We start from the raw sequence: 84,503 nt of genomic DNA, 5'->3' as shown, positions 1-84,503 counted from the left end.
GGTTCAGAGTGGCGTGATCAACGTCGACGCCGCGCTCGGCCATGATTTCTTCGAGATCCCGATACGATACCGCAAACCGAACATAGAAATAGACTGCGTACAGGATCACAGATTTCGGATAATGCGCGCCTTTAAAATCAATCATTGTTCTGCTCCCTGCGCCGGTGGCCTTCAAAGACAAACTGCTGCCACATCGTTAGACAGAGAAAAAGCTCGAAAAGTTTGCGACACAACCGTCGTGCCTGGCCTTGATCATTGGTCCCACAAGGGGCTCAATAACCGTGCAGAAAACAGCCATCTCCCTTTTCGAAAACGAGAGCGGGTGATGCAGGGTTTCCGATCGCCGGGTAGTTTACAACGTTTCGTTTCGATGCAATCTGCAACCCGCAATTCCTTCGCCGTACCAGCCCGCCGTCGTTCCGCTCTCACCATCCGCTACCATCGACTCGAAGCATTCGAGGCGTGGAAATCCGCGGCAAACGTCGCTTGATCAACGATCGGCATGCCAATTTGCAAGCTCGCCGAATTAACGTGACAACACCCATAGAACGGCTGCCCGCTTTCGATCCAGAGCGCGATGGCACAGAGCAGAATCACTGGCAAGGTGAAGGGCAGGGACGCAATGACGAGGGCGCAGTCCAGCAGCTGTTTGCCAAAATTGCGATAGACACCGTTCGGGGTCGCAGGGGCGGCACATACCACTTCCCATTCCTTGGCAGATATCACAACAGGTGGCACTGTCGCGCTCTTCGTCAGTTTCCCTCGGGACTTGTTAAAGTCAAACAGGCCAAGCTCTGGCCCATCCGCATTGAACTTCTTCATGACAACCCCCCAGAGTTTATCGACTTGACCGTGCAACGCGGCAATGTATGCGCCGCGCCTGGATCTGGGTAATGCAGCCCGCCGCCCGCTATTCGGACTGTCCCCTGACCGTGGGGCGCAACTTAGAATGCACAAGGCACCGTGTCAGTTTGACCCTGCGTCATTTCGTGTCACAACCACGAGACAAAAAGTGTAAGGTTTCAGCATTCTCCAAATTTCAGCCATATCTATAACAGTTTTTCGCCGCATTTGATTGTCTTTCTGCGAAACACACTGTTTCTGCGGCACTTGGATAGTGTGACCTAGCGGTTAAAGCTGATAATCTGATCTTAATGCTATCTGAAGTTTGGCGGTTCACTTAAATCTGAGAATTGGCACTTAAGCTGATAATGACCGTAACCACTCCGTTGGGACCGCCTGCCTGATTTCCGAATGATTTGCTAAAATACGTGCTTAACGACGTCCTTTGCGACGTGTCTTAGGTGGGGATCGGCGATGCGTGGTGAGATACTTGGGTTTGAACGTCGGCGGCGCTGGAGCGACGAGGAGAAGCTCGGAATTGTTATGTCGGTGGGGCCCAATAAGACGACGGTCACGCAGGTGGCGCAGCGCCACGACGTTACACTGCAGCAGATCTACGCCTGGCGCCATGAGATGAAGAAGAAAGGGTTGTGGTCACCGGATGGTGGTGCGCTCTTCCTTCCTTTAGATATTTCTGCACATGGCGTTCCCGCCATCGCGGACACGCCCATCATTGCGGCGCCGATAGAGGTCGAACTGCGCCTGCGCAACGGTCGCAGTCTGCACTTTGACAGCAGCATGACCGCGGTGGCGCTGACGCAGTTGGTCCGTGCCGTGGAAGCAGTATGAATGGTCCGGCACTGGCGTTCGCGTCTACGTGGCTTGCGGTGTCACGGACATGCGTAAGGGCATTGCCGGTCTGGCGGCGCTGACCCAGGATGTGCTGCGCCAAAAGCCGACGGGCGGTGCGGTCTTCGCCTTTCGCGGCCGCAGGGGCGACCGGTTAAAGCTTCTGTATTGGGACGGTCAGGGCTTTTGCCTCTATTATAAAGTCCTGGAACGCGGCCGCTTTCCTTGGCCTGCGATGACCGAGGGGGCCGCCCGTCTGACGTCCGCGCAGCTCGCCATGCTCTGGGAAGGCATTGACTGGCGCAGGCCCGATTGGGGCGCACCGCCGGCCCGTGTGGGCTAAATATATAAGTCGAAACGCCTTATTTTTATGGCGCCATCACGTGCCCCGTGGTAGGCTGGTGCATGTCAAATCATGCTGTAGATCTTCCCGACGACCCCGCTGTTCTGAAGGCGATGATTGCGGCATTGCAGGCCGAGAATGCCGAAATCTCGGCGACATTGCGGGTCCACGACCAGCTGGTTCAGGCCCTCCGCCTGCGGATCGCCAAATTGCAGAAGCTGGCCTTCGGCAAGTCATCGGAAAAGATTGAGCGCGAGATCGAGCAGCTTGAACTGGCGCTCGAAGACTTGCTGCTCGCCGTGGCCGAGGACGATGAAGCGCCCATCGACGAAGGTCAGGACGAGCCGGCCGCTGATAATCCTTCTGCCCCCGCGCTGCGCCGGCGACCACGTGTCTCTGATGCGACCTCACGCGAGCGTCGTGAGCTTGATCCCGGCACATGCTGCGCTGACTGTGGAGGCGATCTGCGGGTTGTGGGCGAGGATGTCAGCGAACTGCTGGACATGATTGCAGCCCAGATGAAGGTAATCCAGATCGCCCGGATCAAGAAGTCCTGTCGCCGTTGCGAGCGGATGGTGCAGGAGCCGGCGCCCAGCCGGCCAATCCCAGGCAGCATGGCAGGCCCAAACCTGCTGGCGCATGTTCTGGTCTCGAAGTTCGACGATCATCTTCCCTTATATCGCCAGCGCGAGATCTTCGCCCGCATGGGCGCAGACATCCCCGAGACCACGCTTGTGGGCTGGTGCGGGCGGGCCATGAAGACCCTGTCGCCGCTGATCGAAAGGATCGAGGCTAACATCATGGGCAGCGACCTGCTGCACGCAGATGACACGCCGATCCGGGTGCTGGACCGGTCATTGAGAGACAAGGGACTTGGCAAAGGCGTCAGACAAGGCCGGATCTGGGCCTATGTGCGTGACCAGCGCCCGTGGGCTGGATCAGCCCCACCTGGGGCGATTTATTACTTTGCCCCAGACTGGAAGGAAGAGCATGTCTTGACCCATCTGGCAAATGCCTGCGGCATCCTTCAGGCGGATGGCTACAAGGGCTATGCCAAGCTTTACGCGCATGAACCCGATGGTGCGCCTCGTTTGCGCGAGGCGGCTTGCTGGGCGCACCTGCGCCGTGACTTCCACGACTTCTGGGCATCCACCAAGTCTGAGATTGCCCGAGAGGCGCTCGACCGGATCGGCAAACTCTATGACATCGAGCGCGATATCAGTGGCCAGCCTGCTGACGTCCGTCACACGGCACGTCAAAAGCATAGCCTACCGAAGGTTGAGGCGTTCTTTACCTGGTCCGAGCAGCAGCTCCTGCGCATTCCGGGTAAGAGCAATTTGGCCAAGGCCTTCCGCTGTGGCCTCAACCGCCGGGAGGCCTTCCGCTGTGGCCTCAACCGCCGGGAGGCCTTCCGCTGTGGCCTCAACCGCCGGGAGGCCTTCAGCTTGTTCCTGGCAGACGGTCGTGTGGGCATCGACAACAATCCAGCGGAACGCGCCCTGCGACCGATCGGAATCGGCAGAAAGAACTGGCTCTTCGCCGGGGCCGACACCGGTGCGGAAACGCTCGCCCGCGCCATGACGATCATTGAAACCGCCAAGCTGAACGGCCTCGACCCACAGGCCTATCTCGCTGACATCCTCAACCGCATCCATGATCATAAGATCAACCGGCTGGGTGAGCTACTGCCGTGGAATTGGACGCCGATGGCTTTGCCAAACAGCCAGGCTGCATAACCGCGGTCTCAATGGAGCGGTTACTAATGACCACTGGAATTTGGCACTTAAAATGAGAATCGTGGCTCCGAAGTTGATCCCGAATTCTCACCAGGACCAAGCCGCTCCCCGACGAGATTGATGACGCCCTGTGGGAAGAAGCCTGTCGTCGGACGGCTGCCATCCGTCAGTTCCGGAAGCGAAAGTCTGGCCAGTCTACGCTGGCAGCTATTACCGATCTGGCTTCCGAACTGGGCTTCAGCCAAGCGTCAACCTACCGGTTGCTCAAGAGGTTTCGCGACGACGGGACCGTCATGCTGCTCGTGGAAACGAAACGCGGGAACCGCGTTGGCCAACGTGCTCTCGAAGCGCGAAGCGAAGAATTCAGCCAGAACGCGATCCGCAAGTACTACCTGCAGCCGACCCTTCCGCCCGTCTCGCAGTTGGTGCGGGACATTCGGACGGATTGCACAGTAGAGGGATTGAAGCCGCCGCATCGTCGGACGATCGAAAAGCGTCTCGGCGACCTCGACTTGCGCCAGCGTGCACAGCGCAGGGGCGAGAGGAAGATAGAGAAAGCAACGACGGCAGTTCCGGGGACATTGGTGGCCTCCCGGCCCCTTGGAATCGTTCAGATCGACCACACAAAGGCCGATATTCTTGTCGTCGATGAGGAAACCCGCGAACCGATCGGGCGGCCCTGGTCGACGCTGGCCATGGACGTCTTCAGCCGCATGGTCACAGGTTTCTACCTGACCATGGAGGCGCCGTCCCGGCTGTCGATCAGCCTTTGCCTTTGGCATTCGGTCTATGCCAAGACCACTTGGCTGAAAGAGCGCGAAATCAGCGAAACGTGGCCCGTGGCCGGCCTTCCGGACCGGGTTCATGTGGATAATGGTGCGGACTTCCGCAACCGCGCGTTTAAGCGTGGCTGCGAGAATGCGGGCATTGCGATCGACTGGCCGCCGCCGGGAGCGCCGCGCTTCGGTGGCCATATCGAGCGACTAATTGGCACATAAATGGGGCGTCTGCACCTTCTACCCGGCACGGCGTTCATCAACGCACAAGATCTTGCAGAGTATAGTTCAAAGCGACATGAACCGCCCCTTGTCTGCCGAAGGCTCCAACTCATGAGTAGGATGGAGCATCATGAACAAACCAACGAACAAGTATTCACCTGAAGTGCGCAAACGTGCCGTACGGATGGTTTTGGACAATCAAGGGCAGCATGACAGTCGCTGGTCTGCGATGCGGTCGATCTCTGCAAAGATCGGCTGGAACAGGCAGCCCTGCGGATCATGAGGGCCATAGGCGTTCAGGTGCTGGTCATCGACGAGGTCCACAATATCCTCGTCGGCACCTGCCGCGAGCAACGGGTCGTGCTCGACATGCTACGCTTTCTCAGCAATCGGCTCCAGATCTCACTGGTCTGCTTTGGTGTCAACGGGGCCCGAGAGGCCATTGGTGGAGACGTTCAGCTCGCACGCCGATTCGAGCAGTTCACTTTGAACCGTTGGGCAGCCAATGAAGACTTCGAGACGCTCATCGCGTCGATCCTCAGAAATACCCCATTACACAAGCCCTCTGAGCTGAGGCCAAAATCCCTTCGGCGCATTCTGCAGATCACAGACGGCATCACGGCCAACACCTTCCAGATGCTGGGCAGCCTTGCGATCGAGGCGATCGAAAGCGGGGACGTACTGACAGCGCCGTCGAAACGTGGGTGCCGGCGTTTGATACCGAGGCGGCCTTCGCATGACGGAGCCCCTGCCCGTCACCTTGCCACCCCTACCTTTCGAAGTACTATCATCCTGGATCAGTCGCCACGCGGACTTTTACGGGGTAACGCCTTCGACCATGCAGCGCCATGGACTGCCGGAGGCCACATCGCTTGGGGCAATCGACCTATTCCTGACCAAAGCCCAGGCGAGCCGGATTGCCGAGATGTTCGGCGCAACCCCAAGCTTGTACGCAGCCTGAGCTTCGCAGACGCCCCGAAAGCCGCTCACCAGTTCATAGCCAAGAGTCCTATGCAACGTTGCGCGCGTTGCAATCGTTCCGGTGCTGGCCCACTGCCAGTCCTTCGAAGCGAATTGCAAGGATGGCGGATCACCTGCCCGCTTTGCGGCGAACTCCACTCAGACAAGACCCCCCGCGATGGTGCCCCGGTGCTTGCACCTTATCGCGTAGCAGCACGTCACGTTGAGACCTTGCTGGACAACCACGCTGAGCGCGGCGCGGAAACATGGCTCCCTCCTCTGGAGATCGCGCGACACCTGCTCATGCGCCGCATCCCCTGGCCACGTCCGCGCGACGGCGATCTCTGGCGCTACCGTCTTCTCAACGCCATCGTTCCCGATTTCGATGCCATACTGGCCAAAGAGACCTCGTTTCCATTCACGCCAAAGTACCCCATCCTACCACTGCACATCCGTCCCGCGCTTCTGGCAAGCGTGGCGATCATCGACCGCGCAGGACCCGCAATGCTGAAGATGCTGCAAGGGGACATGACAGGAGACAACAAGAACCGATTTGCAATGGCGACCGACCACCTGATCTCTCCAGAGCTCGAGTGGGGACCGCCCCGACAAATGCAGCTGATATGAAATCAGGGATCCACAATCTCAACTTAAAGCGCCAAAAACTTCAAAAACCCCTGCATTGTTACATTCAAGTGCTAAGCGACATCATGCGCTTGCTCTCCGTCATTCCAGCGGCTTGCTGATGGGCCGAACTTTGTGATAAGTGTGCCTGTCCCTTCATCAACCTGCGTCGCAGGTATCGAACGGAGGGTATCTGGAACACGATGCAATCGCAGAGCCTGAGGAGAGAGAAACTGGGGGATCACGCGCGCAGCCAGCCAATATGCGGGACTGTCGCCTTGGGATACAGACACTATTGCGGTCTGTTCCGGCAAGAGCGCTTTCTGAGAGACCTGTTGGTCGTGTTCCTGACAATCGATGTGTTTTTCGTTGGCATCTACGCCGTCGCAGGGGTGCTGAAGGCATTCGACCTCGCGCCTGAGATCGCCTCCTTGCAGCTCAATGCCGAAACAGGGCTGGCGTCGATCTGGAATTACGGGAAATTCATGGCTGCGATCGCCGCGCTTGTGATGATCCGGCGGCGCGAAGGCGGTGTCTCGCTGCTGATCCTGACCCTGCTGTTCCTCCTTCTGTTGCTCGATGACTATTACGAAGTGCACGATCACCTGGCACGCGTCGTGGGCGAGAGGATTTCGTTCGGGCCGCTTTCGAGTCTGCATCCGATAAACCGCGGCGAGCTTTTCGTTTACACGGTACTTCTCGTGATCGCCGCGCCGTCGCTCTGGTTTGCGCTGAAAAACGTGCAGCCGCCCTCCCGTGCCTTCGTCGGCGCAATGGTGATTGGCGTGTTCCTGATCGGACTGTTTGGCGTGGGCGTGGACGTTCTGCACGGTGTGCTGGATGCGATGCTCAGCGGTTATTCCGACCTTGTCGGCAAGATCTTCAATCGGCTGATGACGATTGTGGAGGATGGTGGCGAAATGGTCGCGATATCGCTGTGCACTTGGCTCAGTATTGTTCGCCTGTGGGAAGGTAGAGGGGCTTGAGCAAGACCCCGATCCCTCCCGCCATTCGGAGCTCTAAATATCTGCGACCACGAAACACATTGTTGCTAGTGAGCGTGAAACTCTGCATAGTCTCATACAAGTACCACTGGTGGTATTAGAAGACAGAAAGTACTACCATAGAGGGTATTTATGGAATTCTGGCCGGTTTTAATATTTTTGTACGTCGTCATAACGATCTTTGCGATCACCATGACGTATCGGGAACAAAAGAAGCGGGAAGACGTCACACCCATGTTCGCGCTGATCGGGTGCATCCTCTGCACGGTCTGGCCGCTGGTCGTGGCGGCAATCCTGCTTTATTCCAAGCTATTTACCGTGCCGCGCGAATACACCTCGGGATGATCCTGATCAACAAACTTTGGCCGGTGGAGCGGGTCTGCTGATGAGATGGCCAAGGCGCCGACACCTTGTACCGGTTTTATCGAAGTTATTGCCCTATCTGAGCGATGACCGGCGCGAATGGATCTCCCGCAAAATACACCCGAAACACTCTCGTGCGCGCGAAGGCATCAAGCAATATATTTTGCCGGCTTATCCGGTAAAGGATTTTTTCGACATCCTCGATAGCGAAGGTATTCGCGCGGTGGTGCTGAGGTGGTTCGGGGATCTTCCTTATATCGCTCCGGGTCATGATCTTGACATCCTAATCCCCGATGATGCGGTAGACCGTGTGACGGCACTGATGTCATGCTGGCCCGAGGGGCAGCGCGTCGATTGCTATTCCGAAACGGGTCTGCAGGGAACGGGGTATCTGCCGCCTTCGGACGACAACATTCCGGCCTTCCCTCCGGCGATTGCCTCCCTCATCCTCGAGACCGCCCAAAGGTGCGATGGCGGCTGGTGGATACCGGACCCCCGCGCACATGCGCTGGCGCTGGCCTATCACGCGATCTATCTCAAGGGCCTTGCCTCCGGACTTCCGCCCGATGCGCAAACGCCTCCGCACGCGAAGGGCTCTCATGACTATGCCGCAGTGTTGACCGAACTCACCGCGAAGGTTGGAATAACTCTTGCTGCGCCCGTGACCATGGCAAGTCTAGATCAAATGCTCGCACAGGAAGGCTGGCGTCCGCCGCCGGATCACCTTCGCGGGCTTGCCGCGCGCAACCCCTGGATCGCCAGCGCGCTGCTATGAACGAACCGACACCGCAGACCGATCTCGAAGAACACTTCAAGACCCTCGGCATACCGGCGGTCGAACTGGGGCGCTTGCAGGCCCCCGACGGGGTCCATGCCGCGCTGCTGGTGCCGGACACTGCGCGGATCGGACGCGGCTGGAGTCGGCGCGCGGGGCTGGCCGGGGGGCGCCTTTTCACGCCCGGCGGCGGAACTGGGCGCTCTTTCACGCTCGCCGGGGCACACAGTGAAATTTCCATGGCGCTCTTTCCTGTCGATCTGGGGGAGCATCTGCTGCAGCGGGCCGATCAGCTGAGCACGCAGGATCGGTTCAGGATCGCGGCCTATATCCGCGCCTATTTCGGTTCACTTGCCCGCATCGTTGATTGCAAGGGCGAAGAGGCCCGCGAAGCGCGGACCGATCTTGCGCAAGCGGCCGGACACGAGGGATCAATCATCGACGACCGTGCCGCGCTGGACGCCGCGCTGGCGGCGGCGAACTGGCGGCCGACGCATGATATGCTCAAGAGGCTCGGGATCGCGGATGCATGGCTGCGCGATGAACTCCTGAACCTGATCGCCCCCCACCGCACACTGCCCCGCGGTGTTGCGGTGTTCTTTCTCAGGGAGCGGGCCGCATCGCTTGGCCTTGGGGATGCCGCGCGCGCCGCCATTCAATCGGGCGGTTTCGAGATCCTGGCAGAGACCGCCCTTTCGCCCGATGGTGCAAAGGACCTCAGAAAATCGACGCGCGGCGGGAATTGGGGCCAAGGACCGTTCCCCGTCAGCGGCGGCCCGCCCACGCATCTGTTTTTCGCGCTCGACGTCTTTCCACAAGCGCCGGATGCGCAAACGCGCGCGCGTCACCCCCTGCTCGATAACGGCAGGACATTGGCCGTAAAGGAGCGGATACGCACCGCCTTGTTGGACAAGATCCCTCCCTCTCAGCGGTTCAACCCGGTGCATTCGACCGACAGCAGTGACGAAGCCGCGATCATCGCTGGAGAGATTCTCGGAGATCCGGCACTGGATCAACTGGAAAAGACCGTCGCGGATCGGCTGGCGCAGGTTGCCCAATACATGGACGGTTGGGACGCGGTGGCCCCGGCGGGTGACAGTTTCGCCTATCTCCGCGGTGGCGGGGTTTTGCGCAAGCTTTACAGACCGCACCTTGCTGACCGGGCTGCGGCGGCGTGCGCGCTTCACCGGGGCATGGGGTCATCGGGTACGATCTGGGGCCAGGTACTGGAGGGATCGCGCGCGGCAGGTTACGTTGATTTCACCGATCCGGGGACCGGCTTTCATCTGCGCGCAGATTGCAATGCGCCGTCCGCTCTTGCGGCAATCGAGCACCTGCGCCGCGCCGTGCAGGATGCCGAGACGGCGGAATGGCAGATCGACGAACGCACCTTGTTCGACAGTCTGTTGTACTGGGCAGAAAGCCCAGCGCCGGTCATCATCGGCGCCGAAGGCGAACGCCGCACAGGCGGCTTGACCGGTGGCATGAGTGATGCGCAATGGCGCGCGGTTACCGGCATGCCGCGCAGGCTGTTTCTGAAGGGCACCCCTGCACATCGCTGGTTCTGGCGGCAGGCCGTCCATCCGGGCAGGACCTGGGCCGCGCGCGGGTCCCGCGCGGCGCGGCGGGAACTGTCACGTCTGCTGCGCCTCTTGCTACGCTGACAATACCGCCGTCAGGCTCCGACCTGCAGCCTTTCGTCATCCGCGTTCATGTCGATGCGATCGTCTCGGCGATCACATCGACATGCGCGTCGGTGACCCCGGAATGAAATGGAAGGCACAGGAGGGTCGACTTGACCTGATCCGCCACAGCCACCTTTTCGAGGCTGATGATCGGCATGCCACGATAGCAGTCATAGTCCGTGCAGATCGGCCAGAAATACTTGCGCGCAAAGATTTTCCGCGCCTTCAGCGCTTCATAAAGGTCGTCGCGCGAAGCGCCGAACGCTTGCGGGTCCACCCGCAGCAGATAATACTGCTCTGAATGGACAACGTCTACCTGCAACGCCTGCGTCTTGAGACCGAAATGGCGCGAGACAATCGAGTTATAACTTGCGCGCAACGCTTTTCTCGCGGCACGTTCAGCAGGCAGCCCATCGAGGTTCAGCAGACCGACGGCTGCATGCAATTCGCTCATCTTGCCGTTCATGCCGACGATGCTCACGCGCTCTTCGCTTTCGATGCCGAAATTGCGCGCCAGACCGAGACGTTCTGCAAGATCAGTGTCATTGGTCGTGGCCAAACCGCCCTCGACCGTATTGTAGAGCTTGGTGGCATGAAGCGAGAAGGCGCTGACATCGCCCATGGTCGCGACGGATCTGCCCCCGCTCTGGGAATAGAAGGCGTGCGCTGCATCAAAGAGCAGACGCAGATCATGCGCCGCACAGAGCGCCTCGAGCGCATCCACATCGCAGATCGTGCCATAGACATGCACCCCGAGCACCGCAGCGGTGCGCGGGGTGATGGCCGCCTCGACCGCGCGCGGATCGATCGTTAGCGTGTCGGGTTCGATATCGGCAAAGACGGGGGTGAGTCCACAGGCGCTGATGGCATGCGCCGTGGCGGGGAATGTCAGCGGCGTGGTGATGACCTCGCTGCCCTTCGGCAGATCAAGCGCCAGCATCGCGCATTGCAGGGCAGAGGTGCCCGAACTAAAAAGCTTGGCGACAGGGACTCTCAGAAGCCTGCTCAGCTCCGCCTCAAGGCGGTTGTGCAGGGCGGCCTCGTTGGTGACGATCCGTGTCGCCCATACGCCCTCGAGAAGCGCGTTGAGATCAGACAGTTCCGGCAGCAGCGGACGGGCGACGTAGAGCGGCGCCCGCGCCCCTTCCTGGTCGGGAGAAATGCGGTTGGGGTCGATCAGAGTTCCGGCCATCAGCTCAAAACCCCCTCGTAGCGTTTGAAAATATCCGGCGGCGCGTAGCTTTGCATCCGATCGCGTGACAGCACCGCATACCGGTCGCGCCGTTCGACCATGTCCATCATATCCATTGCTTCCGTCAATGCGGGAATATCGTCCACGGGCGTCAAAATACCCCAGGAAACCTCTTTGGCCGTCGTCACCCTTCCAGTAGCGGTTTCGGCGAGGATTTCCGCGGGGCCAGAATGGCAATCGGTCGATATCACAGGACGGCCAAGCGACATCGCTTCGATCAGAGCATTCGGGAACCCCTCGCTGCGGGAGGCGGAGACATAGGCGGTGGCCCGGGCGACGATCGCCTGGGGGTTGTCGATATAGCCCGGCATATGCAGTCGCCCCTCAAGGCCCAGCGTTTCGGCCAGTGCCTCAAGACGTGGGCGTTCCGCCCCCTCCCCAAGAATGATCAGGGCCCGGTCCTTGTTCGCATGGGCTGCAAAGGCGCGCAGAAGCACCTCGTTGGCCTTGTTGGGGACCAGCCGCCCGACCGCGACAAAGAAATCCGGTGGCAGCTCGATCCCGGCTTTCTCTTGTCCTCTGCGCTGCAGCTTATCCACGAAAACAGGGTTTGGAATCGCCGTGATTCGGTCGGCCGGGACGTGGTAGCGCCGCTGCAACTCCTGCCCTACCCCTTCAGAGACCGCAATCACCGTGTCGGCACGAGGATAAAGCCATCGCACGAGCGCTCTCTGCAGACGGCTTCGCAGCCCGTTTCCCATGTGACTGGTGGTGTTGACCCGCTCGCTGATCACGCAGCGAAAATCGCCGCGCCCCCGCGCCAGAACCGCCGCGCAGTTCGCACGTGTGAGGAAACTCAGAACGACATCCGGCTGCCACCGCGAGATCAGCGCGCCGACCTCACGGACGCTGCGCAGGAGGCTGCCCCGGCAATCGAACCGCACTCTTTTTATGTCGGGGGGTGCCAGATGGCAATCGGGCACATCGTCCAATGTTGCGATGCATAATTCCCAGCGGTTGGTGCGGGCAAAATGCGCGGCGAGGCTGACGAATACCTTTTCCGCACCACCCCCTTCAAGGGAGTTGATCAATAAAAGGAGCCTACGCACCATGGCTCAACCCTTTGATCCATGGCTGGCAGACGACGTGACAACACGCGGAGGCGGCGCGCCGCCGACCGCTTCCTCGATCTCGCGCAATGTGGCGCGCGCGATTTCGTCCCAATCAAAGCGAGACAGGTCCACATCCGGTCCGCGATCACGGTCGACAAGATCGGAGTTCAGTTTTTCCGTCAGTTTTTCAACCGAACCGCTCTGGAAGTAGTTTTCCTGCGGCAATCCGATGTTCAGATTGGCATCAATGTCACTGAGCAGTACCTGAACGCCTGAATGAAGCGCTTCGAGAGCCGCGATCGAGAGGCCCTCGTGGTAAGACGGCAGCACAAAGAGGCCGCTTGACGCATTGAGCGCCAGAACCGTCTTTCGGGGAACCTTCCCCAGCAGGATGATATTGTCATCCTGCGCCGCCTTTTTCCTGAGCGACCGGGCATAGTCATTCGCATGATCCGCGTCGCCCGCGATCAACAGTTTCCAGGGCGGATCCTTCAAAGGCAGGCGCGACGCCTGAAACGCTTCGATCAGCAGATCCTGTGCCTTTTCCGGCACGAGCCGGCCGATTGTGATCACATAGGAGCCGGGCCGAATACCGTGTTTCTCCGCGAAGTCGCGCGTCACCTCCGAGGGGGCTTCGCGGCTGAAGCCGTTGGGAATATGCACGATCCGGTCGGCACACGTCGGGAACCGGTCCTTGAGCCGGTTCGCGGTGCTGGGCGATACGGTGATGACACGGTGGGCGAAACGCACGGCCATATCCTCACCCTTGCGCAGCATGAAACGAGAGAACGGCCCCCATTTCTGGCGTCTGTAGTCCGCGCCATGATGGGTGAAGAGCAATTTGAAACCCAGAAGCCTTGCCAGAGGTGCCAGCAGGCCGGGGCCGATGGCATGAAGGTGAACAAGATCACTGCGCAAAACGAACCGCGCATACAGAAGTGCGAAAAAGGTATGCACGATGGTCTCTGCCGCCGGATGACGCGGCGCCCAGATCGGGATCTGCTCGACCCCCTCCACATCGCCGCGCGCATCGACATAGCCCTTGCGCGCCAGCAGGATGATCTTCAGCTCGGCGGGGGACGCATTGTTGAGCACAAGCGGCAGAAGCTGCGCGCAATGCGTCTCGATACCACCCATGACATCCGGGATGCCCCTGAGCCCAATGACCGTCATCACCGTCAAAAAAAACCTAGCCTTTCCTTTATCATGCGGCGTGACTTCGGTTCGTATGCCCAAGCGGCGCGCCTGATTTAATTATATTAACGTTTCGTGTTGAGAATCCACTATAACCGGCATCACACCTGAATTATGCAGGTCGAAGGCACACAATATGGAACAATCCCGATAGCACACCGTGATTGTTGAGAGAGTTAGGCAGTTTGAGCAGCGACAGTACAATGACTCGCGACCGCGACTGGCGGTCAGAAGACCGCGACGGTGTCAGTGTGGTCATCCCGACCTGTAACCGGGGGACCTACCTGCGTGAAGCGGTGGAAAGTGCGCTTGCGCAGACTGTCGATATACTGGAAGTGATCATCGTTGATGACGGCTCGGAGGTCGATCCGGGCCCGCAACTTGCCGATCTGGGCGACAAAGTGAAGGTTCATACGTTGTCGGAGCGTGGCGGCGCAAATGTTGCGCGGAACCATGGGATCGAGGTCGCCCGCGGTGCCTGGATCGCGCTGCTCGACGACGACGATGTCTGGCAGCCTGACAAGACGGCGCGACAGCTTCAGGCAATCGCGGCCGCGCAGAGCACCGATACAAATGAGGATGGCGAAAACGGGATCGCGGCGTGCATTTGTATTGCGCAGGATATGGGAGGCCCGCCCGATGAGCCGCGGCATATCGACGACATTTCCGAACGGCTTCGCGTCGAGAATCCTTGCGGTACCAGCGGGCTGATCGCGCGTCGCTCGCTTCTGCAGGCTGAGCCTTTCGATATCGCGATTGCCCGCGCGCAGGACTGGGACCTTTTCGTGCGGCTCGCACAGTGCGACGCGATGATCCTGCTGGAGGAGCCGCTCTATCTGCGCCGCGTGGGGCATGACCGGATCACGACGCGGGCCATGCACCAGACCCCGAAAGAGCTTTTTGACAGAGCCTGTGCCGCAACACACAAGCATCGCCAGTGGCTGGGTGAGCCTGCCTACAAGCGGCGTCTGGCCATCATCATGCTCAGCTACATTTCACAGCGCAAACGCAAGCTGCACCATATCATCGCAGCCATCCGTCACTCAGGCTTGCGGGCAACGCTGGGCGTTTTGGCGTCCAAGCTGCGCTAAGGGCGAAAGAAAAGGGCCATGGAATTGAATAAGAACGACGATACTGACCTCCGGGCCCTGCTGCACGCGACCCTTGTCGATGTTGATGCCCTCATGTCCCGTGCGGTCTATGACGCGCTCTTCGATGCCGCCGCGGCGCAGGGCCCTGCACAGGTGCTGGAGATCGGGACAGCCCATGGGGCCGGCACCATCGCTCTGGCACTTGGCGGGGCCTCGCGCGGTCACGACATCCGGATCGCCACCGTTGACACGTTGCAGGCACTGCCCGACATCCCCTCCTCCCGCGCGCGCTTTGGCGGCCCTGCCGAGAACGAGGCCATCGTGCGCGGAAATTTCCGCCGGGCCGGTGTCGGCGACCGGATCGACCTGCATGTGGGCCGCAGCGAAGACTTCGCCAGGAAACTGCCTGACGAGTTCTCCATCGACATGCTGGTGCTGGATGCCGACGGGCGGATCGACCGCGACCTCGCCCTGTTCGGACCCTACCTCGCGCCGGGCGCGACGGTCATCGTCGACGACATCGATGGCAAGGTGGGCGCAGCCCTGCGCGGCGGACGGCTGGCAATCGACCTCAAACATGTGATCTCGGAAAAGCTTACCGCGCGGCTTGTCGAGGAAGGTTATCTGAAGTTCGAAAAGCGGACCATCGACACATCATTCTTTCGGGCTCCGGATCCGCAGAACTGGGATTATGCGCGCCTGAGCGAGATCGCCATCGCCTCCTACCGGGAGCTTATCTTTCTCGAAACCGCGATCTCGCCGGTGATGGCGAGCAGCATCGCTTCGCTGCTCAGCTCGAAGTCTTTTCTTCGCCCGCTTTATGGCGGGGCCCGGGCCATCTACCGACGTTTGTCCAACCGCGGAAACAAACAGGACTAGCACGGATTGACTTCCAGCGCGAGCGCGCGCAACAGGGCCGCGCGGCGGCGCAGATGCGCCCGGCGCCGCTGCGGGACGCCAAGCGCGCGCCACCCCAGCCAGACGGGATGCACCACCGTTCGCTTCACGCGCTGCAACCAAGCTGGATCGTGAAGAAAGCTGTCGCGGCTCAGGCCAGTGAAAGGCCGCCATTTTCCAGGGTATGGATCTTGGCGCATGCCGACATCGAACAGGGCCGCCTCCGCGTCATCGTTCCGCAGACCTGCGAGGAAAGCCGCCGCCTCCGGTTTCAAAGGAGTCGGTGCGCGCCGTGCGAACTCAAAGTCGATGCAACGCAGATCACCGGTTTGCGCCGCGATCAGCACGTTGTCGCGCGGGGTCAGGTCGAGTGGGTCCCAGCCCCGCGCCGTGACCAGCCGCGCGAAATCCGCCAGCTGCGCGAGGCTCTTTAGTGTGAGAAGCTGCACAAGGGGCAGGTTGAACGCGCCGCTGCGCGTCGGACGTTGCGCGATATACTCGAAATAAAGCGCGGTATCGGTTCGGTGCAGAATGCCTGCGGGCACCGGGCTGAGCGGCGCGATATCATCATGGAAGGCGATCTCATTGGCCATGGCCTTGCCAGAGGTCGCACGAAAGGTCTTCTTGACCGCCTCGCGGCCCTCCCAGCGTACCAACTCCACCTTGGCGCGATGCCGATGTCGGCTCAGCACGGCGAGAACCGGCTCGGATGTCTCCATCTGCGCCCGGCGCAGCGCGATCCGCTCCCGCAGCAGGCTGCATTCCGCGGCGGAGAGCACCGCGTGCGGGATCGCCTCGGCCTGCCGCGCGGTGGTGGCGATTTTGATCCCGTCCGCCGCAGGACCGAGGGTTGCACCAAGGTGAAACGCCGCACTGTCGATGGCGGGGTGGTCGAACGCCTCGCCGGTCGGATCCTGCGCCGCGATCAACGGCTCGAAGCAGATGAGAACGATATTGCCGGGTTGCGCATCACCGACCAGAGCCGCGGTTTCCCCTGCCGCCTCCCACACCCGCTCTGCAAAAAGCTCCACCCCTCGCCGCCCGAGGGCCGCGATGGCAAGAGCCAGCCGCTCGGCACTGGTGCCCGGTGGCGCGAGCACGACGCACAGGCCGCGCGTCATTCCGGCCCCTTCTGTCGTCTCAGCAGGGTGAAGCCTCTGCGGGCCCACAATATCGAGAGGATCTGCATCTTGGCGACCGGGCGCAGGGAGGGCACGAGCGGTGAAATGAGAAGCGGTGCCAGTGTGTAGGAGATCAGCGTGGCCCATGCCGCCCCTTCGGCACCGTAGGACGGGATCAGCAGAAGATTCAGGGCCACATTGGTGACCGCGCCGGTCAGGCTGATCAGGGCCGCACCCCAGTAGAGTTGTTCTGCCAGAAGATGTTGATTGATGAGTTGCCGCGTGGCAAAGACCACCCCTACCCAGACCGTAATCTGAAGCAATGCGGTTGCGGCGAGGTATTCGGGCCCGAACAGCAACCAGATCACGGGGGCCGCCCAGAAAATACTCGAGAGGGCGATAAATGTGCCGAAAGCGGCGAAGGCGTCCATCGCCTCCTGCATGCGTTTACGGTAGTGGCGGGGTGCCTCGCTGCGCAACTCCATCATGCGCGGAAAGGCCGCCATCACGAGAGCAGTCGGCACGATGTACCACACCTCGGACAGGCGCGTTGCGACCGCGTATTGGCCGGTTGCCTCCTTGCCCACCATATTGGCCAGAAACAGAATATCGATCTTGAGATAGATCACCGTCGAGATCGACCCCAGCAGCAGCGGCAGGGCATTGGCGGCATAGGTGCGCATCAACCCGCGATCCACCGTCAGCCGGGGCGGGGTCCCGCTGCGCAGGTAATAGGCCACGGCGGTGCCGATGCCCTGCGCCACGATTTCAGCGCCCGCAGCCAGGATGAAATAATCCACCGGCAGATCCAGCAGCACCAGCAGCAGTTTCAGCACCGTGAAGGCAAACAGAACACAGACCTCGACGATCACGAAGATGCGCGGGTTCTGAAGGGCGATGAACTGCTCCTTGATCGTGTCGATCACCTGAAACAGCAGCGAAACACCCAGAAGCATGCACAATAGCACGATGTTGTCGTAATCCACGGGAAACCGCGTTGTGATAACATAGATGACGCCAATGGCGGCCAGCGTCCCCCCAAGGCGCATTGCGCTGACTGTCCCGAGGATGCGCGCGTCGTCGTCGGGGCGGGCTGCGTATTCGCGCAAGGCCATGTTGCGCATGCCCAGCGTGGTGAGCGGCATCAGCATCACGAGCAGCGATATCGCGTAGCTCAGCACGCCGAAGTTTTCGGGACCAAGATGCCGGGCCAGTACGATGCCCAGCACCAGCGAGTTGAGGATGTTTATGACCTGCCGCGCCATGAGCCAGCCTGCGGAGCGCACCAGACGCGCGCGCACCTCCGACAGCTTCGGCAATCGGATCATTGCGGGATGGCCTGCTGCGGACACGGCCGCGATCGCCGGTCAGGCTGACGCTCGGTCAGGTGCCAGGTGACCGCCACCAGAAGGGCCACAAAAATGATCCCTTCGGGCCGGATGAAAAAGGAGGTGCCAAAGCCGCCGATCACCAGCGCCCCGTATCCGCCGCTGAGAACGGCAAGAGAGAGGGGCGTCGCGCGCCGGATGGCGGAGGCGACGAGCCCCGCGATGATGGCCAGCCACAAAAGAAGGCCCACGAGCCCGGTCTCAAAGAGCATGCGCAGGAATTCGTTATGCGGATGTGTGCCGACGACTTCCTTGTCCGCACCGGGCCCGAACCCGATAAGTTTGCGCAACAGATCTGCGTTTGCGTATTGATCGAGGTAAGCCGCCCCGATGTAGAGGCGGGCGGAGAGCAGATCCTTTTCCGCGGCGGTAAACTCCTGCGACGGTTTGGCGAGATTGCCCAGCTGGCCAATGGCGGTGCCCAAGTCGGAAAACCGTTCCGACTGCAGCAACGGCACGGCGGCAAGCATCAATGCCAGCGCCACAAAGAGCGGGAGGGCGGAACGGCTTTTGCCCGACGAACGTGTCGTGACGACGATGGTCGCAATCAGAGACGGAACACAGGCCAGGATCAATGTGCGGTAATTGGCCAGGAACATCGACGTCATGACCACGGCAAACCCCCAGAGCAGCCAGGTCCGCTTCTGCCAGGGATAGATGGTCACCAGCCAGACCGCGCAGAGCGCCACGGTGGAAAAAACCGCCTCGTGGACGTAATTGCCGATAAAACTGACGCTGCCATCCATCCCGACCTGCGAGCGCCCCAGAGCAAAACCCGCAAGTTGCAATCCTATGGGGAGTGAGAACACGGCCAGCAGGCAGCCCAGCACCGCACGGCCACCATGCACCTGAAGGGCGCGATGAACAAGCAGCACGATCAGCGTGAACATGATCCAGAGGGTGCCGGTATTGAGCAATGCACCAATCTGGTCGTTGAAGAGCGCGCTCAGCAGGACGACGCCGGCCATCATCGCGAATGGCAGGAGCCGCGGCCGGCGCAATTGATCGAGCGGCAACAGGAAAAGCACGATTATCACGGCGAGGAATGTGCCGAGCGCCAGAATCGACTGGCCCGCCGCAACGGTGCGCAGTGCAGGTTCACCCAGCGCTGTCAGTGCGAAACGCACCCAAATGAGCAGCACGATCGCCCGGGCGAGCCGGTCATCGCCGAAAACGCGCATCTGTCGCATGACGAGCACAAGACTGGTTGCGATCGCCAGAAGTGAGACAAGCATCCACATAATCGCCCTCACTCCTCCGGTCAGGTGTTTTTCCGCTTAGGCAATTGCAAAGGTGACCACGGGCGATGTATCTGCGTCAACTTCTCTTGTGCATCTCGCGGCACGATGGTCAGCGCCAAAGCGCTTATCGCAATACCCATCTGCTCAAGCGACCACGCGCAATTCCGGATTTTGTGGAGCGCAGCGCGGTTCTTGGCAGCGGCGAAGATCACGTGGTCCGCCTGCTGTCCGATCTCGAGCAGGCTGGTCGAGAGCGGCATGGCCGGCGCGTCGAGGATCACGATATCCGCGCCAAGCCGGTCTCCAAAGTCATCGTCGCAATCGAATTCTCCATTAATCGCATGCAAAATGTCGTCTGAATAACTCAGAAGGTCAAAGCTTGCCTGCCGGGAGGCGTCACTATGTGCGAAATCCGCAAGCCAGCTTTCGCTTTCCGCATAAACCAGCAAGGTACAGAAGTCGCGACTGAAGCTCTCGGCGAGCAGCATCGAGAGCGTTGATTTGCCCTCACCCTGGTCTGCGGACGTCACCAGAATGAGGCTCGTGCCATTTCTGGAGCGCGGTTTCAGATAGGATTTCAGCCAATGCACGGAAATCGCCAGGTTCGAATCGCTATGCTGCTGAAAATAGCGGAGGATATCCGGCGGATGCCTGAAGTCGGACAGATAGGGCAAGGTGACCAACACACCCATCTGGTCATATTCAACCAGATCAGAAGATTCTGCCGCTGCCACTTCTACCTTGCCGGGTCTGCGGGCCTCGCCGATCGTCAGAAAGACCAGCATGCCTCCGCCTGCCGCGATCCCCGCGAGCAGCGCAAGTTGTGCCTTTTGAGGGGAAACAGGCGCAGACGGGCGCTCGGCCTCGGCCACCAACCGCGCGCCGGATGACTGAAACTGCCCGCGTTGCTCCATTTCCTTCTGGCGCAGCAGGAACCGCTCATAAACGTTGCGCGCAGTATCAAAGTCGCGAGTCAGCGCGTCGCGGCGAAAATCGTCCTGTTTCATATCGACCAGCGCGAGCTGGAGCACGCGGATCTTGGCGGCCATGTCGCGCTTGCGGTCCCCGACCACGCCCAGGCGCACGTCGAGGCCCGAGATAAGGCGGGCAGATTCCGTTTCCAGCAACACGATGAGCTGCCGACGCGTTTCCTGCGCTTCGCGGGTCTTGGAATGGTCGCCGTAGGTCGCCGTGAGGTTAACGATTGTGTTGTCGAGGGCGGCCAACCGCTCGACCAGGGTCGTCACGGTGGGCAATTCCACGACCGACGCCAGCGTCAAATAGTTGCCATCCGCACGCAGGTTCGCGATTTCGGCGCGCTGCGCGCCGAGTTCCAGAAGCTGCTGTTCGAGCGCGATCAACTGGGTATTGGCCTCAAGCAGCTGGGCTTCGAGGTCCATCGAAGAGGTACGCTCGGACGCGATCATCTCGCTGCCGAACTCCGACAGTTTCCTTTCGCTCTCTTCGAGCTGTGCGCGCGCATCATTCGTGCGCTCTTCCAGCCACTGCGTTACCTGCGCTCCCGCTGCGGCTTTCATCGCAATCTGCTGCTCGATGTACTCTACGGCGATGGCATTGCTGATTTGCGCTGCAAGGCGGGCACTTTGCGATTCGGTACTGATCTCGATCACGCGGGATTCGCCCAGGCTTCGCACCGACACTTTCGAGCGCAATGCACGCGCCGCGCGCTCGACCGGGTCGCGACCGATGCCCGCGGGTTCAGCTTCGAATCCCAGCATCTGCCTGACCCGGTCCACTCCGGCTGAGATCATGTCGAAGACTCTATCAAGGAGCGAGGGCGCACGCAGCGTGGAATTGAACTCGGCGCGCGTGGTGAGGCCAAGTTCCTCGACCACGCTACGCATGACCTGTGGCGAGCGAATCAGGATGATGGCGCTTCCCAGCGTCGCGATACCGTCGGGCGCCTCCGGCACGGCGTTGGGAATGTCGATGATGAGTTCGGCCTGAACCTCGAGAAGGACCTGCGCGCTGGATCTGTAGGTTGGCGTCACCTGCGTCAGCACGGCGTAGGCAAGGATCGTCGCGACGATACCCGTGAGGATAAGGCGCACCTTGTGCCTGAGTGCTACAGAAAGCAGCGAAAGCTCATCGGCGGTATCGTCCGGAACTCCGTCCTGCCGGGGCGTCCCGAGCGGGGCGTTTCGGCTTCTGTACCAGTCGTTCGGCATAAACGTTGATGCTCCTGCTTATCTCTCAAAATGCCACATGCGATCCAGACCAGCGCCTCTTGCGAGGAACGGGCATACAGCTTTCTCGGTATGCTTCATGCATCGTTAATGTGCTTATAGTATGGCGATATAGGGGCTCGACACACACAAATCAGGCTGAAGGGCCTTTTTAACCGCTCGCTGAGGGTTCGCGAGGTGCCCCACAGGCCCAAAAAGGGCGTTTATCAGTCCACTGATTTCGGGCAAACCTCGAACACCGGGTGCATGTCGCCGGTCTGCCTCGGGTCATTGGGGAGGTATTCGATGTGAGGGAAAGTCCCTTGGTCACAGGAAACCTGATCGGCGGACAAGCGGTCCGCGCCGTTGAAACGTGAGGCAAAGATGCGCAGGCGGGTCCGGTCGCAATCTTTCAGCCAGATCAACGTGCCGCCGCCCGGCTTTTCAATGGACGAATGCACGAGATAGTGCGGCCCCGGTCGCCACAGGCGCAAAGGGCGGTTTCCATTGCCGGAAATTGCGACATCGACGAGCTGCGTTGTCTGCCCCTTGCTGTCGATGGCCGCATCGGCATTCCAATCGATGATCGTGACGGCCTGGGCATAGAGCGCCTCAGCTGCATCGAGCGTGATGGCATCGTAATTCGTCGTTTCGTAAGATTCCCAGATGGGCCAGCCCGGGTGCAGGGCGACATCACTGAGAAAAACCGAGAGCCCGGGATCCTTGCGGTGGGTCGTGATCGCGGCGCCGTAGCGGTCATGCGACTGCATGTCCGTCACCGCGACATTGACGAATGCGACCCGACGCTCTGTGCCCTCCGGGCCGTGACGCAGGGAAAATCCGATGCGGGCCCGTTCAAGCGTCGCATCCCGTATCACGGCAGGTGCCTTGACCTCTACCCGCCCCTCCATGGCCCCGTTGAGCACCTCACTCCCCGCGAAGGCCTCTGCGATCCAGTTCTGTGTGGCTTGTGTTTCGCAGGCAAGAAGCGATGGATCCCGCTGCTCAGCCATGGCGGGCCAAGCGAGCGGGAAGAGCGCCAGGATAACAATGCGAAGGGTCCTCATTGTGACGCGCCCTTCTCGTCCAGCGTCGCCTCAATGCGCGCGCACATGTCCTGAGCCACCAAAGGCCAGTCATAGCGCCCGGCCGCCCGGTCGCGCGAAGCCGTCCCCATGCGGGCGCAACTCTCCGGATCGTCGAGAAGTGCGCTGAGCATATCGGCCAGCGCGTCCGTATCGCCGGGAGGTACGAGATAGCCATTCACCCCGTCCTCCACGAGATCGGGCAGCGCCCCGACCCGCGTTGCCACAACCGGAAGCTGATGCCACATCGCCTCAACGAAGACATTCCCGAACGGCTCCAGCCGCGTTGGCAGACAGAAAACCGAAGCCCGCGCGTAGCAGCCCGGCAAATCTTCCAACGTCACGAGCCCGAGGTGATTCACGCCGCTCAGATCCTCCTCTTCGGGGACCCGGCTGACGACGGTGAGCGTCGCATCGGGGTGGCGCTCGCTGAGCTTGCGGAAGGCTTCGAGCAGCACCGGTCCGCCTTTGCGCACCCAATCCACGCCGACGAAAAGGATTTCCTTTCTTTCGTAGCGGCTGACATCAGGCGGCTGCGGCACCGGCACCGGCACCGGCGCGTTGCTCCCGGTATAGACACAAGCGACCTTGTCCGGGGCCAGCCCATAGCCGTCGATGAGTGCGCGGCTGACGTTGGAACTCCATGTGAAAACCATGGCCGCGTTGTCGTAGATCTCAAGCTCGCAGGCCCGCCACCCGGGCGAATAGAGGTCCGCGTCGGTAAATCCCTCGAACTTCAGGTTCTCCAGGTGGACATGGTCCGTATAGATAAAGTTCGGCACCCCCCGAACGCTCGCATCGAACAAGGATTGTATCTGGATGGAGAAGGCGTGGCGCTCCGGATCGATGCGGCGCGCCATCTCCCGCTTGATCCAGCGAAAGACATAATTTGTGCGAAAGAAAGCATATTTGAGGCGTTTGCGTCCGCGCAGCAGATCAGGCAGATAGGTGACCCCGGCAACGCAGGCTGCGATGATCATGCGCACCCGGGATCGCTTCAGGATGTCGAGCACATAGATGACGTCCAGATCGTCAGCGGGAAATGCCACTTCCAGCGCGGCAAGCGTGCTCTTTGTCGCGACAGGTGCAGGGGGAGAGGGCGTCAGCGAGATCACCGCAATTTTCCGGCGTGCGGTCATAACTGTTGTTTCTCCCTTTGACCCTATCAGCGCAGCGAAACGGGCGCTTTGCAACGAGAAACGCGCGAAAGTTGATTATGCCCTGATGGGCGGCAAATCTTGGCGGGGTGTTGTCACGTTAATTCGGCGAGCTTGGAAATTGGCATGCCGATCATTGATCAAGCGACGTTTGCCGCGGATTTCCACGCCTCGAATGCTTCGAGTCGATGGTAGCGGATGGTGAGAGCGGAACGACGGCGGGCTGGTACGGCGAAGGAATTGCGGGTTGCAGATTGCATCGAAACGAAGCGTTGTAAACTACCCGGCGATCGGAAACCCTGCATCACCCGCTCTCGTTTTCGAAAAGGGAGATGGCTGTTTTCTGCACGGTTATTGAGCCCCTTGTGGGACCAATGATCAAGGCCAGGCACGACCTCGCGTTTCGCTGCACCGTAGGAGCGCAGCTTGTCCGTTATGATCCTTTTGGGCACGAAGCCCCAGCGTTTTATCAGTTTGACCAAAAGCCGCTTTGCAGCGCGCTTGTCTCGCCTGGATTGAAGGATTTCCTCAAGAACGATGCCGTATTGATCGACCGCGCGCCACAACCAGTATGACCGGCCCGCTATCTTCACGACGACTTCGTCTAAGTGCCAGACATCGCCGGGGCGCGGCCGCCGTCGCCGCAGAACGTGGGCGATCAGAGGGCCGAACTTGATGGTCCAGCGCCGGATCGTCTCGTACGAAACGTCCACGCCACGTGCCAGCATCATCTCCTCGACCTCGCGCAGGCTCAGGTTGAACCGGACGTAGAGCCAGACAACATGAGCGATGACCTGAGGCGGAAACCGGTGGCGCTTGTAGCTGAGTTTAAATTTTTGCATCGGAATCCCCTACGCCCAGATCAATGCACCACCAACCTCACGCCGTTAACGTGACAACACCCAACAAGGACATTGCCGCAAATCAAAATAAGAGCGAGAAAACGGTTCGCAATCAGGCCTCAATTCTCTTTGAAAAGTTTGGCGTCCACTCACGCGCCGAACTAATCGTGCGTGTATTGTCCAATCCATAGGGCAAATGCGTATTGTCGCAGGTACCGAGGACACGATGACCTCGCAGATCGAATTCAAGGAAGACGGGTCTGTCATGGCTAATGGTCAACGCCTGCATTAGGCTCGGTATTGGCACGGCACGGTCCTGCCGTGCCGCGAAGGCCTCCATGGCCTTCAAGATTTTGCACCTCGGACCATTTGTTTGGTCCGAGGTGTTTTTGTTTTACGCAGGGATCATCGATCTCAGCGTAAAGACCATCACTCAAACCAGCCGATAAACAAAGCGACATCGCGAAAGATATGACCTCTGACGAGCATGTCACCATAAATCAGCGGCTCGTCTGCTTTTGCGGGCTTGCCGAAGCCCGACGAGTCACCGCCGCCCCGTTCATAATTATATTGTGTCTGCACACGTGTGCTGTCGAACCGCGCATCGAAATAGATATCTCCCCATTGCGGGTGATATCCGTGGAAAGACAGTGAATCCGGGCTGACTTCGTACTCGGTTGGCCAAAATCCCATGATGTCCTTTCGCACTTCGCGACCATCGACGTCCGTCGTGGTGGTCTCGGTTGTGTTCCAGAATTCAACATAGATCGGCTTGCTTGAAGCATCTGCGGTGCTTGGTCGAAAGCTGTCGACGGGCCCCAAAACGATAAAGCTCAACTCATAATTTCCGACCATGGGAGTCGTGCCATCGCTAGGCCATTTCGGTTGAAAGACGCCTTCGGTCTGTACGTCGCCCAAAACGCTCTGACCATCGTAGGATAGACCGTTGAACGGTTCCTGCGTGTACTGGTCGCCTCCCATTTTGATGTCTTGCCCGACGATTTCAATAGTAAGCGGTTCATCGACGCGGCCATCCATGACCATTTGGCCAGCACTGTTGAGTGTCCAGTTGCCAATAGGCGAATTAGAGGAGCCGTCTGAAATTACAAATGTGCCGTCTGGATTGAATGTGTAGCTATCGTTTCGGCGCGCGCTGGAATCCGGCGACGGCAACCACGAACCGACAAGAAACTGGGCAATGGAGGCGAGATCAACGCTTGTAGTGTCCTGCGCTGTGTGCATTTGCGCGCGCGTGCCGTCCAGTGTCTTGTTGGGGTGATCTTTGCAGTATCCCCAAAATCCGGACAGACTGTTCGCAGAAAGATTAAAGGTCACATTCACATTGCCCCAAGCATTGGATTGAAGGTTGGGAAACTGATGCGTAACGGCACAAGGTTTTGAGGATTCTGATTCGACCCAATAACCGGTGAAATTCTGGCTGTTGTCCCTGCTGTTCAAATACAAGTAAGACTGTCTGTTTTCGTAAGTCCCAAAGCACATCTCTGAGCTTATGCATTCAATATTGATCACACCAAAATCAGTTGTGTCGTAATTTCCATTCGGCAAGGTTTGCGCCGCAGCCGCTAATGGGTAGAAAAGACAAGATAATAGTGTAACGCATCCGCTTAATTTTCGGATTGGTTTCATGATTAGTATTTTCCTAGATGGAACTCCCCATTTGGGAAAGCAATCTCTCACCGTAGGCGCTCAAGGTGCGTATCACCTAGTCTTTTGTTGAAGGATGGCCGGCTGCTTCGGGCCGGGCGCTCCGGTTCCAAAAGCATAAACTGACACTGTGACAAAGCACATTCGGCAAACCCGTGCGATCGCGTAGCATGGCCGCTAACAATATTCTGATTGCCGGAAGTTATCCGTCCGCAGCCGCCCCCATTTCCGTCATTTGTTCAACTCGCAGCGAATGGCAGCCACTCTATTTGGGTGTCTGGGTCAAGCTCATTTCCCTTCTTTTAATTGATCAGGGATCGCTTATCCGGGTCACGCTTCTCTTCGAGGTCTGCTTTGCCGTTCGAAAGGGCGCCGCTGCATGCATGTGTCGGATTGGAAGTGGAGAGCCCTGCTTTCGATCCTACGGGGCGGCGATGAAGGTTATCGGCAACGCGCCAAAGCAGGAAACGGGCCGCTGGCTCAACAATCGTTCTGAAAACTCACACCAGCCGTTCCGACGGCGTGAACGGGCCATGCTTCGCTTCCGACAGATGCGATGTTTGCAAAAGTTTGCCGCTGTCCATTCTTCGGTCCACAACCACTTCAACAAGGAACGCCACCTTTACTTACGAGACAACTTCAAACTCAACCGAAGCGCTGCTCTCGCCGAGTGGCGCCAGCTTTGTTTCGGATATGTTCCGGCATACAGGGTCATACTGAAACTGGTTCAAATTCGTCTGACAGCACCGCCACTACATCAAAATATTTTGCTAAAAACAAGCATCTTAGGGTGTGTGGTGCGTTGAGCGTCCCCCATTCCAACCGCCAATTTGAAATTACATCTCAGCTTTTTTGTCTCAATTTTGACGCTCTACTAAATTGGCGAATGGTCGCGGTACCGCTCTCCGCAAGAACAAGTTCTTACGCCTCCGCTTCAATCAGCCGTAACGCGCTTGGGCCAATACCTTGAATGAAGCCCTAACACGCCGCCTTGTTTAGCTACCTTGCGCACCGCTTCCAGATACTGGTAGCTTGATACGACTCCTTCCAAATCAATGCGACTCAGAGATGACATTGTCTTGAAAAAACTGGTGCCCGGGATGTCTTGACCTTGGGACGAGCCGACTAAGTATTTAGATGTTGGCTTACCTTTCTACGAAAAAATTTGCGTGCCTCTGGGCAACCAACGTTTAGGTGATATGATTCTATGATCCAAATTCTGCATGTAGAAGATGACCCAGACATCCGTGAAATAGCAAAAATATCGTTCGAGTTATCTGGCGACTTCGTTTTGACCCAATGCGCGTCAGGCGAGGAGGCCTTGATTGTCGTTCAAGATTTCGTGCCGGATCTATTGCTGCTCGACGTGATGATGCCGGGCATGGACGGTCGGCAAACCCTGAAAAAAATGCGTGAGATGCCTCACCTTAAGGAGGTTCCGGTAATCTTCCTGACTGCTCGTGTTCAACCGTCAGAAGAGAAGGAACTCTTAGACTTGGGTGCGGAAAAGGTGATCATTAAACCTTTTGACCCGCTAACATTGAGCTCGGAAGTCCAATCGGTTTTAAATCAGACAGTTTAATTTGGATCTTAGGTATGGCTTACGCTTTCAGGAAGATTTGATATGCAAGCTCCAAAGCCAAACAGCTAGAGGCCTTTCCGTCACCCTTGAAATCGGCTCGGGCCTTGAGTGGCGTCGGGGTATATGGGCCAATCTCATCGGGGCCCGCATATGACATGGCCCAGTTGGCGAATGTTCTACTCTTGATTGAATCATCCAATATTTGAGACACGTTAACATGGCGTGGATCTCGAACTATTCGCTCATAGCAAAGTTGAACAGCAGACTGCTCACCCTCAAGAATTTGAAAAAATTGCTGGTCGTGGTACTTGAGAATTCCGGTTATCCCATCCCGCGCATTATTTCGCTGCGAAACCTCAAGGATATCGGACAAAAGCGTCGGACCCAACGGCCATATAGAGAGGCTTACATACGCAATGTGATGAAGCTTTGGTGTAGTATGATCATGCATCGTTGGTCCTGTCCGCAAGTCAATTCACCAAAGAACCTGCTGATCCACTAGGTAAGAGACTATGACCCATTTGTTAATAGTAGGAGTGTGTTTGTCCTCGCGTCAACTTGTCACACAAGCTAGACGGCATTCCGAAATTTTCAACATCCCTCGATGTCTAATTCAACCTCATCAAAATACATCCTATGCTCCTCCACACTGATTAGGTGCGCAAATTTTGCTATGAAGGCGCGGTTTGCTTGGTTCTCGTTCCTCCCAATCATAATGCGTTTGCGCTGGTATGTGCGTTGCCACATGCCTTTGGCTTAGGTGCTATCTAATGCGCCGCTGTCGGATGGTTTCGGCTCTCCTTTGTGCAGGAGTTGTGCAGCCAATCCGGGACAGTACTTAATATCAGTTCCCCCACGCCCGGACAGGCAAGCGGCTTTACCGCTGCTTTGAACTTTCCGCTTGGCGTGAACCCTGCGGGACCGGTGTCTAAATAGTTCTCTGACACCCGCACTTGGCGTTCAGTCATATTGAGCACGGAAGCGTGAACTTGTTGTGATGCGGAGTAAAGCGCGCGGAAATTGTCTGGTAAGATGTTGTTAATAAACTACAAACATTTTAGCACAGTGTCAGTCCCGTGCTTCGATATGCCCCTTCACCTAGCGTCACTTGCTGCAATGCGGAAACCTTTTGCGCCGACGAGCCGTTCTTTCCCTGACACCGAGGCGCAGCAGACTGTGCCTGATGATTGAATGACTAGGACACTACAATGAAACTGATTATTGCAACCACCGCCGCCGCCCTGTTTAGCACCGCAGCTTTTGCCGATGAGTCCACGCGATACAACGACCTGCGCTTGGATACATCAAAGTCCGCAATCGAATATTCCAGCGAAATCCGTGAAACCGTGGTCGGCGAAGACCGCTCCTCGCGTGCCGCCGACCTGCGCTTAGACACCAGCGACAACTCTGGCGTTGATGCCTCCATGTCGACCCGCAGCAGCATCCAGTCGCCAGGTGAAGGTTACATCTACGGTGGCTACGGCCCCGGCAACGACAGCCGTTAATAGTTGTTAATGGCATAAAAAGGCCCGGTCATGTGACTGGGCCTTTTTCTTTACACCTAATGGATATGTTTTGGCGTTCCGCGCAGACTCACGGCCTAGGCTTCATAGAACCCAATTCTATCGCAGCATCTCTCTCACAAACTTATTAATTTTCTTGTGCATCTTCGCCCATTCCATTGAGCGGCACTGTCAGACAAAACTGGTATTGCATGTCCAGAGGGGCGGTCTTGCAGTTATCCCGCACCATTGCCGTGTAATATCGAGACCAAGGCATTCGCTGTAATGCGATTTGCCCCGCTTTCGCAAAGACCGCGCACGGCATTCGCGAAATTGCGGAATTGAACGCCGCCGGCCAGCAATGGGAAGACGGCGATCTTGCCGCCACTCAAGGTCGCATCTGCGAGCCTGAAGAAGTCGCGGCAGCGGTCACTTTTCTGGCGTCAAACGAGGCAAGTTTTGTAAATGAAACCGCACATTATGTTGATAACGGTTGGCATACGCGGGGGTGACATTCACTTATTGTTGGTGACGTCATCTCTTAAACTCGGGCTGGAAAAGCCCTGTCGCTTTCAAACGCAAGGTGGCTCAAACGAAGATTTGGGGCGACATCAAAGCGTGACAGGTCCGGTCTTGATGGTGGCGCTAACCCGGGCCGAGAACCTCGCTCTATTACCAATTTAAGCTTAACATAAGATATGTGTGGATGCCCCGGTTACTGTGAGCGATTTCAAGGTCTTGGAACGGGCAGATCAGGTGCAGTCATGTGTCCGGCCTCAGAAGTGCCGTTTCACTGACGGCGGGCCTTTATGGAGATACGCGACGCGGTTCCAAATCAGATTAACGGGCTCGAGGGCCACAATCTTATCCTGGTTTTTCCGCTGCCGATCTCCTGATCGTCGTGTTCCGTAACTTATCCTTCGTCCTTTCAGTCCTGCCGGTATCCTGGCCGCGCTGTTAGGCGACGACCTGAATTTCGTAATCACGTTCTTTGGTCATCATTGCCCAAAGCCGTCTGGCCATTCGGTTTGCCAATGCGACAGCAACAACCATACGCGGTCTCTTTGCTAGCATACGCTCCAGCCAAGGATCTTCGCAATGTCCTTTCCGTTCAGACGCGCTGATCACAGACATGGCGCCGATGATTAGCAATTTGCGGACATCTCGCTGACCCATCTTCGTAATCCTCCCGAGCCGATCTTTGCCGCCGAAAGTTCTGGGCAGGGGGCAGAAGGCTTGAATGGCCATGGCGGACATTGGACCGACACCCGGCATGGTTTGCAATCTACGCGCTTCAGCGTTCTTCAATGCACCTTTCTTGATTTTGATATCCAATGCGGCGACTTCAACATCAACGGCCTCAATCTGCTTGAGATATATCTCGATCAGAGAAGTGACAATTTCCGGCGCAGAGTCGAATTCCGAACGGCAGCGCTTTGCAAACAAGCGGCCATTGCGGCGTTGCTGCGGCAGTACGATTCCATATTCTGTCAGGTGGGCCCGGACTGCATTGATCAGCTGGGTTCGTTGCTTAACAAACATCTCTCGCGTCCGAAAAATCATCCCCTGAGCTTGCTGGTTCTCGTCTTTCACCGCAACGGTTTGCATGGAAGGCCGTGAAGCAGCTTCGACTATAGCCTCTGCATCAATAGCATCATTCTTGTGGCGTTTGACAAAGGCTTTGACGTATTGTGCGGGGATAAGTCGGACTTCATGGCCTGCTGCTTGAGCGACACGAGCCCAGTGGTGTGCGGACCCGCAAGCTTCCATGGCAATGATGCATGGAGGCAGATTTGAGAGGGTTTTCTGGAACTGCGGTCTGGTCAACTTTTGCCTAAATACAACATAACTTTTCTTATCGGCCCCGCAGATCGCGAATGTGCGCTTGGCCAAGTCTACGCCTAATATATGTATATTTTCCATAGTCTTATCCCCCATAATCGCACCCTTTTCTGGGGTGCCTCGGTTCAAGTATAAACCGGCAGGAGGGGCATCCAATCCATCAGATTCTCAGGGTATCAACAATGTTGACACATGCTCCCGTTGAGCTTATGTCTCGGGTTCAAGTTGAGGATGAGACATGCGCGTGATTGTGAAAAAGTGGGGTAACAGTGCCTCCGTTCGGATACCTGCAGCCATTATGCAGGCAGCGAAGCTATCGCTCGATACACCCGTTGATGTACGTGAAGAAAATGGGCGCATCATTATCGAACCGGATCAATCGCCAGAATTCTTGTTGGACGATTTGTTGGAAACTATTACCAGCGAAAACTGTCACGAAGCGATAGAAACGGGCGGACCATTGGGCCAAGAAGCTCTTTGATATGGCCTACATCCCAGAAGCCGGTGACATTGTATGGCTCCAATTCAATCCGCAAGCGGGTCATGAGCAAGCCGGACACCGTCCAGCACTCGTTTTGAGTCCGGCAAAATACAACAAGATTGGCTTGATGCTTTGCTGTCCTATGACGACAAAGTTGAAGGGATATCCGTTCGAAGTGGTCATCGATGGGCCGCAGACCAGCGCAGCACTTGCAGATCAGGTCAAAAGCCTGGATTGGAAAGTGAGAAAAGCAAAGCGAAAAGGCCAAGTTACCTCAACGGAGCTAGCAGAGGTGCGCGCCAAATCCGTGGCCTTGATCCAGGGGTGAGGTAGATTTTTTGCCCATATGTGAAATATTATTGATGTAAATCAAAATGTTACAAAATACCGGTAATCTATCTTATGTTAAATATATCTTCATTTGCTGAGTTCTCAGGACTATCGGCGATGCACGCAATCAGAGGCCAAGTTACCCACTATAAATATCGAAAAGCTGCCCACTCAGAAAAACTGAGTGGGCGTTACATCAGCTTTTTCCAGTTTTCATTCAGCAGCTGAGAGAGAGTTTTTTGTGCCGACAAGGGTGCGCCAATCCACATCCTTAGGATGCACACCTTCGTGAGAGGCGATGTCTGCCTGAGGCACGTCAGACTCTGTTCCTATTGCCTTCCCTCCACCAGCTACTTTCTGGGCGGCGTCTACCATAAGACGCCGGAATTCAACGATCGCCAAATCTGATGCGCCTAGCGTGTCAGTATGACGTTGAACACGGCTGCCCATGGACACCCACATGATGATATCCTCGTTCGGTATGCCGAGCACACCGGTGAAATGGCCACCCTTCATCATCTCTCGGTCTTGGAGAAAATCATTCTCAAGAGTTCGTTTGCTCCGCCATTTCCCGTCGAGGTTTTCACCTGGAACGGCGTGGTTGAATGCGCGCCATTCTTCTGTCGATGGAACGTTTGGCCCCCCAAAAGCTATGAAGTGAAATGCCGTCTCGTCATCGCTGATTGGAACAATGACGCTTGCCACCTTGTAGTTGTTATTTGGGGGAATGAGCGAATAATATGGTGCGACAAATTCCGTAATCCGAAGGTAGTTGTTCGCCTTGGCGTTCTTGATGGGTTTGCGGATCGCAGCGTAATGAAAGCCGTAGCTCGTTGTCTCCGTCTGCATCTTGGGCGACTTGTCGGTCGACGGACGGTACCACGATTTTTCATCAGCAGCAGCACTTTCTACCCGGGCAGGCTTCATTGTGGAGGAATGGAGCGACGAAGAATGGGCACTATCGATTTGCCCTTCGTGGATCTGAGCCCAATTCGCTGGAATGCGAATTTTCAGGATTGAGACTGGAGTATTCTCGTCTGGCGCAAAGGCCGGAGCCTGAAATGCTGGCATTTCGTCCTTGTCCCCGAGCCAGGCCCAGACAAATCCTCCCCATTCTTCTACCGGGTAGGATCGCGCTTTGACCTTGTCCATCAACGGGCTACCCTCCGGCTCGGACGACATTGCTACGACATTTCCTTCAACATCCATCTTCCACCCATGGTAAAGGCAGCGCAGACCACAGTCCTCGTTACGGCCATACACCAGAGAGGCCTTGCGGTGGGGACATAGCTCGTCGAGCATCCCCAGCCTTCCCTTAGTATCGCGAAAGGCCACATAGCTTTCACCAAGTACTTCGACCCGAAGAGGCTTTCCGTCAGGTTCGTCTACTTCCTCGAGCAAACAAACAGGCGTCCAGTGCTGACGCATCAATTGTGCCATCGGGGCATCGCCGGTCACGCGGGTCAGCAGTTCGTTTTCCTCGTATGTAAGCATTGTATTCTCCTCGGAGCCTCATGAATGAAGCGTTCATATTTTTAGCTATCTAAGCTTTTCCGTCAAGACATGATCTATACGAGATTGCCTATCAGATGGCGGGGTTTCGCCTTTCGTTAAGTGTTCAACCAACGATGGAAACGATGGTGGAGAAACGGTAATATTAGCCCCGTCGTTAACCCTGTCAGACAGACGGCGATCACGAACAGTGACGCGATAACCGGAACATCTTGCAACATACTTTGCGTAGCCAAAACCAATACCACGAGCGGCGGATAGACCCCGAGCATGCTAATTGCCCAACGCTTCCAAAAGGCAGGGGGCTTGTGTTCTGCGAGCGCTTTTGTGTCCGGCATCTTACTTTCCTAAAAGTTTCAGGTCTTAGTCGCGTCGGGTGGTCCAAAGCCGATAAATACATCGGCCGGTGCATCCTTTGATGAGCGATCAATGGAGCGTACTTGGGATACGCACAAATGCATCCCAAGTTGATTTCAGGGAAAACAGCGCATGATTATCCGGTAGCGCTAACCACACGTCGCTTTTGCAGGAGCACCGTATAGCGCACACCGAATGCCATAATGATCAGCATCCCTGAGACAGACACAAAGCCAATTGGCACCACCGCCGCAACTGCTGCAAAAGTTAACATTATGCGTTCCCAGTATCGCAGCTCGATACCCACTGTCCCTTCAATTGAGATAGCGATTGCGCCTGTTGCAAGAATTCCGCCAATTAGAGCTAGAACGTTTGTGGTGGTATCGCCCAGCATCAACAGCCCAGGATTCCAGATGAACGCAAAGGGCAAAAGGAAGCCGACAGCAGCCAACCTGACTGCCGAAAACGCTATCTTGAACGGATCTTCCTCTGCAATTGCCGCAGCTGCCAGCGCTGCCACCGCAATAGGTGGGGTGAGCGCCGAAAGCACAGCATAATACAAAAGGAACATGTGACTTTGTAGAATTGGGTAACCGAGCTTTGCGAGCGCAGGACCAACCAAAACTGCCGCAAGGATGTAGGCGCTCGGTGTTGGCATACCAAGGCCCAAGATGATTGTGACAACAGCAGCAATTATAAGGGTGACAACTGGTTGTTCACCACTGATCGTCAATATCACATTCGCAGCCTTCATCCCAAGACCCGTCATCGATAGCCCACCGATCACCAAACCAGCAGCGGCACAGGCACCGGCGACCGGCAGGATGCGCAGTGTGGTTTCGCCCAATCCTTCGACGATTTGCCAAGGCGTCAGCCTCGTGGCTTTTAACAGTGTCGCCGCGAATACTGCCCCCAAGACCCCTATCCCAGCCGTAAATGTGGGAGAATATCCAACCATAAGTGCTGAGACGATCCCAACGATCGGGATGACAAAAACCCATCCGGTTGAAAACGTGCTCTTTAAAGTCGGGATTTCGTCGTCCGAGGGACGCAGATTATGCCGGACAGCGCGAAGGTGTACTTGTGTAAATACCCCCATGTAATAGAGCAAAGCGGGCAAGATCGCAGCATAAACAACTTCTTTGTATGGTACTGCGGTGTATTCGGCGAGTATGAAGGCGGCAGACCCCATGATCGGGGGCATCGCGCTTCCCCCTGTGGAGGCGGCTACCTCAACTGCGCCGGCAAAACGCGCACTGTACCCAAGCCTTTTCATAACAGGTATCGTAATGGAGCCTGTCGCCACAACGTCCGATGTCGGGCTGCCCGACATAGTGCCGTAAAGTCCGGAAGAAATCACCGCTATCTTGGCAGGCCCGCCCCGTGACCGCCCAGTCAGCAAGGCCGCGAGGTTGAAGAAAAACTCGCCTCCCCCCGCTTTTGACAAGAAAGTACCAAACATTACGAATAGGAACACGTAGCTGGCAACAACCTGGATCGGAACACCGAACACGCCGTCCGTGGTGAAGACCAAGATATCAAGCAGGTATGTAAACTCACTAATACCGTGTCCAAATGGCGGAGGCAAAAGCGACCCGAAAAGATTGTAGATCAAAAACAGCAGGACAACACAGGTTAAACCCATTCCAGTCGTTCTGCGAGTTGCCTCAAGCGTCAGTAGCAACAATGCAGTTCCGAAAAACAACTGCGCCGTCGTAAACGGTTCGAGCAGGCTGATACGGTCGGATATCTCTCCGGCGTTTACGAAAAAGAAAACGCCACAGGCCAGACTCAAACCGGACATCACCCAATCATAAAATGGCACACGGTCAGGCGCATTTGGCGTGGCTCCAATCGCGGCAAACATGATCGAATAGATACCGCAGACGAAGAGGATCCCCAAAATAAGAGGGTCGGAGATCGTAAAAAGATTCGCATAAACAACCCAGGTCGCAAACACAGCCGCAGCGATGATCAAGGCTCTTTGCGAAGCGGCCGCAAGCATACGCCTGCGACCGGTTGCAACGAGTGATCCAATCACTTGATCAGCCCCGCTTTACGATAAACTTCAGCCGCAGCCGGGTGAAAGTCGAGCACACTTGGCGTAGCAAGCAATTCAGGTGTCAGCTCTTTCATAGAACTGTGCACTGCCCTAACTTCGTCGATATTATTTACCAGCGATGTCGCAAGCGAAGCCGCAACGTCATCTGGCATGGCATCGGTTGCCACTAGAATCGCACCAAGAGCAACGCTGGCTACATCGGCAGATTGGTTGGAATAGCTGCCGCCTGGAATGGTCATGGTCCCTGTTCCGAACGCGGCATTAGTTGCCTCAATGATCTCAGCAGGCACTGTCAGCAGGACAACGTCAGAATTTTGGTCCACTGCACGGAATGACGAGTGATTGACAAATATGCCGTTGGTGATCAGATCAAGACGGCCGTCTTGAATCAGATCTGCCTGCTCGTTGGCGCCTGCACGAACGAACTGTCCGCCAGCCTTATCCAACGACTCTTCTGTTACACCTGCCTCTTCCAGCATCATCAATGCAACGTTGGAAGTAATATTGCCGGAACGGTTAATGCCAATCCGAAGCGGTGCACCGCTTCCTGCAATATCGTCGAGACTATCGATGCCATATTTTTCTGCCACAGATCGTTCCAAGAAAAAATGCATGGGTGCCCAGTTATAAAGATAACCGATGGCCTGCAAATTTTCTATTGGCGCTTTGAAAGGCTCGCCCCCTTGTAGGGCTATCTTGGCCTCGGCGTCGTGCATCAGGCCCAAATCTGTGCGGTTTGCACCCAAAAGGCCAATATTAGCGAAACCGCCACCCGTTGCTTGGTATGTCACGACTGAGTTCGCGTCATCGACTTTTGTCGCTCGGTCAATACCCGCGCCCAAGAGCGACCAGAGGCCACCTGGATTGCCCCCAGAAAGAGTTAAGTTAACCGGCTCGGCAATCGCCATAGTCGAACTTAAAGCGATGCCAGCGGCAGCCGCCAAAACAGATAGTTTCATAGAATCCTCCCTAATGTGCAGCCCAACCTCCCGATTAGGACTGATGTCGTAATCTGATTGTCAAACGGACCTATGGTCCGAGGTAACAACTTAGACATCTATTTTCTAATATGTGAGATAACATCAGTCAACAACTTAGATATCTATCTTTAGGGCATGCGCGCAAACGCGCTCTGGGTGGATCAACCCCGAACATCTAAATCACGATTAGGTTGAAAAATTAGGTTTCAGATCTGTTGAAGCGAACGTGTGGATGGAACGCGGACACCTCGGCTGGCTGACTCGACCTCGTCCTGCTCAAGATTGCGAATTACCACATCGAGCGCGTGCCGAAGTACCCTAACCTCCTCATTCGAAAGACCCGCTAAGGCGAGGTCGTTAGTCTCGATCGCGAGTGGTTCCAGACGGTCGCGCAATTCCCGGCCTTTACGAGTCAGAAATGCATGCTGTCTCCGCTTGTTGCTTCCAACTTTGCGGCGTTCGATCAGCCCCAGATCCTCCATGCGCGACAGTGCTGTATGCGTTGTAGGTTCAGTCAAATGAGCCTTTTCACTGAGTGCGCGTTGCGACAAGCCATCGTGTTCCCACAGGATCCGAAGGAATATCCATTGCCCGAAGGTCATGCCTTCGGTGGTTAACCGCATCTGTAGCGAGCGATTGAAAGATCTTGCGGCAAGTCGGATGAGGCGCGCGATACGCTCATCTTGGTAGCTCTCTTGCTCGGAGGCGATATCTTCCAACATATTTTCGTCGACCATTCGCTCAGATTTTCATTTTACTATTGCTTGACATTAGAGCCTTTCACAGCAGCGACCCACGTCGCAGTCAGTGATCCGCTGAATAGAGGAAAGATCTGAGAACTGCTATAGCGCGATAACTATCATTGCGTCATTCCTTCGGTCATCGTGGCGCTGTACCCTTGTGCGACACGTACTTCTACGACCACAGTTTTCCCAGATTGCACCTCGGAAATGGCCTCTCGCAGAGTATGAACGAGTGTGCTTGAGTCCTCAACCGGTCCGAACGCCAATGCACCTTGCGCACGCGCGATTGCTGCGATGTCTATATCCGGCTCGCCAATCGCTTGACCGACATGCTTGTTCGCAACAGGCCTATCGCGCATGATCGCGACCCGTTCCTGGTGCACTTCATCGTTAAAATATGAACGATTATTTGCAACTACAATTAGTAGCGGTACACGATGATGGGTCGCAGTCCAAATTGCCGTCGCCCCCATTAAAAAATCGCCGTCCCCCAAGACCGCAACGGGCAATCTTCCGCTTTCCTTGAGGGCAAGCGCGGCTCCCACAGCCATCCCTGGACCTGACCCGATCCCTGCACCGCCGTCGTATCCAAGATAATCGAGTGGCGAACGGAAATCGCATTTTTCGCCGTTCCAGCTGAGCGTTAGGCGAAGATAAGATGGCTGTACGTCACGCAGGGCTTCAGCCAAAATGTCCGACAAGCCATCAATCGAGATTTTGGCGCCAGGCCCGACCCGCGCGGACTGGTGATCAGTCGTAGCGAGCGCCAACTTCCCTGCACCCCTGACTCCAGCAGAATCGCAGATGGCGGTTATGACCGCATCTGGGTCCGCCAACATAGATAGGTCCGAGGCCGGTTGGGCTTGGTGATCGAATGACCAACCGTTTTGCAAAAGCGGGTCCAAGGAGATGTTGACGACGCGCGCACTGCCAACAGTCACCCCAGCTTGATGCATGGTTCCCGCAAGATCGACCCAATCGAAAGAAATAACAACGTCAGCCGACGCGATGGCGACTCCCGCTTCTTGGGATATGAAGTATCCTGGCGCACCAGCATGAAGTGGATGGCGGGTCGGAAAGGCTGCGGCAGTTTTGATGTCGGTGACCACCCGAGCGCCAAATCGCTCTGCGAGTGCAACTCGTCGGTCCCAAGCGTCGCTATCGCGCGACACCCGTCCCATCAGAAACACCGGCGTTTTAGCAGTCGCCAGCAGATCAAGAATGCGGTGGGCGTCCTCCTGCGAGACTGCAGGCACTTGCGGCATTGCATAGTTGGCCGGATCAGGGAGATCGGGCATAACATCGATCTGTTCTTCCTGCACGCTGACGTCGAAACATACATATGTAGGGGCCATCGGTGCTGTGCGCGTGATCGTCGACGCACGCACCATGGAAGCCAGCGACGCCTCCAGCGAACTGGGTTGGTCATCCCATTTGACATAGGGACGCACGATGGATGCTTGGTCGCGCGAAGTATGCAGCCAGTCGATCCAAGGTCTTCGCTTGGCGGCATCCACCGGACCTGTGGCGCCATAGACCATCATGGGCACCCTGTCGCACCATGCGTTGTAAAGAGCCATCGCCGCATGCATCAATCCAACATTTGCGTGCAGCATAACCGCCAGTGGTTTACCAGTAACCTTGGCCCAGCCATGCGCGATAGCAACCGCATGTTCCTCGTGCAGACACAAAAGTATTTGCGGATCTCGATTGCCGAGATAGTTCACCAAGCTGTCGTGAATGCCCCTAAAACTCGATCCGGGATTGAGCGCGATATAGGGAGTATCCAGTTTGCGGATCATCTCTACGATTGCATCACTTCCGTATCGCTTCGTGATTTCACTACGGATCGGGCGATCAAGGTCATCGGGCATACTGTTTCTCACTTCAATTATATCGTCACTGGCCGGACAGGTTGACGTGAATATTCTTCTCATGCGTAAAGGAAATTAGCTCACCAATCCCCTCCTCGCGACCGATGCCAGATTGCTTGACACCGCCGAAGGGAGCGCCGAGGAAATGGCGCCCGACCTCGTTAATCCAAACAAACCCTGCTTCGACGCGTTTCGCCGCTCGGTGAGCTATGGCCAGATCACGTGTCCAGATTGCGCAAGTCAGCCCCACATTCAGCCCGTTTACCTGGGCAAGCATGTCGGTCTCATCGGACCAGCGCTGAATCGCTAGAACCGGCCCAAAAATCTCTTCGCGGGCAATGCGCATGTCCGGCGTCACACCTGAAAAAATTGTCGGTGCGATAAAATACCCTTTGGCCATAGCACCCTCGGTGAATGCCTGGCCGCCGGTCACAACCTGAGCCCCCTCCGACTTGGCGCTTTGAATGAAGGACATTACGCGATCGAAATGCGTTTTGGACACCAAGGCTCCCATGGTTGTATCGGGATCAGTCGGCAATCCGGGACGGTACCGCGCTACCGCCTCGTCAAGATGTTCGATCACAGCATCATGGATGTCGTCATGCAGAAAGGCGCGGCTAGTGGACCCACAGGATTGACCACACCAACCGAAATTCATGCCGGTGACCATTGCCTCAGCGATCCGCTTTGGCTTGCTATCTGGATAGGCAATTAGAGCGTTTTTGCCCCCCAGCTCAAGCAAGACAGGTTTGACTGTGTTCGCAGCGGCACGCATCACGGCGCGTCCAGCTTCGACCGATCCAATTAGCGTCACCTTATCTACGCCTGGATGTTCTGCCAGTGCCGCTCCGGCCTCGGTCCCGCCAGGCAGAACAGAAAACACGCCTTGGGGTAAAAGCCCATCCACCAGCTCAGCCAGTCGAAGGGCCGACAATGGCGCTTGCACTGGAGGCTTGATTATCACTGCGTTTCCGGCGGCTAGCGGGGCAGCCATCTTACCGCCGCAAAACATAAAAGGATGATTAAAAGCCAGAATGCGCGCGACCACTCCCAGCGGCTCCCTGACAGATAAGTTCAGGCGATCCGGCCCCATTGGGATCGTGTCGCCCTTCATTTCGGTTACGAGCCCGGCGAAAAGATCCATTTGGGCTGCGGCAATTGCCGCGTCGCCTCGCATCTCGGTGTAGGGGTTGCCGCAGTTTGCAGCGTCGATCATCGCGAGCTCATCGCCATGGCGACGCAGGATGGTGGCAATCTCTTTGAGAATACGTGCCCGCTCCAGTGGCACTACGTCTCGCCATTCAAGGAATCCTAGCCGAGCCATCTTAACTGCTGCGTCAACATCCTCGCGGCCCCCGTCGGCAACCGATGCCAAAGGCTCTCCCGTCCCTGGATTTAATGTGTCTACGTAGCGCCCCGACACAGGCGCCTGCCATAAACCGCCAAGGTAGATATCACGGTGCTTCGGCAGCACATTTTCCAGATCGAGACGTGTTATACCCGTCATGGCCGCGTCCTTTTAATATATCGGTAGGATGTTACACGCATGGCCGATTTCAGTCCTGCATCTGGCCCAAACGCTCCAAAAACTGCTGAGCGGTCATGACCTCACGCAAAGGTAATTTTTCCTGATCAGCATCCAGATCGGCATCATAGCTCAAGCCACTTCCGTCCCAGAACCACCAATAGACAATCTCACCGCTCTTGTTGCGGATCGGCATGCGAAAGGTTGGGAAAGATCGGTGAACTTCTGGGATATCGGCACCTTCGATCAACTCGAAGCGCGCACCGGAACGCGACAGTGCACTTTTCAGCGGGATCATCGCGATAAAGTTTGTCGGACCTGAGACCAACGCCTGAAGGTCGTCAGGGCGGTCTTTGTGGAGTCCATCCAGTGCACGTACGACAGGTGGATAGCTCGCGTGCCGATGCGTAACCTGAACATATGCTTTGTGATCCAAAATCTCGATCTCGATCACGTCACGTGGATTAAATTCAATCATAGTCGCCCCTCAAAGGCTATAAGCTTCAAGTGTGGAAGGATGAAACAGCTCATCAACTTGGACCCGTCGCGGCGACAGCCCCTGCGCATGGTGATAGTCAAGAAAGCGATCAAGGACATGCCGGTTCTGTCCCACACCGTAGGTCCACGGATCGCTCCCCATAAGCGCCTGCGCCCGATGAAGATTGTCCTCGACAAAGGGCATAGTAACCTTTGTTGCGGAGGTATCCTGTAGAGCTTCTTGTGCCAGAACCTTTGCCTGTGTGAAGCCTTTCATCAACGCGCCTGGCAGCCAAGGATGCATCTCCGCTATGCTTCGCCGGATACCCAGAACATGCATGATAGGAAAAATCTGAGTGCGGCGATAATAGTCTTCGGCAGCATCAACGCTGTCCGTGAAAAGCCTTCCGACATGTGGATGACCTTCCGAAAAGCAGCGGGGCCAGCGAGGTCCGATAAACCCGTCTATGTCCCCGTCCGCCAGCATACCATTAAGCGTCGCACCCTCGGGAGCAGCAACGACCTCAACGTCCGAGGGTAATTTAACATTGATTTTTTCAGGGCGTCCGGGTGTGTCCATCCCACCCCGAACCCAAGTCACGTCAGAGGGCTTTATCCCAAAATCTTCGTCGAGTATCCCGCGTACCCAGACATTTGCAGAAAGCTGATACTCCGCAATACCAATCTTCTTGCCTTTCAAATCCTCTGGCCGCTCGATGCCGCGATCGGTCCGTATGTAAACCGACGTATGTCGAAATGCGCGGCTCAGAAACACTGGCACCGCGACATAATGTGCGTCGCCGCGCGCCACAGAGATTGAGTAGGATGACAATGACAGCTCAGACACATCGAACGCCTGATGCCTGAAGGCACGAAAAAACATCTCCTCCGGCGATAGCAACATCGGTACCGGATCCACGCCATCAATCTTTACGCGCCCGTCAACGATTGCGCGCGTTCTGTCGTAGTTTCCCATTGCAATTGAAAGCGTCAAATCGGTCATGAGTGTATCTCCTTTGGAGTAGTTCCGCATTGGCGGGTCAGTAAAATCGTTTTGCGCCGTTCAGCAGATTGCAATATGGCGTGGCAAACTTCGAGGCTTGCACGTCCCCACCTGCCAGTCTGGGCAGGTGAAATACTTTCGCAAACAGCAGCTACCACGGCATCAATTACCGGTTTGCGTGGCGCTGGATCTAAGGGCGCTTTGCGAAAGCTGCGTTTTGTATCTGCAAAGATTTCAACACCGTCGGGCGTCAATCGAAGGTCCGCGCGATCGCACGAGACCAAGATAGGCCCGAAGTGCTCATTATGCTTCGGCGCCAATGGTTCTCGTCCCGCCCCATATGTGCGCGTTGACTTGAGCTGGGCCTCTGCCCCGGGATCCAGATCCCGTAGAGCCTTGCGCGCTTGACCGTAGCCTTCTGGGGACTTGGGGCCGCCCAACTCTCCCACGTCATTCATCCAGCAATCGCTGTCAAAGTGCGCATAGCCTGAGTATGTAAGGCTGGCAAATGCACCTGATTGGAAATCCATAAGCGCGCAATACGCACCTTCGGTCGGACGGTCCGGATCCCAAGCCCCGGTCTGCGCTGTAACGCTGCGCGCCCGCCCGCCACACAATAAACGCACGATATCGATCTGATGAATGCCCTGACTGAACAGAACCCCTCCACCCTCTTCGGTTCTAAGCTCTTCGGGGCGGCGAGGACGATAGAGAAAATCGGTATAGTTTAAAGCCTGCACCATCCGGACGGCCCCAAACTCGCCGCTTTCAATCAGGGTGCGCGCAAGAGACACTGGGGGGTCGAAACTGTGACTCGGACCGACGATCAGGTGCACGCCAGCAGCTTCTGCGGCAGCAACCATGTGGTCTGCATCACCCATCGACACGGCCAGCGGTTTGTCCACGAGGATGTGCTTTCCCCCACGTGCAGCCGCATCGACGTGTTCCGCATGCATTTGGTGGGGGGTCGCAATATAGATCAAGTCTACATCTGCATCTTTCGCAAGCTCTTCAACAGTTGCATAGGTACGGCCCCCGAATTCCGCTTCGAATGCAGCACGGCTTGCGGCGCGCGGCGCCGCCGCAGCAACCAGTTTTATACGAGGATCATTTCGAAATGTGGGCAGCATGAGCATGAACGCTCGGCCAAGTCCCGCGACCCCGATACGTACCGCATCAGAGGTCAAGGCAAAGCTCCTCGCTTTTCGACCGCGAAACGCAGATCATGATATGGTCGTCTTTCTCGTCATCCATCAGGACCATGTCCCTATGCTCGGCTCTCCCAGCCAATAGTCGCGTTTTGCAGGTGCCACATGTCCCGCTCTCGCATGAACTTACGGTTGCAATGCCTGCGTCTCGCAAAGCTTCCAAGATCGAACGATCTTCCGGGACACGAACTGTCTTTCCCGATTTTTCAAGCTTCACATTAAACGCCGTGTCATCTTCGCGCACCACTTCCACTGGCTTAAAGTCTTCAAAGATCACGCGGCCTTCGGGCCAGTGGCCAGAGATGGCCTCGATTTCCTCGAGCATCGGTGCCGGCCCACAGCAATACACTTTCATGTCTTTGGGTTCTTCGAAATGATCCCAGAAATCATAGATGCTTTCGATATCGCCGCCGTCATGATGCAAAGTCAATCGATCGCCAAAGAGTTCTTTAATTTCGGCGAGGTAAGCCGTTTCTTCTTCACTGCGCGTACAATAGATAACTCGGTACGGGATGTTTTCTCGTGCCAGATGCTGCCCCATTGCATAAATGGGAGTCACGCCGATTCCACCAGCAATCAGCAGGTACTCTTTGGCTTCGGTCAACTCAAAGGTATTTTCGGGCGTACTTACGAGCAATTCGGCCCCCTCGATAGCGTCCTCATGCATTGAGATAGAGCCGCCGCGCGAATTGCTTTCGCGCTTAATCGCAATGACATATTGTTCTGGCGACGTGCCATCATTCACGAGCGAATAGCGCCGCATCGCTCCAGACGGTGTCTCGATCGTCAAATGTGCGCCGGGTGTGAAACTGGGCAAGTTCTCATTTACCACAGGCTCGAGCGTAAATTCGCAGATATCCTCAGTCAGCGCGCGGCGCATGACGATCCTCATCCTAATGTCAGCCATTACCAATCCTCATTTTGAAACATCCGCAGCTAACTGCGATGTCTCGATAGAACGCCTCGTTGCTCCTTAATACTTAGATACCTAAGTTTATGTCAAGGCAAAGCCAGTTTGCTGGCTAAATTTCATAGGGCCAGCATCTTCACCTACTCCCAAAGGTGCTGGTGGCAACGCGGAGCCACTGCCCGCAATCTTTCCAAAAGGAACTGCGCCAATCATCGGTTTGGACGGCATCGTCAACTTATCGGATCTTGCCAAAAAGGAGCCACACAGCCCTGGTCAAGCGGCCTTCAACACGCATGTGATGTCGTTCAAATGCTGTGAGCATCTGAGCGAGATTGTCGATAGGCAGGGGCGGATAGTTTGTGGCGGCGAGGGCGAAATACGGTTTGGACTTGATCATGGATCGAGGTGCCGATGTTCGAAACCATGGTCGCCTTTTTGATGCCGGAACATATGGCGGGGCAGTCCTTTGAGCCGCCCCGCGGCAAAACCGGTTATGCCCGTGTAATCAATCCCAACCGCCGACCCTTCCGCACTCAAGACGGGCTGATGTGCATCCTGCCCTATACAGGCGACCAGTGGCTGCGATTTTTCGAGGCTATCGGACGGGGTGAACTGGGCGAAAATCCTGAATACGCCACCCCCGCAGGGCGCAGCCGCAACTACGACACGCTTTACGCCATCATCGAAGAGGCCGCGTTAACAAAAACAAATGCCCAGTGGACTGAGCTTTTGCTTGAAAAGGATATTCTGTTTGGCGAAGTGAATAGCGTCGATCAGCTTTTTGACGATCCCCACCTGCAAGCGCGCAAGATGTACACGGTCCACGCTCACCCCACTGAGGGAGATCTGCGGATGATCGGTTTTCCGGTCAACACCCGCTCGGACGCCACCCGTCTGCGTCTGCTTGCACAACGATTGGAGGAACATAGCGTTGGAGTATCACTTGGCCTCGGTTTCAGCCGAGCTGAGGTGGATGCGATGCTGGCCGACGGGGTGCTTAAGGCGACCGATTAGCAGGGCTGACTGCTGCAGTCGACGACCTAACCTGTCCTGATAGCAACAACCCAAAAACGACTGTCGCAACCAGCAACCCGACCAGATCACTGACCCAACCCGGAACGATGAGTGCCAGTGCCGCAATGCCCAGTACAACCCTGAACACCGCTGGAATGGGCGCCATCAGATAGCCGATGGTCGCCAGTGTAAGTGTTGCCACCCCCAGCATCCCGCTGATCACCGCGAGAGCGATCCGCAACGGGCTGCCTTCCAGAAGCAAGACAGGGTCGTTGACAAACAGGAACGGTATCAGAAACAGGCTAAGCGACAAAAGGATCGCGTGGCCGGCGGTCGGAATGACCGAACCACGGCTGATTGCGCAGGCCGCAAACACCGCCGAAGCGACAGGCGGGGTGATCGCCGCAAGACAGGCAAAGTAGTAGATGAACAGATGCGCGGGCAGCATCTCTAGGCCCAAACGGGCGAGCGGTGGTCCAAGAACAGCAGCAGCAACTGCATAAGCGGCGGGCGTTGGCATCCCCAACAATATAGCCACCCCCATCGTCAGCACCAACGACAGCATCAGATTGCTTTGACCCAGACTTACGATGATTTGCGACAGCGTCACGCCAAGACCGGTGAGGTTGATGACGGCAACGATAATCTGTGCAGCGGCGATGATCATGCCCACGTAAGCGATATTGCGTGCTGACAGGTCAAACGCCAGCGCAAGGGCCGCGACGGGTGCATCTTTTCCCGTCTCCGCCGTGCGGTTCGCACGTCTGATCAGCGCCTGCACCACCAGAAGCACAGCGGCAATGATAATTGCGGCGAGCACCGCGTATTGAACAGTAAAGCGGGCGATCACCAGGCCGACCAGCACGCCAATCGGCAAAAGCAGCGCCATCAGAGCCACGGGGGCATAGGTCACCTTGCGACTTGGGATCATATCAGCCGGAATTGGTTGCAGGCCGTTTTTGCCAGCAAGAAGCCAGACTGCAAGCAACAGACCGATATAAAATAGCGTCGACGGGATTAGCGCCGCGACCGCGACATCCAGATAGGAAATCCCCAAAAGTTCTGCCATCAGAAAGGCACCTGGCCCCATGATCGGTGGCATGAACTGTCCGCCGGTGGAGGCAACAGCCTCAATCGCGCCAGCGAGGTTGCGCGAAAATCCGAGACGGCGCATCAACGGAATTGTCAGCACTCCAGTGGAGGCGACATTCGCCACGGCGCTACCATTGATCATCCCCATAAACGCGCTGCCGATCACGGCCACCATGCCCGCCCCGCCGCGCAGCCTGCCGCCAATGCGCAAGGCCACGTTGATGAACGTATTCCCTGCCCCGCTGGCATTCAGGATTTCACCAAAGATCAGAAAAAGCGCAACGATACTGGCAGAAATTCCGATCAGCATACCCGTTACGCCTTGGCTGCCGAGATAAAAACTGAAGATCAGACGGTCAATTGAGAGACCCCGGTGTCCGAACACGCCCGGAATCCATGGGCCAAGAACCGCATACCCTACGAAAACCGCGATTAACGCGACGAACCCCCAACCGAGGGCGCGACGCACAGCTTCGATCAGCGAGACGAAAAGCATGGCCCCTAGAATTCGCTCAGGCCAGAGAAAGGTAAACCAGTTGGATAGCAGGATCGCGTCGCTACGCACCACAAGGTAAAGCGTTGACGCGATCACCGCCAAAATCAGCAGAGCGTCGATCCAGCGCCAAGACCCCGCTAGCGGCTTGTAGCAAAGCGTTAGGATGATAGCCCCACCCAAATGCACGCTGCGCAACACATGGCTGCCGATCACACCCGATCCGGCGGCGACCAAGTGGAACAAAACCCAAAGGGCGGCCAGCACCAGCAAAAATTGCATGGAGGACGACCGGGGTGGGTGTTCCCCAGTTGCCGTCAATTCCGCCGGTGCCAGATCGCCCATGTGATCAGTCCTGCGCCATCAGCGCGTCTGGCACTGTATATCCTGCTTCTTCCAGATACCGGATCACGCCTTTATGAAGCGGTGCCACCGCAGCATCGATAGTCAATTGAGCCGCGTCTATCGTCTTTGCAGGCGCGTAGACTTCCGAAGCAGCTTGTTTGCCTGCGTCGGAAAACACAGCTTTTGCGATCTGATAAGCGGTTTCTTCATCAAGATTAGACGTGGTGTTGATACCGATTGCGGTTTGAATAGTCGTCACCTCGCCCTCGGTCTTGCCATAAAATTCGCCCGGAGTATTGGTGGCCGAACTAAAAAAGGGATAGGCGTCTGTAACCGCTTTGCGTTGCGCTTCGTTTAGCGACAGAAATACTAATTCACGCGCTGATGCGGCTTGCTGGATATAGCCGTCTGGATGATTGCCACCTTTAACAAATCCGACGATTTTGCCGTTCTGAAACGCATCCAGCGCATCGCCACCTTCGGCCCGCAGCCAGTCAGGCATCACGCCGATGGTCTCCATCACCTGCTCAACCTGCCGTTCAGTCGACGTGCCACGCCCGCCTGGATTAAAAGCCATATCGGCGAGCGCATCAACACTATCAACTTTGGCATCCGCAGCGATCACAAAATTGAGCGGGAGCGGCGCAAAATAGTAAAGTGTGCGCAAATTTTCAGCGGGGCTCGTGAAAGGTTCCTGCCCTTTGATTGCCGAAAAGTCCGAAGAGGTCACCGCGATACCCATATCGACCTCGTTGCGCAGCAGAGCTTCTGTCGAGACTTCGGCTCCGCCGAGTTCGCGAACGTTAATGTTGATGTTTTCTACGGCGGTGTTCAGAAAGTTCGTGATCCCGACCTGATAGGCGTAAAAAGAAGAGGCGCTATGTGTGGCCCCCATCGTCAGCCTGTCCTGCGCATAGGCAGAACCTGCGGAAATAACAGCAGCGGCGACAGCCGTTGCTCTCAAAAATAATGCAGTCATCGTTTCCTCCCGGTTTTCGGATTTACGTCACCCGCAAGTTTGCAAGTAGACGGTCGTAAGATTGGCTCAATGTGCCCTGCGCGATCTGTTGATCAGATCTTAGCGCCTCGTGTATCTGCCGCTCTATCAGCGCTTTCAGATGATAAATCCGTCGCTTTTCGCGTGAGAGGGTGGCAGGGCGTTGTTCAGTAACCCAGCGATGGTGCGCGGTGATCGCCGCGCTTAATTCGGCCACGCCGACGCCGCTCGACTGGGTTTGAATGACAGGGGGCTCGCGGCCCGCGCGTGCACGCAGCACGGCGGCCAAATCTGCGGCCATCCGCTGTGCGCCAGGCTGGTCGCCCTTGGTGACGACAACGATATCCGCCATCTCCAGGATACCCGATTTCATCGTCTGAACGCTGTCACCAGCATCGGGCGGCACGATGACCACTAGCGTATCGACCACCTCATGCACGGCGACTTCGGACTGACCGACCCCGACGGTTTCGAGCAGGATTTCACTGAAGCCATGCCCCTCGAGCAGAGCCAGAAGATCAACAACATTATCGCAAAGCCCGTTTCGCGCGCCCCTGCTGGACAGTGACCGGATGAACAGCCCAGGTAGATCGGCGATTGCATCCATGCGGATGCGGTCACCCAGTATCGCGCCGCCGCTGACGGGGCTCGCCGGATCAATAGCCAGTACCGCCAGCGTTGTCTCGAGGGAGTTGCCAAGCCGTTCCGCTACCAGCGCGTTTATCAACGTGGATTTGCCGCCGCCCGGCGGACCGGTGATGCCAATCCGAAAGGCAGGTGGCACGTCGGTATCGCCAATCGCTTCCAACACATCACTGACCGGCGCATTAGCGACCCGCGTCAGGTCACGCGAAATCTGTCGACGGGGCAAGCGGTGCATCTGCATTCTCCCTACCCTGCAACAATGTCATTGTGTTCGCCCAAGGCGGGCGGGGCGCGGTAGTCGGGGGCTGTACCTTCGTTTTTGATGGCGCTGCCGATCAGACGCAACTTGCCGTCTTTGACAAGGATTTCGATCACCATGTCGCGCGACGCGCAGAGCGGCCCATTGAGGGCATCGGGCAAAGTGCAGATTGACGCCACCACAAGGCCCAGCGGTGCAAGCTGTTCGACCCATGCATCCGCAGGCTTTTCCATCAGACGTTTGGCAATTTCTCCCACCACCAGATCGCGGTTTGCAGAGCGGCCTGACATCTTGGAAAAACGGGGGTCTTCGAGCCAAGTTTGCTCGCCCAGCGACTCTGCAAAAAGCCGCCAGAATTTATCATGGGTGATGAACATCACCATATAGCCATCTTGGGTCGGGAAGAGTTGCGCAGGAACGATATAGGGGTGGGCACCGTCCTTGATCCGGGGGGTCTGTGCCCCTGCGTTCAAATATCCGCTGCCCAGATAGTTCAATTGAGACATCATCGTGTCATACATCGAGACATCAACCTGCCCGCCTGAGCCTTCAAGCATCTTCGCAACCAGTCCCAGCGCGCCCATGATGCCGGCAGAGTTGTCGACGGCTGAAAACCCCGGTTTGACGGGGGGGCCGTCCGGGTCGCCGGTCAACAGCAGCACGCCCGTCATTGCCTGAATTACATAGTCGTAAGCAGGGGAATCTGCATAGGGTCCGTCCAACCCGTATCCGGTTAGCGCAAGACAGGCGAGCGAGGGCTTGATCTGTTTCAAACTGTCGTATGTCAGGCCAAGCTTCTTGATCGCCGCAGGACGCAGATTGGTGAAAAGACCGTCTGCCATACCGACAAGCTTTGCCAATCCTGCGCGCCCTTCATCAGAGGTAAGGTCCAGCGTAACGCTTTCCTTGCTGCGGTTGAGCGATGCGAAATAGGCATTGTGTGATCCGATGTGATGGGGTCCGATGGTACGCCCGATATCGCCCTCGGGGGCTTCGACCTTGATGACACGCGCACCCAGATCGGCCAGCAACATCCCGCAGTAAGGACCCGCCAGCATATGGCCGATCTCGATAATGGTTTTGCCTGTCAGCGGACCTGCCATCAGGAAAGCTGTCGTTCGATTTCGGCAATGACAGAGTCGATCGTCATCTCACTGGTGAAAATGCCCGACACGCCCGCTTCGCGCAGGTTGTCAAAATCTTCGTCCGGAATGGTGCCGCCGACAAAAACCTTGATGTCGCCCGCCTCTTCCGCGTGCAACTGAGCGATGACCGATCGGGCCAATTCCTTGTGGCTGCCTGACAAAATCGACAGACCGAGCATATCCACATCTTCGTCAACCGCGATGCGCACGATCTGCTCGGGGCTACGCCGCAGACCGGTATATATCACCTCGGCACCCGCGTCTCTGAGCGCCAGAGCGATCACTTTGGCTCCAACGTCGTGACCATCCAGCCCGGGTTTGGCAATCAGGATGCGTTTTTTCTCGAGTGTCATGTCATTAAAACCTTATGGGTTCCTGGAATTCGCCCCATTCCTTTTTCAGGGTGGCGACCATTTCGCCGACGGTGGCATAGGCGTGGCAGCAATCGACCAGATGCGGCATGACGTTCTCAGTGTCGGTCGCGGCGGCTTTCGCCAGTGCTTCAAGCGCCTTGTCCACTGCTGCCTGATCGCGGCGCGCCATGATGCCTTCGTGTTTGGCCAAGACCTGTTTGACAGTTTCGGGGTCTTGGCTGAACATCTCGCCTTTGTCGCTTTCATTCTTGTCCCGCTTGCCGACGTTCACACCGACGACGGGGCGCGCGCCGCTGTCGGTTGCGGATTTGCGTTCGCGGGCGCGTTCTGCAACTTTGGCTTGCAGGTACCCGTCTTCAATGGCTTTCACGACGCCGCCGTATTCATCCAGCTCATCCATAATCTGGGTGATCTTCTCTTCCATCTGGTCAGTCAGCCATTCGACATAAAAGCTGCCGCCCAACGGATCGACCGTGCGTCCGACACCGCTTTCTTCGGCGACGATCTGCTGGGTCCGCAAGGCAATTTCCGCGCTGGTCTCGGTCGGGATCTGATAGGCTTCGTCAAAGGCACAGGTAAAGATTGACTGCGCTCCGCCCATGACCGCTGCCATGGTTTCGATGCCGACCCGCACCACATTGTTCATCGGCTGGGCTGCGGTCAGAGAAGACCCGCCACAGACAACGCCAAAGCGGAACTGAAGGGCTTTCTCGTCCTTCACGCCATAACGCTCGGACAGCATCTTGGCCCACATCCGACGACCGGCACGGAATTTCGCGACCTCCTCGAACAAGTCCATATGAACATAAAAGAAGAAGCTCAGGCGTTTGGCGAATTTTTCAATGTCCCCTCCGCGGCGCTTGAATTCATCGACGTAAGCCAAACCATTCGCCAGCGTATAGGCCATTTCTTCAGCCGCCGTTGAGCCCGCGTCGCGAACGTGGGCGCCGGCAATCGAAATCGGGTTAAAGCGTGGAGTTTGCTCGTTCGCATAAAGCACTGAGTCGGCGATCAGGCGCATCGAGGGGCGCACCGGGAAAATCCATGTGCCGCGCGCCACGTATTCTTTCAGGATGTCGTTCTGAATGGTGCCCGTTAACTGGGATCGCGGCACGCCCTTTTTATCGGCGACGGCCAGATACATCGCATAGATGATCGCCGCCGTGCCGTTGATGGTGAATGATGTCGAGATTTTTGACAGGTCTATCTGGTCGAACAGAATTTCGGCCTCTGCCAGATTGGAAAGCGAGACCCCTACCTTGCCGATTTCTGACATTGCCATAGCGTCGTCAGGGTCATAGCCGCACTGTGTCGGCAGATCGAGTGCGACGGAAAGCCCCGTCTGGCCCCGATCCAGAAGGAACCGGTAGCGTTCGTTGGTGGATTCCGCCGTGCCAAAGCCGGAGTATTGCCGGATGGTCCAGAGCCGGCCGCGATAGCCGTTTTCAAATATGCCGCGGGTGAAAGGAAACTGCCCAGGTGCACCGATGTCGATCTTTCCGGCCATTTCACTGGTGACAATAACCGGCACCTCAATACCTGAGGGGGTATGCGACAGGTGGTTGTACGCCGGTTTCTGGGTTGCCGTATCGTTCATGTCGCCCTCGTCTTGTTCAGCAGTCGGTCAACGGCGCTGTCATGATCGGGATGGGCCCAGGCGAAACCGAAATTCTTAGTTTCCAGCTGGTCCATCCCCTCCCTGTTTTCTTTGCGCAATTGCAGCGCCAATGCCTTGAAAGAACGCATCACATGCGGCGACTGGCTGCGCATCGGGGCAATAAATGCCTCCAGCGCATCGGCCAGCGAGGCCGTATCATCTGCGACACTGTTATAAAGCCCCATGTCGGTGGCACTCGACGGGTCGAGCATCTCCATCCGCGTCATCATCTGCAGCGCGCGGGCAGGCCCGATCAGACGCATCAGATCAACCCCACCGCCCCAAGCCGACGTAATGCCAAGCTTGCCTTGGATAAACCCGATCCGCGCGTGTGACGCTGCAACCCGCATGTCACAGGCCAGCGCCAGTTCGGCGCCGCCGCCGAGCGCATCGCCGTTCAGCGCCGCGACCACAGGCAGAGGAAAGTTGCGCACCGCGCTCAGCGCGGTTTTGGCGTGGGTAGCCATTTCAACAGCGGCCTGTTCACCTTTGACTGCTGCCAATTCCGTAAGATCACCGCCCGCTGCAAAGCTCTTGTCACCCGCACCTGTCAAAACTGCCAAGCGGAGGTCAGGGTCGCTGGCGTTCGTGTCAAACGCGGCCGCCACGGCGTCCAGCGTCGCCATGCTGAGCGCATTACGCTTTTCAGGGCGGCTGATGCAGACATGCAGTACGGCATCCCGCTTTGCGATTTCAACAGGCGCGGTCATCCGAAATCCCCGCCGATGCTGGCACAGGTCGCTTTGAGCGCTGCCTCTATCGAATCTCGGTTGCGTCGCATCCGCTCGATCGGGCCCGCCACGGCAATTCCATAGACCTCACCCGCCACGCGGGTCGGTGCGGCCAGTGCCATAACCTCTGAAACATTCTCGCCCTCGGTCACATAAATGCCAGCCGCAGCGGCCTTTTTCAAATCGCGGCGCAGCGCGTCAAGGTCGGTCAGTGTGCTACCCGTCACTGCATTCAGTTCAAGCGTTGTTACCAGACTTTCGCGCTCTCCCTCGGACAATTCGCCCAACATCAGCTTACCCAAAGCACTGGAATGCAGTGGCTTGATATCGCCGGGGCGGGCGCTGTAGCGGATCACGCTGGGGCTTTCGGTGACGTTCAAATAAACCACCGTGTCCTTTTGCATCGCGCCAAGGATCACGGTTTCCTGAGTGAGGTCGCGCAGCGCTGACATATGACTGTCAAAGTATTTCACCACCGGATCATTGGAGGCGATGGTTTCTGCAATCTGCAGCAATCGACGGGTCGGGTAATGCTGCCGAGTGCCGCGGTTGGAGTAGAGATATCCGCCATCCTGAAGTGCGCGCACCAGCCCGTGGCAGGTGCTGAGCGGCGTATCCAGAAGATGCGATATCTCGCTCAGGGATTGGGGGGCGCCGATCTTGGCAAAAGCCTCGAACAAGCGCACGGCACGGGTTGATGATGCTGATCCGAAATTCATAATACCGCAACTATCTTTTAAATGTTGAATAATGTCAAACGGCCATTTTGCGTGAAAGGCAAGTAATTGCGATGGGAAGCGCGTATTCGCGCTCGGCATTGCTATAACCTTTGCGCAGTCCATCGCGGAAGCGCACAAGTGTCGGCAGAGCCGCCCAGGTGGTCTACGTCAAAAAATTTGATTAATTTACAGTAACCTACGTCGAATCAGCAAAGACCTGATGCCTTGGCCCTGCTTCAAACGTAGGGTCACTGGGTTTCGCAGTTCAGCCAAAGTCCGCGGTCAATTAGCAAGAAGGGGCCCTCGAAGGGAAGTCCGTCACGCCTTGTCGTCAGGCGCGGCATTTCCCACGTCTGCGCCACGGTCATATAGTCGCGGTAACCCGCTCGCGCGATCGACCCTGCCTTCACGATGTCGAACCGCCCCGCGACAACGGCACTTTTACAGCTTCTTGAAAAGTACAGACCACCTCGAGATCAGCGCAGGGGCGATCCTTGCACCAAGGCCGTCCAGAACCGCGTTTTTCACGGCCAGTTTTGCGCCGAAGGCTGCCTTATAGACGAACTAGTCGCGGCCGATTACATCGCCAGCGGCACAGATGCCACTATAAGAACACTGGCCACAATATTGCCAGACCGCCGATCAAGGCACCAAGAATGCGCTCGAAATTGCGAAGCGGCCTGCCGAACCAGCCACACATAGCCGCGGTGCCGCAAACGATGCCGATAATCGCCAGTAATACCGCCAAAATGATTTCGCCGGCCGAGCCTTTTAGAATCAGCGCGGGGTTGTAGACAAACGCGAACGGCAAGATGAACGCAGGCCAGCCAAAACGCATGGCTTCTAGCGCGGTGGACATCGGGCCAGCGCCTGCCAAGGTCGCCGCAGCAAATGCAGCGATTGCAACCGGCGGTGTCACCATACTCAACATGCCGAAATAAAGTACAAAAAGATGGGTCGCCGTTTCATCAAGACCAAAGCGTACAATCGCCGGAGCAACCAGTGCGGCGAGCAAAACGTAGACCGCTACGGTTGGCATTCCCATGCCAAGCACAATAGATATTGCAGCCCCGAGGATCAGAAGCACAAGAATCTGGTCGGCAGCAAATCCCACCAGATATGTCGTAAGGCCAAAACCCAAGCCGGTCTCGTTTAAAACACCGATCACTATGCCCGCAGCGGCGGTGATTATCAAAATCTGAGCCAGCGCGGTCCCCGCTCCCGCGAGCGCGCCCAACAGCCGTCTTGGGGCCAGCCCACCCCGTACCGATGGCATGAACAAGACTACCACCAGCAAAACACCGCAGGCTGCCAAACCTGCAGTATCCGGTTGCCAGTTCCACGAGAAAAGCCCCCAAAGTAAAGCGACAAACGGTAATATGTAGGCCCAACCCGCACGCAAGACTGGACCAGCCTCAGGACGCTCGGCTGGGTCAACGCCACAAATACCGTCCCGTCCGGCGACCAGATCAATTTGCAAAAACAATGCGATATAGAACAAAATCGCGGGGATCAGGGCTGCCAGCACCACAGCCGAATAGGGAATGTCCAAAAACTCGGCCATTAGGAAAGCGGCGGCACCCATGACCGGTGGTGTCAGCTGCCCCCCTGTCGAGGCCATGGCTTCGATCCCGCCAGCGGTGCTGGCCTTAAATCCAGCCTTTCGCATTAGTGGAATTGTAATCACACCTGTGGTCGCCACATTTGATACAGCGCTGCCCGAAATCGAGCCAAAGAGTGCGGAAGCGATCAGCGCAATCTTAGCCGCGCCGCCGCGATATCCGCCCATCGCCGCAGTTGCCAGATCGGTGAAAAAACGTGCCCCGCCCAAATGCTCCAGCAAGCGCCCGAAGGCGACAAAAATCACGACGATTGTCGCAGCGATTTTCAGAGGGGTGCCAAGCATCCCGCCCGTATCAAGCGCCAGTTGCGCGGCCAGCCGTTCGGGGGCGATCGGCAATGCCTGAAAACGGCCCGGCAAAGCAGAGCCCCAAATCCCGTAAGCAGCAAAAGCCAGCACGACGATGGTAATGGGCCAGCCCGCCGCCCGCACAAGTGCAAGCATTACGGTTATCAAAAGCGCAAGCGCGACAGGCAGGGCCTGTGACGGGTCAATCGCGGAAGCCAGCGACAGACCCGGGTATTCCAGAGCCAGCCAGACTCCTCCGACAAGAGCGATAGCCGCAAGACCTATATCGACAGCTTGGCCAATTCGGCCAAACCTGCCCCAAGGACGCGCCAGAAAAACATGTGCAACCGCCAGCGCCAATGAGAGCGCCAGAAATTGTTCTGTATAGATCGAAAGCCTTAACTCGCGGTGAAGCCCCACCGCCCAAGCAATCGCAACCGCGACAAGGGCCAAGGCGATAAGGCGCGCCATCGTCTCTCTTGACGCACCAATGCTTGGTTCGATACTGGGTTGCGCCGTTCGCTTGCCAATAACCCTTTGAGCCTCACTCACTATTACGCCTCCCTGCAGCTCGGTTCAAAAATATAGGGAACGCCAGAGATTGCCACACCACCACCTATTATTCCGACCAGATACCGGTCTCGCGATAGAACCGCTCCGCACCGCCATGAAACGTCGCACCGTCGACTTGCGTGGCCATTGCAGCAGGATCGAACCGGCGGAACGACCCATGGGATTCGATCAGGGCGGCTTTGTTCTCGTGCAGTGCTTTGACCAGCGCGTAGACCATATCCTCGTCGGCATCGGCGTGCGTTAACAGTGCATACTGATAGCCGATAAGATCGACAGGTTCAGTGATCTCGGGGAGCCGGTCCGATGGTTCGACACGGCCCACATATGATCCTGGCAGGCTTTTCGCGACAGCAGCGGCCGCGTCATCACCATCGATCACGGAGATAAACCGCACAGGAAGCTGGCTCATCGTTTGCTTCACCACACCGGATCCCGGTGCCAGCATCACCCCCACTACTGTTCCTTGGGCCAGCAGTTTGGCACCCTCAACAAAGTTAGGCACCGGAACGCCGTCAACGTCGTCTACGCTCAGCCCCGCCGCCTCTAAGACGGCTTCTTGCATAACACCGACAAGTCGCTGGCGGATATATCCAACGGGGAAAGGCTTTCCTTTCAGATCTGAAAGGGCGTGGATGTCACTGTCGGCGGCAACCATCATACCGACTTCGAAGGGCTGCAGCATTGCTGCCACACGGATATTGGGGTTAGCCGAGCCGTCAAAATTGCCGCTTCCCTGCGTGGCAAAGACCGCTTCGAAGATATTTGACGTCGCAAAGTCGATCGCCCCTTGGTTCAAAGCCGGGATGTAAACCGACGATCCACCCTGCCCGACCGCCCGCACGTCAATTTCGGTTTTTGCTGTGGCGACCTGCGCGACAGCGGCGGCAATGGAATAGCCCAGCGATCCTTGCGGTAAGGTGCCAATTGCAACGGGTCCGTTTTGGGCCAGTGCATTGGTCCCACACAGGGCGATGGCCGCGGCAGCTAGAAAAAGTCTCATATTGTATCCTTTGCGTCTATAATCTGTTTTGTTGCCAAAGAGTTAATCGATTGCCTCTCAGACGTGCAGCGCTCCGTCTTTCTTGGCTGGTCCTGTTAGTAATGACGATATGTAGGCACCGACAGTCGAGCCTAAATCCCCTAAATCGTCGGCAATTTCAAAATGGTTACGTCCAGCAACCAGTCGACATGCCACGAGCATTTTGCGCAATTTCAAAGCCTGCGCGAACTCAAGCGACTGACGTTTAAACTCTGGAGAATCGTTCTCTCCATAAAAAAGATGTATCGGCGCGTTCATCTGATCAATGCGCGCGATGGGGCTAAGCTGGTTGGCCTCCTGCTGCGTGAGGTCAATATATTGACGGCGGGCACTCAGCAGGACCGGTTCTAAATCATAGGCACCACTTATGCATACGATGGCGCGTATACAGGAGAGCGGCAGCGCATCCCCAAAATCGTATGATGCCAGCAGCGCGGCCATATGGGCCCCGGATGAATGGCCCGAAACCACCAGACGTTCGGCCTTGCCTGTTTGAACGTAGGTTTCATATGTCCATATCAAAGCGCTTGCGATCTGTTTCAAAACATCGGGCATCCGCGTTTGCGGGAGGCTGCCAAAATCGGGAACGACGAACGGCACTTCAATCGCCTGCATCGCCTTTGCGATGAAACTGCATCCGTCCTTCGATTGATATCGCCATGCGCCACCGTGGATGTGAAAATGGACAGTTTTACCCCCCGCATGGAACACATCCAGCCATTCATTCGGTCCGTCCCCGTAGGGTTGTGTGGTATAGTTGTTGTTGTTGGTTCGACATGCCCTACCCCCTAGAGCCCACCTGTCGAACATCTCCTGAGCGTTGTCCGCCCATTCATTCTGGTTATACGCACGGTCAAGATCTGCTTGACTATAGTCACGATAAACCTTGGTCGTCGCTCCTTCGGCAGAATTTTTCAAGGCTATTTTCCCAACTTTACACCGCCCATGGAACGAAATGGCAGTGGACTTGGCTATTGCAAACTAGGTAATCTGCTATAACATTTATGCATGTACATTAATCACAGAGAGCTGCGTGTATTTCTGGCCATCGCGCGGTGCGGAACGATCAATGCGGCCGCTCAAACGATCGGAATGACCCAACCTGCACTGAGCCGATCCCTAAAACGTCTTGAGGAGACGCTTGCGGTGCGTCTTTTCGACAGACACCCTGGCGGCATGGCCCTCACCGAGTTTGGCTATCTGGTTCAGAAACATGCCGAGTTGATCGAGTTTGAGAACATCCGGCTCGCCGAGGAACTCCGAATGATGAATGGCGCCGCAACAGGGCTTGTGCGAGTGGGCCTGGTACCGAGTGCTATTTCCAGCTTACTCAAACTTGCGCTGGCGGAACTTTACTGGGTCGCCCCAGATATACAGGTGCAAGTGATCGAAGGCGCTGGCAACCAAATGCTTGATTTGGTTGCCAACAGCAGCGTCGATTTTGCCATCATCGGTCAGGTTCAGTCTGATATTCCAGAAGGCGTTCTGACGGCCCCCATTGGCCACGAACAGGTCTGTGTTGTCGCGGGTCCCAATCACCCCATCCATTCAAAACCCGAGCTGAGCCTAAGCGAACTGAAAAAGCATCGGTGGATCCTGCCGGAAAAAGGCAATGCTATTTGGCTAGGGTTTAACAATTTGTTTCGCCGCGCCGGGCTGGAACCACCGGTCCCGTTCGTCACGACAAATTCAGTCCACACACTGAAAACCATGGTTGCTGAAGAAAACTATCTCTCCATGATGAGCCGCGTCATTTTCTCTCTCGAAGAAAAACACCGTCTGATTTTACCTATCCCTCTAGATACAGCCCATTGGCAACGCGAGATTTTGCTGGCACGTCGCAGAAACCGAAATTTTCTACCGGCAACCCGCCTGCTGCTTTCGGAATTTGAAAAGCAGGCCAAACTCCTAGCTCAGCCTGCCTGACATTATTCTCAATTGGACAACACCGCAGCCCGTGCATGGGATTACGGTACGTATCTATCTGCAGATACGAAACGGGTCCGGCTCAAGCGGCTACCTCGAAAGCTTTCTAGCCCAAACCGGACTGTTGAGGTGACCCCAGAGACTGGCCCCTGACATATGCACCGATTTACTATCTTCTGATCTGCACCACGGTGGAGAGAAACGTTGTCGAAAGAAAAGCAGCCTACCCCTGATTGCAGCCCGAAGGGGGCGACGCTGGTCCATCAATGGAAGCAGATCGCTGCATTCTCAGTTTTTACAACGATTACGATGGGCTGCGCTGTCAACTGTTTAGAGTCGAAAGCGGTGTCGGGTGCTGACAAAGCAGAATGAGCCCTTCATCGTGACTGCCTGAACATCCGAGCCAAGAGCAGCAGCGACATCAAAAGCATCGCGATCGCGATAGGAGACTTCAGCAGGAAGAATGCATCACCACCGGACGCAGTGAATGCGCCGCGCACCAGACCTTCCAAAGTGGGGGCTAATAAGAACCCGATGACGAAAGGCAGGATCGAAATCTCCAATCGCCGCAGCCCGTATCCGATCATTGCGAAGACACCCGCAGTCAACAGCCCCAAGTAACCGCCGTCCTGCACATAGGCCGCCGTCAGCGAAACAGTCATGATAACCGGCAAGATGACTGCCTTGGGGATGCGAACAAGGTGACCGAGAAAGCCCATCAGAAGTCCGCCCAACGTCCAGTTAAAAAAGTTGGCGACCACCATCATCGTAAAGATACCGAAGGCCAGCACGAGGTTAGCATTAAGAATGGTGCCAAAACCCTCGATCTCTTTGATGGGCGTAAATTGGAACACCTGAGGCCCAAAGGAGAAGTCCCCGATGGTTTCGACCGCAAGAATGATGAACACTGCCGCAAAATTGCCGGGGATGCCGAGGCTCATCACCGGGATCAGGTTGGCCCCAGAGACAGCCGAGTTCGCAGCTTCTGTTGCAACCACGCCTTCAGGCGTGCCGCGCCCAAAGGCTTCGGGTGTGGCCGAGCGGCGCTTGGCGGTGTCATAGCTGAGCGTGGCGGCGGTCGTCGTGCCGATCCCGGGCAGCGCCCCAATGGCGGTGCCAATCGCGGCGGCCCGTAGAATACCGGGTAGCATGCGCGCACGTTCGGCCCATGAAAGCGGCGGACCCATCTCAGGTGCTTCACGGGTTGTATCCTCAGAGCTTGGGGCCGCGTGCATCTCCTCAATAGACATCAGCACTTCGGAAATCACCAACACGCCGAGCACAGCAGATGTCAAAGGCAAGCCGTTACCCAACTCAGGAAGGCCAAAGGTCAGTCGGGGCCCGTTGCCTGACATCGTTGAACCAATCAGCGACACAAACATACCCAGCAATCCGCCCAGGAGACCCTTTAACGGGGCCTTTCCGACCACGGCCGCCATGAAGCAAAGCGACAAGATGATCAGTGCTGATTTTTCAGGGAGACCAAGAATCCGCTCGACAGCGACGGCGATTGTCGGGGCTGCGATGAACAGCACAATATCTGAAAAGTTGTCTCCCATAACCGAGGCAAAATGCGCGGTCTGGATTGCTTTGCGCCCCTGCCCCTTGCGCGCCATTGGATACCCGTCAAGCGTAGTCAGAAATGCATCGGGCGTTCCGGGCGTTTTGAAAAGAATGGCAGGTACGGCCCCGCCAACAGTCGCGCCCTTCATGATGCCAAGCAGACAGCCGAGGACCGGATACAGGGCATCATTGCCGTAACCAAAAATCGAGACGAGGATCGGCAGTGCAATCGCCATCGCAAAAGGACCGGACATGCCGGGAACTGCGCCAATGAGTATGCCAACCAATACGCCGATCAACACCATCAACACAGGCATCAGCTGCAACACACCCTGAGCACCGTAGAAGACAGAGCTGACGCCGAGCCCAATGTATTGCAGAAGAAGATCCATGGAAGGTTCCTAAAGGTCAGCGTTCGGGGGCAGCTGAATATTGTTAAGCAAGCCATCGAAAATCAGAATGAGTACCGCAGCAGTGGCCGCTCCGATCAATAGATCAGATGGGCGCAGCCTGTGGCGGGTTATTCGGATGAGGCCGCATGTCAAAAGCGTGGCGCCGAAAAAATAGCCGGAGACGTCAAAGGGAAAGCTCGCCGAAGCAGCGCGGTAGCCACTCAATGTGGTTAGTCCGGTCATGTTGGTCAGCCAGATTAAAGATGGCCCCACTATGTTCATTACCAGCAGGCTGGCGCCCGTAAGGATTAAGCATCGCCCGAGAAAAGCGAGATTTTCAAGACTGATATGCCCGACCAGTTCTCCACCTGTTCCGCGCTTTGCGCGAAGCTGGCTGAGGATTAACAGCGCCGCGAGCGGTACCATCAATGCGACGAGGAGTATCGGGAAGAAGCTGTCACCGGGCACTGTGCGCCCGGTGAGGTTTTGCTGCATAAATCCACTGCCAATGTCCCGAGGAAACCAGACCAGCAGGCACAGCGCTGCAAACGCGAGTGTGCCGAAGCCTACCCACAAATTCCAACGGCCATTTTGGTGCGAACTGCTGGTGATTTCCTCGGGAGCATCACTCATTTATCGAAAACTTTCATCATCTCGATATTGGCATCATAAGTGGACAATATCTGAGTGCGCAGAGCCTCGCCTTGCGTCACGATCGGTGCCGGCGGGTACTGTTTCTCGATAAACTGACGGGTTTCACTTTCCGGATTGGCGAGTATCTCGGCGACCACCGAAGCGATCTCTTCGCGGATCTCCTCTGGCATACCTGCGGGGGCGGTAATGATATACTGATACCCAAGATTCAGGTCGACCCCTATGTCTTTCAGGGTCGGCTTTTCGGGATCGAGAGCCACAGGGCCGGTCTCGGCCGATGCGAGGATTTTCAAGACGCCGGCCTCGACCAACGGTTTTTGCACACCGCCGCCCCAGCCTACATTCGCATCCATCGAAACGAGGGCGTTTAGCGCACCCTTACCACCTTCCGTTCGCAGATGGTTCACACTGATGCCAAGACCGCGCGCCACCAACTCGGCCCCCGCCTCGACCTGCGTTCCCCAGTTGGCCCAGACAATCTGCTCACCGCCGTTCGCGGCCGCCTGAAGGTCTTCGAGCGTATTCCAGCCACTGTCGGCTCTTGCCAGCACCGCCATCTGAGAGCCTGCGGTGGTCGTGATATAGGTGAAGTCCTCGGGAGCGAGGTTGTCACTATTCATTGGTGCAAAATCGTAGGTCGTCGTGATGGCAAAGCCGAGCGTTTGTCCGTCTGGGGCTTCGGACTTTAGCTGTGCCGACATCACTGTGCCGTCGTCACCCGCTTTATTTTCTGGAATGACCTTCCAGCCACGCAGCGCTTCGATCTCTTTCGCGAGTGTCCGGCCTTGAACGTCAGTGCCGCCCCCTGCCCCATAGCCGATCCACAATCGAATGGGGCCGTCGGGCTTCCATTCTGCGAACGCAGGGCTGGCAAATATCGCTAAAGACGCGCCGACCATAATTATACTTTTCATATCATTCTCCACTGTTGCATTTGATTATTTTGCCGGAATCAGGTCCCATGTTTGCCCTCAACCAGCTCCATGGGGCGATGGCCCCGTGGCAGTTCGAACCGCTGAATGATCAGCAACTGACCATCGCGGTCGAATTCTTTTGCATCCCAGATCATGCCCACATGCGGCGCCGCAAGGTCGAGCTGTTCGCAGGCGTGTCGCGACAAAAGATCTGCGCTCGCGCTGTGCCGCACTGTCGCTGTGCGCATGCCGAAGCTCTCCCAAAGGAGCCTGTGATACGACGCGCCATGGAAGGTATCGGCACTCGCGCCGCCTTCTGCCACGTGATGTTCGCATCGCATGTAAAACGAGCTGTAGGCGGGGGATGCACCGACAACCCAGACGAGACGGTCGATACGCATAACCTCTTCCGCCTCGAACTCGGTGAGCAGTGCGCCGTATTCGGCTGCAAGCACACGTTGTACCCTGACGACGCGGGTAAAAGGCATCATTTCCGCTCCGGTGGCGGGGTCACGGAAACGGTAGACGTGGACCTCTGGCACCTGATGGTTTCGGTCTGCAATGAAGCTCCCGAGCTTGCGGCGGCGGACAATCAGCCCTTCATCGACCAATTTGCCCAAGGCCTTTTGCACAGTCGACAGTCCAACAGGCAGCGCCGCACATATCTCGGTCTCTTTGGGCAGATGGCCCCCGGGCATAAACGCGCCTGAATGAATACATGCCGCGAATGCCTTAGCTAGACGGATGTATTTAACGCCCGTATCGGCGGCGGCCTCCCATTGTACCGCGAGCGGGGCGAGGGAAAGTTTTGCGGTTTCATCGCTCATGAGCAACGGTAGTAATTAAAAAACAAACTTGTCAACTCCGTAGTTAATAACGTAACCTAGCAGAAATCAGACGCTTGAAGAGAGGTTGCACGGAATGACTGAGACTTGGGCTGTTGCAACCGGACACCCGACCGCGACCCGCGCTGCAGAGCGTATTCTGCGTATGGGCGGAAATGCGGTAGACGCAGGCGTCGCGGCTGGATTAACACTTGGTGTCGTTCAGCCCGATCTCGTATCGATTGCGGGCGTGGCACCTATCGTGATGTACGATGCCGCCAGTGGCCGGGTCACCAGCCAGGACGGTGTTGGCGGTTGGCCGGCCGCCGCCAACGTCGAAGAGATGCACCGCGAACACGGCAACCATGTGCCAGAGGGTCTCCTTCGCACGGTGATCCCGGCGGCACCTGCCAGTTGGATCCGCGCTCTTTCTGAAAAGGGAACACTGCGGTTTGCCGACATAGCACTGGAGGCGCTGGAGGCCGCTAAGGATGGGTTCGAAGTGTACCCGCTGTTTGCCAATTTTGTCGCCTCGCGTCAGAATAAATACGCACGTTTTGCTTCTACTGCCGAAATATTTCTGCCCGCAGGACGCCCTCCGGCTGTCGGCGAGCGCTTCATTCAGCGCGATCTGGCATGGACATTGGAACAGATGATTGCGGCGGAAGCGACCTGTCCAACGGATCGGGGCGCCGGCCTCGCGGCGGCCCGGGCCGCATTCTATGAAGGCCCGATCGCAGAGAAGATTGTACAATTTCATGCCTTGAACGGCGGCCTTCTGACCGCGGCCGATTTGGCCGGCTACCAAGTCCGTGAAGAGGCGACGATCCCCATCCATTTCCGCGGCACGGAGGTGCATTGCTGCGGCGCTTGGTGTCAGGGTATTTCGATGGCCGAGGCGCTGGCGATGGTTGAGGCGGCTGGCCCCGAGGCTGCAACCCGCGACGGTGCGCTGAACCTGCACTTTCTCATCGAAGTCCTGAAGCGCGTCTTTGCGGACCGCGAGGCCTATGTCACCGATCCCGACCACATGGATGTTTCGCCACTGATGCTTGTCGCCTCTGAGTTCATAGCAGAACGGCTTTCAACCATTCATGACAGCTCTGACCCGCTCCCCGCACCGGGGCTGCTCAACCCGTCTAGCGGCGAACCTTCTGTTTTTCACATAGGTTGCGCCGACACGTCACATGTCAGTGTGATCGACGGCGCAGGAAATATCTTTTCAGCCACGCCAAGCGATCCGAGCTACGACACGCAGGTGATCCCCGGCACAGGTTTGTCGGTGTCCTCCCGAGGGTCCCAGTCCCGTTCGATTCCGGGGCACCTCAACGCTCTAGCTCCGGGCAAACGGCCCCGATTAACGCCAAATCCGATTCTCGCCTTAAAAGACGGAAAGCCCTGGCTTGCCATGGGTACTCCCGGCGGCGATGTGCAGATACAGGCGATGATCCAAGTGCTGCTCAACATCCTCGATCTGGGGATGTCACCCGCCGAGGCAGTGCGTGCGCCGCGCGTGGCCACCTTTGCTTTTCCCGGCAGCTTTGCCCCGCACGACGTGCATCCCAACAAGATACTTTGCGAAGCGGACCTTCCCGATGCACAGGTTGCGGACCTTGTCAGCCGCGGTCACGATGTTGAAGCTTGGCCAGAAGAAACTTGGATGGCTGGCGGGATCTGCCTAGCCCTGCGCGATCCAAAAGGCGGCGTGATGGCGGTCGCAGATAGCCGGCGTGCTGGCACAGCTGCAACCGGACCAAACCCAAGCCTAGAAGGCTTCCAACCCGATGAAGAATGACCTCGAGCGCATCGCCGATCCCGCCACGCCGCTCAATGCGGCCTACGCGCTATGTTCTGCTACAGTGCCGAACGGGCTTTTTACTGCGATGAGGTTTCACCCTGCCGAGATGGAGGTAGAGCGGCTCTATTCAACCATGTCAGACATCTATCCTGTGAGCGGTCGAAAACCTAAACGAGACACGCCTTGGGGCGAAAAGGTTCTGACGCGCAAGGAAGTTAACATCGGCTTTGGTCCGGCTGATATCGCGTGGGCGTTTTCGGATTATGAGACCATTCTCGGGCTAGGGCTTGAAGCCGTACTGAACATACCCGTGGTCACAGATGGGCAGATCCTCGGAACGATAAACTACTTGCGCAAAGCTCCAAGTTTCACTGAAGGGGAGGTGGTCGCTGCTCAAGCTTGCGCCCACGCCCTCGCTCTCCGTAAAGACTTAGGTCGGACCAACAGCCACTGAGCGTACCTCCACTCTTGTCGGCTCCTCGATACAGGTCAAAGTTGGTTGGCATCGAGCGGATGTGAGGCGGATTTAGAGTGAACCCCACAGACTGGTGCACGGGGCATCGTCAAGTTGCGGGACATCTGAAAAGCCTGTACGCGAGCGCATGACCAAACCCAAGGGCATTGCCAAGTTGCTGGCGTGTGCGGTTGAGGGTAGCAGGCAGAAATGAAAATGCCAGTCTCTCTCCCGCGCCTCAAAGGCTTCCGTTACCCGCGTTCCGTGATCGCATATGCCGTGTGGGCCTACTATCGGTTTGCTCTGAGCACCGCAGATGCCGAAGACCTTCTCGCCGAACGCGGCGTGATTGTCAGCCGGGAAGCGATCCGCTTGTGGGTCAACCGGTTCGGGCACCATTTCGCCGGGTGTCTTCGCCGGAACCGCAAAACACCCAACGACAAATGGCACTTGGACGAAGTCGTGTTCGCGATTAGAGGCGAGAAATTCTGGCTTTGGCGCGCGGTGGACGGGTAATCCCCCCATTTTTAATGGGGTCCAGCCGGCTTTGTTGCAGGGATCGTCCCACCGCTGATATCGATGCGGTCAGTACCCTTCAGGATGTTGTAGATGCCGCACAAATTCAATGCCGCTCGTCGTGACAAGATCCCGAAGCAAAAGTATCGGGTGACCAACTGGCCTGAATACAACGAAAGCCTGCGGCAGCGCGGTGATCTGACAGTTTGGATCAGCGAAGACGCGCTTGCCTTGTGGTCGGCACCACGCCGAACAACGCGTGGTGGTCAGCCGCATTACTCTGATCTGGCGATTGAGCTTTGCCTGACGCTGGGCCTGGTCTTCAAGCAGGCGCTGCGTCAAACCCAAGGCTTGATGCGCTCTATTGCCAAGCTGCTGGGTGTTGAGATCATGGTGCCGCATTTCACGACCATCTCGCGCAGGGGCAATGGACTGCGTTTGCCTCCCAAAGCTGTGCCCCAGAGCGCCATCCCGGTGCATCTGGTCGTGGACAGTACCGGGTTGAAAGTATTCGGCGAGGGGGAATGGCTGGAGAAAAAGCATAAAACCAAGCGCAAACGGCGCTCTTGGCGCAAGCTGCACCTTGGCCTTGATCTTGTCAGCGGCGAGATCGTCTGCTCTGATCTGACCACGGACGACGTCGGCGATCCAACGGCACTACCAGACCTCTTGGATCAAGTCGACGGTCCGGTTGATCTGTTTCTGGCAGATGGCGCTTACGACGGAGAACCAACATCTGATTTGCTTGCCGCTCGGTTCGGACCGATGATCGAGGTGACGATCCCACCTCCCAAAAACGCAATCCTGAGCGCTAATGCGGCCCACAATCCGACGGCACGAGACTGCCATATCGCCGACATCGCAATCCACGGGCGGATGGCCTGGCAGAAAGCCACTGGTTACAATCAACGCAGCCGGGGCGAAACCCTCATGGGCCGCTGGAAAGCCGTCATTGGGCCCAAAATCAAGGCGCGCAACTTCGGAAGTCAGAAAACAGAAGCCAAGATTGGCGTCCGGGTGCTCAACCGGATGACCGGACTTGGCCATCCAAATTTTGAACGTACCGCCTGAATTCCGTCTCGGGTAGGGCGCGCTCTGAGTTGCAGTTGATCTGTGCAACACGGCCGCACAAAAGTGTGAAGGCCGTGACTTAGTCTCAAGTATCTATTCTAGTTAAGTGTGGTTAGGCTCTTCACCAAGTCAAAGCGTTTTAGTGATTGTCAAAATAGCCTACAGGTCTGTAAATGCGGTGGTAAAAACTATTAATTTCTTATCCGAAGTTCTTACCACCTTGATCTGCGGCATCGCGACTTCGACCCTTTCTGTATCAAACGCTCTGGCAGAGAATGGTCCATTGTTCTCGGTTTCTGAAATTGCAGTGCCCGCTGTCGACGGTGCCCGTGAGCCTTCTCTTGCTACAATGGCAGACGGACGGGCGCTTTTGACTTGGACGGAACCACTGGGCCAGGATTTTGCCGTAAAAGTCGCCATATCGGACGGGACAGAATGGGGCGCCGCCCAGACGGTCGTCGCGGGAAATGACCTCTTTGTTAATTGGGCCGATTTCCCGTCGGCCATTGCCTTGTCTGATGGCACGTTGGTCGCCCACTGGCTCCAGATCAACGGTGAAGCATACTATCAGTATGATACTAAAATTGCGCTATCAAAGGACTATGGCCGGACATGGTCGGAGCCCTTTATCCTCCACGACGATAGATCCCAACGCGAACATGGATTTGTCACCCTATTGCCGACGGATGTCGATGCATTTACGGCTATCTGGTTAGACGGTCGCTACTATGACGCGTATGGGCCTCAAGAGGTTGCGGAAAATGCGATGCAATTGCGCGCCCGCAGGATCACATCGGGCGGTGACGTTAGCGAGGAAACCTTGCTGGATATGCGCACTTGTACCTGTTGCCAGACGTCAGCTGTTGTCGCCAACAACAATGACATACTCGCTGTCTATCGAGACCGCTCAATCGACGAGATACGGGATATCTCGATTGTGCGTTCTGGGCCTGTAGGCTGGTCGACCCCAAAAACTGTGAGCTTTGACGGGTGGCAAATAGAAGGATGCCCCGTAAACGGTCCGGCGATTGATGCGGCGGATGGACAGGTCGTAGTGGCATGGTTCACGGCGGCTCATGACATTCCAAAGGTCAAAGTTGCTTTTTCTAGCGACGATGGCCACACATTTGGCACGGCATTCGAAATTAGCGGCTCGGCGCCCTCCGGCAGGGTTGATGCACTTCAACAACCGGATGGGACGTCACTTGTCACTTGGGTGGAGCAGACGCCAAAGGGCGAAACACTTCAAATCTGTCTCGTTGACCCGAAGGCAGGATGCAAGCATCCGCAGGTCTTGGCCGCCAACCCGCGCGGGCGAACTGTCGGATTTCCGCGCATGGCGAGGGTTGGTCAGGGTGCCGTCGTCGCGTGGGCAGAACCTTCGAGCAGGCCGCCAACTCATCCCGAAGGCGGAACCACGGTCAGAACGGTTTTAGTGCAGTTGAAGGGCTTAAATTGAAGCAGTTCCTACGAACGATCGTCTTGGTGACAATTTCATTTTCAGCGATTTCTGGAGCCGCGCATGCTGACGCCACTGATTTTCGCTTTGCGATGCATGCTACACCAAAAAAGGTGCCAGAGATTGCATTTGAGGATGCAGACGGCAACCTGCTTTCACTTAAGGACTTCACAGGAAAATACGTTCTGCTGAATGTCTGGGCGACTTGGTGCCCGCCTTGCCGCAAGGAGTTGCCTGACCTGCAAGGATTGCAACAAGCGCTAGGAGGAGACAAGTTCCAAGTTTTCGCGTTATCAACGGATTCCGGTAAGCTTTTGAACGTGAAGGCACTCTACCAAGAGCTCAACTTGGACGAATCCGGAATTTACATTGACGAAACCGGTGCTGCGATGCGCACCCTCGGTGTCTTTGCAATGCCGACTACTTTGTTGTTGGATCCTCAAGGGCGAGAAGTAGGTCGCAAGCCGGGCCCTGCGGATTGGGACAGCGCGGCCGCATTGGCCTTTTTCGAAGAACAGTTAAAACCTGTTCCCTGACCCGTATCGAGCACCGTGCAATCCGCGTTCGATAGAAAACCCCCCGGGGACCAAACGCCCTGATCTGCTGTCCACCCGCCATTAATCAGCAGTGATGTGCTTGTCACCATCGCAGAGGCGTTTGATGCCAGATATGCGACAGCTCCCATGATATCTTCAACTTCGCCAACGCGGCCCAACTTGATTTTGTCAGTAATCCATTTGGCCCGCTCTGGGTTTTCGAAGGTGGCATCAGTCAAGGATGTGCGGATAGAGGTCGGACAGACCGTGTTAATCCTAATTTTCTCGGGGTCCCATCCAAAACCAACGCATCTCGCGCACGAATTTGAGAACGCCGGTGGAATACTGCACCAGGTGAGCGGCAAGATCGTCTTGTCGCAGATTGGCTGAATGGCCTGTCCTGTTAAGCTCTTCGTTTTGGCGGGGGGCGGGATTGAAGCACGTGGATTTGTATGGGCGCGTTCGTCACGCTGTTCTTGTCGATGGTATGAGCCGCCGCGAAGCGGCCCGTCTTTTCGGGATCAATCGTCGCACTGTTGAGAAGATGCTGATGTCTTCGATCCCGCCAGGTTACCGGCGTGACAAAGAGATCAGGCGGCCGAAGCTGGATGACTTTATCGGGATTATCGATCAGATCCTTGAGGCAGACCGGCTGGTTCCAAAGACGCAGCGGCATACATCGAAGCGGGTTTTTGAGCGGCTTCGCAATGAGTATGATTTTACCGGCGGCATCACGATCGTGAAGGACTACATCTTTGCGGCTCGCCAGCGCCAGCGGGAGATGTTTGTGCCCTTGTCGCATCCTCCGGGTCATGCGCAGGCGGACTTTGGTGAGGCGCTTGCCGTGATTGGTGGTGTCGAGCGCAAGATCCACTTTTCGGTGATGAACTTGCCGCATTCGGATGCGTGTTTTTTGAAAGCCTATCCTGCCGAGACGACGGAAGCATTCTGTGATGCACATGTTGCGGCGTTCGCGTTCTTCGGCGGGGTGCCTGTGTCGATCCTTTACGACAACATCCGGATTGCCGTGGCCCGCATTCTGGGGAACGGCCAGCGCAAACGCACCCGCGTATTCTCGGAGCTGGTGTCGCATTATCTGTTTGAGGATCGCTTTGGCCGCCCTGGAAAAGGGAATGATAAAGGCAAAGTCGAAGGGATGGTGGGATACACTCGCCGCAACTTCATGGTGCCCAAGCCGCAGTTTGCCAGCTTTGAAGATCTCAATGTCCATCTGGCCGACCAATGCCGCAAGCGAATGGGCGATAAGCTACGTGGTCACAAGGGCACGATTGGCGAACGCTTTGAGGCCGATGCGGGCCGGCTTCAACCCCTGCCAGCTGTTCCTTATGACGCCTGCGACAAGCAATCGGTTCGGGTCAGTTCATTGTCCCTCGTGCGCTATCGCGGCAACGATTATTCTGTTCCAACAGCTTTCGGTCACCAAGAAGTTCTGGTGCGGGCATCATGCAGGAAGCATGTCTCCGACATGACGTGCATGAGGTGATGATTGCCTGCGGCGCTGACGTCATCGCCCGGCATCCTCGCTCTTGGGAGAAGGAGGATTACATCTATGACCCGCTTCATTATCTGGCGCTGATCGAACAGAAGACCAATGCGCTTGATCAGGCAGCCCCACTGGCCGATTGGGAATTACCTGAAGCCTACATCATCCTGCGTCGGCTTATGGAAGCCCGGATGGGTAAAAAGGGCAAACGCGAGTTCGTTCAGGTTCTGCGGCTGCTGGAGACATTCCAGATCGCGGATGTTGAGGCCGGAATACAAAGCGCCCTTGATCGCGGCACGATTGGCTTTGACGCCGTGAAGCATTTGGTGCTGTGCCGGATCGAACGCAGACCGCCCCGGCTGGATTTGACGGTCTATCCCTACCTGCCGAGAGCCTATGTCGCCGTCACATCGCCAAGCGATTACATGGCGCTTCTGTCAGGAGGCGGGTTATGACCGACACGCCCCAGCTGTTACTGGCCCATCACCTAAAAGCCCTGCGCCTGCCGACGTTCCTGCGTGAGTATGACAAAGTTGCCAAACAAAGCGCGACAGAAGGCATCGATCATTCCCGCTATCTATTGCGCCTTGCCCGCTGCACGGCAGGGCATGTTTACATGCCTGAGAGTGGAACTGGAGCTCATCGACCGGGAACGGCGCATGGTGGAACGCCGGATCAAGGCTGCGAAGTTCCCCTCCACCAAAAGCCTCGACAGCTTCGACTTCAAGGCCATGCCCTCGTTGAACAAGATGCTGGTGATGGAGCTGGCACGCTGTGATTATATTACCCGCAACGAGAACATCATCATGCCAAAGGCATGTCTTTGACATGACGCCGTGGTAAACAGCGGCACCGGCAAGTCGCATGTCGCCCTCGGCCTTGGACTGGCGGCCTGCCAGAAGGGCTTGGCCGTCGGCTTTATCACCGCATCCGCTCTCGTGCATGAACTCCTCGAAGCACGAGATGAAAAGCGCCTGCTGCGTCTGCAGAAGCAACTAAGCAAATACAGCCTGCTGATCATCGATGAATTGGGATATGTGCCGCTATCACCAACCGGCGCTGAACTGCTGTTTAAGGTCTTCTCGCAGCGCTACGAGCGCGGATCAACCATCGTGACGTCCAACCTGCCGTTCGATGAATGGACCAGCACCTTCGGGTCTGAGCGCCTCACAGGCGCGCTTCTCGACCGATTGACCCACCACGTCCACATCCTCGAAATGAACGCAGAGAGCTACCGCCTGAAACACAGCCGTCAATCGGGAAGAGCTTAAACTACAATCCACGCTACCGGTTTGACCAAAGCCCCGCACAGCTTCGTCGCTCTGTGGGGGCACTTCGCCGTGCGGGGCTATGGACAAACCTAAACTCAACAAGGTGGCGCAATATTGGTCCGGCAAAATCCAGAAAAGTGGCGCACTTTTGCTCCGGCGACTGGTGCAATTTTAGTCCGGCGTTGACATCGTGGCCCGCGGCGTTTTTGCCCAGACGCAGGCGGGCCTTGCTCCGGCGCTGGATACACGGCAGGCGCTTGGCACTAGTGTGCTGCGCGATTTTACTGCGGTCGCGGCAGCCTGCTTAAAAATAGGACTGGACCCGCTGACCGATCCGATCCCTGTTGCCGCCGCTGCGCATTATCACATGGGGGGCATCGCGACCGACCATACCGGCCAAACCTCCCTGCCTGGTCTTTGGGCCTGTGGCGAGGCGGCATCGACCGGATTGCACGGGGCGAACCGGCTGGCCTCGAACGGGCTGTTGGAGGCTTTGGTCTACGGGCAACGCTGCGCGGTCGCGATAGACGCAGCACTCGGTGCCAGCCCCACAGACGCGCCTACGAACACCCTGCCCAATCTGGACGCTGCCGAGGTGCCCGACCCCACCCTCGTGGCGCGGTTGCGGCAAAGTATGACCGATGGTGCAGGGGTGATCCGCGACGCGCCAGGTTTGCAGCGAACCCTTGACGACATTGCGGAGATCGAAGTGGCCCAGCCCACTTGCACCGCCCTGCTGAACATGACCGCCACGGCCACGCTGATCGCCACTGGGGCGCTGAACCGATGCGAAAGTCGTGGCGCCCATTTCCGGTCGGACTATCCCGAAACTTGCAGCGCAATTGGCAGCCGCTCTTTCCAGACCTTGGCCGAGGCGCAGGCAATGCCCACCACCCCGCAAATGGAGACGACATGACACAAGCCCCCCCCTGCCCGACCTGATCCTTGAACCCCTGGTCCGCGCCGCGCTGATGGAGGATTTAGGAACCTACGGTGACATCACCACCCGCACGGTGATCCCCGCTGAAGCCCGCTATACCGCACGGCTGAATGCCCGCGAGGCAGGGGTAGTCTCGGGGATGCAGATCGCCGCGCTGGCCTTTCGCCTCGTCGATATGGATAGCGGATACGCAGCTCGCTCAGCAAACGACTGGGCGGGGAACATTTGTGCGGCTGGTGTTTGAACCTAGAGGGGCCCTTTAGTTTGATTGGAGCGAAGATTGGGCCGTGATTTAAGCAAGTTCCATCTCGCCCCCCAAACCTTTCCCGCAAATCTCAAACAGCTGGTTGACATCAGAATATATGCAACCAATACTAAACCAATTCTATATTGGTTTCAGTATTGGCTTAAAGGGGATGAGCTTTGTCTCTGGACGACACCATCACATCGCCGGATTTGCTGGTCGTAAAAGACTTTAGTCTGCGGTTTCGCGGTGCGCCGAGCGACCAGATCAACCACGTCAGTTTTTCGGTTAGCGCGGGCAAAACCCTGTGTATCGTCGGGGAGAGCGGATGTGGTAAAAGCGTGACCTCGCTTGCCATGATGGGATTGCTCCCCGCCGGAGCGGCTGAAATCAACTCCGGCCTAATGGTGTTTGAGGGAAAAACCCTCAATCTTGCCGATCCCAAGGCCATGCGCAAAATACGCGGCAGCCGTATGACGATGATTTTTCAGGAGCCGATGTCTTCGCTGAACCCGGTCTTTCGCATTGGCGATCAGATCGTGGAAGCGATAAAGGCGCACAGCAACGCCACGGATGGTGACGCCGAAGACCGCGCGGTGGCCATGCTGCGCCGTGTCGGCATCCCCGCTCCGGAAAAGCGCATGCGCGACTATCCTCACCAGCTGTCGGGCGGCATGCGCCAGCGTGTGATGATTGCGATGGCCTTGGTCAACGATCCTGCGCTTTTGATTGCAGATGAGCCGACGACTGCATTGGATGTCACTATTCAGGCGCAAATTCTGGAACTGATCCGCGACCTGCAGGCGGAAACCAACATGGGCACGATCATGATCACCCATGACTTGGGAGTAGTTGCGGAAATTGCTGACACAGTCGCGGTGATGTATGCGGGTACGATTGTGGAAACAGGTCCGGCAGAGCGGATTTTTAATGATCCGCAGCACCCCTATACCATCGGGCTAATGTCCTCCATTCCACAACTCACCGGTGTAAGAGGGCGGCTTTCAACTGTGCCGGGCATGGTGCCGACAGCGCAGAACATGCCGACAGGCTGCCGCTTTGCGACGCGATGCCCCTTTGCGCAACCCATCTGCGCAACCGAACCGCCGCTGGTTGAAATGGCCGGGGGACACCAAGTTGCCTGCCATTTCGCGCCGCTTGAGATCAAGCTGAAGGACAGCCTATGACGGACAGCATTCTGCAGGCCCGTGGGCTGAAAAAGCACTTCAAAACCGGAGGCGGGATGATGGGTACTGCGGGCGTGATCCGTGCTGTCGATGACGTCTCTTTTGATGTCCGGCGCGGTGAGACTTTTGCCATTGTCGGGGAATCCGGCTGCGGCAAGTCTACGCTGGCGCGGTTGCTGATGCGGTTGTTGTCGCCCACCGAAGGCGAAGTTACCTTTGACGGCATTGACGTGCGCAGCCTCAAAGGCCGCGAACTGACCGCTTTGCGCCGCGATATGCAGTTTATCTTTCAAGATCCCTTCTCATCGCTTAACCCGCGCATGAGTGTCGGCAAGCTGATCGGTGAGCCGCTGGAAACCCATTTTCCCGAGATGACGGCGACAGAGCGGCGGGCCAAGGTGGCGGGGCTATTGGATAAGGTCGGCCTGCGCCCCGAGCACGCCGAACGCTATCCGCATGAATTTTCAGGCGGCCAGCGCCAACGTATCGGCATCGCCCGCGCGCTTGCCTCTGCGCCCAAGCTGGTGATCGGTGATGAGCCGGTGTCGGCGTTGGATGTGTCGGTACAGGCGCAAGTCATCAACTTGTTGGGCGATCTGCGCGACGAATTGGGGCTGACGTTGGTGATTATCGCGCATGATCTGGCAGTGATCCGGCACATGAGCGACCGGGTAGCGGTGATGTATCTGGGCCAGATCGTCGAGCAAGGCACTGTCGATACCGTATTTCAGCATCCGAGGCATCCCTACACCCGCGCTTTGTTGTCCGCTATTCCGGTCGCGGCTTACGGCCAGCGCCTTAGCCAGACCGCGCTGCACGGTGAAATGCCCAGTCCGGCCAATCCGCCCTCAGGCTGTCGGTTCCATACGCGCTGCCCTTATGCGCAGGAGCTTTGTGCAACGCAGGCCCCTGCCCTGAGGCCCACGGATTGTGGCGAAGACCACGTCGCCGCCTGCCATTTCTTTGAGGATATCGCAGCGGCCGAACCCGATTTGGGCCGTACGGATCCCCCGCCTCGTGCGGCCGGGGCCAACGCGCGGTTTGCCCTCTACCAAGATGCCATGCAGGAGCGGGCGCAACCCCGGTCCAGCCAAGACCAAAAATAATAAATCCAACCAGAACCAATTCCATCAACAGGAGAGTTCACTATGAAACTGATGAAACTAACCCTCGCCGCCGCCTTGCTGAGCGCAACAACACTGGGCGCACAGGCTTCCGAACTTCGTATCGCGCTGCAATCGGATGCTGATGTGCTAGACCCTGACCAGTCACGCACATTTGTCGGCCGGATCGTCTATACCGCGCTTTGCGACAAGCTGGTCGACATCACACCAGATCTTGAAATTATCCCGCAACTGGCCACCGAATGGTCCTTCTCAAAGGATGGCAAACAGCTGACAATGAAACTGCGCGACGATGTCGTCTTTCATGACGGCACCCCTTTTGACGCCGAAGCTGTTGCCGCCAACATCGACCGCAGCCAGAACTTTGAAGAATCCCGCCGCAAGTCTGAACTGTCGTCCATCACCGGCGTTGAAGTGCTGGGCAGCCATGAAATCCGCCTGGATCTCGCCGATGCGGATGCCACGCTGATGGCGCAACTCGCTGACCGCGCAGGCATGATGGTATCGCCGACAGCGGCGACCGAAGCTGGCGTAGAATTTGGTTTGAACCCTGTCTGCTCCGGTCCGTACAAGTTCAAAGAACGCGTCGCGCAAGACCGCATCGTTCTTGAGAAATTCGCTGACTACTACAATGCCGATGAATACCACTTTGACACCGTATCCTACCTGCCGATTCCCGACACCACAGTGCGGCTTGCCAACTTGCAGTCAGGCGACATCGACATGTTGGAGCGTCTGGCAGCAACGGATCTGGCGCAGGCTGAAGGGGATGCAGGCATTCAGGTGGCAAGCGCCGTATCGCTTGGCTATCAGGGCATTACCTTCAACGTGGGCAACGGCGATAAAGCCGACAATCCTTGGGGCAAAGACAATCGACTGCGCCAGGCGCTGAGCCTTTCGCTCGACCGTGATGCGATCAATCAGGTTGTATTCAACGGCGCCTTTGCAGCGGGCAACCAACCCTTCCCGCCGACCTCACCGTGGTACAGCAAAGACTTCGCCGTTCCCGCGCGGGACGTCGAGCAGGCAAAAGCGTTGTTGGCCGAAGCCGGCTTCCCCGACGGGATCGACCTCGAAGTTCAGGTGCCCAACACCACCATTCCGTTGCAGTTGATGCAGGTGGTACAATCGATGGCGGCCGAGGCCGGAATTCGCATCTCGCTCGTGTCCAAAGAGTTCGCGACACTGCTGTCGGATCAAACAGCTGGCGACTATACAGCCAGCCAGATCGGCTGGTCGGGTCGGGTTGATCCTGATGGCAACATCCACCAGTTCATGACCAGCGATGGCGGTATTAACGACTCCAAATACGCGAACCCGGAGGTGGATACGCTGCTGAACACGGCACGCACATCCAACGATCAACAGGTCCGCAAGGAAAGCTATAACGCCGCCCGCGCGATCCTGAACGAAGATGCCCCCATCGTTTACATCTACCACGAGACATGGATCTGGGCGCTGGATTCCGCGATCTCCGGTTTTACGCCTTATCCTGACGGCATGATCCGTCTGAAGGGTATGAAAAAAGAAGAAGGCTAAACGCCCTTTCCTGCACACCGCCGGGCGCGTCCCGGCGGTGTCTCCTCTTTGTATATGAGGCACTCTCAGATGCTGTCCTTTATCTTGCGCCGTGTGGTCATTGCGATCCCTACGATCATCCTGATTTCGATATTTGTGTTTACCCTGCAGAAACTTCTGCCAGGCGATCCGGTGCTGGCGATGGCGGGCGAGGAACGAGACCCGCAGGTGCTTGAATTCCTGCGCGAGAAGTACCGTCTCAACGATCCAATTCCGGTGCAGTATCTGACATGGATCGGCAAGGCGCTTACGGGTGATCTGGGCATCTCGCTGCGCACCAATCAACCAGTGTTGGAGCTTATCGGGCAGAAGTTGCCGGTGACCATCCAGCTTGCCACGATGGCGATGGTGTTTGCGATGTTGATCGGCATCCCTGCCGGAATATTTTCGGCGGTCAAAAAGGGCACGGTGATTGATTATATCGCCAATGTTGTAGCGCTGTCGGGCCTGTCGATTCCGAATTTCTGGCTTGGTATCATGCTGATCCTGCTGGTGTCGGTGAAATGGAAATTGCTGCCGGCCTCGGGCTATGTCCCGCTCAGCGAGGACCCGATCCGCTCCATCACCGTAATGATCATGCCGGCCTTTGTGCTGGGCACGGCACTGGCCGCAACGCTGATGCGCCATACGCGGTCTGCCATGCTGAGTGTGTTGAGTTCCGACTACGTGCGTACGGCCCGTGCCAAGGGGTTGGTCGAACGCCAGGTGATCCTGAAACACGCCTTTCGCAATGCCTTGACGCCAATCGTTACACTGACAGCGTTACTGTTCGGTGAATTGATCGCAGGCGCCGTCCTGACCGAGCAGATTTTCACTATTCCCGGTTTTGGCAAGCTGGTTGTCGACGCGGTTTTTAATCGCGATTACGCCGTCGTGCAGGGCATCGTGCTGGTGACGGCTGTCGGATTTATCTTCATGAACCTGCTCGCTGACGTTGCCTATGTGCTGCTGAACCCGCGCCTGAGGAAGCAATAATGGCCCAACCTGCAACCCCTATGACTATTGACGCCGAAAGCGCCACTGATCCGGTACTTTCAGCCCGCCCCGAAAACCGCGTCTGGAAGAAATTCCGCAAACACCGCAGCGCGATGTTGGGCGGCGTGCTGGTGGCATTCTTTGTGCTGATTGCGCTTGCAGCACCAATTCTGCCGATCCCGGATCCGCTTGCAACCGATTGGGGTGCGGTGCGCAAGGCTCCCTCCGCTGCGCATTGGCTGGGAACAGATGAATTAGGACGCGATGTACTGTCGCGGCTCATTTGGGGCGCGCAGGCGTCTTTGTTGGCCGGTGTTGTCTCGGTTGCGATTGCGCTTGGCCTCGGGGTGCCGCTTGGCATCGTTGCCGGGTATTTCGGCGGCTGGACCGACGCGATCATCTCGCGCTGTACCGAAGCATTGCTGGCCGCGCCCTTTTTGATCCTTGCTATCGCACTGGCGGCTTTTCTGGGCCCAAGTCTGACCAACGCGATGATCGCTATCGGTATTTCCGCCACCCCTGTGTTCATCCGTCTGACCCGCGGTCAGGTGCTCGGCGTCGCTGCCGAAGACTATGTTGAAAGCGCGCGGGCCATCGGATTATCGACGCCGCGCATCCTGCGGCGCTACATTTTCCCCAACGTGCTGCCGCCGGTCCTGGTGCAGGCAACGCTCACCGTGGCCACCGCGATCATTGCAGAGGCGTCGCTGTCATTCCTCGGATTGGGCCAACAGCCGCCCGCACCGTCTTGGGGATCGATGCTGAACACCGCAAAAAACTTCCTTAACCAAGCCCCTTGGATGGCGCTTTGGCCCGGCATCGCCATCTTCTTAGTTGTGCTGGGCTTTAACCTTTTGGGCGACGGTCTGCGCGATGCGCTGGATCCACGTGAACATTGAAAGACTGATACGTTATGGCCAGCTTCACCACCCGCCCGGAAATACGCGGATCCTTCGGGGTCGCGACGTCGACCCACTGGATTGCCTCGGCAGTCGGGTTTGGCATTCTTGAAAAAGGCGGCAACGCTTTTGACGCCGCGGTGGCCGCAGGGTTCGTCCTCCAAATCGTCGAACCCCATCTGAACGGACCTGCAGGCGATCTTCCGATCATTTTTCACAGTGCTCTAAAGGATGAAACAAGGGTCATCTGCGCACAGGGCGTTGCACCAATTGCGGCAACAATCGAGCACTACAGGGCACAAGGGCTGACGTTGATCCCCGGTTCCGGATTGCTGGCCACCGTGGTGCCTGGCGCCTTTGACGGCTGGATGTTGCTGCTGCGTGATCATGGCACCATGAACCTGCGCGATGTGCTGCAACCAGCTATTGATTATGCGCGCGACGGGCACCCCGTACTGCCGCGTGTCGCTAATACAATTGCCGGGCTGGCCGATTACTTTGCCGCCGAGTGGCCGTCATCCGCCGCAGTTTGGACCCCCGGTGGCATAGCCCCCAAGCCCAACGCCAACTTCAAAAATCCCGATCTGGCCGGCACCTATGAACGGCTGGTGAGTGAAGCCGAAGCCAACGCGCAGGACCGGGTCGCGCAGATTGATGCCGCGCGATCTGTCTGGTCAGAAGGCTTCATCTCTGATGCCATTTTTGACTATCTCAAAGATGCTTGCGTGCACGACGTCTCCGAGCAGAAAAACAGCGCCGTACTGGCGTGTGAAGATTTGGCAAACTGGTCGGCCAGCTATGAAAGCACGCTAAGCTACGGATACCACGGCTGGACGGTTCACAAGACGGAAGCCTGGTCACAGGGGCCGGTTTTCTTGCAGTCTCTGGCGATCCTCAAGCATTTTGACCTCGCCGCGATGGACCCCATGGGCGAAGAGTTTGTCCATACCGTCATCGAGGCCATGAAACTGGCCTTTGCGGATCGTGAAGCGTACTACGGCGATCCCGATCACAGCATTGTCCCGATGGAAATTTTGCTGTCAGACAGCTACAATGCGGGGCGCGCAAAAGAAATCTCCGACCGATCTTCGATCGAGCAGCGCCCCGGCTTTATTGCTGGTCTAGAACATTTGGCAGAAGCTTACCTGCGCCGCGCGACCTGCGATTTCGGCGCCGAAAACGCGGCGCCACAAGAGCCGACCATGGCCCATCTGACAGAGAAGCGCGGCGATACCGTGCATCTGGATGTGATCGACCGATGGGGCAACATGGTATCGGCCACGCCCTCGGGGGGCTGGCTGCAAAGCAGTCCGGTGATCCCGGGCCTCGGCTTCCCGCTCAACTCTCGTGCCCAGATGTTCTGGCTTGAGGGCGGCCTGCCCACATCACTGGCCCCCCACCGCCGTCCGCGCACAACGCTAACCCCGTCGCTGGCCGAAAAGCCCGACGGCACCCGGCTGGTCTTCGGAACACCCGGCGGCGATCAGCAGGACCAATGGCAGTTGATCTGGTTCTTGCGGTTCGTGCATCACGGGCTGGACTTGCAGGCTGGCATGGACGCGCCGCTTTTCCATTCGATGCATTTTCAAGGCAGCTTTTTCCCGCGTGAAGCCTTGCCCGGCGAGATGATGATTGAGCCCAATTTTGGCGAGGACGTAATCGAAGGGCTGCGCAAACGCGGTCATATTGTCACCGTGGCCGAGCCATGGTCCGTGGGGCGTTTAACGGCCGCGCTGCGTCACCCCGATGGCAGCTTGCAGGCCGCCGCGACGCCCCGATTGATGCAAGCCTATGCTGTGGGGCGCTGAACAATGACCTATTCGATCATTGCCCGCGACACTGACACTGGTGAAATCGGCATCATCGTCGCCAGCCGTTTTTTCGCCTGTGGCGCGGCGGTTCCGTACGTCGGGCGGCGCGTCGCTGTTGCCACACAGGCTTTCGTGAATCCTCTCTGGGGCACCGAGGGCCGCCGAAGGCTTGAAGCGGGAGAGACAGCGCAGACGCTTATTGCTGAATTTGCAGCACGTGACGCGGGGCGGGGCATTCGCCAATGCCATATGATGGATGCGGCGGGAAATTTCGCGGCACATACCGGAGCCGATTGTGTCGATTGGGCGGGGCACCGGATGGGCCGTTTGCATTCTGTAGCAGGCAATATGCTGGCAGGGCCTGAGGTCGTGAGCGCCACCTTCGACACTTACGCCAAGTACGGTAATTTACCGATGGCGCAGCGTCTTCTGGCTGCGATGCGCGCCGGCGAGGTTGCAGGCGGTGACAAGCGTGGCAGGCAGGCGGCAGGGCTGGTAATTCACCGCGGCGAGGATCATGCCTATCTTGATCTGCGGGCCGATGATCATAGCGACCCCTTGGGCGAGTTGGATCGGCTGCTGGACATAGCGGGTGAACGTTACCTCCATGTTGCCGCTGCGATGCCCACACATGAAAATTTCTCCGGCACTACAGACCGCGGCCCGATAGATGCCGCGATTTCTCTGGCCGAACACAGACGAGAACGCGAAGGGCGACCCAGCCAGTCCCGCGCCACAGATCCCACAACCAGTCGGAATTGACCTTTGATGGTAATAGATTTCAGCACTCTGCTCCCTCTTCTTGCCATCGCCGTGGGCGCCGGTGTGGTCGGGGGTATCCTTGCCGGTTTGCTCGGCGTGGGGGGCGGTATTGTTATTGTACCCGCGCTCTATCTGGCGCTTTCTACGGCGGGTATGGACCCTGCGATCACCATGCAGGTGGCCGTGGGCACATCGCTTGCCACCATCGTTTTTACCTCTTTGTCCTCGGGATATGGCCACTTCAAACGGGGTGCCATCGATATGGACCTACTGCGGCTATGGGCGCCCTCGCTGCTGGTGGGCGTGATCATCGGCGCAGTACTGGGGGGCTATGTCTCGGGGCTGATCTTGGTCGGTGTCTTTGCAGTTGTCGCCGCGCTGGTCGCGATCGACATGATCTTTCGCAAACCGGCAACCGACCCGGCTGTGCGCAGCTTCCCTAAAGTGGTCTGGGCGGCGCTTGGCACGGTTACCGGAGCGCTGTCGGCGATGATGGGGATTGGCGGCGGGACCATCGGTGTGCCGCTGCTGAACTTTCTGGGCTATGACATCCGCCGCGCCGTCGGCAGCTCTGCCGCTATCGGTTTTATCATCGGCCTGCCCGGTGCAGTCGTCTATGCGCTCACCGGTCTGGGGGCCGAGGGACTGCCACCGTTTTCGCTCGGATATGTAAACCTCGCGGCGGCGGCGATCATCATTCCTTTGACCAGCAGTTTCGCCCATGTCGGTGTAAAGTTGGCCCATAGTATATCGCGCCGCGCCTTGCGGTTTGCCTTTGGCATTTTTCTGATGCTAACGTCGCTTAGAATGTTTGTAGATCTGTTCAGCACCTTGACGGCCAATGGACAATAGCCGTCCCCGCCTTCGGCCGGAAGATGCACTCGCCGAGGCACTGCGTGTTGCCATCCGCGACGGCGCATTGCTCGACAATGGGCGTGTGCCGCCAGAACGTGCGCTGGCTGAACATTTCGGGGTCAGCAGGGCAAGGGTGCGTTTGGCGCTGGGTCAGCTCCAAGAGGATGGGACTATTTTTCGCCGTCATGGCAAAGGCACCTTCGCGGCCCCGCCCCCGGCGAACAATGTCGACAGTCTGCGCCTGCTGGCGCGTCAGGTCACGCCGCGCGATGTGATGGAAGTCAGGCTGGAGGTTGAACCGGCGCTGGCCGCGCTTGCTGCTGAACGTGCCCAACCGCATGAGGTTGATCTGTTGGGCCAACTTATGCGCGCCACGCTGGACCTGACAGACATGGATGCCTATGAGGCAGCCGACGATATGTTCCACTACAAGATCGCGGAAACCGCACGTAATCCGCTGTTCCTGACGGTCTACGAATCCATCCGTTCCGTGCGCCGCGAAGCCGCCTGGACCGCGCAGCGGCGCGACAGCTATTCGCCTCGGACGCTGCATTTGCTGGGTGAACAGCACAAGACGTTGGCCGATGCTGTTTCAAGGCGCGACAGCCGCGCCGCGGCAGCCGCAATGGAACAGCACTTGTTAACCGTGTCCAATACACTGCTCCGGGATCGGGTGCGCAAGATAGAGCTAAATATTTAGCCGCGAGACCATGCCGAAATAGCCCATCGGTCAGAAAGTTGTGCAAATCTGAAAAACTAGATGCGAACGCATTCAATGAGGACTCGACAGCAGCATTAATATTTCGTCTATTGTGGACAAATGCGGAAATATCCGCAGGGCAATCAGGCCTCATGTCGTACGGTTACGTGCGCGTGGGGCCTTTTTCGTTTTTGGGGGCGCTGTGGCTTTGATGATGTAACCGCCCTCCGGCGGCATCGATGTGCCAAGGTGGGTCTGCAATGATCCACAAAAAGGAGAGCGGTCATGTCGGATATTATCACGGTCGGACTCGATTTGGCGAAGAATGTATTCCAAGTGCATGGAGCTGACGGCGCAGGCCGCGCGGTTTTGCGCAAGAAGTTGCGGCGGACGCAGGTTTTGGTGTTTTTCAGCCAACTTCCGCGATGCTTGGTTGCTATGGAAGCGTGCGGCGGCGCGCATTTCTGGGGCCGTGAGATTGGCAAGTTGGGCCACGAAGTGCGTCTGATCCCGCCAGCTTACGTCAAACCCTTCGTCAAGCGTCAGAAGAACGATGCAGCGGATGCTGAAGCGATTTGCGAGGCAGCAGTACGGCCCTCGATGCGCTTTGTGCCGGTGAAGAGCGAAGATTTGCAGGGTGCAGCCATGGTCTTCAGGGTCCGTGAGCTGCTGATCGGTCAGCGCACTCAGGCGAACAATGCGCTTCGCGGCCACCTAACGGAGTTTGGAGAAGTGGTTCCGCAGGGCGCAGCGAATGCAGCGCGCCTGAGTGCAATCATAGAGGATCCGTCAAGCGGCTTGCCCGAAGAAGCCCG

The 84,503-nt window shown here is 57.1% G+C and carries 74 protein-coding genes and 10 pseudogenes; 42 read left to right on the top strand and 42 right to left on the bottom strand.

Features of this window, described 5'->3' with window-relative positions:
• Nucleotides 1–145 (bottom strand): annotated as a pseudogene (locus BM174_RS17345) (IS6 family transposase); the annotation flags it as partial.
• A gap of 105 nt (nucleotides 146–250) precedes the next feature.
• Between BM174_RS17345 and BM174_RS21450 the strand changes: the two are divergent.
• Nucleotides 251–490: pseudogene (locus BM174_RS21450) on the top strand (DDE-type integrase/transposase/recombinase); the annotation flags it as partial.
• Here the strand turns inward: BM174_RS21450 and BM174_RS20880 are convergent.
• Nucleotides 436–822: a sugar transferase gene (locus BM174_RS20880; protein ID WP_143092479.1), complete on the bottom strand. Its 387-nt coding sequence runs from the start codon at nucleotides 820–822 to the stop codon at nucleotides 436–438. The pseudogene BM174_RS21450 and the gene BM174_RS20880 sit on opposite strands and share 55 nt — an antisense overlap.
• A gap of 495 nt (nucleotides 823–1,317) precedes the next feature.
• Between BM174_RS20880 and tnpA the strand changes: the two genes are divergently transcribed.
• The 10 genes and pseudogenes from tnpA (at nucleotide 1,318) to BM174_RS17285 (ending at nucleotide 10,159) form a co-directional block, all read left to right on the top strand.
• Nucleotides 1,318–1,692, top strand: a complete 375-nt coding sequence (gene tnpA / locus BM174_RS17330) for an IS66-like element accessory protein TnpA (protein WP_093925109.1) — start codon at nucleotides 1,318–1,320, stop codon at nucleotides 1,690–1,692.
• Nucleotides 1,673–2,035 (top strand): IS66 family insertion sequence element accessory protein TnpB, encoded by a 363-nt coding sequence (gene tnpB, locus BM174_RS17325; RefSeq protein WP_281244866.1) that lies wholly within the window; start codon nucleotides 1,673–1,675, stop codon nucleotides 2,033–2,035. The genes tnpA and tnpB overlap by 20 nt, the downstream gene beginning before the upstream one ends.
• A 62-nt stretch (nucleotides 2,036–2,097) precedes the next feature.
• Complete coding sequence (gene tnpC, locus BM174_RS17320) at nucleotides 2,098–3,771, top strand: IS66 family transposase (RefSeq protein ID WP_093925107.1); 1,674 nt, start codon at nucleotides 2,098–2,100, stop codon at nucleotides 3,769–3,771.
• A gap of 293 nt (nucleotides 3,772–4,064) precedes the next feature.
• Nucleotides 4,065–4,769, top strand: a complete 705-nt coding sequence (locus tag BM174_RS21140) for an integrase catalytic domain-containing protein (protein WP_177209515.1) — start codon at nucleotides 4,065–4,067, stop codon at nucleotides 4,767–4,769.
• A 130-nt stretch (nucleotides 4,770–4,899) separates the two neighbouring features.
• A pseudogene (locus BM174_RS21135) lies at nucleotides 4,900–5,025 on the top strand (IS3 family transposase); the annotation flags it as partial.
• Nucleotides 5,026–5,069: 44 nt separating this feature from the next.
• Nucleotides 5,070–6,356: a TniB family NTP-binding protein gene (locus BM174_RS21255; RefSeq protein WP_245766428.1), complete on the top strand. Its 1,287-nt coding sequence runs from the start codon at nucleotides 5,070–5,072 to the stop codon at nucleotides 6,354–6,356.
• A gap of 332 nt (nucleotides 6,357–6,688) precedes the next feature.
• Complete coding sequence (locus BM174_RS17300; RefSeq protein WP_143092478.1) at nucleotides 6,689–7,339, top strand: hypothetical protein; 651 nt, start codon at nucleotides 6,689–6,691, stop codon at nucleotides 7,337–7,339.
• Nucleotides 7,340–7,489: 150 nt separating this feature from the next.
• Nucleotides 7,490–7,702: a hypothetical protein gene (locus BM174_RS17295; protein WP_093925105.1), complete on the top strand. Its 213-nt coding sequence runs from the start codon at nucleotides 7,490–7,492 to the stop codon at nucleotides 7,700–7,702.
• A 181-nt stretch (nucleotides 7,703–7,883) separates the two neighbouring features.
• Nucleotides 7,884–8,495, top strand: a complete 612-nt coding sequence (locus BM174_RS17290; RefSeq protein ID WP_143092477.1) for a hypothetical protein — start codon at nucleotides 7,884–7,886, stop codon at nucleotides 8,493–8,495.
• Nucleotides 8,492–10,159, top strand: a complete 1,668-nt coding sequence (locus BM174_RS17285; protein WP_093925103.1) for a hypothetical protein — start codon at nucleotides 8,492–8,494, stop codon at nucleotides 10,157–10,159. The genes BM174_RS17290 and BM174_RS17285 overlap by 4 nt, the downstream gene beginning before the upstream one ends.
• Before the next feature lie 46 nt (nucleotides 10,160–10,205).
• On the opposite strand, the gene BM174_RS17280 is transcribed toward BM174_RS17285, so the two are convergent.
• From BM174_RS17280 to BM174_RS17270, 3 genes are read right to left on the bottom strand one after another with little or no spacing between them, the layout of a single operon-like run.
• The gene (locus BM174_RS17280; protein ID WP_093925102.1) at nucleotides 10,206–11,372 is read right to left on the bottom strand and encodes a DegT/DnrJ/EryC1/StrS family aminotransferase; all 1,167 of its coding nucleotides are present in this window, start codon (nucleotides 11,370–11,372) and stop codon (nucleotides 10,206–10,208) included.
• Nucleotides 11,372–12,484, bottom strand: coding sequence for a glycosyltransferase (locus tag BM174_RS17275; protein ID WP_093925101.1), 1,113 nt, complete (start codon nucleotides 12,482–12,484; stop codon nucleotides 11,372–11,374). Before BM174_RS17275 ends, BM174_RS17280 begins: the two co-directional genes overlap by 1 nt.
• 3 nt (nucleotides 12,485–12,487) lie before the next feature.
• Complete coding sequence (locus tag BM174_RS17270) at nucleotides 12,488–13,657, bottom strand: glycosyltransferase family 4 protein (RefSeq protein ID WP_245766429.1); 1,170 nt, start codon at nucleotides 13,655–13,657, stop codon at nucleotides 12,488–12,490.
• Between the two features lie 224 nt (nucleotides 13,658–13,881).
• Here BM174_RS17270 and BM174_RS17265 point away from each other — a divergent pair, with 224 nt between their 5' ends.
• Nucleotides 13,882–14,769 (top strand): glycosyltransferase family 2 protein, encoded by an 888-nt coding sequence (locus BM174_RS17265; protein WP_093925100.1) that lies wholly within the window; start codon nucleotides 13,882–13,884, stop codon nucleotides 14,767–14,769.
• 18 nt (nucleotides 14,770–14,787) lie between these two features.
• Nucleotides 14,788–15,648, top strand: a complete 861-nt coding sequence (locus BM174_RS17260; RefSeq protein ID WP_093925099.1) for an O-methyltransferase — start codon at nucleotides 14,788–14,790, stop codon at nucleotides 15,646–15,648.
• On the opposite strand, the gene BM174_RS17255 is transcribed toward BM174_RS17260, so the two are convergent.
• The 7 genes from BM174_RS17255 to BM174_RS17225 form a co-directional block, all read right to left on the bottom strand.
• The gene (locus BM174_RS17255; protein ID WP_093925098.1) at nucleotides 15,645–16,787 is read right to left on the bottom strand and encodes a hypothetical protein; all 1,143 of its coding nucleotides are present in this window, start codon (nucleotides 16,785–16,787) and stop codon (nucleotides 15,645–15,647) included. The two genes, BM174_RS17260 and BM174_RS17255, sit on opposite strands and share 4 nt — an antisense overlap.
• Nucleotides 16,784–18,115 (bottom strand): flippase, encoded by a 1,332-nt coding sequence (locus BM174_RS17250; RefSeq protein WP_093925097.1) that lies wholly within the window; start codon nucleotides 18,113–18,115, stop codon nucleotides 16,784–16,786. The genes BM174_RS17255 and BM174_RS17250 overlap by 4 nt, the downstream gene beginning before the upstream one ends.
• Nucleotides 18,112–19,416: an O-antigen ligase family protein gene (locus BM174_RS17245; RefSeq protein ID WP_093925096.1), complete on the bottom strand. Its 1,305-nt coding sequence runs from the start codon at nucleotides 19,414–19,416 to the stop codon at nucleotides 18,112–18,114. Before BM174_RS17245 ends, BM174_RS17250 begins: the two co-directional genes overlap by 4 nt.
• Nucleotides 19,417–19,436: 20 nt before the next feature.
• Nucleotides 19,437–21,605 carry a GumC family protein gene (locus BM174_RS17240; protein ID WP_093925095.1) on the bottom strand — a complete coding sequence of 723 codons (2,169 nt, stop codon included), beginning with the start codon at nucleotides 21,603–21,605 and terminating at the stop codon, nucleotides 19,437–19,439.
• A gap of 224 nt (nucleotides 21,606–21,829) precedes the next feature.
• A complete protein-coding gene (locus tag BM174_RS17235; protein ID WP_093925094.1) occupies nucleotides 21,830–22,669 on the bottom strand; it encodes a hypothetical protein in 840 nt (279 codons plus the stop codon).
• Nucleotides 22,666–23,826, bottom strand: a complete 1,161-nt coding sequence (locus BM174_RS17230) for a glycosyltransferase family 4 protein (protein WP_093925093.1) — start codon at nucleotides 23,824–23,826, stop codon at nucleotides 22,666–22,668. The genes BM174_RS17235 and BM174_RS17230 overlap by 4 nt, the downstream gene beginning before the upstream one ends.
• A gap of 158 nt (nucleotides 23,827–23,984) precedes the next feature.
• On the bottom strand, nucleotides 23,985–24,686 hold the full coding sequence (locus BM174_RS17225; protein ID WP_093925092.1) for an IS6 family transposase: 702 nt from the start codon (nucleotides 24,684–24,686) through the stop codon (nucleotides 23,985–23,987).
• Nucleotides 24,687–24,709: 23 nt separating this feature from the next.
• On the opposite strand from BM174_RS17225, the gene BM174_RS21775 reads away from it, so the two are divergent.
• On the top strand, nucleotides 24,710–24,877 hold the full coding sequence (locus BM174_RS21775) for a LuxR C-terminal-related transcriptional regulator (protein ID WP_093925091.1): 168 nt from the start codon (nucleotides 24,710–24,712) through the stop codon (nucleotides 24,875–24,877).
• Nucleotides 24,878–25,115: 238 nt separating this feature from the next.
• Here the strand turns inward: BM174_RS21775 and BM174_RS17215 are convergent, their stop codons facing one another.
• On the bottom strand, nucleotides 25,116–26,333 hold the full coding sequence (locus BM174_RS17215) for a hypothetical protein (protein ID WP_143092476.1): 1,218 nt from the start codon (nucleotides 26,331–26,333) through the stop codon (nucleotides 25,116–25,118).
• A gap of 434 nt (nucleotides 26,334–26,767) precedes the next feature.
• On the opposite strand from BM174_RS17215, the pseudogene BM174_RS21770 reads away from it, so the two are divergent.
• A pseudogene (locus tag BM174_RS21770) lies at nucleotides 26,768–27,034 on the top strand (DDE-type integrase/transposase/recombinase); the annotation flags it as partial.
• A 524-nt stretch (nucleotides 27,035–27,558) separates the two neighbouring features.
• The gene (locus BM174_RS17205; RefSeq protein ID WP_093925089.1) at nucleotides 27,559–27,933 is read left to right on the top strand and encodes a response regulator; all 375 of its coding nucleotides are present in this window, start codon (nucleotides 27,559–27,561) and stop codon (nucleotides 27,931–27,933) included.
• Nucleotides 27,934–27,952: 19 nt separating this feature from the next.
• On the opposite strand, the gene BM174_RS17200 is transcribed toward BM174_RS17205, so the two are convergent.
• On the bottom strand, nucleotides 27,953–28,384 hold the full coding sequence (locus tag BM174_RS17200; protein ID WP_093925088.1) for a BLUF domain-containing protein: 432 nt from the start codon (nucleotides 28,382–28,384) through the stop codon (nucleotides 27,953–27,955).
• Between the two features lie 757 nt (nucleotides 28,385–29,141).
• Here BM174_RS17200 and BM174_RS17195 point away from each other — a divergent pair.
• Nucleotides 29,142–29,438, top strand: coding sequence for a hypothetical protein (locus BM174_RS17195; RefSeq protein ID WP_093925087.1), 297 nt, complete (start codon nucleotides 29,142–29,144; stop codon nucleotides 29,436–29,438).
• Between the two features lie 272 nt (nucleotides 29,439–29,710).
• Complete coding sequence (locus BM174_RS21765; protein WP_218152943.1) at nucleotides 29,711–29,947, top strand: SDR family oxidoreductase; 237 nt, start codon at nucleotides 29,711–29,713, stop codon at nucleotides 29,945–29,947.
• 445 nt (nucleotides 29,948–30,392) lie between these two features.
• Here the strand turns inward: BM174_RS21765 and BM174_RS17185 are convergent, their stop codons facing one another.
• Nucleotides 30,393–31,358, bottom strand: a complete 966-nt coding sequence (locus BM174_RS17185) for an IS110 family RNA-guided transposase (protein ID WP_093925116.1) — start codon at nucleotides 31,356–31,358, stop codon at nucleotides 30,393–30,395.
• Nucleotides 31,359–31,515: 157 nt separating this feature from the next.
• Here BM174_RS17185 and BM174_RS17180 point away from each other — a divergent pair, with 157 nt between their 5' ends.
• Both BM174_RS17180 and mazF read left to right on the top strand, forming a co-directional pair.
• A complete protein-coding gene (locus BM174_RS17180) occupies nucleotides 31,516–31,758 on the top strand; it encodes an AbrB/MazE/SpoVT family DNA-binding domain-containing protein (RefSeq protein ID WP_093925086.1) in 243 nt (80 codons plus the stop codon).
• Nucleotide 31,759: 1 nt separating this feature from the next.
• On the top strand, nucleotides 31,760–32,086 hold the full coding sequence (mazF, locus tag BM174_RS17175; RefSeq protein WP_072628873.1) for an endoribonuclease MazF: 327 nt from the start codon (nucleotides 31,760–31,762) through the stop codon (nucleotides 32,084–32,086).
• Between the two features lie 215 nt (nucleotides 32,087–32,301).
• Here the strand turns inward: mazF and BM174_RS17170 are convergent, their stop codons facing one another.
• The 11 genes and pseudogenes from BM174_RS17170 to BM174_RS21440 all read right to left on the bottom strand — a co-directional run.
• Complete coding sequence (locus BM174_RS17170; protein WP_093925085.1) at nucleotides 32,302–33,582, bottom strand: Rieske 2Fe-2S domain-containing protein; 1,281 nt, start codon at nucleotides 33,580–33,582, stop codon at nucleotides 32,302–32,304.
• 511 nt (nucleotides 33,583–34,093) lie between these two features.
• Nucleotides 34,094–35,935 carry a TRAP transporter permease gene (locus BM174_RS17160; protein ID WP_245766425.1) on the bottom strand — a complete coding sequence of 614 codons (1,842 nt, stop codon included), beginning with the start codon at nucleotides 35,933–35,935 and terminating at the stop codon, nucleotides 34,094–34,096.
• 59 nt (nucleotides 35,936–35,994) lie between these two features.
• The gene (locus BM174_RS17155) at nucleotides 35,995–36,978 is read right to left on the bottom strand and encodes a TAXI family TRAP transporter solute-binding subunit (protein WP_093925082.1); all 984 of its coding nucleotides are present in this window, start codon (nucleotides 36,976–36,978) and stop codon (nucleotides 35,995–35,997) included.
• A gap of 227 nt (nucleotides 36,979–37,205) precedes the next feature.
• Nucleotides 37,206–37,736, bottom strand: a complete 531-nt coding sequence (locus BM174_RS17150) for a MarR family winged helix-turn-helix transcriptional regulator (RefSeq protein ID WP_245766424.1) — start codon at nucleotides 37,734–37,736, stop codon at nucleotides 37,206–37,208.
• Between the two features lie 122 nt (nucleotides 37,737–37,858).
• Complete coding sequence (locus tag BM174_RS17145; RefSeq protein ID WP_093925081.1) at nucleotides 37,859–39,616, bottom strand: thiamine pyrophosphate-binding protein; 1,758 nt, start codon at nucleotides 39,614–39,616, stop codon at nucleotides 37,859–37,861.
• 25 nt (nucleotides 39,617–39,641) lie between these two features.
• Complete coding sequence (locus BM174_RS17140; RefSeq protein ID WP_093925080.1) at nucleotides 39,642–41,123, bottom strand: aldehyde dehydrogenase family protein; 1,482 nt, start codon at nucleotides 41,121–41,123, stop codon at nucleotides 39,642–39,644.
• Between the two features lie 49 nt (nucleotides 41,124–41,172).
• Entirely contained in the window at nucleotides 41,173–41,619 is a 447-nt protein-coding gene (locus BM174_RS17135; protein ID WP_093925079.1) for a hypothetical protein, read from the bottom strand.
• Nucleotides 41,620–41,628: 9 nt separating this feature from the next.
• The gene (locus tag BM174_RS17130; protein WP_177209513.1) at nucleotides 41,629–42,621 is read right to left on the bottom strand and encodes an ABC transporter substrate-binding protein; all 993 of its coding nucleotides are present in this window, start codon (nucleotides 42,619–42,621) and stop codon (nucleotides 41,629–41,631) included.
• A complete protein-coding gene (locus tag BM174_RS17125; protein ID WP_245766423.1) occupies nucleotides 42,618–43,808 on the bottom strand; it encodes a Gfo/Idh/MocA family protein in 1,191 nt (396 codons plus the stop codon). Before BM174_RS17125 ends, BM174_RS17130 begins: the two co-directional genes overlap by 4 nt.
• The gene (locus BM174_RS17120; protein ID WP_245766422.1) at nucleotides 43,798–44,709 is read right to left on the bottom strand and encodes a PDR/VanB family oxidoreductase; all 912 of its coding nucleotides are present in this window, start codon (nucleotides 44,707–44,709) and stop codon (nucleotides 43,798–43,800) included. The genes BM174_RS17125 and BM174_RS17120 overlap by 11 nt, the downstream gene beginning before the upstream one ends.
• Nucleotides 44,710–45,012: 303 nt before the next feature.
• Nucleotides 45,013–45,143 (bottom strand): annotated as a pseudogene (locus BM174_RS21440) (IS6 family transposase); the annotation flags it as partial.
• A gap of 7 nt (nucleotides 45,144–45,150) precedes the next feature.
• On the opposite strand from BM174_RS21440, the gene BM174_RS17110 reads away from it, so the two are divergent.
• On the top strand, nucleotides 45,151–45,753 hold the full coding sequence (locus tag BM174_RS17110) for a CoA transferase (protein ID WP_093925077.1): 603 nt from the start codon (nucleotides 45,151–45,153) through the stop codon (nucleotides 45,751–45,753).
• Here the strand turns inward: BM174_RS17110 and BM174_RS17105 are convergent.
• The 11 genes from BM174_RS17105 to BM174_RS17055 form a co-directional block, all read right to left on the bottom strand.
• Entirely contained in the window at nucleotides 45,737–47,683 is a 1,947-nt protein-coding gene (locus BM174_RS17105) for a TRAP transporter permease (RefSeq protein ID WP_093925076.1), read from the bottom strand. The genes BM174_RS17110 and BM174_RS17105 overlap by 17 nt on opposite strands.
• A gap of 4 nt (nucleotides 47,684–47,687) precedes the next feature.
• Complete coding sequence (locus BM174_RS17100; protein WP_093925075.1) at nucleotides 47,688–48,662, bottom strand: TAXI family TRAP transporter solute-binding subunit; 975 nt, start codon at nucleotides 48,660–48,662, stop codon at nucleotides 47,688–47,690.
• A gap of 22 nt (nucleotides 48,663–48,684) precedes the next feature.
• Complete coding sequence (locus tag BM174_RS17095; RefSeq protein WP_218152940.1) at nucleotides 48,685–49,560, bottom strand: ArgK/MeaB family GTPase; 876 nt, start codon at nucleotides 49,558–49,560, stop codon at nucleotides 48,685–48,687.
• 11 nt (nucleotides 49,561–49,571) lie between these two features.
• Nucleotides 49,572–50,687 (bottom strand): CaiB/BaiF CoA transferase family protein, encoded by a 1,116-nt coding sequence (locus BM174_RS17090; RefSeq protein ID WP_093925073.1) that lies wholly within the window; start codon nucleotides 50,685–50,687, stop codon nucleotides 49,572–49,574.
• The gene (locus BM174_RS17085; protein WP_093925072.1) at nucleotides 50,687–51,082 is read right to left on the bottom strand and encodes a cobalamin B12-binding domain-containing protein; all 396 of its coding nucleotides are present in this window, start codon (nucleotides 51,080–51,082) and stop codon (nucleotides 50,687–50,689) included. Before BM174_RS17085 ends, BM174_RS17090 begins: the two co-directional genes overlap by 1 nt.
• Before the next feature lie 4 nt (nucleotides 51,083–51,086).
• The gene (locus BM174_RS17080; RefSeq protein WP_093925071.1) at nucleotides 51,087–52,700 is read right to left on the bottom strand and encodes an acyl-CoA mutase large subunit family protein; all 1,614 of its coding nucleotides are present in this window, start codon (nucleotides 52,698–52,700) and stop codon (nucleotides 51,087–51,089) included.
• A complete protein-coding gene (locus BM174_RS17075; protein ID WP_093925070.1) occupies nucleotides 52,697–53,470 on the bottom strand; it encodes an enoyl-CoA hydratase/isomerase family protein in 774 nt (257 codons plus the stop codon). The genes BM174_RS17080 and BM174_RS17075 overlap by 4 nt, the downstream gene beginning before the upstream one ends.
• Nucleotides 53,467–54,210, bottom strand: coding sequence for an IclR family transcriptional regulator (locus tag BM174_RS17070; protein WP_177209512.1), 744 nt, complete (start codon nucleotides 54,208–54,210; stop codon nucleotides 53,467–53,469). The genes BM174_RS17075 and BM174_RS17070 overlap by 4 nt, the downstream gene beginning before the upstream one ends.
• A 604-nt stretch (nucleotides 54,211–54,814) precedes the next feature.
• Nucleotides 54,815–56,590 carry a TRAP transporter permease gene (locus BM174_RS17065; RefSeq protein WP_093925068.1) on the bottom strand — a complete coding sequence of 592 codons (1,776 nt, stop codon included), beginning with the start codon at nucleotides 56,588–56,590 and terminating at the stop codon, nucleotides 54,815–54,817.
• A 148-nt stretch (nucleotides 56,591–56,738) separates the two neighbouring features.
• Nucleotides 56,739–57,692, bottom strand: a complete 954-nt coding sequence (locus BM174_RS17060; protein WP_093925067.1) for a TAXI family TRAP transporter solute-binding subunit — start codon at nucleotides 57,690–57,692, stop codon at nucleotides 56,739–56,741.
• Nucleotides 57,693–57,749: 57 nt separating this feature from the next.
• On the bottom strand, nucleotides 57,750–58,649 hold the full coding sequence (locus BM174_RS17055; protein ID WP_143092475.1) for an alpha/beta hydrolase: 900 nt from the start codon (nucleotides 58,647–58,649) through the stop codon (nucleotides 57,750–57,752).
• A gap of 90 nt (nucleotides 58,650–58,739) precedes the next feature.
• Here BM174_RS17055 and BM174_RS17050 point away from each other — a divergent pair, with 90 nt between their 5' ends.
• Nucleotides 58,740–59,657 (top strand): LysR family transcriptional regulator, encoded by a 918-nt coding sequence (locus BM174_RS17050; protein ID WP_093925065.1) that lies wholly within the window; start codon nucleotides 58,740–58,742, stop codon nucleotides 59,655–59,657.
• Nucleotides 59,658–60,034: 377 nt separating this feature from the next.
• On the opposite strand, the gene BM174_RS17045 is transcribed toward BM174_RS17050, so the two are convergent.
• The 4 genes from BM174_RS17045 to BM174_RS17030 are packed head-to-tail and all read right to left on the bottom strand — an operon-like array spanning nucleotide 60,035 to nucleotide 64,007.
• Nucleotides 60,035–61,612 carry a tripartite tricarboxylate transporter permease gene (locus tag BM174_RS17045; protein WP_093925064.1) on the bottom strand — a complete coding sequence of 526 codons (1,578 nt, stop codon included), beginning with the start codon at nucleotides 61,610–61,612 and terminating at the stop codon, nucleotides 60,035–60,037.
• Nucleotides 61,613–61,621: 9 nt separating this feature from the next.
• Nucleotides 61,622–62,245 (bottom strand): hypothetical protein, encoded by a 624-nt coding sequence (locus tag BM174_RS17040; protein WP_093925063.1) that lies wholly within the window; start codon nucleotides 62,243–62,245, stop codon nucleotides 61,622–61,624.
• Complete coding sequence (locus tag BM174_RS17035) at nucleotides 62,242–63,180, bottom strand: tripartite tricarboxylate transporter substrate binding protein (protein WP_093925062.1); 939 nt, start codon at nucleotides 63,178–63,180, stop codon at nucleotides 62,242–62,244. The genes BM174_RS17040 and BM174_RS17035 overlap by 4 nt, the downstream gene beginning before the upstream one ends.
• Before the next feature lie 38 nt (nucleotides 63,181–63,218).
• Nucleotides 63,219–64,007: a GntR family transcriptional regulator gene (locus tag BM174_RS17030; RefSeq protein WP_093925061.1), complete on the bottom strand. Its 789-nt coding sequence runs from the start codon at nucleotides 64,005–64,007 to the stop codon at nucleotides 63,219–63,221.
• Nucleotides 64,008–64,101: 94 nt separating this feature from the next.
• Here BM174_RS17030 and BM174_RS17025 point away from each other — a divergent pair, with 94 nt between their 5' ends.
• From BM174_RS17025 to BM174_RS17000, 6 genes and pseudogenes are all read left to right on the top strand, one after another.
• Entirely contained in the window at nucleotides 64,102–65,799 is a 1,698-nt protein-coding gene (locus BM174_RS17025) for a gamma-glutamyltransferase family protein (RefSeq protein ID WP_093925060.1), read from the top strand.
• Complete coding sequence (locus BM174_RS17020) at nucleotides 65,789–66,256, top strand: GAF domain-containing protein (RefSeq protein WP_093925059.1); 468 nt, start codon at nucleotides 65,789–65,791, stop codon at nucleotides 66,254–66,256. The genes BM174_RS17025 and BM174_RS17020 overlap by 11 nt, the downstream gene beginning before the upstream one ends.
• Nucleotides 66,257–66,466: 210 nt before the next feature.
• Nucleotides 66,467–66,766: pseudogene (locus tag BM174_RS17015) on the top strand (IS6 family transposase); the annotation flags it as partial.
• Nucleotides 66,767–66,865: 99 nt separating this feature from the next.
• Nucleotides 66,866–67,843, top strand: a complete 978-nt coding sequence (locus BM174_RS17010; protein ID WP_093925058.1) for an IS5 family transposase — start codon at nucleotides 66,866–66,868, stop codon at nucleotides 67,841–67,843.
• Nucleotides 67,844–67,949: 106 nt separating this feature from the next.
• Nucleotides 67,950–69,302: a sialidase family protein gene (locus tag BM174_RS17005; RefSeq protein WP_177209511.1), complete on the top strand. Its 1,353-nt coding sequence runs from the start codon at nucleotides 67,950–67,952 to the stop codon at nucleotides 69,300–69,302.
• On the top strand, nucleotides 69,299–69,838 hold the full coding sequence (locus BM174_RS17000) for a TlpA family protein disulfide reductase (protein ID WP_177209510.1): 540 nt from the start codon (nucleotides 69,299–69,301) through the stop codon (nucleotides 69,836–69,838). Before BM174_RS17005 ends, BM174_RS17000 begins: the two co-directional genes overlap by 4 nt.
• A gap of 62 nt (nucleotides 69,839–69,900) precedes the next feature.
• Here BM174_RS17000 and BM174_RS21435 read toward each other — a convergent pair.
• Nucleotides 69,901–70,182: pseudogene (locus tag BM174_RS21435) on the bottom strand (SDR family NAD(P)-dependent oxidoreductase); the annotation flags it as partial.
• A 143-nt stretch (nucleotides 70,183–70,325) separates the two neighbouring features.
• Here BM174_RS21435 and istA point away from each other — a divergent pair.
• The 14 genes and pseudogenes from istA to BM174_RS16925 all read left to right on the top strand — a co-directional run.
• A pseudogene (gene istA, locus BM174_RS16990) lies at nucleotides 70,326–71,797 on the top strand (IS21 family transposase).
• A 69-nt stretch (nucleotides 71,798–71,866) separates the two neighbouring features.
• Nucleotides 71,867–72,613, top strand: a pseudogene (gene istB, locus BM174_RS16985) (IS21-like element helper ATPase IstB).
• Between the two features lie 190 nt (nucleotides 72,614–72,803).
• Nucleotides 72,804–73,529: an FAD-binding protein gene (locus BM174_RS16980; protein ID WP_342742075.1), complete on the top strand. Its 726-nt coding sequence runs from the start codon at nucleotides 72,804–72,806 to the stop codon at nucleotides 73,527–73,529.
• A 55-nt stretch (nucleotides 73,530–73,584) separates the two neighbouring features.
• Nucleotides 73,585–73,728, top strand: a pseudogene (locus BM174_RS16975) (carboxylating nicotinate-nucleotide diphosphorylase); the annotation flags it as partial.
• Nucleotides 73,729–73,976: 248 nt separating this feature from the next.
• On the top strand, nucleotides 73,977–74,984 hold the full coding sequence (locus BM174_RS16970; protein WP_245766421.1) for an ABC transporter ATP-binding protein: 1,008 nt from the start codon (nucleotides 73,977–73,979) through the stop codon (nucleotides 74,982–74,984).
• On the top strand, nucleotides 74,981–76,090 hold the full coding sequence (locus tag BM174_RS16965; protein WP_093925054.1) for an ABC transporter ATP-binding protein: 1,110 nt from the start codon (nucleotides 74,981–74,983) through the stop codon (nucleotides 76,088–76,090). The genes BM174_RS16970 and BM174_RS16965 overlap by 4 nt, the downstream gene beginning before the upstream one ends.
• Before the next feature lie 42 nt (nucleotides 76,091–76,132).
• Nucleotides 76,133–77,647, top strand: a complete 1,515-nt coding sequence (locus tag BM174_RS16960; RefSeq protein WP_093925053.1) for an ABC transporter substrate-binding protein — start codon at nucleotides 76,133–76,135, stop codon at nucleotides 77,645–77,647.
• Between the two features lie 69 nt (nucleotides 77,648–77,716).
• Nucleotides 77,717–78,661 carry an ABC transporter permease gene (locus BM174_RS16955; RefSeq protein ID WP_093925052.1) on the top strand — a complete coding sequence of 315 codons (945 nt, stop codon included), beginning with the start codon at nucleotides 77,717–77,719 and terminating at the stop codon, nucleotides 78,659–78,661.
• Nucleotides 78,661–79,560, top strand: coding sequence for an ABC transporter permease (locus tag BM174_RS16950; RefSeq protein WP_218152939.1), 900 nt, complete (start codon nucleotides 78,661–78,663; stop codon nucleotides 79,558–79,560). Before BM174_RS16955 ends, BM174_RS16950 begins: the two co-directional genes overlap by 1 nt.
• Nucleotides 79,561–79,574: 14 nt before the next feature.
• The gene (locus BM174_RS16945) at nucleotides 79,575–81,368 is read left to right on the top strand and encodes a gamma-glutamyltransferase family protein (RefSeq protein WP_093925051.1); all 1,794 of its coding nucleotides are present in this window, start codon (nucleotides 79,575–79,577) and stop codon (nucleotides 81,366–81,368) included.
• Between the two features lie 3 nt (nucleotides 81,369–81,371).
• Nucleotides 81,372–82,133 (top strand): DUF1028 domain-containing protein, encoded by a 762-nt coding sequence (locus tag BM174_RS16940; RefSeq protein WP_093925050.1) that lies wholly within the window; start codon nucleotides 81,372–81,374, stop codon nucleotides 82,131–82,133.
• Between the two features lie 6 nt (nucleotides 82,134–82,139).
• Complete coding sequence (locus tag BM174_RS16935) at nucleotides 82,140–82,985, top strand: sulfite exporter TauE/SafE family protein (RefSeq protein WP_093925049.1); 846 nt, start codon at nucleotides 82,140–82,142, stop codon at nucleotides 82,983–82,985.
• Nucleotides 82,975–83,688 carry a FadR/GntR family transcriptional regulator gene (locus tag BM174_RS16930; protein WP_093925048.1) on the top strand — a complete coding sequence of 238 codons (714 nt, stop codon included), beginning with the start codon at nucleotides 82,975–82,977 and terminating at the stop codon, nucleotides 83,686–83,688. Before BM174_RS16935 ends, BM174_RS16930 begins: the two co-directional genes overlap by 11 nt.
• Nucleotides 83,689–83,973: 285 nt before the next feature.
• The coding region (locus BM174_RS16925) for an IS110 family RNA-guided transposase (protein WP_143092474.1) at nucleotides 83,974–84,503 on the top strand (530 nt) is incomplete at its 3' end.

The sequence above is a fragment of the Sulfitobacter brevis genome, from assembly GCF_900112755.1.
In the GTDB taxonomy this organism is placed as follows: Bacteria; Pseudomonadota; Alphaproteobacteria; order Rhodobacterales; family Rhodobacteraceae; genus Sulfitobacter; species Sulfitobacter brevis.
Note: the sequence above shows the minus strand (reverse complement) of the source record. Positions and strands in the feature narration are given on the sequence as shown.

Bases quoted from the DNA above. Each gene is read 5' to 3' on its own strand.
- BM174_RS17010 (WP_093925058.1), top strand. From the start codon at position 66,866: ATGCCGCACAAATTCAATGCCGCTCGTCGTGACAAGATCCCGAAGCAA.
- BM174_RS17120 (WP_245766422.1), bottom strand. From the start codon at position 44,709: ATGCGCCGCGCGCTGACTGAGGATATCTGCGAATTTACGCTCGAGCCT.
- BM174_RS16965 (WP_093925054.1), top strand. From the start codon at position 74,981: ATGACGGACAGCATTCTGCAGGCCCGTGGGCTGAAAAAGCACTTCAAA.
- BM174_RS17105 (WP_093925076.1), bottom strand. From the start codon at position 47,683: ATGGGCGATCTGGCACCGGCGGAATTGACGGCAACTGGGGAACACCCA.
- BM174_RS16940 (WP_093925050.1), top strand. From the start codon at position 81,372: ATGACCTATTCGATCATTGCCCGCGACACTGACACTGGTGAAATCGGC.
- BM174_RS16945 (WP_093925051.1), top strand. From the start codon at position 79,575: ATGGCCAGCTTCACCACCCGCCCGGAAATACGCGGATCCTTCGGGGTC.
- BM174_RS17060 (WP_093925067.1), bottom strand. From the start codon at position 57,692: ATGAGACTTTTTCTAGCTGCCGCGGCCATCGCCCTGTGTGGGACCAAT.
- BM174_RS16930 (WP_093925048.1), top strand. From the start codon at position 82,975: ATGGACAATAGCCGTCCCCGCCTTCGGCCGGAAGATGCACTCGCCGAG.
- BM174_RS16950 (WP_218152939.1), top strand. From the start codon at position 78,661: ATGGCCCAACCTGCAACCCCTATGACTATTGACGCCGAAAGCGCCACT.
- BM174_RS17280 (WP_093925102.1), bottom strand. From the start codon at position 11,372: ATGGCCGGAACTCTGATCGACCCCAACCGCATTTCTCCCGACCAGGAA.
- BM174_RS17240 (WP_093925095.1), bottom strand. From the start codon at position 21,605: ATGCCGAACGACTGGTACAGAAGCCGAAACGCCCCGCTCGGGACGCCC.
- BM174_RS20880 (WP_143092479.1), bottom strand. From the start codon at position 822: ATGAAGAAGTTCAATGCGGATGGGCCAGAGCTTGGCCTGTTTGACTTT.
- BM174_RS17195 (WP_093925087.1), top strand. From the start codon at position 29,142: ATGAAACTGATTATTGCAACCACCGCCGCCGCCCTGTTTAGCACCGCA.
- BM174_RS17140 (WP_093925080.1), bottom strand. From the start codon at position 41,123: ATGACGGGTATAACACGTCTCGATCTGGAAAATGTGCTGCCGAAGCAC.
- BM174_RS17030 (WP_093925061.1), bottom strand. From the start codon at position 64,007: ATGAGCGATGAAACCGCAAAACTTTCCCTCGCCCCGCTCGCGGTACAA.
- BM174_RS17270 (WP_245766429.1), bottom strand. From the start codon at position 13,657: ATGACGGTCATTGGGCTCAGGGGCATCCCGGATGTCATGGGTGGTATC.
- BM174_RS17090 (WP_093925073.1), bottom strand. From the start codon at position 50,687: ATGGCAGGTCCGCTGACAGGCAAAACCATTATCGAGATCGGCCATATG.
- BM174_RS17075 (WP_093925070.1), bottom strand. From the start codon at position 53,470: ATGACCGCGCCTGTTGAAATCGCAAAGCGGGATGCCGTACTGCATGTC.
- BM174_RS17045 (WP_093925064.1), bottom strand. From the start codon at position 61,612: ATGGATCTTCTTCTGCAATACATTGGGCTCGGCGTCAGCTCTGTCTTC.
- BM174_RS17080 (WP_093925071.1), bottom strand. From the start codon at position 52,700: ATGAACGATACGGCAACCCAGAAACCGGCGTACAACCACCTGTCGCAT.
- BM174_RS17025 (WP_093925060.1), top strand. From the start codon at position 64,102: ATGACTGAGACTTGGGCTGTTGCAACCGGACACCCGACCGCGACCCGC.
- BM174_RS17020 (WP_093925059.1), top strand. From the start codon at position 65,789: ATGAAGAATGACCTCGAGCGCATCGCCGATCCCGCCACGCCGCTCAAT.
- mazF (WP_072628873.1), top strand. From the start codon at position 31,760: ATGGCCTACATCCCAGAAGCCGGTGACATTGTATGGCTCCAATTCAAT.
- BM174_RS17250 (WP_093925097.1), bottom strand. From the start codon at position 18,115: ATGATCCGATTGCCGAAGCTGTCGGAGGTGCGCGCGCGTCTGGTGCGC.
- tnpC (WP_093925107.1), top strand. From the start codon at position 2,098: ATGTCAAATCATGCTGTAGATCTTCCCGACGACCCCGCTGTTCTGAAG.
- BM174_RS17275 (WP_093925101.1), bottom strand. From the start codon at position 12,484: ATGGTGCGTAGGCTCCTTTTATTGATCAACTCCCTTGAAGGGGGTGGT.
- BM174_RS17155 (WP_093925082.1), bottom strand. From the start codon at position 36,978: ATGAAACTATCTGTTTTGGCGGCTGCCGCTGGCATCGCTTTAAGTTCG.
- tnpA (WP_093925109.1), top strand. From the start codon at position 1,318: ATGCGTGGTGAGATACTTGGGTTTGAACGTCGGCGGCGCTGGAGCGAC.
- BM174_RS17085 (WP_093925072.1), bottom strand. From the start codon at position 51,082: ATGACACTCGAGAAAAAACGCATCCTGATTGCCAAACCCGGGCTGGAT.
- BM174_RS17100 (WP_093925075.1), bottom strand. From the start codon at position 48,662: ATGACTGCATTATTTTTGAGAGCAACGGCTGTCGCCGCTGCTGTTATT.
- BM174_RS17145 (WP_093925081.1), bottom strand. From the start codon at position 39,616: ATGCCCGATGACCTTGATCGCCCGATCCGTAGTGAAATCACGAAGCGA.
- BM174_RS17130 (WP_177209513.1), bottom strand. From the start codon at position 42,621: ATGACCGATTTGACGCTTTCAATTGCAATGGGAAACTACGACAGAACG.
- BM174_RS17285 (WP_093925103.1), top strand. From the start codon at position 8,492: ATGAACGAACCGACACCGCAGACCGATCTCGAAGAACACTTCAAGACC.
- BM174_RS17265 (WP_093925100.1), top strand. From the start codon at position 13,882: ATGACTCGCGACCGCGACTGGCGGTCAGAAGACCGCGACGGTGTCAGT.
- BM174_RS16935 (WP_093925049.1), top strand. From the start codon at position 82,140: ATGGTAATAGATTTCAGCACTCTGCTCCCTCTTCTTGCCATCGCCGTG.
- BM174_RS17050 (WP_093925065.1), top strand. From the start codon at position 58,740: ATGTACATTAATCACAGAGAGCTGCGTGTATTTCTGGCCATCGCGCGG.
- BM174_RS17110 (WP_093925077.1), top strand. From the start codon at position 45,151: ATGTTCGAAACCATGGTCGCCTTTTTGATGCCGGAACATATGGCGGGG.
- BM174_RS17170 (WP_093925085.1), bottom strand. From the start codon at position 33,582: ATGCTTACATACGAGGAAAACGAACTGCTGACCCGCGTGACCGGCGAT.
- BM174_RS17035 (WP_093925062.1), bottom strand. From the start codon at position 63,180: ATGAAAAGTATAATTATGGTCGGCGCGTCTTTAGCGATATTTGCCAGC.
- BM174_RS16960 (WP_093925053.1), top strand. From the start codon at position 76,133: ATGAAACTGATGAAACTAACCCTCGCCGCCGCCTTGCTGAGCGCAACA.
- BM174_RS17255 (WP_093925098.1), bottom strand. From the start codon at position 16,787: ATGACGCGCGGCCTGTGCGTCGTGCTCGCGCCACCGGGCACCAGTGCC.
- BM174_RS21140 (WP_177209515.1), top strand. From the start codon at position 4,065: ATGCTGCTCGTGGAAACGAAACGCGGGAACCGCGTTGGCCAACGTGCT.
- BM174_RS17180 (WP_093925086.1), top strand. From the start codon at position 31,516: ATGCGCGTGATTGTGAAAAAGTGGGGTAACAGTGCCTCCGTTCGGATA.
- BM174_RS17185 (WP_093925116.1), bottom strand. From the start codon at position 31,358: ATGGAAAATATACATATATTAGGCGTAGACTTGGCCAAGCGCACATTC.
- BM174_RS17295 (WP_093925105.1), top strand. From the start codon at position 7,490: ATGGAATTCTGGCCGGTTTTAATATTTTTGTACGTCGTCATAACGATC.
- BM174_RS17205 (WP_093925089.1), top strand. From the start codon at position 27,559: ATGATCCAAATTCTGCATGTAGAAGATGACCCAGACATCCGTGAAATA.
- BM174_RS17260 (WP_093925099.1), top strand. From the start codon at position 14,788: ATGGAATTGAATAAGAACGACGATACTGACCTCCGGGCCCTGCTGCAC.
- BM174_RS17135 (WP_093925079.1), bottom strand. From the start codon at position 41,619: ATGATTGAATTTAATCCACGTGACGTGATCGAGATCGAGATTTTGGAT.
- BM174_RS17065 (WP_093925068.1), bottom strand. From the start codon at position 56,590: ATGGCGCGCCTTATCGCCTTGGCCCTTGTCGCGGTTGCGATTGCTTGG.
- BM174_RS17095 (WP_218152940.1), bottom strand. From the start codon at position 49,560: ATGCACCGCTTGCCCCGTCGACAGATTTCGCGTGACCTGACGCGGGTC.
- BM174_RS17235 (WP_093925094.1), bottom strand. From the start codon at position 22,669: ATGAGGACCCTTCGCATTGTTATCCTGGCGCTCTTCCCGCTCGCTTGG.
- BM174_RS17245 (WP_093925096.1), bottom strand. From the start codon at position 19,416: ATGTGGATGCTTGTCTCACTTCTGGCGATCGCAACCAGTCTTGTGCTC.
- BM174_RS17200 (WP_093925088.1), bottom strand. From the start codon at position 28,384: ATGCATGATCATACTACACCAAAGCTTCATCACATTGCGTATGTAAGC.
- BM174_RS17230 (WP_093925093.1), bottom strand. From the start codon at position 23,826: ATGACCGCACGCCGGAAAATTGCGGTGATCTCGCTGACGCCCTCTCCC.
- BM174_RS17040 (WP_093925063.1), bottom strand. From the start codon at position 62,245: ATGAGTGATGCTCCCGAGGAAATCACCAGCAGTTCGCACCAAAATGGC.
- BM174_RS17215 (WP_143092476.1), bottom strand. From the start codon at position 26,333: ATGAAACCAATCCGAAAATTAAGCGGATGCGTTACACTATTATCTTGT.
- BM174_RS17070 (WP_177209512.1), bottom strand. From the start codon at position 54,210: ATGAATTTCGGATCAGCATCATCAACCCGTGCCGTGCGCTTGTTCGAG.
- BM174_RS16955 (WP_093925052.1), top strand. From the start codon at position 77,717: ATGCTGTCCTTTATCTTGCGCCGTGTGGTCATTGCGATCCCTACGATC.
- BM174_RS21775 (WP_093925091.1), top strand. From the start codon at position 24,710: ATGCACCACCAACCTCACGCCGTTAACGTGACAACACCCAACAAGGAC.
- BM174_RS17225 (WP_093925092.1), bottom strand. From the start codon at position 24,686: ATGCAAAAATTTAAACTCAGCTACAAGCGCCACCGGTTTCCGCCTCAG.
- BM174_RS17150 (WP_245766424.1), bottom strand. From the start codon at position 37,736: ATGGTCGACGAAAATATGTTGGAAGATATCGCCTCCGAGCAAGAGAGC.